The following is a 104,321-nucleotide window of genomic DNA, read 5'->3' on the forward strand; positions in this document are numbered from 1 at the left end:
CGACCAAAGCGATCTTGTCGCCCGCCGACGCCGTCAATTCCGCTCCGTCGAGCAGCGGCGTGCCACCGAAGGTCAGTTTTATCCCGTCGAGATTGAGAAGTGGCGGCGCCATGTCAGCTTTCGGTAAGGGGGAATGGGTGGGCGAGCAACAGCGCGCGGCCGCTGCCCAGCGCGATTTCGAGCCGGCCCTTGACCTCATTGGAAATGGTCAGCGACGAGCCGAACGCCATCTCGATATGGTTCAGCGGCCATTTGGCGCCGGTCACGGTCAGGCCGGAAAGGTCGGAAAAGCCGAGAATCGAAAACAGCGTGCCATCGGCGTAGTCGAAGCCGGCCTTTCCGCGAAGCAAGGGGATGCCTTCCTGTGCGCCGCTGCTCAAAAGCACCTCCGTCCCTGCCTCGGCCAGTCGGACGCTGAGCGCCAGGTGCAAGAAGGCGTGGTCGGTCCGCTTGCCACCGAACGCGCCGGCAAGCACGAGGCTGGTCGCGCCGCGTTCGAGCGCGGCGGCGATAGCCAGTTCGCCGTCGGTCTTGTCCTTTTCTGCCGGAAACACCTGGCGGGGTACGGCGGCCAGCTCGTCCGGCAAATCCGCCGGCACCGAATCGAAGTCGCCGACCCAGAGTTCCGGCGTCAGGCTCAGCGTCCGGGCATGGCTCATGCCGGCGTCGGCGGCGATGACACGCGTGCCAGCGACCTGGCGGTCGAGCAGCGGCGTGCGGATAAGGTCGCCGCCAAGCAGGATGGTGAATTTGCTCATATGCGTCGCCCTTACCAGCCCTGCTTGCGAAACGGAAGGCCGCGTTCCGGATGCCCGGCAAACTTCCGCTTGCGCCACACCTGGGCCGGGCCTATGTGTCGAAACGCTCTAACGGGGTGCTGGACGCGATCTTCGCGGACCAGCTGAGAGGCAACCATGCCAACCCGCTGAACCTGATCCGGTTTGTACCGGCGGAGGGATTAGACGTTTCGGACAGCCCGACGCCTCAATTCCTTACAACGTGAACGAAGGAGGCGCCGATGCGCACGTTTTTATACACTCTTGTTTCGGCAGTGCTGCTTGCGGCGGCCGTTCTCGCCGGCATCGGGCCGGCATCCGCGCAGGAAAAACTCACCGTCTATACCTATGAGAGCTTCACCGCCGACTGGGGTCCAGGCCCCGCGGTGAAGAAGGCCTTCGAGGCCGAATGCGGCTGTACTCTCGAATTCGTCGCGGTCGCCGACGGCGTCGCCCTGCTCAACCGCGTCAAGCTGGAAGGCGCCGCAACCAAGGCCGACATCGTGCTCGGCCTCGACACCAATCTGACGGCCGAAGCCAAGGCCACCGGCCTGTTTTCGCCGCATGGCGTCGTCATCGACGTCAATGTGCCGGGTGGCTGGAGCGACAATATTTTCGTGCCGTTCGACTATGGCTATTTCGCCATCGTCTACGACACCGAAAAGCTAAAGACCCCGCCGAAGAGCCTGAAGGAATTGGTCGAGGGCAATGCCGATGAGAAGATCGTCATCCAGGATCCGCGCACCTCGACGCCCGGTCTCGGCCTGCTGTTGTGGGTGAGGTCGGTCTATGGCGACAAGGCGCCGGAAGCCTGGGCCAAGCTTAAGGCAAAGGTGCTCACCGTGACGCCGGGCTGGAGCGAGGCCTATGGCCTGTTCACCAAGGGTGAGGCGCCGATGGTGCTGTCCTATACCACGTCGCCGGCCTATCACATGGTCGCCGAAAACACCGAACGCTATCAGGCGGCGTCCTTCGAGGAGGGCGAGTATCTGCAGATCGAGGTTGCCGGCATAACCACCACTGGTGCGAAGAACCCGTTGGCCAAACAGTTCCTGACTTTTATGACCGGGCCGAAATTCCAGGATGTGATCCCCGAGACCAACTGGATGTTTCCTGCCGGCAAAACTGACAAGCCGCTCAATCCGGCCTTCGACAAGCTCGTCAAGCCGACCAAGACTTTGCTGTTCAGCCCCGAAGAGGTCGCCGCCAACCGCAAGGCCTGGGTCGACGAATGGCTGTCGGTGATGAGCAAGTAGCTTGTGATTGAAAGATGATCACTCTACGGCGCCCCCCCTCTGTCCTGCCGGACGTCTCCCCCTCAAGCGGGAGATCGAATATCACTTCCGCTTTCGCCAATCGCAACAGTCGAAAAATTGAGGCGAGGGTAAAGCCGCCAATCTCCCCCCTTGAGGGGGAAATGTCCGGCAGGAGAGAGGAGCGTGGGCGGGAAATCGGCCTCAGCCATATTTTCTGCTTCGACGATCGTTGAACCAGGCAGGGCGGCATGCATACCGGATATCCTGCCGATCCCCGCGTCACCGCCGGCACCATCGCGCTTGCCGCTGTTGCGCTGCTGATCGGCGGAGCGTTCGCCGGGCTCATCCTTGAAGCCACACGCAACCCGACCGGCGCCGCGTCGACTTTCGATTCCTACCTCTTCCGTGTTGCCCGCTTCACGCTGTGGCAGGCTTTGCTGTCGACACTGCTTTCCGTCGTGCCAGCGCTGTTCGTTGCGCGGGCGCTATCGCGGCATCCGCGCTTCTTTGGTCGTGGCTTGATCCTGCAGCTCTTCGCCGTGCCGCTTGCGCTGCCGGCCATCGTCGCCGCACTCGGCATTCTGGCTCTCTATGGCCGTGCCGGCTATTTCGCCGGCGTGCTCACCGCGATTGGCGGTCAGGGCTGGCCGGGCATATACGGCCTGTCCGGCATCCTCGTAGCCCATGTCTTCTTCAATCTGCCGCTGGCGACGCGGCTGTTCCTCGAGGCGCTGGCGACAGTGCCGGCCGACCAGTGGCGGCTGGCGAGCCAGCTCGGCATGGGCCCCAGACCCGCATTCCGGTTGATCGAATGGCCGACGCTGCGTGCGGCACTGCCAGGCGTCGCCGGGCTTGTCTTCATGCTCTGCATCACTTCCTTTACCATCGTGCTCACGCTGGGCGGCGGGCCGCGCGCGACGACACTGGAGGTCGCCATCTATCAGGCGCTGCGTTTCGATTTCGATCCTGCCCGCGCGGTGACGCTGACACTGCTGCAGATCGCGCTGACCTTCATCGTGGTACTTGCATTGATGCGGCTTGGCGCCAACACTGTCGGCGACGCCAACCTGCCGGTGGCACCGCGCCGGTATCTTTCGGCTGGTACGGCCGAGACCGTGCTGAACGCAGCATTGATCGCTCTGGCATTGCTGTTCGTCGCCGCGCCGATGGCGGCCACGGTGACGTCAGGCCTTGGCGCCGATCTCGGCCGGCTGGCGGCCGAGCGCGCGGTGCGGCAGGCAACGCTGACCAGCGCCGTGCTCGCCTTGCTGGCGGCGCTGCTTTCAGTGGCGCTGTCGCTGTCGCTCGTCATGGCACGACGTGCGCTGGCCTTGAGGCGTCGCGTCGACGCCAAGACGTTGCTCGAATACGCCACCGATACCGGCGCCGGCTTCGTCCTCGTTGTGCCGCCCATCCTCATCGGCGCCGGCTGGTTCCTTCTCCTGCGTACTTTCAGCGATGTCTTTGCCATCGCCCCTGTCATGGTCGTCGCCGTCAACGCAGTGATGGCGATGCCGTTTGCCATTCGCGCCATTCGCCCCGGCTATGATGCGGCGAGCGAACGCCACGAACGGCTCTGTTTACTGCTTGGCATTTCGGGCTGGGATCGGTTCCGGCTGGTCGACTGGCCGTCGCTGCGGCGGCCGCTCGCCACCGGTTTCGCATTCGCGATGGCTTTGTCGCTCGGCGATCTCGGCGTCATTGCCCTGTTCGGCAGCGACTCCCTGCAGACGCTGCCCTATCTCTTGCTGTCGCGCATGGGCAGCTACCGCACTATGGACGCGGCAGGCCTGGCATTGCTGCTCGGCCTGGTCTGTCTCGCGCTTGTCCTGGCCGCGGACTGGCTGGGACGGGGAGAAAAATCATGACGCTCAACAGCGAAAGCGGTACGGCTGTGCGGCTGGAAAAGGTCTCGTTCAGCTATGGTGAAGCGCCGTTTTTATTCGATGTCGAGTTCGCCGCCTCGAAGATCACCGCCATCATGGGGCCGAGCGGTTCGGGAAAATCGACACTGCTCAATCTGGTGGCCGGCTTCGAGACGCCGCGATCGGGCCGCGTGCTGATCGGCGGCGCCGATTTCGGCGCCAAACCGCCTTCGGCGCGGCCGGTGTCAATGGTGTTCCAGGAAAACAATCTCTTTGCCCATCTTTCTGTCGAACGAAATGTCGGCCTTGGCCGCTCGCCGTCGCTCAGGCTGACCGAGGCCGACCACGCTGCAGTCGCCGCGGCGCTCAAGCGCGTCGGCCTTGCCGGCAAGCAACAGCGCCTGCCGCGCGAACTCTCCGGTGGCGAGCGGCAACGCGTCGCGCTCGCCCGCGTCCTGGTGCGCGACCGGCCGGTGCTCTTGCTCGACGAACCGTTCGCCTCGCTCGGACCGGCCTTGCGCGACGACATGCTCGATCTGGTAGCCGACGTTCATGCAGAGCGGCGCATGACGGTGCTGTTCGTCACGCATCAGCCGGAAGATGCCCACCGTATCGGCCAGGACATGGTGTTCCTGGACAATGGAACGGTTGCCGCAACCGGGACTGTCGCCGATTTTTTTACCAAGGCTGGACCGGAAGCCTTCCGGCACTATATCGGTGCAGGTCCGTTTGGCGCGGGATCACGAGATGTTGCCCGGAAGCGGACATAATTTACGGCCAAACCGGCTTCAGGCGATGTGGTGCTTGCTTGCCATGGTCAAAGTAGTGTGGCTAGGTCCTCCGATACTGGTCCGGCATAGGTTGTGATTTGCCACTTCGGTGTCATGCGTGCTCGTGAGCGCGAAGGACGCTGTGGCAGTTGATTGTGCGTATGATCCTTTCTGAAAATCGATGCCCGATTTTCGGGGCCATGTGCTGAGACCCGAAAGGAAGCTGTTCTGCCGACCGGCACCGACAGAGTGAGAAGGAAACCGCTGGCGCGCTTCCTCGCGCTGGCCGGCTTTGCCATGGCGCTGGCAAGCTGCCAGATGTTCACGCCTCCGGACGTTCAGGAATCCGGCTTCCAGCCTTCCAACAAACCGATCACGGTCGACAATGTCGCCGCCAACGGCAAGCTCGCCGAAATGGCGAAGGCGCAGCACCCGCGCATCCTCGCCACCTATGGCGGCGAGTATTCCGATCCCAAGCTCGAGCGCATGGTCGCCAAGGTCGTCGGCAGCCTGACCGTGGTGTCCGCCAACCCGACCCAGACCTACCGCATCACCATCCTCAATTCGCCCAACGTCAATGCTTTCGCGCTGCCGGGTGGTTATCTCTACATCACGCGCGGCCTGTTGGCGCTGGCCAACGATTCGGCCGAGCTCGCCGCGGTCATCGCGCATGAGATGGGCCACGTCACTGCAAACCACGGCTTGCAGCGCCAGCAGCTCGAGGCTGAGGAGGGGTTTGCAACCAAGGTCGTCTCGGATGTGCTCGGCGACAGCCCGACCGCCAAGGCGGCACTGATCCGCGGCAAGCTGCGGCTTGCCCAGTTCTCGCGCAATCAGGAGCTTGAGGCTGACGGCATCGGCATCAAGTCGATCGGCGAGGCGGGCTTCGATCCCTTTGCCGCCGGCCGCTTCCTGCAGTCCATGTCGGCCTACACCGATTTCCGCTCTATCAGCGGCGCCACCGACGCCAGCCTCGACTTCCTGGCGACGCATCCCAACACGCCGCAACGCATCGATCTGGCGCAGCGTCATGCCCGCCAGTTCGGTGCGCCCGGCGTCGGCACGCGCGACCGCGACGCCTTCCTCGCCGGCATAGACGGCCTGCTCTACGGCGACACACCGGAGGAGGGCTATGTGCGTGGCGAAACCTTCCTGCATCCCGGGCTCGGCGTGTCGTTCTCGGTGCCAAACGGCTTCATCATAGACAACTCGGCCGCGGCGGTGACGGCAACCGGGCCAGGCGACATAGCGATCCGCTTCGACGGCGTTTCGATCGACAAGAGCCGCTCGCTGACCGACTACATCCGCAGCGGCTGGGTGGCCGGTCTCGACGAAAGCAGCGTGGGCCAGGAAACGATCAATGGCAACGAGGCGGCGACGGCGCATGCCAGCGCCGAGGGCTGGCAGTTCGACATCGCGGTGATCCGCGCCGGCGGTCAGGTCTACCGGCTGTTGACCGCGGCACCTTCCGCCAGCACCTCGTTGGATGCCGTGGCGCGCTCGGTCAGCGGCTCCTTCCGTATCTTGAACGCAACCGAGAAAGCGGCGCTGAAGCCGCTGCATATCCGCGTCGTCACGGTGCGGCCCGGACAGACCATGGGCTCTCTCGCCGCGCAGATGGTCGGTGTCGATCGCAAGCTGGACCTGTTCAGGGTGCTCAACGCGATGTCGCCCGGTGCAGCAGTTTCCGCGGGCGATAAGGTCAAGATCATCACCGACAAATAAGATTCAGGCGGCTGTCGCCAGAAACTCGGGGTTTTGCTTCACCAGCGCTATCTTGAGTTTTTCCATGGCGCGTGCCTCGATCTGGCGGACGCGCTCCTTGGAGATGCCGAGCGCCTCGCCGAGGGCTTCGAGCGTCGCGCCCTCGTCGCTCAGCCGGCGCTCCTCGATGATCCTGAGCTCGCGGGCATTGAGCGCGCCGAGCGCCGTTTTCAGCCAGACAGAGCGGCGTTCGACATCGATAGTGTCGCCTACGACCTCGTCCGGCAAAGGATCGTCCGACACCAGGAAATCCATTCGTTCGGTGGCGCCCGCATCGTCGGCGAGCGGCTGGTTGAGCGAGCTATCCGGTGCCGAAAGGCGGGAGTCCATCATCGCCACGTCGGCCTCCGAGACGCCGAGCGCCACCGACACCTCGCGGTAGAGCGAGGTATTCGAGATCGGCTCGGCGCCGTTCGCCAAGCGGGCGCGCAGTCGCCGCAAATTGAAGAACAGCGCCTTTTGCGCCGAACTGGTGCCGCCACGCACGATCGACCAGTTGCGCAGGATATAGTCCTGCATCGAGGCGCGAATCCACCACGTCGCATAGGTCGAAAACCGCACCTCGCGCTCCGGTTCGAAACGGGCCGCTGCCTCCAGCAGGCCGACATGGCCTTCCTGGACCAGGTCGCCGAGCGGCAGACCGTAGTGGCGGAATTTCGAGGCCATGGAAATGACCAGCCGCATATGCGCCATGGCGATTTGGTGCAACGCCTGCTGGTCGTTGTCTTGCTTCCAGCGCAGCGCGAGAAGATGCTCCTCATCGCGCTCGAGATAGGGGGCTCTCATCGCCGCGCGGACCATGGTTCGCCCTGCCATATCTTCCATCATGCCACGCTCCCTGTTCCGGGCGTTGCGGTGCGATCGCTCGACCCTGAGCTGGCATCGTGGTTGAATTGGCGACGCCGCGCCCTACAACAGCCAAGAACGTGCCACGCGGGTGAATGGTTCCGCCGCTGATGTCGCGTGGATTGCACTGGCGAAAGCTCGTTGCGGCGGTCGCTACGCGGTCGGTTAGCGTGACTCGATGTTGTTTTGAGAATTGGATTTCAAAAGCGTCTTATTTTTGAAATCCGGTTCCTTATTTCGCCAGCCTCCATCTGTCAGTTTCCGGCGCTCAACATATGCGCCGGACGCCGGCCAAGGACGGGATCACAGAAAAATGAAATGGCTCAAATCGCTTATCGTCGCCGGAACACTGCAGGTTTTGGCCGTCACATCAGGCCATGCCGGCGCAAATCTCGATCAGATCAAGCAGGTCGGCGTCTTTAAGGTCGGCACCGAAGGCACCTATGCCCCCTTCACCTATCATGATGCCTCGGGTGCATTGGTCGGCTTCGACGTCGAGATAGCCCAGGCGATTGCCGAGCGCCTCGGCGTCAAGGCCGAATTCCTCGAAGGCAAATGGGACGGGCTGATCGCCGGCCTCGACGCCAAGCGTTATGACGCCGTCATCAATCAGGTCGGCATCACCGAGGCGCGCAAGGCCAAGTATGATTTTTCCGATCCCTACATCGCTTCCAAGGCGGTGCTGATCGTGCGCGGCGACAATACCGATATCAAAAGCTTTGCTGACCTCAAGGGCAAGAAGGCGGCGCAGTCGCTGACTTCGAATTTCGGCAAACTCGCCGAAACGAACGGCGCCGAGCTCGTCGGCACCGATGGTTTCGACCAATCGATCCAGCTGCTTCTTACCGGCCGCGCCGACGCCACCATCAACGACAGCCTGTCCTTCCTCGATTTCAAAAAGCAAAAGCCCGACGCCAATGTGAAGATCGCCGCGCAGGAAGAAAACGCCGACTATTCCGGCGTCATCGTACGCAAAGGCGATCCGGAACTGGTCGCCGCCATCAATCAGGCACTGGCCGATATCAAGGCCGACGGCACCTACCAGAAGATGGCCAACACGTATTTCGGCCAGGACGTTTCGAAGTAAGCGCATTGCACGGAGCGGGCCGTTGCCGGCCCGTATGGCAAGCATCGCGGCGAGCCGTCTTTGACGGCCGCCGCTTTTCGCGTGATATGACGATCGTATGGTCGCGCCTCGATGCTGCCGGGCCGGTTTTTGAGCGGCAATCTCGCAAGGAGGGTTTTCGTGCCGCACTGGCTGCAATTGATGCTGGACTCATTGCCGACGCTGCTATGGGCCGCGCTGATCTTCACCGTGCCGCTAACGCTCCTGTCGTTCGCATTCGGCCTCTTCGTGGGATTGGTTGCGGCGCTTGTCCGGCTGTTCGGCCCGAAGCCGCTGGTCGCCGTGGTCCGCTTCTACGTCTGGATTTTCCGTGGCACGCCACTTCTGGTGCAGCTCTTCCTGATCTTCTACGGCCTGCCCTCGGTCGGCATCCTGCTCGACGCTTTTTCAGCCGCGTTGATCGGCTTCACGCTCAACATCGGCGCCTATACGTCGGAAATCATCCGCGCCGTCATAGGCTCGGTGCCGAAGGGGCAGTGGGAGGCGGCCTACTCGATCGGCATGACCTGGAGCCAGGCGATGCGGCGCACCATACTGCCGCAGGCCGGCCGTGTCGCGGTGCCGCCACTGTCCAACACCTTCATTTCGCTGGTCAAGGATACATCGCTGGCCGCCGCCATCACCGTGCCGGAAATGTTCCAGGCGGCGCAGCGGATCGTCGCCACCACCTATGAGCCGCTGATCCTCTATATCGAGGCGGCGGCCCTGTATCTGGCGCTGAGCTCGGTGCTGTCGGCATTGCAGACGCGCTTGGAAAAGCGGCTCAGCCGCTATGGCGGCTTCCTGGAGGCGCGTTCATGATCGGCCTGACCGACATCGAGAAGCGCTTCGGCGACAACCTCGTGCTGAAGGGCGTGACCGTCACCATCGAGGAAGGCAGCGTCACAGCCCTTGTCGGTCCCTCGGGCGGCGGGAAAAGCACGCTTCTGCGCTGCATCAACCTGCTTGAGATCCCGACTTCGGGCACGGTGCGCATCGGCGACGACGCGCTCGAATTCCACCCTGGCGGCAAGGTTTCCGCAACGGCCATCCGGCGCCTGCGGCTGCAGACGGGCATGGTGTTCCAGAATTTCCAGCTGTTCCCACACCGCACCGCGATCGAGAATGTTATGGAGGGGCTGGTGACGGTGCTGAAATGGCCGGTCCAGCGAGCGCGCGAGCGGGCGCTCGCTCTGCTCGAAAAGGTAGGGATGGCGCACAAGGCCGATGCCTGGCCGGCGACCCTTTCAGGCGGCCAGCAGCAACGCGTGGCGATTGCCCGGGCGCTGGCGCCATCGCCGAAAGTGCTGCTGTGCGACGAGCCGACCTCGGCGCTCGATCCGGAACTGGCGCAGGAGGTGGTCGACGTGCTCAGCCAGCTCGCCCGCGAGGGGACCACCATGGTGATGGCGACGCACGACCTGCGCCTCGCATCGAAGATCGCGCAGGAGGTGGTGTTCCTCGACGCCGGCGCCATCGTCGAGAAAGGCCCCGCCGCTGTCCTGTTCAGCAATCCGGAGCGCCAGCGAACCAGGCGGTTCATCACGACGCTGAAGCAGGAGGCAGAGAAGGAAGGAGGCGGCGAAGGTTAATGCATGTCGCCCAAAAGTTCGTAGCGGTTTTGGGATAACGACATGCATACAAAGAAAAACCCGGCACGAGGCCGGGTTTTTCCAATTCGAAGGCGAGAAGCGCTCAGGCAGCTTCTTCCTGCTCGGCTTCTTCGTTGTCGGCCTTGGCACCGCGCTTCGGACCCTTGTTGAGGTTCACCTCGATGAGGCGCACCGCTTCGGTTTCCGACATGCGGTTGACGGCCGCGATCTCGCGCGCCATGCGGTCGAGTGCCGCCTCATAAAGCTGGCGCTCGGAATAGGACTGCTCCGGCTGGTTGTCGGCGCGGTAGAGGTCGCGCACCACTTCCGAGATCGAGATCAGGTCGCCGGAATTGATCTTCGCATCATATTCCTGAGCGCGGCGCGACCACATGGTGCGCTTGACGCGGGCGCGGCCCTGCACGACCTTCAGCGCGCGATCGACATAATCCTCTTCCGACAGCTTGCGCATGCCGATGGAGGTCGCCTTGGCAACCGGAACCTTCAGACGCATCTTGTCCTTCTGGAAGTCGATGACGAACAGTTCCAGCTTGTGGCCCGCAACTTCCTGCTCGTCGATCGAGACGATCTGGCCGACGCCATGCGCCGGATAGACGATGTACTCGCCGGTCTTAAAACCGTGACGCGCTGCGCTGGACTTCTTCTGCGGGGTGATCGTTGCCATTACGCCATGAACTCCTTGGTGTGGTACCGGCATTCTGCCGGCCGAACTCGCGCGATCGGGTAACCGATCGTTAGCCGCACAACTACGAAACCACCGGAAAAGCCGAGGTCGGCAAGCCGCATAATTGCGACTGCCTGCCCCAGATCACTCTGGTCCGGATTGAGAAATTCACCTTTCAGTGATTTGGGGCGTTCGCGCCATAAATCGACGTTGTGTCACCGGCATGTTTGGTTGATGTAGCACAAAAAGTCGGAAGAATCAAGGTTTTGCTGCACGCGCGAAGGCCATGCGCCATCGCCGCCTGTCAAGGCAGTTAATGTGCGGTGCCTGTTACGCCGCGTCATGCCGATCAAATCGGCGTTGCCGCTACAGCGCCACGCGCCCGTTTTGGACGCGCACGGGACGCTGTGACACTTTTGATCTTGCGCATGATACGTTCGAAAAATCGATTCCGATTTTCGGAGTCAGGCGCTAGTCGCCCTGGCCGGGCTCGGGGGAGAAATACTTCTCGAACTTGCCGGCCTCGCCATCGAAGGATTTGGCGTCGGCCGGAGGCTCCTTCTTGGCGGTGATGTTGGGCCATTTATCGGCATATTCGGTGTTGATCTGCAGCCATTTGTCGAGCCCCGGCTCGGTGTCGGGCTTGATGGCGTCGGCCGGGCATTCCGGTTCGCAGACGCCACAGTCGATGCACTCGTCGGGATGGATGACGAGCATGTTCTCGCCCTCATAGAAACAGTCGACCGGACAGACCTCGATGCAGTCCATGTATTTGCATTTTATGCAATTATCGGTCACGACATAGGTCATCAGTCGGCTCCGGGACGTCCCGTTTTATCAGAGCGAGGTGCGTCCAATCGGACGCACAAAGCACGCTCTAACACTTTGAATTCACGCATCGTGTTGCCAAATGCGGTTAGGCTTTTTGGTGAGGTAACGTCTTTGCCCGCCGCTTGCAAGAGCAGCCATTGCGCGCGATACCGGCGTTTCCGGAATGGAATTCCAGACGGGCGATGTCGACGAAGGCCGGTTATGCGTCAGTCGTCGCCGAGCAGCCGGTCGGTCTCCCGGCGTTCCTTCTTGGTGGGGCGGCCGCTGCCGGCGTCGCGCAGTGCGGGAATCGCATCGGGAACGGCCTCGCCTTTTGGCACCGGCGGTGGCGACATATCCTCGTAGAGCAAGCGCGCTTCCTCTGCGGGGCCGCGCCGGCTTCCCGTGCCGAGCACCTTCCAGACGAAGATGCGCCGCTCGAGAGTGATGGTCAGGACGTCGCCGGCGCGGACCAGATCGGAGGCCTGCGCTGCTTTGTCGCGATTGATGCGGACGCGTCCGGCCACCACCAGCTTCGCTGCCAGCGAGCGCGATTTCACCGCACGCGAAAAGAACAGCCATTTGTCGATGCGCTGGCGGGCATCAGCGACCATCGGAGCGAGCGAACCTACTTCTTCAGCTGGTCGCGCAACGCGGCGAGCTTGGCGAAGGGGGAATCCGGGTCGAAGCGCACGGGACGCTCCTCGCGAGGCTTCGGCTGGAAAGCGGGCTTTCCACCGGGCGCGCCACCCTTGCCCTCCGGCCTACCGCCCTTCCAGTCAGGCCGGCTCTCACGACGATCGGGACGCTCGCCCTGCGGCTTGCCGTCGCGCCGCTCTCCCGTCTCGCCCTGGGGCTTGGGCTTGAATTTGCTACGGTCGAAGCGCGGCTTGCCGGCGCCGTCGCGGCGTCCTTCATGGGCGGGCCGGCTGCCTAGAGCGCCGGCCGGTTGTCCGCCGGTGGCATCTGCCGGTGCGTCGCCACGGCCATCGCGCGCGGCTTGCCCGTTGCGCGGGCGATTGTCCCTATCACGGGGCCGGTTGTCATGGTGGCGGTGGCGCGGGCGCTGGTCGAAGCGGCCCTGCCGCCACAACAGGATGGGTTTTGGTTCTTCGGCCTCTTTCTCGGCCTCTGGAGCGGCCTCGCCGGTGGCGGCTTCCGCCGCCGCGGCAGGTTCGGCCGACACTGCTTCCGTTGCAGGCGAGGCTTCGGAAGCCGGCTCCGCCGATGCGACTTCAACCTCGGCGGCTTCGAGTTCTGCCTCTGGTTGAGCCGCTGATACCGGAGGCGCTTCGGCTGCGGCTTCGGCTGCAGGCAGTTCTTCGGTGACTTCAGCCGGAGTTTCCAACTGAGCTTTCGCGACAGATTCTGCTTCGGTGGCGGGTTTCGCGGAAACTTCGGCTGCGGCCTCTGCCACGGCAGCCGCATCCGACTCCGAACTCTCGGCCGGCGCCTCGGCGGCTGCGTCCGCTATCGCGGCTTCGGCTGCCTTGGCCTGCTCGGCTTGTTCTTCCGCCGCCTGCTTGGCCGCGGCGGCTTCGCGAGCGGCATTGTCCTGTGCCTCGAGCCGCGCCCTCACCTCGACCGCCGGCTTCGGCTCCGCCCGGTAGCCGAGGCCTTTCAAAATCTCTTCCATGTCGTCGGCCGTGGCGCCGAGGATCGACATCATCGGCGGCGTCACCATGAAGGACTGACCGTCATAGGCGCCGTCGGGGCGCTGGCCGAGGCCCGGCTTCCAATTGGTTGCGGGCCGGATCAGGTCGGCCAGCCGTTCAAGGATGTCGACGCGCACCGCGCGACGGCCGAGATTTCGGTAGCCGGCCAGCTTATAGAAGGTCTTGTCGAACGTGGGATCGATGACCACCGAGGTGCGGCCGGAGGCCAGCGCGTGAACCACGTCGCCAAAACCGGGCTTCTCCTTGCCGTCGTTCCCCAGTGCCCACAACAGCGTCACCAGTCCGGCCGGGGCCGGTTTGATCAGCGCGGGCACGAAGACGTGGTAGGCGCCGAAGCGCACGCCGAGCCGGCGAAGGGCGGCGCGGCCTTCCTGGTCGAGCGACTTCATCTCCTCGGCGATGTCACGGCGGTTGATGAGGCCGAAATGCTCGACGAGCTGGAAGGCGATGCCGCGGCCGATGCCGGTGATCTGCTCGGCGTTCTTGAGGTCGACCAGCGGCTTCAGCAGGGATTCGATCTGGAAATTGACGAAGCGCTCGGCGCGGGCCGCGACCTTATCGCGGGCGGGTCCGGTGAGCTGCTCGTCGGCCAGCAGCACAAGGCGCGGCTTCAACGGCTCGTCGCCTGCGACCAGCGTGCCGATCGGGGCGCCGATCCAGCGCAGCGTGCCGTCGGAGCCGAGCGCGATGTCGCCGGTGGCCGAGGCGCCGAAGCGTTCGGCCCGTGCCTCGAATTCGGCTGCAAGCGCCTTCTGGGCTGCTGCACGCACCGCCTTGGCGTCCTCGCCGCCGGCGCTCTGGTCGGCGGTGAAGCGGAACCCCTGCAACTCGCCGACGTGATGGCCTTCGACGAGGACGGTTCCGGTTGGGCTGATTTCGGCTTCAGGCATGGTATTTTCTCTAAGGCGCCGCATGAGGACGGAAGTCCTGCGGTCTACGAAGCGTTTCGTCAACCGCTCATGCAGCGCATCCGACAATCTGTCTTCGATTTCGCGCGTCTTTTCCTGCCAGTGTGCCTGATCAGCCAGCCAACCCGGCCGGTTGGAAACGAAAGTCCAGGTGCGGATCTGGGCGATCCGGTGCGACAGCGTGTCGATGTCGCCCTCGGTGGTGTCGGCACGGCGCACCTGCTCGGCCATGTAATTCTCGTCGACATGGCCATGCCTGGCAAGGTCCATGTAGATCGAGGCGATCAGGTCGGCATGCTGGGCTGGCGCGATCTTCCTGTAGTCGGGAAGGGCGCAGGCCTCCCACAACAGCGCCACGCGCCTGGCGTCGGTGGCAAGCGCCCGAATGTCCTCGTCGCGGGACAGGTGCTCGAGCGCCTGCGCATCCACCGCCGGCAGCGCGCGCGTCAGGCCTTCAACCGGGGCGTTGGTCTCGATCGAGCGCTTCAGCGCGTCGAGGCTGGCGAAATCGAAACGCGCGGTGCGCCATTGCAGCACCTTCACCGGGTCGAAATCATGCGCTTCGATCTTCTTGACCAGTTCCTCGTCCAGCGGATCGACCTGGCCGGTGACGCCAAAAGTTCCGTCGCGCAAGTGCCGGCCGGCGCGGCCGGCGATCTGGCCGAGCTCGGCCGCCGTCAGATTGCGGTACTGGTAGCCGTCGAACTTGCGGTTCTGGGCGAAGGCGACATGATCGAGATCGAGGTTGAGGCCCATGCCGATCGCATCGGTGGCGATCAGATAATCGACATCACCCGATTGGAACAGCGCTACCTGCGCGTTGCGGGTGCGGGGCGATAGCGCGCCGAGCACGACGGCCGCACCGCCTTGCTGGCGGCGGATCAGTTCGGCGATGGCGTAGACCTCGTCGGCGGAAAAGGCGACGATCGCCGTGCGTCGCGGCAGGCGTGTGAGCTTCTTCGAGCCGGCATAGGCGAGATGCGACAGCCGTGGCCGCGTCACCACCGACACGCCCTTCAGCAGACGCTGGAGGATGCCGTGCATCGTGGCCGCACCCAGCAGCAGTGTCTCCTGGCGGCCGCGCAGATGCAGGATGCGGTCGGTGAAGATGTGGCCGCGCTCGAGATCGCCGGCCAGCTGGACCTCGTCGATGGCAACGAACGCGGCGTCGGTCTCGCGCGGCATGGCTTCCACCGTACAGACCGAATATCTGGCGCCGTCGGGCTGGATCTTCTCCTCGCCGGTGATGAGCGCCACCTTGTGGGCGCCGACCTTCTCGCAGACGCGTGTGTAAACCTCGCGGGCGAGCAGCCTGAGCGGCAGGCCGATAATGCCGCTTTCATGCGCCACCATGCGCTCGATGGCGAGATGGGTCTTACCGGTGTTGGTCGGCCCGAGCACGGCGGTCACGTCGCGGCCCGACAGGATCAGCGGTTCAGTGTGTTTCGGCTGGATGTTCATCGACCTGGAAATAAGGCTCTCTGCCTCGCGTTGTCGGGAGCGCGCCACATGCTGGCGCGTGTGACAAGCGACACATAGGGATTTCGGGCGCGAAGCGAAAGCGGAATGTTCCCGACGGCAGCTCGAAGCCTCCCCCTCAGCGTCGATAATCTGTTCCGATTAGACGTTGGCCGTTCCGATTTAACAGTTGGAACGAGTCTGGAACGAATCGGCTACGAATCGCTGACTCGCGCGGATTCAGGGTTTGTTCACGGCTACATCTGGATTTTTCGCCGGCGAGTCTCACCACATGCTGAATCGCCGAACTGGCCCGTTTCATGCAGCGCTGACGTCGCCGTTAACCTTTGCCGGTGAACGATCGACGCAGGTCGGCGTGGCGTCATCCAACATTTTGAAATTATTAATCTTTCCTCACGCGCCTTAACCATTTGGGGGTGTTTTCAGCTTTTTGTCGTTAACCTTCCGCTCAAAGCCGGAACGAAACGGCGACGAATCAGCGCTGGCGGAAGTTTCCCGGTTTGTTCACCCCAATATGTAGTGTCATGAACAGGTTTTCCACCGAGTATCCACAGGCGGGGAACAGGGTTTTGCACAGGCTGCGCGGCCGCCGTTAACTTTTGCGTGCCGCTTCGGCACAAGGTCGGCGTCGCGTCCATCGGTCGGCGCAGTCGCTGCACGAGGACCAGTGTTCCATGCAGAACGGATTGGTTCAAGACCCGTCCTCTCCCACGGCATAGCGCTGCAAAGTAGGGCCGACTTTCTGGATAATTTCGTCGTGGGAAAGGGCGACGACTGGCGGAAGCCGCAGCAGGTACCGGCACATCGCCAGACCCAGCAGTTGGCTCGAAACGAGCCCGGCCCGTCGACCCGCATCGGCGGGGTCAGAGACCGCCGCAATCACCGGCCTCACCTGGTTGCCAAATACGTCGCGCAATTTTTCCGCGGCGAATCCGTTCGACGTCGCCGAACGCAGCAGAATTGCCATGCCAGGACCGCTGGCCGGGCCTTCCCAGATTTCGAGAAAACGCCTGATCAGCGTTTCGCCGATGGTGTTTCGGTCGATCACCCGCAGTGCGGGCAATTGCAGATCGACGACCGCCGCCCTGGCGAACAGCTCGTCCTTGCTGCGGAAATAGCGGATCACCATGGCCGGATCGATCGAGGCATGCGCCGCGACGTCGCGGATTGAGGCGCCATCATAGCCGTGCTCGGCGAACAGGAGCCTCGCGGCCTCGAGGATTTGGGCGCGCGTGCGGTCCGACTTGCTGGGTTTCTTCGGCTGATTCTCGGTCATGAAATTCATATGCCAACGGCCGTTGACAAATGCAATGGGCTCGGCTAAAAAGTCAACAATCGTTGACAAATGGAGAGAGAAATGTTGCCCGAAACTACGGAAGTCCTGATAATCGGCGCCGGGCCGACCGGCATGGCGCTGTCCATCGTGCTGCACCAGGCCGGTGTCGATCATGTTTTGATCGACAGGCTGGCGCAGCAGCTTCAGACGTCGCGGGCTGGCGTCATCCACGCGCAGACGCTGGAAACGCTGGAGCCGCTCGGCGTCACGCAGCGGCTGAGCGAACTTGCCCTGAAGCTGCAGAATTTCGCCATCCGCGACCGCAATCGGGCGCTGCTCAAGCTCGATTTCAGCAAGCTTCCTTCAAAGCATCCCTATCTGATGATGCTGCCGCAGAACCTGACCGAGCAGGTGTTCGCCGAGCGGATCGCAGCCCTGGGCGGCGTGATTCATCGCACGGTCGAGGCCAAGGCGGTCGTTCAGGACGCTGACGGCGCACGCGTGACGGTGATCGAGAACGGCCGCGAGAAACCGATATCGGCACGCTACGTCGTTGGTGCCGACGGCATGCACAGCCTGGTGCGCAGGTCGAGCGGCATCGAGTTCGACGGCGCGGCCTATGGCGCTTCGTTCGTGCTCGCCGATGTTCGTCTCGACTGGCCGGTTGGGCCGACCGAAGTGTCGCTGTTCTTTGCACCGGCCGGGCTGGTGGTGGTGGCGCCGCTCCCGGACGGATCGTACCGGGTCGTCGCAACAATGGATGACGCACCGGAAAAGCCTGAGATCGCCGACATCCAGGCGCTGCTCGACAGCCGTGGACCGACCAAAAAAAGAGCCCGGGTGCTCGATCTGTCGTGGAGCTCGCGTTTTCGCGTCCATCACCGCTTGGTCCGCTCGTACCGCAAGGACCGGTTGTTTCTCATGGGTGATGCCGCGCACGTGCACAGCCCGGCGGGAGGGCAGGGCATGAACACCGGCATCATCGACGCGGTCGTGCTTGGCCAGTTGCTTGGCGACGTGGTGAACGGCGTGCGCCCGGAAGCGGAGCTCGACCTTTACGAAACGCTGCGGCGTCCGGCGGCCGAAGAGGTGCTTGAACTAGCGGGCACGATGACCGACATGGCGCTTACCCGCAGTCCGGTGGAGCGGTTCGTCCGCAATCTCGTGCTTTCGGTGCTGAACCTCAATTCATTCCTGAGACGTCGCATCGCCTTGAAACTGTCAGGCCTCAGCCGGGCGCCGCTTGCCCGCCTGCCGGCACCGTCGCGCGAGCCGGGCCCGATCGCCCGGACCAAGCCTGCAGCCGAACCAGGGCTGAAGCTTGTCGCCTAACAGCCGCAGCTACCCCAGCCTCGATCTTGGCCCTGTGGGCGTCGGGCCGGTGCATCAGTTATCGGCGAGGGGCACGACGCCTCAGGTGATGTACTGGCCGCCATTGGCGGAGATGGTCGAGCCGGTGATGAAACCGGCATCGTCGGAAGCGAGGAAGACGACGCAGCGTGCGATCTCTTCCGGCTCGCCGAGGCGGCCAACGGGGATCTGCGGGATGACGCGCTCGTTGAGCACCTTCTCATCCATCGCCCTGACCATCTCGGTGGCGATATAGCCGGGGCAGATGACATTGACGGTGATGCCGGCCCGCGCTCCTTCCTGGGCGAGCGCCTTGGTGAAGCCGATGTCGCCGGCCTTCGACGCCGAATAATTGACCTGGCCGGTCTGACCCTTCTGGCCGTTGATCGAGGAGATGGTGATGACGCGGCCGAACTTGCGGTCGCGCATGCCGCCCCACAGCGGGTGCGTCATGTTGAAGACGCCGGAAAGATTGGTGTCGACGACCTCTTTCCATTGCTCGCGCGTCATCTTGTGGAACATGGCGTCGCGGGTGATGCCGGCATTGTTGACCAGAACGGAAACCGGGCCGAGATCGGCCTCGATCTGCTTGATGCCGGCGGCGCAGGCATCGTAGTCGGCGACCGACCATTTGTAGACCGGGATGCCGGTCTCTGCCTTGAATTTCTGCGCCGCTTCGTCATTGCCGGCGTAGTTCGCGGCAACCTTATAGCCGGCGGTTTTCAGGCCGATCGAAATCGCGGCGCCAATACCGCGCGACCCACCGGTGACGAGTGCTACCTTTGTCATGATGTCCTCCCTTTTATTCGTGAGCGGCGGGCGCTGAACGCTCTAACGGCGATTGAGCCCCGTTCGCCACCGACTATTTCATGGCTTGCCTGGCACATGAACCCCGAAAATCAAAATCGATTTTCGGAAAGCTACAGCGCGCTTTGCGCGTCCCAAGGGACGCCCGGCGCTGTAGGCTGCCTTCACAGTGTTTCCACGCACATGGCAACGCCCATGCCGCCGCCGATGCACAGCGTGGCAAGGCCTTTCCTGGCACTTCTGCGGCGCATCTCGTAGACCAGCGTGTTGAAGATGCGGGCACCGGAGGCGCCGATCGGATGGCCGATGGCGATGGCGCCACCATTGACATTGACGATGGACGGATCCCAGCCCATGTCCTTGTTGACGGCGCAGGCCTGGGCGGCGAAGGCTTCGTTGGCCTCGACCAGGTCGAGATCGCCGACCGACCAGCCGGCCTTGGCCAGCGCCTTGCGCGAGGCGGGAATAGGCCCGGTGCCCATGATCTGCGGATCGACACCAGCGGTCGCCCAGGACACGATGCGCGCCAGCGGCGTGATGCCGCGCTTTGCGGCTTCCGCTTCGGTCATCAGCAGCACGGCGGCGGCGCCGTCATTGATGCCGGAAGCATTGGCGGCGGTCACGGTGCCGTCCTTATCGAAGGCCGGTCTTAGCTTGGTCATGGCGTCGATCGTGGCGCCGTGGCGGATGTACTCGTCCTGGTCGACAATGGTGTCGCCCTTCTTGCCCTTGACGGTGAAAGCCACGATCTCGTCCTTGAACTTGCCTGCCTTCTGCGCGGCCTCTGCCTTGTTCTGGGAGGCCAATGCGAGCCGGTCCTGGTCCTCGCGGGTAATCTGGAACTGGCGTGCGACGTTTTCGGCCGTGTTGCCCATGTGGTAGCCATTGAAGGCATCCCACAGCCCGTCCTTGATCATGGTGTCGATCATCTTGTAGTCGCCCATCTTGACGCCGGCACGCAGGTGTTGAGCGTGCGGGGCCAGCGACATCGATTCCTGCCCGCCGGCGACGATCACCTTGGCATCGCCGGCGGCGATCTGCTGCATACCGAGAGCAATAGCGCGCAGACCTGAGCCGCAAACCTGATTGAGGCCCCAGGCGGTGGTTTCCTTTGGCAGGCCGGCATTGATAGATGCCTGGCGGGCGGGGTTCTGGCCCTGAGCCGCGGTCAGCACCTGGCCGAGGATGACCTCGTCGACCTCTGCCGGCTCGACACCGGCACGAGACAGCAGTTCCTTGATGACCACGGCACCAAGCTCATGCGCCGGGGTGGCAGCAAAGGCGCCGTTGAAGGAACCGACGGGCGTGCGCGCCGCACTGGCGACAACGATGGCAGCGGACATGTTCTTCTCCAGACTTCGAGGTATCGAGGTTTTTGGTATCGTCAGGGGCTTTTCTTGCCCTTTCAATGATCCAAGTCAAACCGGAAATGGGCATGCCGGCCATGCGCCGCAAGCAGGTTGCGCTTCGTGGTGGAAACAGCCCGGCCATTGCTGCGCAGCATTTTTAGCCCGCTATGCAGCATTAATTGATCCCGCAGTGCACAAACCACTTGGAATTGCGACACTTTTGCGCATATCCTTGAAAAGGCGCAATCGTTACCGGCAGCTTACTCAAGTGCGCCGGTGTCCTGGGAGGATGCTGATGGCCGCGAAAGACGAACCGATTATCATCAAGAAATATGCCAATCGCCGCCTCTACAACACCGGCACAAGCACTTATGTGACGCTCGAGGACCTTGCCGAAATGGTCAAGAAGGGCGAGGAGTTCACCGTCCAGGACGCCAAGACCGGCGACGACATCACGCATCCGGTGCTGACCCAGATCATCTTTGAACTGGAGAACAAGGAGGGGCAGAACATGCTGCCGATTCCGTTCCTGCGCCAGTTGATCGCCTTTTACGGCGACCAGATGCAGATGATCGTGCCGAGCTTCCTCGAGCAGTCGATGATCGCCTTCTCAAAGGAACAGGAACGCTTCCGCGAGCAGATGAAGGGTGCGTTGGGCAAGTCGCCGCTGGACATGATGAAGATCGCCACGCCGATCAAGGCGCTGGAAGAGCAGACGCGCCGCAACATGGAGATGTTCCAGAATGCCATGCGCCTGTTCACGCCCTTCCCACCTGCAGCCTCGAATGGCTCTTCCGCAGCGCCAGCGGAGCCGGCCAGGAAAGAAACGTCGGATAAACCCGACGACCTTCAAGAGTTGAAGGAACAGATCGCCGCCATGCAGCGCAAGCTCGACACGATGTCGTGATCGCCGGCCGACTGAACCCGGCCGAAATCTCCCAACAGCAGTCCGTGGCAGAACATCTCCGCCTCGAATGAGGCTGGGGGCTCCGGCCACGCTATTTCGTCGTCACCGTCACCAGCGCGGTAACGGGTTTGCCGTCCACAAGAATGGGCTTGTGATGATCATCGGCAAGTAGGACGCCGATCACGTGCTTGCCGGCGGCATCCGGACAATGGCCGAAACGAGCCTTGATAAGATCGCCGCCAAAGTCGCTGTTCATGCTGTTGTACGGCTTGCCGGGGATGTTGCAGGTATCTCCGGCGGGATCGATCTTCATATGCACGTGGCCGCATTGGCTGACGCCGTCGCATTCACCCGCTGGCAGCAGCGTGAAGTTGGTCCTGACGACGACGCCTATCGCCTTCTCGGGATCATTACCGAGTTCGATGACCGAACCGGCCACCGGCCAGACGATTTCCAGAGTTGGCCGATCTTCGGCCTGGGCAGACCCGAGCGACAATAGGGAGAAAGCGAGGGCAGTCGTTGCGATGATGCGAAGCATGGTAACCTCCGTTGATGTTGTAATCACTGATTACATATGAATCGCTGGCGCGCAAGAAAATAATCGGTGATTACATTTCGGCCCCGTGCTAATGGGAGCGCATGACCAACACCACGGATTCCAGCGAAGCCGCCAACCCCAAGCGCTATCATCACGGCAATGTGGTCGAGGCCTTGATCGCGGCAACCGTGGAGATCATCGAGGAACGCGGAGCAGAGCATGTGTCTGTGCGCGAGACCGCAAAGCGTGCCGGCGTTTCGCCTGGCGCGCCATTTCGCCATTTTCGGTCGAAAACAGCACTGCTGACCGCAGTCGCCGAACAGGCGATGAACCGGCTGACCGAGGCCGTTGCCAATGCACAGTCCAAAGTCGACAGCGCGGATCCCATTGTGGCCTTTGAAGCAATCGGACAGGGCTATCTGGAATGGGCGATCAGCAATCCCACGCACTTCCAGATCATCAGTTCTCGAACGCTGATCGATTTCGATGCGTCGGATAGTCTTCGTGATCAGAATGAAGCCATTCGCCGGAAGATGATCGATCTGCTGACCCAAGCGCAACAGCAAGGTCGGCTCGCTCCGGACACCGACTTCGATCATCTGATGCTTGCCGCGCGCGCATTTGTCTACGGATTGGCACGCATGGCAATCGATGGTCATTTCCCGGAGTGGCATCCGTCCGAGCCGCCATCCCTCGCCGCGCGGAGAGCTCTCCACCTTTTCATGAGCCGGATGACGATTTCATCCAAAGCGCAATCTCAGGAGCACCCCGAAGTAGCTACCCGGGATCGCTGACAACTGTTTACACACTGTCCGTCAGGCCACAACTTCGAGTGAGGGTGTCCTCATTCATGACAAAAATTTCATGTCAGCGCCAATCCGTGCCGCTGTTCTTGCGCCACACGAGACATATATGCTGCACTGCAATATGCTTGCGTTAGCACCCCACTGAAGGATCTCGCCTTGCCCAGCAGAAAAACCGCCATCGTCACCGGTTCCACCTCGGGCATCGGGCTGGCCATCGCCCATGCGCTCGCAGCGGAAGGGTGCAACATCGTCGTCAATTCCTTTTCCGACACGGCCGACGACCAGGCCATCACCGATGCGATCGCCAAACATCACGGCGTGAAGACCGCCTACATCAAAGCAGACATGTCGAAGCCGGCCGAATGCCGGGCGCTGGTCGCAAAGGCAGCCAAGACCTTCGGCTCGGTCGACATCCTGGTCAACAATGCCGGCATCCAGCATGTCGCGTCGGTGGAAGAATTTCCGATCGAGAAGTGGGACGCGATCATCGCCATCAATCTGTCGTCGGCCTTCCACACCATCGCCGCCGCGATCCCGCTGATGAAGCAAGCCGGTGGCGGCAGGATCGTCAACATCGCCTCGGCCCACGGGCTGGTCGCCTCGCCGTTCAAGTCGGCCTATGTCTCGGCCAAGCACGGCATCATGGGGCTGACCAAGACCGTCGCCTTGGAACTGGCGCGCGACAAGATCACATGCAACGCCATCTGCCCCGGCTATGTGCTGACGCCGCTGGTCGAGGCGCAGATCCCCGACCAGATGAAGGCGAACAAGATGGACCGCGACACTGTGATCCGCGAGGTCATGCTCGAAAAGCAGCCGACCAAGGAATTCGTCACGGTCGAGCAAGTTGCCGCTGCCGCGGTGTTCCTGTGTTCGGATGCAGCAGCGCAGATCAACGGCACGCATATTTCGGTCGACGGCGGCTGGACCGCCTAGTGAATTTGCTGCGCGAAACAAATCTGGCCGACAAATCAAGGGCAACGCCATGACGACAAACGGCAAGGTGGAGGAGCCCAAGAAGATCAACGTCGCGCTGCAGGGCGGCGGCTCGCACGGCGCCTTCTCCTGGGGGGTGCTCGACCAGCTGCTGGAGGACGGACGGCTCGACATCGCGGCGGTTTCGGGCACCAGCGCCGGCGCGATGAACGCGGTGGCGCTGGCCGACGGCTTCGTCCGAGGCGGCGTCGAGGGGGCGCGGCAGAAGCTCGACGATTTCTGGCGCGCGGTGGCGCTGAAGGGCCGGTTCAGCCCGGTACAGCGCATGCCGTGGGACGTGGCCTGGGGCAACTGGTCGATCGAGAATACGCCGGGCTATCTCTTTTTCGACACCATGTCGCGGGTGTTCTCGCCCTATGTTGCCAACCCGCTGGGTCTCAACCCGCTGCGCGACGTGATCGAACAGGAGATCGATTTCGGCAATGTGCGCGCCTGCAAGTCGATGGAGCTCTTCATCTCCGCGACCAACGTCGAGACCGGGCAGTTGCGCGTCTTTTCGGATGGCGAGATCGATCTCGACACGGTGATGGCGTCGGCCTGCCTGCCGCAGCTGTTCCGCGCTGTCGAGATCAAGGGAGTGCCCTACTGGGATGGCGGCTATGGCGGCAATCCGGCGCTATTCCCGTTCTTCAAGACGGCTGCCACTGAGGACGTGCTGTTGGTGCAGATCAATCCGGTGGTCCGCGAGGGAACGCCGAAGAGCGCCAACGAAATCCAGAATCGTATCGACGAGATCACTTTCAATGCCGGGCTGCTGCGCGAATTCCGTTCGATCGCCTTCGTCAAGGAGCTGATCGCCGCCGGCCGGTTGCCGCACGGCGAATACCGCGACATCCGCATGCACCGCATCGATGCCGACGAGGCGTTCAAGGATCTGTCGGCATCGTCCAAGGTCAATGCCGAATGGGCGTTCCTGACCTATCTGCGCGACCTTGGCCGCACTGCCGCCAGCGATTGGCTGGAGGAGAATTACGACGCCGTCGGCAAACGGCCGACGCTTGATCTCTCAGGCGAGCTCGACGACGGCTTCAAGCCGATGCGTGGTCCGGCACCGGGCCGGCGGGTCAAGGAGTTCCTCGCGGCCCGCAAGAAGCCCGAGGCAGCGCGTCGCCAAGCCTGAGGCGTTTTGGATTGTCAGCTTTTTTGCAAGGCCAGATCGATCACCTTGATCAGCGCAGCCGCCGCCTGCCGTTGCTCGTCCGGATCGCTGATACGCATCTTCATGCCATCCAGCCCGTCGAGCAGCATGTCGGCGAGCAGTTTTACCGACAAGCCCCTGGCGGTCAGGTCGACGCCATTGCGTCCGGCTTCGCTCTGGATCGCTGCGGCGATAAGCTCGGCAAACCGGCCGCGCCAGCAGCCGATCAGATCGGCGAGGCTCGACTTCATGTCAAGGAGTTCGGCGCCATGCGGCGAGGCATTGACGGCCCGCGTCATCGAGATCAGTGCCTCGTCGATGGCCCGCATCGTGCGCTCGGCAAATGGTTCTTCGCCGGCGAGCGCCGTTTTCGCCTGCTCGAGCGAGCGGGAAAGCAGCATCAGCGCGATGGCGCGATAAATGTCGGTCTTATTCTTGAACTGGAGATAAAGCGCCGGCCGCGACATGTCGGCGGCACGCGCAATGTCGTCCATGGTGGTGCGAGCGAAACCATAGGCCAGAAACACCTTCAGCGCGCCCTCCAGAATGCGGGCGCGCTTGGGGTCGGTGGCGATGTCCTCGGACTCAATCATGCTGCAACCTTATCCTGCAAAAGCTCTGTTGACAAAATGACGTAATTTGTCAAGATGTATAGGACGAAATGGCCGACCGGCCTTTCGCCTTGGGCTGCGGACGACAACAAAGGGTATTCCCCATGCGCCTCACCGTCGACGGGCAGGCATTCGACATCAATGCCGATCCCGAAATGCCGCTGCTGTGGGCGCTGCGCGATCTCATGGGCAAGACCGGGCCGAAGTTCGGATGCGGCATTGCCGCCTGCGGCGCCTGCACGGTGCATGTCGATGGCCAGCCGGTGCGCTCCTGTTCATTGCCGGTCGGTGAGGTCACCGGCACGGTCACCACGATCGAAGGCATCGGCACCGAAGGCAGACTGCATCCGGTACAGCAGGCATGGCTGGAAGTGCAGGTCGCCCAATGCGGCTACTGCCAGGCGGGCCAGATCATGAGCGCGGTGGCGCTGCTCGACGAGGTTGCCGAGCCGACCGATGCCGACATCGACAATGCCATGGGCGGCAATCTCTGCCGCTGCGGCACCTACCCGAAGATCCGCGCGGCGATCAAACGAGCGGCCGTCCTCAAGACGGCGGGGATCTGACCATGGCCAGTCTCGGAAAGATCGCCCGCCGCACGTTTCTCATCGGCGCGGCTGCCATCGCGGGCGGTGTCGCCGTCGGCTACTATTACTACCGCAAACCCTATCCGAATCCGCTGGAAGGCGATCTCGCCGCTGACGAAGCGACCTTCAACCCCTATGTGAAGATCGGCGCCGACAACACGATCACCATCATCGCGCCGCGTGCCGAGATGGGCCAAGGCATCTCGACGACGCTTGCCGCCCTGGTTGCCGAAGAGCTCGATGTCGGGCTCGATCAGGTCAAGGTCGAGCACGGCCCGGCCTCCTACGCCTATTACAACTCAGCGATCCTGGAAGAGGGCGGTCCGTTCGCCTTCTTCGACGAAAGCATGACGGCGGAAATAGTGCGCGCCGGCATGGGCGTGGTCGGAAAATTCCTCGCCCTCCAAGGCACCGGCGGCTCGGCCTCGACGCGCGACGGTTTCGACAAGATGCGGCAGGCCGGCGCCGCTGCGCGGCAGATGCTGATTGCAGCGGCCGCGCAAAAGCTCGGTATAGCTGCTGCCGATCTGGAAACGGCCAATGGCTCGATCCTGCACAAGGCGTCGGGCAAGTCGCTGACCTATGGCGCGGTCGCCGCGACCGCTGCGACGATGGCGCCGCCCGCGGAAATCAGGCTCAAAGACAAAGCCGACTGGAAACTGCTCGGTAAACCGCAAAAACGCATCGACATGCCGGCCAAGGTCACCGGGGCGCCGATCTTCGGCATCGACGTGACCTTGCCGGACATGCTGTACGGCACGGTCAAGATGAGCCCGCGCTTCTGGGCCAAGCCGGTCAAGGCCGGTTTCTCAAAGGCTGAGAAAATGCCTGGCGTGATCAAGATCGTGCCGATCGACACGAATTACGGCCACGGCTTCGGCATCATCGCCGAAAACACCTGGGCGGCGTTCAAGGCGGCGGAGGCGATCGACACCGAATGGGCCGATCCCGAATATCCGCTGGATAGCGCCGGCATTTCAGAGGTGCTGAAGCAGGCGCTCGGCACAAAAGGGTCGGTGATGCGCGACGATGGCGATGTCGATACCGCCTTCGCCGACGCGCCGCGCGAAAAGATCGTCGAGGCTGACTATGCGGTGCCTTTTCTGGCACATGCGACGATGGAGCCGATGAACGCCACGGCGCGGTTGAAGGACGGCGTCCTAGACATCTGGTGCGGCAATCAGGCGCCGACCTTGGTGCGGCAGCTTTGCGCCAATGCTGTCGGCATCGAGCAGGACAAGGTCAGCGTCCACACCACCTTCATGGGCGGCGGCTTCGGCCGACGTGTCGAGGTGGATTATGCGCTCTGTGCCGCGCTGATGGCGAAAGAAACGGCAGGCCGGCCGATCAAGGTGATTTGGACGCGCGAGGAGGACATGCGCCACGACGCCTACCGGCCGGCTTCCGTCGGCAAATTCCAGGCGCGGCTTGGCAACGACGGCATGCCGGTTGCCGTCGACATGACAATCGCTTCGCCATCCCTGATAGCCAGCACCTTGCGCCGGCTGTTTCCCTCGATGTCGCCGCTCGGGCCCGACAAGTCCATCGTCGACGGTGCCCATAACCAGCCCTATACGATCCCGAACTACCGGGTGACCGGCGTCGCCGCACCCGTCTCGATCCCCGTTGGCTCGTGGCGATCGGTCGGCAGTTCGATCAACGGTTTCTTCCATGAAGGATTTCTGGACGAGATCGCAGTCGCCGGGAAAACCGACCCGGTCGATCTGCGCAAGAAGCTGATGGCTGCCTATCCGGCAGCGGTGAAGGTGGTCGAGAAGGTCGCCGAAATGGCGAAATGGGGCGAGACGCTGCCCGCCGGCAAGGCCAAGGGCATCGCGTTCACGCTGTCTTTCGGCAGTTGGGTCGGCGAGATCGTCCAGGTCGCCGACACGCCGTCCGGAATTCGCATTGAGAAGGGATGGATCGCCGCCGATGTCGGCACCGCACTCGATCCTGATATCATCGAGGCGCAACTCATCTCCGCCGCCATCTATGGCCTGTCGGCGGCGATGGGTCAGGAGATTACTTTCGCCGGCGGCATGGTCGAACAGTCGAATTTCCACGATTACGATGCGATGCGCATCCTCCAGTGCCCGGCGTTCGAAGTCGCCATCCTGGAGAATTTTCACAAGATGGGCGGCGTCGGCGAAGTCGGCACGCCGCCGGCGGCACCGGCACTCGCCAACGCCATCTTCGCACTGACAGGCAAGCGCATCCGGACACTGCCCTTGTCGAAGGAGGTGACCTTTGCATGAAATGTTCCCATCATGCTGACAGCTGCTGCCATGCTGTTTCGATGGCGCTTTCGCGCCGCAAAGGAAAGCCTGGCAACGGCACCCATGACGGTTGATGCAGCCAAGGGTTTGGCCGAGGAACGCGGTCTTTTCGTATCCGCGCTGCGCCGACTGCTATGTCGCAGATGGGCGGCTGCGCTGGTCCGCCGCGCCTCATGGCGGCGGGCGCATCCTGCCCAGCGAAGTATTACCCATCAACTTTTCTGACTATATTGCGGTGCAACTTTGATGTAGAAGCTCATTCGCCGATCACGGCAAGTTGAACACGGCCTTGCGCGCACCCATATCGGCGACGCGCCCGAGTTAGAAGACGCGGCCTGGCCGAACCCCGCGCACTGGAAAAACGACGATGCCGAAATACAGGTTTCACAAGCTTGCAGCCATTGTTGTGCTTGTCGGGTTCGCTGCATGGATGGTGACGGGCGAGTTCTCGTCCGTCGGCAGCGCGGCCGCCGACAACGAACCCAAGGCGGGGGAGGTCGAGCAGCCAAAAGCGGCTGACGCCGGCAAGGCCAAGCCCAGTGAGGCAGAACAGCCCAAGGCGCCCCTGCGCACCGTCGCGACCATAACTCCGCCCAGGCGTACCTATGCGCGCGCCATCCGGATTTCCGGACTGACCGAAGCCGACAAGCGCGCGGTCCTGGCGACGCGCGTCGCCGGCGTCATCGACAAGCTGCCGGTCAAGCAGGGACAGCGCGTCAAGACCGGCGACCTCGTGCTGATGCTGGCAGCCGAGGAAAAGCTTTCGGCGGTCAGCAACGCCAAGCAGCTTCTGGTTCAGCGTCAGGCCGAACTCGATGCGGCGTTGCGGTTGGCGAAAACCGGCAATCTGCCCAAACTGCAGCTCGACACGGCCCGCTCCAACCTGACGCTGGCCCAGTCGCAACTTGAAGCCGCGCAAGCCGAGCTTGACCGCAACGAAGTGAAGGCGCCCTTCGACGGCGTCATCGACCGAGTGCCGGTGGAGCTTGGCAGTTCCGTGATGCAGGGCGGCGAAGTGGCGACCATTCTGAGCCTCGATCCGGTGATCGCCCGCGGCGAGGTCAGCGAACGCGATCTCGGCTATCTGAAGATCGGCGACAAGGCGAATGTACGGTTGGTCAGCGGCCAGAATGTCGAGGGCACCGTGCGCTATATCAGCCGCGACGCCTCGTCCGCCACCCGCACCTTCCGCGTCGAGATCGCAATCCCCAACCCCGAGGGCACTATTCCGGCCGGGATGACCGCCGAGATCGCGCTGAGCGCCCAGCCGACCGACGCCGTCATTCTGCCGCGCTCCGTGGTGACGCTCGGCGACAAGGGCGACCTCGGCATCCGCGCCGTCGACAAAGACAACAAGGTCGTGTTTTTCCCGATCGACCTGGTCGACGACACGCCAACCGGCCTGGTGCTCGGCGGCATTCCTGCCGAAGCGCGCATCATCGTCGCCGGCCAGGAACTGGTGAAGGAAGGCGAAGTGGTCAAGCCGGTCGAAGCCGACCAGGCGACCATCCAGAAGCTGTTGGGCGAAGCGACGGCCGGGACGCAGTAATCATGGATATCGTCAAACTCGCGATCAACAATGCCCGGCTGACCATTTCGGTTCTGGTGTTCCTCATCCTTGCGGGTGCGGTCGCCTATCAGTCGACACCGAAGGAAGCGGAACCAGACGTTCCGATTCCGATGATGTATGTCAGCCTGATCTATCAGGGCATCTCGCCCGAGGATTCGGAACGCCTTCTGCTGCGGCCGATGGAAGCCAAGCTGAAAAGCCTCAAAGGTCTCAAGGAGATGCGTTCGGCCGCCTTCCAGGGCGGCGGCTATGTGCTGGTCGAATTCCAGCCGCAGACGGATCTGGCGACGGCCTTGCAGGACACACGCAGCAAGGTCCAGGACGGCAAGGCCGACCTGCCGCAGGCGGCCGAGGAGCCTGTGGTCACCGAAGTCAACATCTCCGAGTTCCCCGTTCTTGTGGTGACGCTGTCAGGCGAGGTGCCCGAGCGCATGCTGACAGCTGCGGCGCGCGAATTGCGCGACCGCATCGAGGAGGTGCCCGGCGTGCTGGAAGGCGCGCTGCAAGGTGCGCGCGACGATCTCGTCGAAGTCGTCATCGATCCGATGAAACTGTCTTCCTATGGGCTGCAGCTCGAGCAGCTGATCGGTGCGGTCGGCGATTCCAACAGCCTTGTCGCCGCCGGCAACATCGAAGGATCCGAGGGCAAATACGCGGTCAAGGTGCCGTCGCTGATCGAGACGCCGGAGGACGTGGCGGCGCTTCCGATCGTCGCCGGCCCCAATGCCGTGGTGCAGGCCAAGGATATCGCCACCGTACGCTCCACCTTCAAGGACGCCGAGACGGTGACCCGTCTCGACGGCAAGCCGGCGATCGCCATCGAGGTGAAGAAGCGCATCGGCTCCAACCTGATCGACACGATCGCCCAGGTGAGGGCCGTGTCCGATGCCTTCATAAAAACCATGCCGGAAGGTATGCACGTCACCTACACGCAGGACAAATCGGTCTTCGTCAACCAGTTGCTCGGCGATCTGCAGAATCACGTCATGATCGCCGTGATCCTGGTGTTCATCGTCATTCTCTACGCGCTCTCGGGCCGTGCATCGCTGCTGATCGGACTGGCCATTCCATCGTCCTTTCTGATCGGCATTCTGCTGTTGGCCATGATGGGCTACACGATCAACATGATCGTGCTGTTCAGCCTCATCCTGGCGGTCGGCATGCTCGTCGACGACGCCATCATCGTCACCGAATTCGCCGAGCGGCGCATGAGCGAAGGCATGCCTAAGGCAGAGGCTTTCGCCCTTGCCGCCAAACGCATGGCCGGTCCGGTCATCGCCGCGACGATGACGCGCATCGCCGCCTTCTCGCCGTTGCTGTTCTGGCCGGGCATCATCGGCGACTTCATGAAATACATGCCGATCACGCTGATCGTCACGCTCTCGGCCTCGATGCTTTATGCGCTGGTCTTTGCGCCGGCGCTGGGCGCCTTGTTCGCCAAGGCGCCCCCGCATCACGAGAATGACAACCGCGACGGCTGGTACATGGCCGTGGTCAAGCAGGCGGTGCGCTTTCCCATCACCGTGCTTCTGCTCACCGTCGGCCTTTTGATCGGTGTCGGCTTTGCCTATTCGAAATACGGCGCCGGCGTCGAGTTCTTCCCGAACGTCGAGCCTGACTACGGCCTGCTGTATGTGCACGCCCGCGGCAACCTTTCGCTCGCCGAAATGGATGCCGCCACGAAGACCGCCGAGAACCGACTTCTTGGCTGGCCAGGCGTGAAATCGGTCTATACCCGTGTCGGCAAGACGCAAGGCGGCGGCCAGGACATTCCTGAAGACGTGGTCGGCGTGATCAATTACGAGTTCATCGACTGGCGCGAGCGCAAATCGGCGAACACGATCCTGGACGAATTGCGCGGCGTCATGGCCGGCATTCCCGGCGTCGATGTCGAGGTTCGCGTGCCCGAGGCCGGCCCACCCACCGGCAAGCCGATCCAGATCAGGCTTTCGGCCGTCGACCCGAAAGGTCTCGATGACAAGGCGCGCGCCGTCGCCGCCCGCATTGCCAAGGTACCAGGCGTCATCGATATTTCAGACGGCCTGCCGCCACCCGGCGTCGACTGGGCGCTCGACGTCGATCGCGCCAAGGCGGCGCAATACGGCATCAGCCCGACCTCGGTCGGAACGGTGGTGCAACTGGTGACGAACGGGCTGAAGCTCAGTGAATACCGGCCAGCCGGTGCTGACGACGCCGTCGACATCAGGCTGCGCCTGCCCGAGGACCGGCGCACGCTGTCAACGCTCGACGACCTCAGGGTGCAGACTTCGCAAGGGTCGGTGCCGATCTCGAATTTCGTCGCGCGCAAGCCCGAGCCGACGGTTGGCATCCTCAACCGCATCGACGGCGCGCGCACCGTGGTCGTCCAGGCCAATGTCGCCGCCGGTGCGCAGGTCGCGGCCGTCCAGCAAGAGGTCACCCAGGCTGTCGCCGACATGGATCTCGGCAGCGGCATACGCTGGAAGCTTGCCGGCTCGAACGAGGACAGCGCCGAAGCCAGCGCTTTCCTGAGCAAAGCCTTCGGTGCGGCGATCTTCCTGATCTTTCTGGTGCTTCTGATGCAGTTCAACAAGTTCACCAGCGTCTGGCTGGTGCTGTCCTGCGTGGTCATGGCGACGGTCGGGGTGTTCCTGGGATTGCTGTTGACAGGAGAGGCGTTCGGCATCGTCATGTCGGGCATCGGCGTCATTGCGCTGGCCGGTGTGGTGGTGAACAACAACATCGTGCTGATCGATACCTATGACCGTCTGCGCGAAGAGGGCTGGGACAAGATGGACGCGGTTCTGCAGACCTGCCGCGAACGTGCCCGCCCGGTCGTGCTGACAGCGGTGTCGGCGATCCTCGGCGTGCTGCCGATCGCTTTCGGCCTCGGTCTCGAAATCTTCCATCACGAGACAACGATCAATGCGCCGTCGACACAATGGTGGATTTCACTGTCGTCGGCTATCGTCTTCGGCCTGTCCTTCGCCACCTTGCTGACGCTGGTGGTGACACCGTCGATGCTGATGGTGTTCACGCGTAGTAAGAACAGCCGCTTCTATGCATTCTTCCGTCGGGTGTTCCGGCGCGGCAAGACAGTCGGTGCGACTGTAGAGACCTCCGCAAGACAGGGCTCGCTTGACGAGCCGGCAATCGCCTTCCCGAAGGCCGCCGAATAGGCCAACTTTGCTTGGAGCGCCGCGCGTATTCTGAACGCGCAAAGAAAAGGCCGCCGGGAACAACCCAGCGGCCTTTTGCATTGTCCCGTCATGCAACACCTCAAAGCGGGGAGTTTCTCATGACGCTCAGCACCATTCTCGTCATCATTCTGATCCTCATTCTGATCGGCGCGGTGCCGGCATGGCCTCATTCGCGTTCCTGGGGTTATGGTCCCTCCGGCATCGTCGGCGTCATCCTGATCGTGCTGCTGGTGTTGCTGCTGATGGGCAGGATTTGACCCGGAGTTTGGTGCGCTCAACAAAGTACAGCGCTGCGCGCCTTTTGAGGGCGCAGCGCTGTAGCATTTGATTTTCTTTTGGTCCTTTCCGAGCCTTCGGTTCGGATCATCCCTTGGGTAGTGACCACTTTCCGTTTTCAGGCAGCTTTCGAAACGCCATCAATCGTGGCCACACCGATAGCATCGAGAGCTTCTGCCACCGCCCTATCCAGCGGCGTATGCGGGATTGTGCCGATGATGCCTTCCAGCCTTGCCGAGACCAGCTGGTGTGGCTCGAAGCGGAGATAGGACATCGAGACGAGCTCGCGCCACATCGCAACGAACGGGCTGCCAGCGCGCAGCACCCACCACGGCATCGACGTCAGTTTCAGCGTGCGCCCGAGCGCTTTTTCCGCGGCCGCCTTGATCTCGAGATCGGTAACGGCGTGGCCGGGGAAGTTCAGCGCTTCGTAGTCGCCGAGCTTGTCGAGATTCTCGGCTAGCCCGACGAACGCCTTGGCCAAGTCCGGAAGGTAGGCCCATTCATGCACGAGATCGACCGGCCCGGGAGCGGTATAGACGCCCTTGTCCATCTTGGCGGCGACGATCAGATCGAACCACGCTCCGCTGCCGGTGCCGCCGAAGAAATCGCCGGCCCGCAGCAGAATGGTGCGCACTCGACCCGCTTCGGCCTCGCGGCGAAAGAGGCCTTCCATGGCGACGCGGATGCGGCCCTTTTCGGTCGTCGGGTGGATCAGCGTGTCTTCGGTGATGACCGCCGGCATCGGCGAGCCGTAATTGTAAACGTTGCCCGGAGCGAGGTGCAATGCGTCGTTCGCCCGGCACGCGGCCATGACGTTCTCGGCCATCGGCAGGCACTTGCCCCAGTCGGTGTAGATCGGGTTGAGGCCGTTGAAGATGATGTCGACGTCTTCGGTGGAGCGGATAAGCGCTTCGCGATCGAGGCCGTCGCCGGCGACGGCGGTGGCGCCTGCCAGTTCTGCCGGGATCTTGCCGTTGCGGGTGATGGCGCGGACGTCATAGCCAGCGTCGATGAAGGCCTTGGCCACCACGCGGCCGAGCCGGCCATTGGCACCCAGAATTGCGATCTTGGTCATTTTTCGTCTCCGTGTTTGCGTTACGGTCACAATATGATCCGTCCGCAAACGAATGGAAATTGACTGAATTTGGGGACGCGATATTCAGTTTTGAATGGAAGTCGATTGGAACCTGATCAAGAGTTTCGTCACAGTGGCGGAAACCGGCAGCCTGTCCGCTGCCGCGCGCAAGCTGGCTGCAAGCCAGCCGACGCTCGGCCGCCATATCGCCGAGCTGGAGCAGGCGCTCGGCGTCACCCTGTTCCTGCGCGGGCGGCGCGGCTATGCGCTGACGGAAGCCGGCAGCACGCTCTACGAACGCGGCCGGGCAGTGAGCGAGCAGGCAAGCGCCTTTTCGCTATTGGCGCTGGGATCGGTCGAGGCGATCGAAGGCACGGTGCGCATTGCTGCCAGCGAGGTGATAGCTGCCTATGTCCTGCCCGAGATGACGGCGCGGCTGGGCGCCGAGGAACCCGGCATCGAGGTCGAGATCGTCGCGTCGAACCAGGTCGAGAATCTCTTGCGCCGCGATGCAGACATTGCCATCCGCATGGTCAAGCCGGCGCAGAACGAACTGGTGGCGCGTAAAGTGGTAGACATTCCCCTCCGCGCCTGCGCGGCAAAATCCTATCTCGACCGGCGAGGCCGTCCGCGCGAACCCGGCGATCTTGCCGGCCACGATCTGATAGGCTTCGACCGCAGCGATGAGATCATTCGCGGCTTTGCCCAGTCTGGTGTCCCGCTCACCCGCAATGCCTTCCGCTTCAGGACCGACAACCAAATCGTGCTTTGGGAGGCGGTGCGGGCGGGAAACGGCATCGGCTTCGGCCAGGAGCCGCTGGCCGATCGCGATCCGCTGGTGGAGGCAGTGCTGCCGGGCCTCGCGCTGCCGACGCTGCCGGTATGGCTGGCCATGCACCGGGACGTGCGCACCAGCGTGCGCATCCGCCGTGTCGCGGATTTCCTCTATGAGGAGTTGAAGCGCTATTCGGCTGGTGCTGCGTCGGGCGCGAATTCGGCGCGGTGAGCGAGCCCGGCCATCAAAAATACGACGACCAGCAGTCCCGATAAAGCCACGAAGATTGGACCGAAGCTTGAATGCTCGGCGATGAAGCCGATTGCCGACGGCGCCACCAGAATGCCGGAATAGCCCATGGTGGTGACGACGCTCATGCCGGTGCCGGACGACATGCCTTCTTGGTTGCCGCCGGCCGAAAACAGGATCGGCACCATATTGGCGATGCCGAAGCCGCAAAAGGCAAAGGCTGAGATGGCGAGCCAGGGCGAGGGCGCCAGCCCGGCCACCAGCATGCCGGCGGCGGCGACAAGCGCCGAGACGCGAAGCGTCGTCACGGCGCCGAAACGGTTGCGGACTCCGTCGCCAGCGAAACGCATGACCGCCATGACGCCGGAAAAAGCGGCGTAGGCCAAACCCGCTATGGCAAGGTCGGTGCCGAGTTCCTGTTGCAGGTAAAGCGCCGCCCAGTCGAGCACCGCACCCTCGGAGATCATCGTCAGCAGTGCCATCAGTCCGACCAGATAGACCAGCGGATTTCCAGGCAGCGCGAATTTGTGATGGTCGGTCACCTGAGGCCTATCCTCGGCAATCAGGTAGCGGACTGCCACTGCAATCACGGCGAAAGCGAGAGCCGTCACGACCATCGCATGGGCGAGATGACCGTAGTTCTGGATGGCGAAGCCGCCGAGAGCGCCGCCGGCGAAACCGCCAAGGCTCCAGAAGCCGTGCGAGGACGACATGATGGCGCGGGACAACCGCCGTTCCACCACGACCGCATTGGCGTTCATAGCGACATCCATGCCGCCGATCGAACCGCCGAAGATGAACATGGCTATGGCCGCCAGCGGCACGTTGGGGGCAAGCGCCACAACCAGCAGGCCGAAGCTGCCGATGAGACCGAACCAGCGCAGCACGGTGCGCGAACCATGCCTGGAGATCAGGTGGCCGCACCAGGTCATGGCTGTGACCGCGCCGGCGCCGAACAGCAAGATCAGCAGGCCAAGCGTAAATTTGCTGATATCCAGCCGGGTTAGGACCACCGGGATCTGCGGCGCCCAGGCGCCGGTCAGAAAACCATTGGCGAGGAAGATGGCCGCCACGGCCCATCGTCCACGAATGGCGGTCTGCATGATTCTTAGCGAGTCCATCGTGATAGAATCCGGTGCCAAAATAGCTTCGCGCGGCAAATTAGATCGATTCAATCTTCAGTCAAGCGCTCGTTCTTGAAAGTGCTTGGGCCAAGCGACTCGCTTGAACTCGGTTGGTGAGAGCCGATCGGGTTAGTGATCCCTGGGGCCTCTTGCCTCGAACTCCGCCTTCTTGGCATCGGAGGCATCAGTCTGGTTGAGCGCCTGCCATTCGGCATAGGGCATGCCGTAGATGATCTCGCGCGACTGGTCCTTGCTGAGATCGACGCCCTCGGCCTCCGCGGCGTCGCGATACCAGTTGGAGAGACAGTTGCGGCAGAAGCCGGCGAGGTTCATCAGGTCGATGTTCTGCACGTCCGTGCGTTCGCGCAGATGCGCGACCAGCCGGCGGAAGGCGGCGGCTTCGAAATCGCGTTTTTGCTCGTCGCTGAGTTCCGTCATCGAAGCCTCCTTACTGCAGCCCGGTGCGCGAGCCGAATCGATTGACGTGATGTATATCGGGACGGCGGTTGATCGCGTCAACGATAGGCGCCAGCCGTTCGGCCCAGGCGACCGCATCCTTCCGACCGGCGATCAGGTCCTGACGGATTTCGATCAGCGCATGGGCAAAGCCGTTGACTATGGCATGCCTGAACATGGTGTCGCCACGCAATGCGCCGTCATAGGGCTCGTTGTCGCCAACGATAAGGCTTTTGTCCTCGGCAAGCATTTCGATCAGCGGTCGCGCCACCCGGTCGTCGCGATCCCACAAGACACCAACATGCCAAGGGCGCACGAGCCCCTGCATGAACGGGGTGAAGGAATGTACCGAAAAGATGAAGGGCGCACTTGCGGAAGCCTGTGCCACCGAGGCGACCATAGCGCCGACCGCATCGTGATAGGGCCGATAGAAGCGGTCGAGCCGCCTTTCACGTTCTCTCAACGCAAGTGGATAATTTCCCGAAATGACGGTGCCGTCATAGAGTTGGCGGATCAGCGTCGGATCGTCCTCGCCGCGATTGGGATCGATCAGAAGTCGCGAAAAATTGGCGAGTACCGCCGGCACGCCGAGCAAAGCTGCCAGTTCGCGCGTCACCGTCTCGACACCGATGTCGTAGGCGATATGGCGATCGAATTCCGCCGCCGGCAAGCCGAGGCTGCCATACTCTTCCGGCAAGTCGCGGCGGGCGTGATCGGCCAAAAGCACGATGCCTCGCTTGCGGTCGCCCTCGACGATGTCGAAAGGTGCGAAAACTGTGGATCGGGTCATCGGCGGAAAATGGTCTGTTCGCTGGCTTCCGGGGAGGATGGTATCGTCATTCCACGAAGGGGATCATTACGCAATGCCGTCGTTTGGCCACGGTTTCTGCGGAAATCTGGCGGAAGGCGACAGATCGTGCGCCGAAGCCTTTCTAAATCGATTGGAATTGAGCAAAAGGGCGCGTTGACATGCGCCCGGACTTTTCCGAAAAGGGGCGTTGAGAGATGCGAATGTGGTTCTTAAGGGATTTCAGGATGGGTTCCGCCGGCAGGCCGCGCGTGCGCTATGCCTTCGCCATGCCGCTCCTCACCCTTGCTGTGGGCCTCGCCGCGATGGTTGCGGCCTCGCCGGCGCGCGCCGATTTCCGTGTCTGCAACGCCACGCAGAACCTGGTCGGCGTCGGCATCGGCTATCGCGCCAAGGCTGGCTGGATCACCGAAGGCTGGTGGCACATCGAGGGATCGAGCTGCAAGACGCTAATCGAAGGGCCGCTGTCATCAAGATTTTACTATCTTTATGCAGAAGACGCCGAGCGCGGCGGGCGCTGGGATGGCCCGATCAACATGTGCGTGGCCGAAAAAGAGTTCAAGATCGCCGGCGTTACCGATTGCGTCGCCCGGGGCTTCCAGCGCGCCGGATTCCAGGAATATGACACGGGCGAGCAGGCAAGCTGGATGGTCCAGCTGACCGATGACCCCGCAACGGGGGGCGTTCCAGCCGCCCCGGGAACAAACAGTCAATGAGACGCAGCCGCAAGGTCAAGATACTCGCCACTATCGGTCCGGCCTCCTCCTCCGAGGACATGCTGAAGAGGCTCTTCGAAGCCGGCGCCGACGTGTTTCGCATCAATATGAGCCACACCGATCATGAATTGATGCGCACACTTGTCGGTCGCATCCGCACCGTCGAGAAAGCGGTCGGCAGGCCGATCGGCATTCTCGCCGATCTGCAGGGGCCCAAGCTGCGGGTCGGCAAGTTTGCCAACGGCAAAGAGACGCTGACACTCGGCCAGACCTTCACGCTCGACGACAATCCCGAGCCCGGCAATTCGACCAGGGTCTATCTGCCCCACCCGGAAATCCTGAGATCGGTCGAGGCCGGTCACCGCCTTTTGGTCGACGACGGCAAGCTCGAGCTGAAGGCGGTGAAGAGCGACGGCAAGGCGATCGTCTGCACTGTCGTCGCCGGCACCAGCATCTCCGACAAGAAGGGCGTCAGCCTGCCCGACACCGATCTGCCGGTCGGCGCGCTGACCGAAAAGGACCGCAGGGATCTCGACGCGGTGCTGGCCACCGGCGTCGACTGGGTGGCGCTGTCATTCGTCCAGCGTCCGGAGGATTTGGCCGAAGCGCGCAAGATCGCGCGCGGCCGGGCGCTCATCATGGCCAAGATCGAAAAGCCTCAGGCCGTCGCTCGGCTGGCCGAGATCATCGAACTTTCGGATGCCTTGATGGTTGCCCGCGGCGATCTCGGCGTCGAAATGCCTCTCGAAGCCGTGCCCGGCATCCAGAAGCAGATCACCCGCGCCGCGCGCCGCGCCGGCAAGCCCGTGGTGATCGCCACGCAGATGCTGGAATCCATGATTACCGCGCCGGTGCCGACCCGCGCCGAGGTGTCGGACGTCTCGATCGCCGTGTTCGAAGGCGCCGACGCTATCATGCTCTCGGCCGAGTCCGCGGCCGGCGCCTACCCGGTCGAGGCAGTGGCGATGATGAACCGCATCGCCAGCAAGGTCGAAATCGACCCGACCTATGCCGGCATCATCAATGCGCAGCGCTCGGAGCCGGAAGCGACCGGCGCCGACGCCATCTCGCTCGCCGCCCGCGAAATCGCCGAGACGCTGAAACTGTCGGCGATCATCAGCTATACGGCGTCGGGCACGACCGGCCTGCGCGCCGCGCGCGAGCGGCCGCAGGTGCCGATCGTCGCGCTGTCGCCGATCGTCAACACGGCGCGGCGGCTGTCGCTTCTGTGGGGTACGCATTGCGTCGTCTCGCCCGACGCCATCGACCTCGACGACATGGTCGACCGCGCCTGCCGCATCGCTTTGGACGAGGGGTTCGGCAAGCCGGGCGATCGGGTCATCATCACGGCCGGCGTGCCGCTGAGGACGCCGGGCTCCACCAACATGCTGCGCATCGCCTATGTCGGGTCGGATGTGCAGGCCAGAGGTTAATGCAAGTGGCCCAAAAATGCGCAGCGATCTTGGGATGACAACAAACATCCAAAGCGCGTCGCATGAATCTCTTCAAACGCGACGGGCTTTAAGCCGCTCACCGGCGAATTCACCAAGCTGACGCCTTGCCTCTATGGGACCATGAGCGCAGCGACTTTCTGGCCCGGACCGAATTAAGTCGGTGAGGCGACGGCGAGCACGATCGAGATTATCAGCAAGAGCGGCCCCATCCATTTGAAATGGCTGGGAAGGCGTGCCAACCAGGCCCGTTGTCCAGCCTGGGATTGGTTTGGCATCTGGAGAAACCCGTAGCCGATGCCTGACATCCATAGGCCGACGCAAAACATTATGAATTCGTCGATGTAAGCTGCAATCATGATTGCCTAACCCCCTGACCCCCAGACAGGAAACCACACTTGGCGCTCACGGGCAAGCAGTGCCGAGACAGGTAAAAGCAACGAGATTGCTGGATTCACTGACCGGATGGGCGGCGTGAATATGTCGGAGCTTGGGTAGCCCGAGCGGCACCATCTGCACATAGCCCCGACGTATTTGAGCTTGAAGTCAGTTGAGGTAGTCTTTTCGGGCAAAAGAGGAGGTGATCCAATGTGGACTCGCACCGATCTTCTGAAGCTCCTCGGCATCGAACACCCGATAATCCAAGCGCCGATGAGCAGCATCACCACGCCGGAACTCGCGGCGGCAGTCAGCAATGCCGGGGGGCTTGGCTCGCTTGGATGTGGCATTCTGCCAGGGGCGGCCATTCGGGAGCAGCTCACGGCGACACAGCGCGCTACCAATCGGCCGATCAATGTGAACTTCTTTGCGCATCCGGTGCCAGCCCATGGTGATGAGGCGGCCCAACACATGCGCAATCGCCTTCACGGCTACTACGACGAGGTCGGCCTCGGGCCCGTGCCCCAACCGTGCGAGCCCTTTCCCAGCTTCGACGAAGAGCGCCTAGACATTGTGCTTGAGCTACGCCCAAAGGTGGTCAGCTTCCATTTTGGCCTGCCCGACACCAAAATTGTGCAGCAGCTGAAAGAGGCCGGCTGTGTTCTCTTGTGCTCGGCCACCACTGTCTCGGAAGCGCGGCAAATTGAGGCAGCGGGGGTGAACGCTATCATCGCTCAGGGATACGAGGCGGGTGGCCATCGCGGCACATTCACCGGTGATCCCGCTATCGGCACAGTCGGCACGATGGCGCTGGTGCCGCAGATCGTTGATGCCGTGCGCGTGCCTGTCATTGCAGCCGGCGGTATCTTCGACGGTCGCGGCATTGCTGCCAGCTTTGCACTAGGTGCATCTGGTGTGCAGATCGGCACGGCCTTCCTGGCTTGCCCCGAGGCCAATGTGCAGCCAGTCTATCGCGCCGGGTTGCGCGCAGCCTCTGACGAGAGCACGTCGGTCACTCGTTGCTTCACTGGTCGCCCGGCGCGCGTGGTCCGTAACCGGTTTGTGTTGGAGATGGCTGGCGAGGAAGATGCCGCACTGGAGTTTCCGTTGCAGGCGAGCCTGGCATTGCCGCTTTCGATGGCAGTGGATGAAAGCAGGCGGGCTGATTTCCTGCCCATCTGGGCCGGGCAGGGCGTTGCGAAATTGCGGGAGATGACGGCAACTGCCCTTGTGGAGAAACTCGTCGCGGAAGCTGGTTCATGACACCACCGACGATGCCATCGGCCGAGAGACATCGGCAGGAGAAAACCGGGTATGCGCCCGTGAACTGGGACTGACGCGACAGTCTCACCAGAGTTTCAGCCTTGCGGCCCGGCCTCCCGGCATCAGATCCCTTCGCCGGCAAGTTCTTCCGAAAGCGTGCCGACCTGATCCTGCGCGCTGCGCATCATCGGGTAGATACTGAGCACGCGCTGCCACGCTTCCAGCGCCGACTGCTTGTGGCCGGTCACGGCCATGATCTGCGCCAGGCCGGACAGTGCCCCGAAATGGCGCGGCTCGAGCTGCAGCGTGCGGTCGATGTCTGCCATCGATTTTCCAAAGTTATTCATCATGAAATGTACGGTGGCGCGCCGGTTCCAGCCTTCCGCATAGGCCGGTTGCAAGGTCACCACCTGGTCGAGGAAGTCGAGCGCCACGTCGAACTTTTTTTCTTCGGCCGCCTTCTGCGACCATTGCATCATCAGGTCGATCGAGGCGCTGCCGGATTGCGACCACTCATGCGATATGCGCGCGGCGATGCGCTCGGCAGCCTTTTCATTGCGCTCGCGCTTCAGGTCGACAAACAACTGGTCGAGCCTTGCCTCCCTGGTCGTGGCAATCGGAGGGGCGACCGCATCGTCCGCTTGAGCCGGAAGCGAGGCGGAACCGAAAAGAAAAAGCGCCGCGAAGAATGCAAAGAGAATCCGCATGATCCGGAATCTAACCCCGGACAGCAGATCGTCAAACTGAATTTAGCGTGAAAGGGCCGCCAGGCCGGCAAATCATGCAAGCGCGGAGGCACGCGCCCCCACGCGAAAAGACTCAGCCCTGGCGCGCCTTGTAGCGCGGAGCGGTCTTGTTGATGATGTACACGCGGCCCTTGCGGCGAACCAGCTGGTTGTCGCGGTGACGCGCCTTGAGCGCCTTGAGCGAATTCTTGATCTTCATGGTCTTGCCCGTCGGTCTGGGCCCAGTCTTGGGCCGAATTATTAAGGCGCGCTCGGAAAGCGCGCCTCTGAACTTGTGCGTGGCTCATAAACGAGGAGCCTTGCCCGTGTCAACCGCAGCATGTGGCGAGTTTGAGTTTCCGCCCTATCGAAGGCATTAAAGCAGCGCCGTCCAATAGCCTCAAACGTGACGGCTCATTCGCGTAAAATGGCCCATCTTGCGGCCGGGACGCGCTTCGGCCTTGCCGTAGAGATGCAGCATCAGATCGGGCTCGGCGAGCAGGGCCGGGACGCGCAGGACATCGTCGCCGATCAGGTTCTCCATGACGCAGTCGAGATGGCGGCCGGGATTTCCCAGCGGCAGGCCGGCGACGGCGCGAATGTGCTGCTCGAACTGCGAGACAATGCAGGCGGCTTCCGTCCAGTGGCCGGAATTGTGAACGCGCGGCGCGATCTCATTGGCCAGCAGCGCGCCGTCGGCAAGGACAAAGAACTCGATACCGATGACGCCGACATAATCGAGCGCCGCAAGTATTTTTGCCGCCGCCGCCTGCGCTGCAGCGGCGGTTTCGGACACTATCCTGGCCGGCAGGGTCGAGCTGTGCAGGATGCCGTCACGGTGGACGTTTTCTGCCGGATCGTAGGCGGCGAGCGAACCGTCCATGCCGCGCGCCGCGATCACCGAAATCTCGCGTTCGAAGCCGACGAAGGATTCGAGGATCAACGGCACGTTGCCCATCGACTCGCAGGTGCCGGCAAAGCCGCCCGTTTCCATGTTGCGGAACACGCGCTGGCCCTTGCCGTCATAGCCCATGCGCCGCGTCTTCAAAACGCCGCTGCCGTCGAACTTTTTCAGCGCCGCCGTCAACTCGTCGTCATTGTCGACGGAACAGAAATCTGCCGTTGGAATGCCGATGCCGTTGAGGAATTTCTTCTCTGCCACCCGGTCCTGCGCCACTTCCAGTGCGCGTGCCGGCGGATAGACCGGGACCGTGACGGCAAGCGCGTTGGCGGCCATGACCGGCACGTTCTCGAACTCATAGGTGACGACGGCGCTGACTGTCGCCAGTTCGGCGAGCGCAGCCGTGTCGTCATAGGCGGCGGCAATCTGCCGGTTGGCGACCTGTGCCGCCGGGCAATCCGGCTGCGGCTCCAGCACGACGGTACGATAGCCGAGGCGGGCGGCGGCCATGGCCAGCATGCGGCCGAGCTGGCCACCACCGATGATGCCGATGGTCGATCCGGCGGGCAGGCTCATGGCGCATCCGTGGGCTCGGCGGCGACCCTGGCGGTCTGGGCGGCGCGCCAGGCCTCGAGCCGGGCAGCGAGCTTTTCGTCGGTCAGCGCCAGCACCGCCGCAGCCAGAAGGGCGGCATTGGTGGCGCCCGCCTTGCCGATGGCTAGCGTACCGACCGGAATGCCGGCCGGCATCTGTACGATGGAGAGCAGCGAGTCCTGTCCGGAAAGTGCCTTCGATTCCACCGGCACGCCAAAAACGGGGAGCGGCGTCATTGCCGCCGTCATTCCCGGCAGGTGCGCTGCACCGCCGGCGCCGGCGATGATCACCCGAAAACCGGCGGCCTTGGCGCCCTTGGCAAAGTCATAGAGCCGGTCGGGAGTGCGATGAGCCGAAACGATCAGCCGCTTGTGCGGGATGCCCAGTGCCTCCAGCGTTTCGGCGGCGTGGCGCATCGTCGCCCAGTCGGACTGGCTGCCCATGATGATGGCGACGTCGGCGCGGTGATCGTCCAAGCTTCTGCTCCCGGCGGCAAAGGCGCGCATTAGCGGAATTCGGGATCGACGGCAAGGATACCATGCCTCGGCGCAGCATTCAGGCGCATGGCGCCATGTTACCTAATCCGGCCAGCGCAAGGCGCCGGCGCTATCCTTGCGAGCCGACTTCATGGCATCGGCAGGACGGTCACTTGCGCTCAACACTGCCCGCAGGCGCTCGGCGACGATCTCCGCCTCGCCAGGATGAAGGTTGCAAGGGTCGAGGAAGAAGTGACCGCGCTCGACCTCGTGGTTGCGGACGATAATGGGAGGCGAACCTGCCGCCAGCGCCGAGGCAAGGCCGGCGGCGGTGAACCTGCTTTCGGGCGTAACAAACACCTGCAGGCGTTCGAGCGGATTGCCGGTCGGATCGGGAATGACATGCGCGGCGATACCGGGCAGCCCTTGCAATGCGTCTCTCCACAGATGCAAAGCCACTTCTTCCCGCTTGCGGATACCGGCATGGTCGCGCCGCTCCCAGGCCTCCAGGGCGGCCATGGTGCCGGCGATGCTTTCCTTGCCGATTTTCATCGCCCGAGCAACGCCACGATTCTGCAGATAGGCGGCCCGCACCAGATCCTTGCGCCCGGTGACGATGCCGCTTGTCGGTCCGCTGAGGAATTTGTGCCCGCTATAGACGACGATGTCGGCGCCGCGTGCGAGAAAGGCGCGCAAATCGTATTCGGAGGCGGCGTCAACGATCACCGGGACGCCCCTGGCATGGCAGATTTCACAGAATTCCTCGAGCGAAAGCATGCCGTATTGCACGGTGTGATGCGCAACGACATAGAGGCCTGCCGCGGTACGGTCGGAGATCGCCTCGCGCACATGATAGTCCTGCGTCACGCTGACCGTGCCGGCCGGTACGGTCCTGGCCCCGGCAAGCCGGATCGACTGGTCGATCGGCGCGCCGTAGTTGACGATGTGACCGAGCTGGACAATGACCTCGGACTTGAGGCCCTCCGTGTCGTCCGGCAGCCGCTCGATCGCGAGTAGGTTGGTGCCGGTCATCGTGCCGGCAATCGCCATGGTGATGCCGCTGGCGCAGCAAGCCGTGACGAAGCCGGCCTCGCCTCCTGTGAGGCGCGCGACGACCGTGCTTGCGGCGCGTTGCAGGTCGTCCATCTCCACCCACTGCGACGCGATCTCCGACATCGCGGCGATCGCTTCCGGGACGATGATCGAGGCGCCGAGCGCTGTCATCGTGCCGGAAACGTTGATGATCGGGCGGAGGCCGAGCCGTTCGCGAATTGTCGTGTTGGAGCCGTTTGCCGAATAGGTTTTCATTTTTGCGGATCCCATTTGGTAGACATCAGGCGGCGATCTCGACCACCGCCTCGATTTCGACAGTGATGTTGCCCGGCAATGAGCCGACACCGATCGCCGAGCGGGCGTGCCCGCCGATATTATCAAAGACAGCGGCGAAAAGATCGGAGCAGCCGTTGACCACTTTCGGATGGTCACTGAAGGTCGGGATCGCGTTGACGAAGCCAAGCAGCTTGACGACGCGCACGACGCGGCCGAGGTCGCCTGCCGCGGCGTGCATGACGGCGAGCAGGTTCAGCCCGGTGAGACGGGCATGCTTATAGGCCTCTTCAACAGTGACGTCCTCGCCCACCTTGCCGGTGCAAAGCGTGCCGTCGGCGCGCAACGGGCCCTGGCCGGAGAGGAAGATCAGCCGTCCGCTTTCGGCGTGGGTGACGAAGTTGGCGATCGGCGCCGGCGGCTCGGGCAGCGTCAGGCCCAATTCGGCGAGCCGGATGTAAGGCGTCATGAAAAAGGCTCCTTGCGACAGCTTTCGCCGTCCATGTCAGAAATGCGAGGCACGAAACCGCGCCAGGAAACTGCGGAGACGCTCATTATCGATCTCCGCGCCCAGAATCTCGGCAGGCGGGCCTGCGGCGCTGACGCCGCCATCCGCCATGAAGACGATGCGGCTCGAGGCGTCGCGCGCAAAGGCCATCTCGTGCGTGACCATCACCATCGTCATGCCGTCCTCAGCCAGGCTGCGCACGACCTCGAGCACCTCGCCGACTAGTTCCGGGTCGAGCGCGGATGTTATCTCGTCGAGAAGCAGGATTTTCGGCTCCATCGCCACCGCCCGGGCGATGCCGACACGCTGCTGCTGGCCGCCGGAAAGCTCGGCCGGCAGGCTGTCGGCCTTGTGGGCGAGGCCGACCCGGCCGAGCCAGTGCTCGGCAATGGCACGTGCTTCGGTACTGCTCTTGCCGCGCACCTTGCGCAGGCCAAGCATGATGTTGCCAGCCGCCGTCAGATGCGGAAACAGGTTGAAACTCTGGAACACCATTCCGGTTTCGGCGCGCATCTTCGCCAGGTCGCGCTCGCTGCGGCGCTGGCGTGTTCCTGTGTCGCGGAAGCCGACCTCCTTGCCGTCGATGCGGATGGAGCCCCTGTCGTAGCTCTCCAGGAAGTTGACGCAGCGCAGCAGCGTGGTCTTGCCGCTGCCGGAAGGTCCGATGACAGTCACCACCTCGCCGCGTGTCACCTGCAGGCTGACGGAGCGCAGGACCTCGACGGATCCAAAGGATTTGGAAACGTCGGAGATGTCGAGAAGCGCCGGATTGGCGGGCGGGGCGATGGACATCTTGCTATTCCCGAATAAAGGAGAAACGCCGCTCCAACCGTCGGCTGGCCAGGGAGAGGGCGTAATTGACGACGAAGTAGATGACCGCACCGAGGATGTAGAGCGGCATCGCCTCATAGGTGCGGCCGATGACCTGGTTGATGGCGTGCATCAGGTCGGTGATGCCGAGCAGCGAGACAAGCGCGCTGCCCTTCACCGCATCGGTGACGCCATTGATCCAAGGCGGCAGGAAGCGCCTGAACGCTTGCGGGAAGATGACGTAAGCCAGTCGCTGGCGAAAGGTCAGCCCGATCGCCATCGCCGCTTCGGACTGCCCCTTCGGTATGGAACCGACCGCACCGCGCAGATACTCGATGACCTGCGCCGTCTTGAACAGGGTGAGTGCCAGCACGGCTGCCCAGAAGGATTCCAGATGGATGCCGACGGCAGGCAGGCCGTAATAGACGAAGAAGATGAGCACCAGGATCGGAATGCCGCGTATGGTGTCGCTGAAAATCCGCACCGCCCAGCGCAGCGGAGCCGGGCCATAGACAAGGCCGACGCCCATCATCACGCCGGCGACGAGCGACAACACCACGACCAGCAGCGACACCCATAGTGTCACGGCAAAACCCTGGGCCAGGAAAGGCAAGGAATAGGCGATCTGGCCAAGCATCCTAGTGCATCGCCCTGAACCGGCGCTCGACAAGCCGAAGCGCATAAAGAAGCGCATAGCCGGTCAAGAGGTACATCGCCGTCACTACAAGATAGACCTCGACGATGCGGAAGGTGTTGAAGTTGATCCACTGGGCGCCGTAGGTGAGCTCGGGCACCGAAATGACCGAGGCAACGGACGTGTCCTTGAAGAGCGATAGGAACGTGTTGGAAAGCGCGGGCAGCGTTATCCGCAACATCGTCGGCAGGCGCACATGGACCAGCCTTTGCCAGGGCGTCAGGCCGATCGCCTTGCCGGCGTCGAGCTGTCCGCGCGGAACCGCTTCGAGCCCCGAGCGGAACACCTCGACCAGATAGGCGCCGCTATAGAGCGACAGCGTGGCAACGAATGAGGTCTCCGAGCTGTAGGCGATGTCGACCACCGTCGGCAGGCCGTAGAAGACGAGATAGACGAGCAGGATCAGCGGCACGTTGCGGATGAACTCGACATAGGCGGCGATGACGGTCCGCACCGCACGCCCGGCCGACACGTACCAGACCGCCAGAAGCAGCCCGATGACGATGCCGATCGCGATGGAGATCACGGCCAGCTCGAGGCTGAGCAGCAGCCCTCCCCAGAGCTTGTCGAAATGCCGCCAGATCAGGTTGAAGTTTAGGGTATAGCCCATGTGTCCCTGTGATACCGAAGGGCCGTTGACGAGAAGGAGGCGGAAGGGCGCGGCCCTTCCGCCAGCTTGCATCAGATGACCGGGAAGCCGGGATGGCGCGCCGGCGGCTCCTGTCCGAAATAGTCCTTGAATGCAGCGTCATAGAGCGCCGTCTCATGGCCGAACATGGCGGTGGTGAAGGTCGTGTTGACGAAGGTCAGCCAGTCGAGGTCGCCTTGCCGAAGTGCGGCGCCGTAAAGCATCGAGAACCAGCTCTTGCCGGCATCGAAGTATTTGTCCGGATTACGCGAGGCGAGCCAGCGGACCGTCGACAGATCGACGGCGGCGCCGTCGACGCGCTTCGATTCCAGTGCCTGCAGCACGTTGGCCTGCGTGTCTATCTGCATCACCTGCGCCTCCGGCAGGACGATTCGCACATTTGCCTCGGCATCGACGTTCTGCAGGATGGAAATCCGTGTCGCCGAACCGCCGGCAAGCAGCTGGTCGAAGGTCTTGTTTTCGGCGTTCGGAAGGGTCAGCAAGGCGATGCCTTCGACGTAATAGGGCCGGGAAAAGTGGATCAGCTGCGAGCGCTGGGCGGTCATGGTCATGAACTGAATCGAGATGTCGACTTTGTTGGTGGTCACGTTCGGAATGCGCTGCGCCGGATCCTGCATGACGAATTCGACCTTGGTCGTATCGTCGAAAAGCCCCTTGGCAAGAATGCGCCCCATGGTGATGTCCATGCCGACCAGCTCGCCGGCATCGTTTTCGAAGTGCCAGGGCGCGTTGGTGCTGCCGGTGCCGACGATCACCTTGCCGCGCTCAAGAACAGTGCGCAGCAGGCTGTCCGGTGCAGCTTGCGCTGCCGCCTTCTGAACATCGATCGTTGCTGCTGCGCCCACCACTCCGGCCGTTGCAAGCCCTGCCATTCCCAGTTTCAGAAATTCACGTCTTTTGGATGTGTCGTTCACGGCGACCTCCTTCGTGTTGTGTTCCCCTTGGCGATACATGCGCCAGTGATCTGCTGGATTGTCTCTTACAAAAGACACATGTATCCTGTACAAGACAGATATTAACATCAGGAATCAGTAATGCAAGATGGCAATGCCTTGGCAGCGCGGTCGGAAGCTGGTCCGGACGATGACAAGATTGCGAGCTCCCGCGAGAAGGGTCTCAACCGGGTGCTCCATATCCTGGAGTTTCTTCACGCGAACCAGCGAGCGATCGGGATTGGCGATCTCGCCAAAGGAGTGAATGCGCCGCGCTCGACGATCTACACGCTTGTGCGCTCGCTCGTGGATGCGGGCCTGCTGGAAATGGCCGGCGACGGCAATCGGGTCTATTTCGGAAAGAAGCTTTATCTCTACGGAATGGACTACGTGCGCGGCAACGACTTGCTCAGGAGAGGGCGTCAGGAAGTCGACAATCTGTCGCGCGAGACAGGCGAGACCTCTGAATTGTGCATGCTGCAAAGCGGCCGCTACACGATTGTCCATTCAAGCCCGGGCACCAGGCCATTCCGGATCAGCTCGGCCACAGGTTTGCAGATCCCGCTTCCCTGGACCGCTTCCGGGCGATTGCTTCTCGCCGGTTTCGAACGGGCCGTGATCGAAGACATGGTGTCTGAGGACGATCTCGTCCTGCCGGACGGCCGCAGATTGCTGCTGGACGACTTCATCGCCGATATCGCTACGGCTGGCGATGTCGGCTACTGTGTGACCTCCGGTCTTGTCGACGCCTATACAAAATGCCTTGCCGCGCCGGTCTTTTCAGCTGCCGGAAAGGTCGAGGCGACGATATGCCTGGTGGTTCCCATCGACACTTCCGAGGAGAAGACCGGCAATCTCATTGCCCTGCTGCGCGAACGCGCCGCGAGGCTTTCGATCACGGGATGAGCAGGATTTGCCGCGACGGTAAGTGGATTCGCTCACGCGATGATGTCGGGGATGATCCGGTCTTCCAGCGCCATCAGCCGGTCTTTCAGGAAAAGTTTTTTCTTCTTCATGCGCTGGATCTGCAGAGGGTCGCAGCCCATGGCGATCATCGCGTTGATCGCCGCGTCGAAATCGGCATGCTCTTGCTTCAGCCGAGAATATTCGAGGCGGATATCGGCCTGTTCCTGTTCGGACATTATCTACCGTCTGCACGTCTGCGGCGCCCAAAAATGGGCCTGATTGGGCGGGGCCGGAGGTATCTTGCACCGGCGCGCAGCCAATACCACATTTCGTATTGTCGTGAAATGCTACCACGCAGCATTCGACATCGATGCCCGATAGTGGCACACTGTCATTATGCCGTCACAGAAGCGAGCCTGCGGTGGACGCGCCTTGACGGCTGCAATCGAGGAAACCATGAAAGGGAGAACCAATCATGTCTCTTGCATCCCATCTTGATGAGCTGCAGCGGAAACACGGCGACATCGAACGCGAAATCGATGATGCGATGAACCATCCATCGGTCGATGACCTCGAAATCGTGAATCTCAAGCGGCGCAAGCTGGCACTCAAGGACGAGATTGAAAAACTGAAGGCGAAACCGAAACCGACCACGCACTGACGTTCTTCTACAGCGCCGCGCGTCCTTTGGACGCGCAAAGGGCGCTGTCGCATTTCTGATTGGCGCATGATCCTTTCCGAAAATCGTTTCGATTTTCGGGTTCACGTGCAGGGATAGCTGCACGCTTTGCGCGCGACCATCTTCTCCGGTGGCAACCAATGCCGCCGGAACGTTTCTTTATTTGTCCGGCGGTCGATTTGACAGGTCTGCCTGCCCGTCGCCATTGACAAGCCATCTTTGCTCCTCCACCTCATGCCCGGACCTTCTACAGCGCCGCGCGTCCTTTCGGACGCGCAAACGACGCTGTATTTAGTTTTTTGCGCATGATTGTTTCCGGAAACCGATTCCGGAATTCGGCGCTAACAAAGGGCAGCCGGCCATGACCGGATATTTTTCTTCACCATTCCCGCGCCGTTCATCGGTCGGTGTCGATGTCGGCGGCGTGATGGTCGGCGGGGGGGCGCCTGTCGTCGTTCAGTCGATGACCAACACCGACACCGCCGACGTCGACCAGACAGTCGCTCAAGTCGCGGCGCTGCATCGCGCCGGCTCCGAGATCGTGCGCATCACCGTCGATCGCGACGAAAGTGCCGCCGCCGTGCCCGCCATCCGCGAGCGGCTCGAACGGCTCGGCATCGATGTGCCGCTGGTCGGCGATTTCCACTATATCGGCCACAAGCTGCTCGCCGACCACCCGGCTTGCGCCGAGGCGCTGGCCAAATACCGCATCAATCCGGGCAATGTCGGCTTCAAGGACAAAAAGGACCGGCAGTTCGCGGCGATCGTCGAGATGGCGATCCGGTACGACAAGCCGGTGCGCATCGGCGTCAACTGGGGGTCGCTCGACCAGGAGCTTCTGACCCGGCTGATGGACGACAACCAGCGCCAAGGCTTTCCGCTGACCGCGCAGGAAGTGACGCGCGAGGCGATCGTGCAGTCGGCGATCCTTTCGGCCGAAATGGCCGAGGAGATCGGCCTTGGCCGCGAGAAGATCATCCTGTCGGCCAAGGTCAGCGGCGTGCAGGATCTGATCGCCGTCTACACCGAGCTCGCCACCCGCTCCAACCACGCGCTGCATCTCGGCCTCACCGAGGCCGGCATGGGTTCGAAAGGCATCGTAGCCTCGTCCGCGGCGATGGGCATCCTGCTCCAGCAAGGCATTGGCGATACGATCCGCATCTCGCTGACGCCGGAGCCGAATGGCGACCGCACGCGCGAGGTGCAGGTGTCGCAAGAACTCCTGCAGACCATGGGATTCCGGCAGTTCGTGCCGATCGTCGCCGCCTGCCCCGGCTGCGGTCGCACGACCTCTACCGTGTTCCAGGAACTCGCCCAGAATATCCAGGCGGATCTGCGCAAAAACATGCCGGTGTGGCGTGAAAAATATCCCGGCGTCGAAAACCTCAAGGTCGCGGTGATGGGCTGCATCGTCAACGGTCCGGGTGAATCCAAGCATGCCGACATCGGCATTTCGCTGCCCGGTACCGGCGAGACGCCGACGGCGCCGGTGTTCGTCGACGGCAGGAAGGCGGCGACGCTGCGCGGCCCTTCGATTGCCGCCGACTTCGAAAAAATGGTCGCCGATTATATCGAGCAGCGGTTTGGGCAACCTGGCAAGGCCGCGGCGGAGTAGGTCGATGCGGCGCTTCCTCTGGGCGACGCCGGTTTTGCTTGGTGGATTGGTTTTGCTCGGCGCGCTCGGCTGGGCGACAGCCGCCCACGCCGATCCGCCCCGCCCCGCCAAGCAGCGGCTGCTCGACCGTGTTTGCAACCTGATCGAGGCCCATGCCGATCAAAACGGCCTGTCCAAGGATTTCTTTGCCCGGCTGATCTGGAAGGAAAGCCGCTTCGATCCCAATGCGGTCAGTCCGGTCGGCGCCGAAGGCATAGCCCAGTTCATGCCAGGCACGGCCAAGATACGCGGCCTTGCCAATTCCTTCGATATCGAGCAGGCCATCCCGGCCTCGGCAAAATATCTCGCCGAGATGAAAACCGGCTTCGGCAATCTGGGCCTGGCGGCCGCCGCCTACAATGCCGGTGAAAACCGGGTGTCGCGCTGGCTGAGTTCCGGTGGCTTCCTGCCGATGGAGACCGAAGACTACGTTCTGGACATCATGGGCGAGCCGGCCGACAGGTTCACCGACGCCGCCTATGCCGGCACCATCCGGCCGCTCGACAAGAAAGCGAGCTTCGCGGTCGCCTGCCGCAGGCTGCCGGTCATCAAGTCCCAAACCGTGGCCATGGCGTCGATCAACATCAAGCCGTGGGGCGTGCAGGTGGCCGGCAATTTCCGCCGCGCCGCGGCTCTCAGTCAATGGAATGGTGTGAAGCGCCGGTTTCCGGCCTTGCTTAAGGGCCATAATCCGGTGGTCAGCCGGGTGCGCACGCCGATCGGCAGGCGCGGCATCTATGCAGTCCGGATCGGCGCCGACTCCAAAGCCAAGGCCAACAATATCTGCGAGAAACTGCAAAGCGTCGGCGGTGCATGCATTGTGGTGCGGAATCGGTAAGGGCGATATGTCGGCGCTTGTTCGGACCTGAAAGTGCTGGCATGCGGCACGCCATCGCCGCGATGGGGGCAAGGCAACAACCTCATTGTCGATAATGTGCTGTGCGACGGCGAGATGCCGGAGTATCTGAGGTGGCTGTCGGATTTCGATCTATGCCTGGTCGGCGTCTTTGCTCCGCTGGACGTTCTCGAAGGCTCGCGAAATCCAGCGGGTCGACCGCTTGCCCGGGCTGTCGCGCTGGCAAAAGACCGCGTGCACAAGAATATCGGCTACGATCTCGAAATCGACACCAGCACGCTCACGCCGCTGCAGTGCGCCAGGCGCATAAAAGCAAAATTCCAGCTATAGGCCCACCATGTCCGACCGTCTCTACAGCGATCCCGACCTCGTCCAGTTCTATGATATCGAGAACGAAGGCGGCGTGGACTTCGACTATTGCGTCGGCTTTGCCAAGGACGCGGGCTCGGTTCTCGATCTCGGCTGCGGTACCGGGCAATTGGCGGCGGCGCTCGCCGATCGGCGCAGCGTGACCGGCGTCGATCCGGCGCCGGCGATGCTCGACGTCGCGCGCCGCAGAGCCGGCGGGCAGAGGGTCGACTGGGTCGAGGCCGATGCGCGCAACGTCCGGCTCGGACGACGCTTCGACCTGGTGATTTTGACCGGGCACGCCTTCCAGGTGTTTCTGACGCCAGAAGATCGAGAGGCGGTGCTTGCCACGATCGCCGCTCATCTGGCTGCCGACGGGTGCTTCATCTTCGATACGAGAAATCCAGTCGCGCAGGAATGGCTCGAGTGGACGCCGGAACGGTCGCAACGGGAACTCAGTCATCCCGAATTGGGCACGGTAAGAGCGTGGAACGATTTTCGGCGCGATCCCGCTACCGGTGTCGTCACCTACTCGACCCATTATGAAATCCCCGACAGTGGGCGGGTGCTCAGCGCCGAATCGGAAATCGCCTTCCCGACAAAGGAAGGCCTTGCGCAGATGCTGGACGAGAGCGGACTGGTCGTCGAAGAATGGCTCGGGAGTTGGCAGGGCGAGCCATATCTCGATACCTCGCCGGAAATCATCCCGATTGGCCGGTTGCGCTAGCTCGGATGGTTTGCCTTGAGCGGTTTTCCATCTTTTGCCGTGACCGATTGAGCGCACGGACGAGCCGAAAGCACCACCGGCCAATTGCGGCGCTGCGCTGGCGACGTGCCCACCGATGCAACTCGTGAGCATCGCGCAGATTTGGCTGTTCTGAACGCATCGCACCTCCTCACCGGTATTTTGGATGCTGAAGAGGAATCATATTATGTATCGCGCGTGCCGATAATCGATGATAATTTCTGTTCATCTGTGACGTGTTGGAATAGATGACATGGACCGGCCAGAAACGATGGGTGTGTTCCTGTCGGTTGTCGAGGAAGGCGATTTCTCGGCGGCGGCACGCCGGCTGCGGTTGAGCCCATCGGCCGTCAGCAAGATCATCGGGCGGCTTGAGTCCCGCCTTGGCGTGCGATTGCTGCAACGCTCGACGCGGCGGATCAGCTTGACCGCGGAAGGCAGCACCTATGCCGATAGCGCTCGCCGTATCCTGAACGACATCAAAGAGGCTGAAATCGCGATTCAACCCGGCGCAGAACCGCGCGGCCGGCTGCGGGTCAGTCTTCCAAGCGCCTTCGGCCATCGTTTGATCGTGCCGATGTTACCGGCCTTCATCGATCGCTACCCTGCCATCGAGCTCGAGCTAATGTTCACAGATGCGATTGTCGACCTATTGGCTGAGGAAACGGACGTCGCCGTGCGCGTTGCCGCCCAGAGCGATTCCAGGCTGGTGATGCGGCGGCTGGCGCCCAATCACCGTGTCATTTGCGCGTCAGCTCGGTATCTCGAAAAACACGGTATCCCGATGACGCCAGGCGATCTTCAACATCATACATGTCTTGGCATCACATCACGTGGCGGCCTCAACATCTGGGAATTCGATGGCCCGGACGGTCCGCAAAGCATGCGTATCCGCAGCCCGATAGAGGCCAACAGCACGGAAGCGCTACGCCGGCTGGCGCTCGCCGGTGTCGGCATCGTGCGCATGTCGGAGATATTGGTTGGACCGGATATCAGGATAGGCAGACTGACCGCATTGCTCACCGGATACAATCATCATGATGGACCGCCAATCTGCGCCGTCTATCCGCCTGGTCGAATCCTGGCGCCGCGTGTGCGCGTGTTCGTGGATTTCCTGGCCGAACAATTCGCCAACCCTCCTTGGCTACACGGCGCGCCATAAAACGGCAGTACAGCCTGGAACAGCGTCAGCTGTTGCGGGCCGCCACGAATTCCGCTGCCTGCTTCAGAAGCGCGGCGTGTCCGCCATAGGGATGAAGCAAGGCATGAGCCTGGTCGACGAGGCCTTGAAGCTGGCCCCGCGCCCAATTGGCGCCGTGCAGCGCCACCAGCGTCGCCTTGCCGGCGGCTGCATCCTTGCCGGTTGCCTTGCCCATCTGGTGCGCGTCCGCCGTCAGATCGAGCAAATCGTCGGCAAGTTGAAAGGCAAGCCCGATCGCGGAGCCGAATTCCGCCAGTCTTTCACGGTCCGCCGCTGGCGCGCCGGCAAGGATTGCGCCCGCCTCGCAGGCGAAGCGGATCAGTGCGCCGGTCTTCATCGCCTGAAGCCGGATGATGTCGGCCTCGTCCGGCCTGATACGCTCGGCTTCGAGATCGAGCATCTGGCCGCCGACCATGCCGCCGGCTCCGGCAGCGCGGGCCAGCGCCAGCACCAGCGCCGCCCGTCGCTCGGCCGGCAGCATTGTCGCTTCGTCGGCAATGATGTCGAAGGCGAGCGCCAGCAAGGCGTCGCCGGCGAGGATAGCGGTCGCCTCGTCGAAGGCCTTGTGCACGGTCGGCTGGCCACGGCGCAGATCGTCGTCGTCCATGGCCGGCAGATCGTCATGGATCAGCGAATAGCAATGCACGCATTCGAGCGCCGCCGCCACGCGCAGCGCCGCCTCGCCGTCGGCGGAAAACAGCGCGGCGCTTTCCATGACCAGGAAAGGGCGCAGGCGCTTGCCGCCGTTCAGCACGCCGTGGCGCATCGCCTCCATCAGACGTTGCGGCCGCGCGATCTCGCCTGAAAGCGGACGGTCGTCGAGCAGTCGCCTGAGCAGCGCCTCGACCGGACCTGTGCGCGCGACAAGCGCTGCCTCGAACGGCATTTGATCGTCTTTCGTCATGCCGGGGACGGGTAGCTGACACTCAGACGTTGCGCAAGAAGCCAAGCGCCATTATGCCGGGGCAGGGAGCAGCATGGATTGAGCGGCTTGGCGGAACCGATCGTCGATCACGAAACCGAAGGGCTGGACATGGTGAGGCCGAAACGCGGCAACCGCATCGGTCTCAAACGTTGGCCCCGGCACTGGGTCCGGCGCGGCATCACGGTCGCCGTCGTGCTGGCGCTGATGCCGGTGGTATTGACCTTTCTGTATCTGCCGCCGTTCGTGCATCCGGTGTCGACACTGATGCTGAAGGATCTGTCGACGTTTTCCGGCTATGACCGGCGCTGGGTCTCGATCGACGATGTGGCGCCGGCGCTGGCGAATTCGGTCATCATGTCGGAAGACGGGCAGTTCTGTTTCCATCGCGGCATCGACCTTGGCGAGTTGAGGGGCGTCGTCGACGATGCGCTGGCCGGCGAGATGACGCGCGGCGCCTCGACCATCACCATGCAGACCGTGAAGAACCTTTATCTCTGGTCGCGGCCGCTGGGCTCGGTCCGGAAAGTCGTCGAGCTGCCGCTGGCCGTCTATGTCGACATGGTGATGTCGAAACGGCGCATTATGGAAATCTATCTCAATATCGCCGAATGGGGGCCGGGCATCTATGGCATCGAGGCCGCCGCCCAGCACCATTTCGGGGTTTCGGCAAAACGATTGTCGCGTCGCCAGGCGGCGCTGCTTGCCGTCACCTTGCCGAACCCAATCGCGCGCAACCCGGCGAAGCCCGGACCGGGGCTGAGACGGCTGGCCGCGCTGATCGAGCGGCGCGCGGGCCGGTCCGGCGCCTATGTCGGCTGTCTGCGTTAGCTTAAAAAAATTTGCGGCGACGCTGGCCAAAACGGCGCAGGGCGTGTATAGGCACCCGACTTTCTCAGATTCCGGCCCCTGACGCGGCCCTTTCACGAGGGCAGCCGGGGCATTTTGACCATGTAGTGGAGCATATCCATGGCCGTACCGAAACGAAAAACCTCTCCGTCGAAGCGCGGCATGCGCCGTTCGGCCGATGCCTTGAAGGCCCCGACCTATGTCGAGGACAAGAATTCCGGCGAGATGCGCCGCCCGCACCATATCGACCTGAAGACCGGCATGTATCGCGGTCGCCAGGTTCTGGAGCCGAAGGAAAGCTGAGAACGCTTTCGACGGTTTTGTGACTCCCGAAGACCGGCCATCGCGCCGGTCTTTTTGCATTTGGCGGAGATGATCGCCCACCGAACCAATTTCAGAGAGCTCAGCAGCCGTACCGGACGGCAGCCGCGCCGGCTGACATTGTTATTTCGCACGGTCTTTGTCCGTGTTCGCGGTCGCGTACGAAAATTCTTGACGGCGAACGCCGAGCGCATACTAGAGAAGGTTGTCCAACCGGAGCCTTCTGATGTTCGGTGCCATCCCGCTGCTGATCGTGCCCTTCGTCCTTTATAATCTCGGGCTTCTGGGAATATTCGGCGGCGGCGACGATCCCTGGGCAAGCCAAATGTTCTCGATCCGCATGATGTCGGGCGGGGTGTTCTCGATGACGCTCGGCGATCTGATCGTGCTGATCGGGCTGCTTCTCTTCTTCATCGAAATCGTAAAATCGACGCGCACGTCGAACGCCTCGATCATGGACCACCTGTTGTCGACCTTCGTCTTCGTGGCGTTCCTGGTTGAGTTCCTGCTGGTGAAGGGCGCGGCGCACTCGGTTTTCTTCACGCTGATGGTCATCGCACTGGTCGACGTCCTGGCCGGCTTCTCAGTATCGATGCGAGCGGCCACTCGTGACATAAACATGGGCTAGAGGTCCGCCGCAACCCTGGGTCGGCGGTGCGTCAACCGCCTCGATGTCAGCACCTGCCGACAACGGGCAGGACAGGTCCGCCCGACACGTCGGATACGCCGGAACCAGCCCTATTTTTTCTTGGCGCGCGCCGGCTTCTTCACCGGAGCAGCCGGCGCATTGGCGAGATCTTCCGCTTCCTTGGCAAGGCGGAGCGCCCTCAGTTTGTTGGTCTTTATCTGGCGGGCGTCGCTCTCGGCGACATATTCCGCCATCGCCTTCTGGCGAACCGTGGCTGCCTCTTCCTGCTTCTTGAAACGCAAATCGGCCCGCGCGCGGGCAGTATCCTTAGAGTTCTCAACCAAGGGCTTTTCCAATCCCGTAAATTATAGTTTTTCATTCCTTTAATAGCAGAGCCGACCTGCAATGGGGAAAATAAGTTGGTCAGGCGCGGGAATCGCACCTGGCGCCCGGCGCCTTTCGGGCGGCAACCGCCTCATATCCGGCCTGCAGGGTGGCACGCACGGTGGCATCCGGGGGCGTGTCGGAAGGCGTGCCCAGATGTTCGTGGCGCAGTTCGTCCATGAACTTTTCCCACATCGGCGGGCCGCCCTTCTCCAAAAGCTCGGCGCGGATCGAGAGATCCTCGCTGACAGGCAGCCAGACTCGACCCCAGGCGCCGAGATGCGCCAGGATCGGCACCAGCGTGATCGCCATTTCGGTCAGGCTGTAGATTGCCTTCTGCTTGTGGGTGGGATCGTCCGCCCTGGTCAGCATGCCGAGCTCCATCAGCCGCTTCAGCCGATCAGCGAGTATGTTGGAAGCGATTCCTTCCAGCGACCCGTTGAGCAGGTCGCGAAAGTGGCGTTTGCCGCCGAAAATCATGTCGCGAAGGATGATCAGGCTCCACCGGTCGCCAAACACTTCAAGCGACAGGTTGATCGGGCACCCAGACCGGCGATCAATGCTCATGCGATTCTCCGAAAGAAACCGGTTGCATTGTAAAATCAGTACTATTATCGTGCAACTGATTGCAAAAAGCAATCGGTTTTAGGAGGAGACTGCGAAGATGATAAAGGAAGTGGAACCGGAAATCGCGTCCCAGACATTTGGCGATCCCGTGCACCCACCGATGCTGCTGATCATGGGTGCCATGGCTTCGATGCTCTGGTGGCCGGAGGCGTTCTGCCGGAAATTGGCCGGCAAGGGTCTGTTCGTGATCCGCTATGACAATCGCGATACCGGCCGTTCGACCAAATATGCGCCGGGCGAACCGCCTTACACTTTCGACGACATGGCGGACGACGCCATCCGCGTCCTAGACAGTTATGGCATCGCGAAAGCGCATGTGGCCGGCATGTCGATGGGCGGCATGATCGCGCAGCTTGTGGCACTGAAACATCCGTCGCGGGTCATCTCGCTTACGGCGATCAGCACTTCGCCAATCGGGATCGATACGTCGCATCTGCCAGGGACGACCGACGCCTATATGAAGCATTCGGCCGAAGGCGCGAAAGTCGACTGGTCGAACCGTGACCAGGTGGTCGACTTCATCGTCAAGGACGCTCATGCAATCGCCGGCACCGCGCATCCATTCGACGAGAAGCTGACGAGGGCGTTCGTCGAACAGGATTACGACCGATCCGGCGGCCTATTGAGCGCGACCAATCACTTCCTGCTTAAGAGCGGTGAAGATCGGGGCGGGGAAGACTGGAGGAGTCGCCTGCACGAATTGAAGGTTCCGCTCCTCGTTATCCACGGCACCGCGGATCCGATTTTTCCGGTCGAGCATGGCGCCGCCCTTGCCGAAGCGGTTGCCGGCGCAAGCCTTGTCCGCATTGAAGGCGGCGGCCACGAACTCCATCCCGACGATTGGGCCACAATCGTCGATGCCATTGTCACCCATAGCCAAGCCAGATAAGCGCTGAGCCGGACCTTGACACACTATCTCCGTGGCAATAGTTAAGTGAATGCTTCAGTGTTTGGCTCTCTGTAAAACCACGCAGCGGCGAAGCACCAAAGGAACGAGCGAAACAATGTCCTATTTCAAGTTCTTCCCCTACAACAACGGTTAAGCCCGATGTTGCAAGATACCGCCCAGCTCGACCTGATGTTCCAGGCGCTCGCCGACCCGGCGCGGCGGCACATGGTGGAGCGGCTGTCGTGCGGCCCCGCCTCGGTCAGCCAGTTGGCCGAGCCGCTTGCGATGTCGCTGTCGGCGGTCGTCCAGCACCTGAACGTGCTGGAGGCGAGCGGCCTCGTCCGCACCGAAAAGCTCGGCCGGGTGCGCACCTGCCAGATCGAGCCGAAGGCGCTGAGGACCGCCGAACACTGGATCAACAAACGGCGCCTGAACTGGGAACAGCGGCTCGACCGGCTCGGCGCCTTTCTTGCGGAAACCAAGGACGAAACCGAAGGAAACTGAGGAGGCCAACATGAGCGAACGCTCCGTCGTCCATTCGACCATAGTGCTCGAACGCAGCTACGACGCTTCGCCGGCGCGGGTGTTCGCCGCCTGGTCCGATCCCGCCGCATTGCAGCGCTGGGGCTCGCCCGGAGAGGGGTGGGAAACCAGCATTGACTGCTTCGAGTTCCAGGTGGGCGGCATTGCGCTCAGCCGTTTCGGACCCAAGGGTGGCGAGAGTTATGTGAACGAGACGCGCTACCTCGACATCGTGCGCGACCAGCGCATCGTCTCGGCTGGCGGCATGACCAGCAGCGGCCAGCGATTGTTTGTCGGCCTGCTGACGGTTGAATTCAGTCCAGAAGGCACAGGCTGCCGGCTGGTGATGACCGAGCAAGGCGCCTTTCTTGATGGCCATGATCAGCCCGAAAACCATCAGGCTGGCTGGAGCCAGATGCTCGATAACCTGCGGGTAGAATGCGCGTGAGCGCCGCAGCCTGAGCCAAAAGACCAGCAGAGTCGGGAGGATAGTATGAAACTCTACTGCGGCATCGGTCCGAATTCCTACCGCGTTCGCATCTTCATGGCTGAGAAAGGCATCGACGTTCCGCGGGTTGTTGTCGACCTCACAAAAGGCGAGCACAAGGCGCCGCAATTCCTGGAGCTCAATTCACTAGGCCAGATTCCCGTGCTCGTGCTCGACGACGGCACGGTGATCACCGAAAGCATCGCCATCTGCCGCTATCTGGAGGCGCTTCATCCGACGCCGGCACTGTTCGGCTCGGACGCGGTCAGCCAAGGCAAGGTCGAAATGTGGAACCGCCGCGCCGAGGTCGAAATCTTCGGAACGATCGGTAGCATTGCCCAGCATTCCGATCCCATGTTTGCGGAGCGGCTCGTGCAGTTCCCGGCTTTCGCCGAAACGCAACGCGAAGCCGTTCCGGCAAAGTGGGCGTGGCTTGACCGCGAGATCGCCGATGGCCGCCCGTTCATCGCCGGCGACCAGTATTCCGTCGCCGATATCACCGCCGCCGTCGCAGCGTGGCTTGGCGCCTTCTTCGGAGCCGACATTCCGGACGCGCTCGTCAATGTCCATCATTGGCTCGACCGTGTTCAGAAACGTCCAAGCTGGAACGCTTAGGCCGATGCCCGACACTGTCTCAATGGGACGATGTGCGGCTCAACGCCAGCACCTGAATCCAAAGGAGCGTTCGCCATGCCTGTCAAAGCAGATCGGATCTGATCCGCAGTTACTTCGCCGCCTACCAGGCCAACGACCGCAGCGTCATCGAGGCCGTGCTGACAGACGATTTCACCTTCACCAGCCCCCTATGACGACGCCACCGACCGCGCGGTTTACCTCGCGCGGTGTTGGCCGAACAGCACGCTGTTCAAGTCGATCGCCGTCGAGAGGATTTGCGAGGACGGCAACGATGCTTTCGTTCTCTATCGCTGCGAAACGCTCGACGGCAAGGTCTTCCGCAACACCGAACTGCATTCGTTCCAGGACGTAGGCTGCGCAGCGTCGAGGCCTATTTCGGCGCCACCTACAAGGACGGCGTTTTCGTCCCGCAGCAACCATTGAGCTAGCTCATCGGCTTGCCAATGCGGTAGGACCCAGCGGGGGGTGCCTTCTCGACAGCCACGATGATCTCGGCACCGCAAGCATGGCACAGGCGAGCTGCTCGACGCACTTGGTGCGCCACTGGCCGAGGCGTGACGGCGCGCTTGCGCTGTCAACCAAGCTGCTCAGCATCCCAGAACTGGTCGAGCCAGATGTTGAGCTTCAGGAAGCCGGCATTGCTGACCGTATAGACGCGTCTTGTCCCTTCCGGCTTGGCGTTGACCAGTCCGGCATCGAGCAGCACCTTTAGATGCTGCGAAACAGCCGGGCGCGAGACCGGCAACCCGGCGGCCAGTTCGTTGACGGTCTTCGGGCCGCGCCGGAGCTCTTCCAAAAGATGGCGCCGGTTGGGATCGGCTATCGCCATGAAGGCGTCGGAAAACATCATGCCCTATTTGTGGGGCAAAGTTTTCTAAATCTCAACCGTTGGTTTCAGGCTTTCTGCGCGGATCGAGCCGCAAGGCTTCCGGCGTGATCGAGCGCTCGGCCGGTTGCGTCTTGAAGGCGTCGCGGTCTTCGATCGGCACCGGCGCGCGCCGACTGATGCGCAGCAGCGTATAGCCCGCCAGGCAAAGATGCGCGAAGGCCGTCGCAAGGAACAGGCCTTCCGGCCGCATCCAGCCCATCAGGCCGGCGGCCAGCAGCGGCCCGATCATCGTGCCGAAGCCATAGAGCAGCAGCAGGCCGCCCGACACTTTGACGAAATCCTCCGCCCGGGCGTGGTCGTTGGCATGGGCCACGGCGATCGAATATAGCGTATAGGCAAAAGCGCCGTAGGCGGCGGTGCAGACGATGACGAAGACGCCGGAGCGCGGCTCGAACAGGAAGACCGCGACGGCGAACAGCGCCGCGCCGAAGGCCAGGCCCGCCAGCACAAACCGGCGGTCGGTCTTGTCGGAGAGACGCCCGGCCGGAAGTTGCATGGCTGCGCCGGCGACGACCACCAAGCTCATCATCAGCGCGATCTCGGCCGTGGAAATGCCGATACGGGCGCCATAGACGGCACCAAGGGTGCCCCAGGCGCCGTTAGCGATGCCGATCAAAACGCAGGCGATCGCCGACACCGGCGAATTGACATAGAGCCCCTTGACGTCGAGCGAGACATCCTGCAGCGGCTTGGGGTGCGAAGCCGTCGACACCGCGGTCGGAATGAGCGACAGGCAGAACAGGATACCGGTGATCATGAACAGCGAGGCCGACTTCACGTCGCCGCCGGCAACGATCATCTGGCCGCCCATGATCGAAGCATAGGTGACCATCATGTAAAGGCCGAAGACGGTGCCGCGGTTCTCGTTGGTGGACTTCTCGTTCAGCCAGCTTTCGATGACCATGAAGGCGCCGGCCATGGTGAAGCCGGTGAAGGCGCGTAGCAGGATCCAGACATATTCGTCGATGATCAGGCCGGTGAGCAGGGCGACGATGGCACCCGATGCCGCAAAGGCGCCGAAAGCGCGTACGTGACCGGCGCGGCGCACCAGGCGCGGCGCAAAGAAGCAGCCGGTGACGAAGCCGCCGGCCCAGGCCGTGCCCATCAGGCCGAGCGATGCGGTCGAGAAACCTTCCAACTGGCCGCGCAGCGGCAACAGCAGCCCGTGCAGTCCGGTCGCCGCCAGCAGGAAAGCGGTGCCGCGAAGCAGCGAGAGGATCGGTCGGTAGCTTGCAAACATTTAGCTGATCCGGCTGGAATTTGGGAGGGTCTGAAGATTCGCGCTTCGGCGGGCGCTTCGGCTCTGGAAACTATCCGCGGCGGAACAGGGCCTCGGCCGCTGATTTGGTGGTGCTCTTGGTCTTGAGCTCGGCTTCGAGCCGGGCGATCTCGTCGCGCAAGATGCCGATCCGCTCGGACAGTTCATCGACGGAAAGCAGCGACAGATCCTGCCCGATCTCATGCGGGCGGGCTTTCTTTTCGGGTTCGTCGTCGAAGATCGCCATCGTCGCTCCTCGCTCATGCGCAAAAATTAAACTGCTACAGCGTCCTTTGCGCGTCCAATCGAACGCCAGGCGCTGCAGTGGCCATTTGCCTGATCTGGCAATCAGCATACATAGGGCAGGGGCATGGATGCAAACAGTCGGCAAGAAAACCGGCAGCTGGCAAGAAACTGGCGAAGCGAGACGGGAAAATTCATGGCGAGTGGACAGAACAAAATTCCGGCGAAGATGACGGCCATTGCGATCTCGGAACCCGGCGGACCGCGAGTGCTGAAACCGGAAACGCGCGACGTGCCCGTGCCCGGTCCCGGCGAAATCCTGATCCGGGTGCGTGCCGCCGGTATCAACCGGCCGGATGTGCAGCAACGCAAAGGCGTCTATCCGCCGCCGCCCGGAGCGTCGGACCTGCCGGGCCTCGAAGCGTCAGGCGAAGTTGCAGCTCTTGGCGACGAGATATCGCGCTGGCGCGTCGGCGACCGGGTCTGCGCGCTGACACCCGGCGGCGGCTATGCCGAATACGTCAAAGTCCATGCCGGCAGCGTGCTGCCGCTGCCCGCCGGCTTTACCCACACGGAAGCAGCGGCGGTACCGGAAAACTACTTCACCGTCTGGCATAATGCCTTCGAGCGCGGCGGCCTGAAGAGCGGCGAGACGCTGCTCGTCCATGGCGGCTCGTCCGGGATCGGCACCACGGCGATCCAGCTCGCCTCGGCCTTCGGCGCCTATGTCATCACCACCGCCGGCAGCCACGAGAAATGCGACGCCTGTCTGAAGCTTGGCGCCGACCGTGCGATCAACTACCGCGAGGAGGATTTCGTCGCGGCGGTCAAGGACGCGACCGGCGGCAAGGGTGCCAACGTTATCCTCGACATGGTCGGCGGCGACTATGTGGCGCGAAACTACGAGGCCGCGGCGGTGGAAGGCCGCATCGTCCAGATCGCCACGCAGAGCGGGGCGGTGGCAAGCGCCGATTTCTCGAAGATGATGGTCAAGCGGCTCACCCACACGGGCTCGACGCTGCGGCCGCGCACCGTCGAATTCAAGGCGGCGATCGCCGCGGCGCTGGAGGCGCAGGTGTGGCCGCTGCTCGGCACCCGCAAGGTAGCACCCGTCATGGACATGATCTTCCCGCTCAAGGAAGCGTGGCGGGCGCATGAGCGAATGGAGGACGGCGACCACATCGGCAAGATCGTGCTCGATGTCGGCTGACGGTCGGCAAACAAGCTGAACAAAGGCTTAATTGTGCAATGCAACAAACGCATTGCGGCCATGCAAAAGCGTCTGTTCAACTTTTCATCAACGATGCCTACTTGAGCGGCATCGAAACGATGGAGGACTACCATGAACCCGATCCGTGCTTTCCGTAACTGGCGCATGTACAATGAAACCGTGCGCGAACTGAACCGCCTGAACGCCCGTCAGCTCAACGACCTCGGCATCAACCGTGGTGACATCGAGAGGATCGCCCGCAAGGCGCTTTGATCTCAAGCGTGATCTTGCCTGAAAGCATCAAGCCGCTTTTTCGCAACGTGGTGCTTCGGTCCGAGATCATGCTTTAGAAGCCAGAGCCGCAGCAGACGGGTTTCCCGTCGCCGGTTCCGAGCCCGCTGGACCCTGTCCGGCGGGTTTTGTCGTTTCGAAGTCCGTGCAGCAGCAGCTGCGATGATCGATCGGTGCCACGAAGGCGCCGGCAAGATGCTGCAAAAAGTTCCACGCCCCCAGCGGCGCAACACTCCCACAAATTTCTGCATTCTCCGGTCCTGCAGCCATGTTGCCCGCTCATCCCAGCCTCCGTTCGCTGGTGATCAAGCCGGACAACTCACGCGCTACTAACCCGGACAACTCATGTGCTTACGACAGTACCTTCCAAAACCGTTGCGAAACGGCAACGGAGTGGTTATATACGCAGCGAATTTCCCATTTTGGTGGCTCTAGAACCACCGCCCGCGCGGGAACGCGGGCGAACGAGAAGGATATCTCAATAATGGCCAATACGCTGCTGATGCCCAAGGCGACCGCCGTCTGGCTGGTCGACAATACCGCGCTCTCCTTCGAGCAGATCGCGCAGTTCTGCGGGCTGCACCCGCTCGAGGTTAAGGCGATCGCCGATGGCGAATCGGCGCAGGGCATCAAGGGCATGGACCCGATCATGACCGGCCAGCTGACCCGCGACGAGATTGCGCGCGCCGAGAAGGACCCGAACCATCGGCTGAAGCTGTCCGACCCCAAGGTGCGGGTGCCGGAATCCAAGCGCAAGGGTCCGCGCTACACGCCGCTGTCGAAACGCCAGGACCGGCCCAACGCCATCCTCTGGCTGGTGCGTAACCATCCCGAGCTGAAGGACGCGCAGATCGCGCGCCTCGTCGGCACCACCAAGTCGACGATCGACCAGATCCGTGACAGGAAGCACTGGAACTCGGCCAATCTGCAGCCGATGGATCCGGTGACATTGGGTCTCGCCACGCAGATCGACCTCGACATGGAAGTCAACCGCGCCTCGCGTGGCCGCGAGCAGGCACAGCCGGCCGGCGACACGCTGCTGCCGGCGGCATTGACCGAGCGCCTCGTGCCGGCAGCGGAGAAGCCAAGGGATGAGGACGCGGAGCTCGACGCCAACGCGGTCTTCGCCAAGCTTTCGGCGCTGAAGTCGAAGGACGAGGACAAGGACGACGAGGAGTAGGATACCCGGCAAAGCATCAAGCCGGGCGGCCCATCTCGTTCAGCTTGGCGCGGCGGTTCCGTAACCATTGGGCCGCGGAGCCAATGGCGGCGCCGCCATCGTCGGCTTTTGTCGCGCGGTTTTGTCCAGGGGCGGGAGATGGCGGCTATCCGTCTGTCAAAGTACCCACGTCTTCGGCAATGACTGGCTCATTCACCGCTGTGTATCCTGGCGTTCATTGACCGCACTCCTGCGCCGTTCCCGCCATTTTTCGAACTCCATGCCCACCAGCAAGGTGGCGGCGAGGAGAAGCAACATCCCCCATTCGCGCAGCGAAACCGGCGTGATCTGCAGTGTGTCGCTCAGTCCTGGAATATACATCGCGCCGATGTGCAGCGCCTGCGCGCCGAGCACGCCGAGAACGAGGAGGGGATTGGCGAACAGTCTTTGACGGAAGACCGAGAGGTGTTCGGAGCGGCTGTTAAAAACCTGGAAATTCTCGAAGAGGACGAAGAGAAGGAGCAGAAGGTTGCGCGCCTGCTCCTCGGGATAGCCCTGCTGGAGCAGCCAGTAGAATAGAGCGAAGCCTCCGACGCCCATGACCAGAACGGAATGCCAGATGCGGCGGATCATCACGCGATCCAGGATCGGCTCGTTCGGACGGCGGGGCGGATAGCGAAGTTCGTCGCCTTCAGCCGCCTCGGCGGCAAGTGCCACGTCCTGTATGCCATTGGTGACCAGGTTGAGCCAAAGGAGCTGGACGGCCAGCAGAGGCATGGGCAGCCCCATCGGCAGTGCCAGCAGGAACAGCACCACTTCCGCCGCGCCGGTCGATACCAGCATGAAGACCACCTTGCGGATGTTGGCGTAGGCTACGCGCCCCTCCAGGATACCGTTGACGATAGAGGCGAAATTGTCGTCGGTGACGACGATATCGGCGCTTTCCTTGGCCACATCCGTACCGGCTCGTCCCATCGCCACGCCGACATGGGCATGCCTCAGCGCCGGCGCGTCGTTCACGCCGTCGCCGGTAACGGCGACAAAATGTCCGTTGCGTGAGAGGGACAAGACGATCGAGAGCTTCTGTGCCGGATCGACGCGGGCGAAAATACGGGCATGGCGCGTCAACTTGTCGAGTGCCGCTTCCCCATCCTGTTCGGCGCGGCGCACCGTCTCGCCCGTCACCACCTGGTCGGGTTTGAATACGAAACCGGCCTGCTCGGCGATCACGCTTGCCGTTCGCGGATCATCGCCCGTCACCAGCGCCACTTCGATGCCGGCACGATAGCAGTCGCGTATGGCGTTCGGCACTTCGGGACGCACCGGGTCCTGCATTCCCGCCATGCCAAGAAAGGTGAGGTCCACCAGGTGGTGATGCGCGTAGCCTTCATCCGGTGCCGTGTCGATCTCCGCCTGGGCGAATGCCAGGACGCGCAGGCCCATTCCGGCGAGCTCCTCCTTCTGGCGCAGCAGAAACTCGCCATCGATCGGCAATGGCCGGTCACCAGCATCCATCTTGCTGGCCATCTCTATCAGCATTTCGGGCGCGCCCTTGACGAAGATACGGACACGGCCCTTGCGGCGGTGAAAGGAGGCGGCGTATTTCAGGTCTGGCTCGTAGGGGATGCGCTTGATGAGCGGGTAGTGCGCGGCGATTTCCTCCTGCGCGATCCCACCCTTGCGGGCTGCCGTCAGCAAGGCGACATCGACGGGGTCGCCGTGTCGCCTCCAGCTTTCCCGCTCCTTGAACAGACGCCCTTCATTGGGCAAAGAAGCCGCTTTCAGAAGCGCGGATGCGCGCAGCGAGGCTTGCACGTTGTCGCCGAGTGTCGACACGATTGAACACGCGTCCAGATATTGGCCCGCCTCGCATTTCAGTCTCGTTCCGTCCGGCAGCAGGATGTCCGTGACGGTGAGCTCGTTCATCGTCAACGTGCCCGTCTTGTCTGTCGCGATCATGGTACAGGAGCCAAGCGATTCCATTGCCGGCATCTTGCGCACGATGACGTTTGCCCTGGCCATCCGCCGCATGCCGATGGCCAAAGCGACGGAGATCGCGACGGGCAGCCCTTCGGGAATTGCGCTGACCGCAAGACCGACCGCAAGCATGAACAGGTCGCGATAGGGGATGTCGCGCAGAAGCCCGACCGCGATCAGCAGAAAAATTGCCAGGCAGACAGCGATCGCGATCATCCGCGAAAAGCGCTCCAGGCGTATGAGGAGTGGCGGTTTGGATATCGAGCGCCTGCCGATTTCCTCCGCGATCTTGCCGATCTCCGTTGCGCCGCCGGTCGAAACGACGACACCTCGTCCGCGTCCCCGCGTGATCATGGAACCGGCATATGAAACGGTACGTTCCGTTTCCTCGCCCGACGATGAGGCGCTCTTCTTCACCGGTCTGGATTCGCCGGTCAACAGCGACTCGTCGCATTGGAGGTCTTCGCTGAGCAGAAGCTGAATATCGGCCGGAACCCTCGAACCCGCTTCCAGGAGGACCAGATCACCGGGAACGAGTTCGCGTGCGTCGATGCTGCACTGCGTTCCATCGCGGACCACCGACGCATGCGGTTCTTCCAGATTTCGGAGCGCTGCAGCCGCCCGCCCGGCCGAATATTCCTGTGCGGCTCCTATGATGCCGTTGATCACCAGGACAGCGCCGATAAACAGCGCATCCTTCGCATCCCCTAGCGCCAGCGAGACCACGGCCGCAAAGAGAAGGATATAGATCAGCGGGCTGAGGAACTGCCGCAAGAATACGGCGGCGAGAGATGGCGTATGCGGTTGAGGGAGGGTGTTTGGGCCGTACTGCTCGAACCTGGCGCGTGCCTCGGCATTGGTCAGCCCCAAGATAGGAAGAACATCCGGGGTTGGCGCAACGTTCGTTTGCGAGAGGACCAGGTCGTTCATGTCTTCCGTCGGCACGGTTTCCAGAATAATGGGCGGCTTGCCTGTTCCGTTGCCCCTTCGGGATCTCGTTGCCGCCGCCAATCTGTATGGCACACGGCCAAATTCAATTGTTTGTCTTGAATCAAGCCAGCGCGCGTTCCGCGTCCCATGATGGGTGCTGTGGCGACCGAGGGCTTGGATGGAGTCAGGGCCTGGCGGAGGACGCCATCATAGAGAGAAGAGGGGCAACCGTGTTGGCTATCGCGGGACTGCCGCCGGTTTTGACGCAAGTCAAGGAGAGAACGCCGTCCTCTGCTATCTTGCGGTGCTTTCCCGAGAAGGGGTGTTTACATGATCAAAAGTATTCTCGTTGCCCTGGATGGCTCAAGCTCGAGCATCGCCGGTGCCAGTTTCGCGCTTCGCCTAGCCAGTCGTCTGCAGGCAAATGTGGAAGGACTGGGTATTGTGAATTCCAACTGGATCCAGCGCCCACAGCCAGTCCCGATAGGCGGACTGGCCTACAAAAGGGCACTTGATCTCAAACTGATGAGCAGCTTTGACGAACGCATCGATGCCGTTCTGCATGCCTTCGGTTCCGATGCACGGCGGGCGGGCATAACATTTTCCGCCAAGCGGATCGATGCCGATGCGATTTCAAGCATCGGCATCGAATCCATAGAGCGCGATCTGGTGGTCGTGGGACGGAACAGCCTTTTCGACGTTGAGGCGGAACTTGACAGGATTCCGCTCTGTGTGGATCGTATCGTCCGTAACGGGCTGAGGCCTGTTGTGACGGTTCCGGATGCTGATGAGGGCCGTCGGGCGGAGAGCGACACCGCTCCCCTGTTGGTTGCCTTCGATGGGAGCGCTGCCGCTTCCCGCACACTTCATATGCTGGCTCTCCTTGGTATCGCGGCGGAGCGGGAAGTGCATATTCTGACCCAGGACAACAGGTCGGAACAGTACGCCGCCGCCGAAGCCGAGCGCGCCTGCGCTTTGCTCCGCCGGCACGGGGTCGCGCGGGTAAAAGGGGTGGGACTGGGCGACAGGCAGGCTGGCACGGCGGCGGAAGCAATCCTCGGGACGGCGAAGGTGCTGGGCGCCGGCATGATCGCCATGGGTGCCTACGGCCATAGCGGTATTCGCGAGATATTCGGCTCATGCACGCGCGCGGTTCTGACTGAGGCCCGGCAGCCGCTCTTCCTGTACCATTAGGCACTTGTGCTGTCGAAGCTGCAGAAGGAAACGCCCAGGCACCCCCGCGCTGTCGCAGGCCTTCAACGTTCTCACACAGCCCGCTTCACGCGGCTTTTTTGACGCGCTCTTGCGGCGTCAGGTTCGCGCGGCCCGGTCCGGTGCCATGCCGTAGTCTTCGCTGCGCTCAACCGCACGGTAGAAATCGGCGAGCTGCTTGCCGCGCTCCGGCTTGAAGACGCGGCCGGCTATGACCACCGAAGCGATGCGATCGATACGGAAAGCGCGGAAATCGTCGCGCATCTCGCACCAGGCGACCAGCGTCCACACCTTGCCCCAGAACCACAGGCCCAATGGCCTGATGTCGCGCGCGGTGCCGCGGCCTGCTTCGTCGGAGTAGTCGATAGTCAGCACCTGGCGTTTTTCCACTGCGCGCTCGATCAGGTCGATTGCCTCGCGGGCGGCGTCGCTCACCACCCACATCGGCGTGTGGATTTCGGTGCGGGCGATGCGGTCCTTTTCTGCATCGGGCAGCACGGCGCCGATCTTGACCAGCGCCTCGTCGGCGGCCCGCGCCATGGCAGCGCCGCCAAACGCGCGCACCATGCGGGCGCCGGCGACCAGCGCGACGATCTCGTCACGCGTGAACATCAGCGGCGGAAGGTCGAAACCCTCCCTCATCATGTAGCCGACGCCGGCCTCGCCGTCGATCGGCACGCCCGTCGACTGCAGGTCGGCGATGTCGCGGTAGATGGTTCGCTCGGAAACCTCGAGCCACGTGCCCAGCTTCTGGGCGGTGACCAGACGGCCACCGCGCAGATGCTGCACGATCTGGAAGAGCCTGTCGGCGCGACGCATCGTATGGTCCCTCGATTTCTATGGTTCGAGCCCTTCGCGCTTGCGCTGCGCGGCGACGAAAGCCGCGCCGAAGGACAACTTCCCTGTTGTCGGCGTCTTTGCATCCAGCACACGCCAGAACGGCGCGATGTCGCTCAGCGTCATGCCGCGTTCCAGATCCTCGTTGGCGGCCTCGGCAACAGTGCGCAGATGATAGCCGATAGTGACCGGACATGTCACTTCGACACCGTGCTCGATGGCGAGCGCGGTGCGCAATGCGCGGACGTCCATGTCCACGCCCTCTGGGATGGAGCGGATGAAATCATCGACCTGCCGTGCCGTCGGCACCAGCATCGGCTGGCCCTCGACGACGTCGCCAACAGTGCGCGGCGTCGGCTTGATACCGTTGGTGCCCGGCGTGTTCAGCCTGTCGTTCCAGCTCTTCACCATTCCGGTTGCCTCCACCTCTAAACGAAAAGGCCGAAACTGTTGCCGTCTGGGTCCAGGCAATAGGCGAATGTGCCGGCCGGGATGGAGATCGCCGGCGAGACGACCTGACCGCCGTTCTGCCTCACCCGTTCCATGGCGTCCTCGATCGGTGCGGCAACCGACAGATGGATGGTTGGGCCGGTTCCCGGTGCCGCGGGCTTCCCGGGGTAGATGTGCCCGGAGGCCGTTCGGTCCCCGGCGGTGAACATGGCAATCGGGTTCGGGCCGCTCTCCTCCAGAATGAGATCGTTCTGGAGCACCGACCCATAAAAGGCGCGCGCCCGATCCATGTCGGTGACAGGAATCTCGAACCATGCCGAAGCTTTTGCAGGGATGAAGGCCATGTCTGTCTCCTGATATTGCCGCACTATTGCACGCCGCTCCTGACACCATACTGTCAGCAGGCTTCAGCATATTCCCCTTCAGCGTACTCCTTGGCGAACAGCGTACGCATCTCAGCAACGTCGCTGCTTCTCTGGGGATAGAGCGTCTTCAAATAGGCAAGAGCGAACGTGCCGGGAGCCGAACCCGGCGCGGACACGATGCGACCGTCGGCGACCGCATAGGGCACGTCCTGATAGTTCTGGGCGCCCGGGTAACCCGGTTCCTTTTCGTTGATCCAGCCACGACCATTGCTGGTGTGTTTGGCCTTGTCGAACAAGCCGGCACGGGCCAGTGCCAAGGTGCCGGCGCAAATGCCGCCGACCACGCCGCCACGCGCTGCGACCGCTGTCAGCAGCCGGGAGACATCAGGCGGGGCATCAACCCACTGGTCGGAGCCGATGACCGCCACAGCGTCGAGATCGGTGTTTTCATCAACCTCGGTGGAACGGTCGGGCGTCAGCATAAATCCGCTGGCCGAAGTCACCGGCTTGCCGTTCGGCGTCAGCGACACCGCGCATGCGCCGAACCATTCGACCGCCGAAGCCGCCAGCAGCCCGTATTCCCAGTCGGCGAAGCGATCGATGAAAAGAACGCCGATGGTCTTCTGTTCGGACATTTCCTGCTCCGTCTTTCCGTCCGCCGGACCTATTTATCTGGGCGCCGTGGTGTCCGCATCCAACTGCTGCTGCGAAAAAATCGCCTCAATGGCCGCGGCCGTGGCGGCCTTCGTAATTATCCGGCCAACCGATGTCCTTGCGGATGCTTTGCGGCAACCCGTTCATGAAACGCCGGGTGCGGATCTCGTTGCGCATCGTCCTGATCTTGCCGACATAGTGCTGCACGCTGCGCAGAATGGTAAAACCGTTCATAGCTGGTCTCCTCTCTTTCGATGGAGACACTATCGCACACCCCTCCTGACAGCAGTCTGTCAGTAGAATGATGGCCTTCGGTGATGCTGCCGGTTTTGCCTTCCCGAGCTCGCCGGTGCGCGGCACGCCGGCTTGTTCATCGCAGGTCGCTATCAGCGTCGAGATCGTTCAGCTTGCAGCGACGGACTGTCGGAATTCGCATCCTTCTGCGATAAAGTCGGCGTTCTGATATTGAAGGAGAAAAATTTTCCGTAAATCAGGGAGACGACCATGGGCCTGCAACTGACGGGAATCCACCACCTGACCGCTATCACCGCGAATGCGCCCGGAAACCTTCGTTTCTACACGAGGACCTTGGGCCTGCGACTGGTCAAGAAGACGGTCAATCAGGACGACACGTCGGCCTATCACCTTTTCTATGCCGACGCCGAGGCGACGCCTGGCACCGATCTTACCTTCTTCGATTGGCCGGTCGGACGCGAACGGCGCGGCACCAACAGCATCGTCCGGACCAGCCTGAGGGTCGCCAGCCCCGAAAGCCTTGCCTGGTGGAAGCAGCACTTGTCCGGCGAGACCGTCGCGACGGGAGAGATCGGCGATGTCGGCGGCTATCCGTCGCTGGATTTCGAAGACCCAGAAGGCCAGCGCCTGCGTCTCGTCAGCGATGGCGGCAAGGGCGACAGTCATCCCTGGGCTCAAAGCCCGGTCCCAATCGAGCACCAGATACGCGGGCTCGGGCCTATCGTCATCGGCGTTCCCGACATCACCAACACCGAAGCGGTGCTGACCAGGGTGATGAACATGCGCAAGGCGCGCGATTATGCCTCGCCGGATGGTCAGGGCCAGGTTCATGTGTTCGAGATGGGAAAAGGCGGCCCGGCGGCGGAACTTCATGTCGCGGTGCAGCCGGGCCTTGCGCCGGCACGGCAAGGTGCCGGGGCGGTCCACCACGTCGCGTTCAGGACGCCGGACCGGGAGACCTTGCATCAATGGACGGCGCGGCTGGCCGAATTCCGCCTGCCGTCAAGCGGTGAAGTCGAACGATACTACTTCCGTTCGCTCTACTTCCGTGAGCCGAACGGCATATTGTTCGAAATCGCCACCGACGGCCCCGGGTTCACGGCAGACGAGCCGCTGGAAACGCTGGGCGAAAGGCTGGCCTTGCCGCCCTTCCTCGAACCAAAGCGGGCCTCGATCGAGGTCGGCCTCAAGCCGCTGGCATAGCGCCTCTCAGCGTTATGGCGATCTGGCATGAGCGGAGCGCTTTGACAGCCGGCCGTGATACTAGAGCGCCGCGCGTCCTTCTGGACGCGCAAAGGACGCTCCAGCACTTTTGAATCTAACGCATCGTGCTTTCCGAAAATCGATTTCGATTTTCGGGCCGATGCGCTAGTCAAAAGCGGCATGTCGAAACTCCTCGCGCTCGTTATCATCGTCATGATGGTCATCCAGCTGATCAAGCCGCTCGGCTGGCCGGGGCTGAAGCGGCGCAGCGATTTCTGGAAGCTGGCGGTGCTGGCGATGGCGGCGATTTCGATAACAGCGGCGTTGGGGCATTGGACGTAGAGCTGGCGGCCCCGCTACGCTATGCGTGGTTCGTTGGCCAGCACCAGGTCGACGAGATGTTCCGCCCAGGCCCGGTAGCCGGCTTCCGAGGCATGAAATCCGTCGGAGGCAAAACCGGCTTCGGCATCGGTGATCGGCAGGCGCGGCGCCGGCACCGCGCCGCGTTCGAGGCAGAGGCGCTCGCCCATCCGGTTCATCTCGGCGGCGCGCATCTCCAGGATCGTTCCAAGCAGCGGCGGCATTGCCGGCGCCCGGGTGAATTCCAGCACCGGCGACCACACCACGCGCGCCTCAGGCCATTTGGCTCGCAGCGCGTAGAGCAGGCCGCCAAAATCGCTTTTGAAGCGTGGCACCGAGTGAAAGTTCTTGGTGTCGTTGGTGCCGATGGCGAGCACGATATGCGTCCAGGGATCAGCCGACAGATTGGGCAGCACATGGTCGCGGATCTGGCCTGAGGTCGCCGAGTTGAAGCCGGCTGCCCGCCAGCGCACCGCACGGCCAGTGCGTTGCGAGATCAGCTCGGCCAGTTGCGCGGCCAACCCGTACTCGGAATTGCCGATGCCGACCGAAGCGGCGGAAGAATCGCCAAGCATCAGAAGCGAGATCGCTGGCGCCTGGCCTGATATCTCGTGCATGACCGGACCTTGCGCGGGCAGCATGCGGGTGGTGCGGCGGCGCACGCCGAGTCCCTGCCAGACATAGACTGGAAAGGCGAGCCAGGTGAGGAGGGCAAGAAAGCGCTGCATCGCAAACCGTTAATGGGGAAAGTCCGTTAAAGGCGTGGCGAGCAGCACTTAGCGCATATCGGGCTAAAGGCGAAAGATCTTGCGTCGGCTGCCCGTCGTCAATGTTAACAGGCGTCCTGCATCTCGTGCCTGTCTGCGTATTCATCGTGCAGCCGCACCCAGTCCATCAGGCTGTGGTAGGGACCTGTCTCGTTGCGGCCTTTCGGCGTCAGGTCGAGATAGTGATAAGCGCCGATCAGCGGATCGCCGCCCCTGGAGCGCGACATGAAGGTCAGGAAGATGTCGCCGTTCTCATCCCTGTAGAACACGCTGATGCCGGGAAGGTCCTTCGATTTCATGCGCTGCTCGAAATTGTAGGTCGTGTCGCCTGATTGGATCTGATTGTCGGTGAAGGAAACCTGCATATCGAAGTTGAAGTCCGACGCGTAGGACGACACCCAGTCGAATTTCCACCCCATGCGCTGTTTGTAGGGCAGAACTTCGGCCAACGGCGCCCGCGAGATCACGACCAGCGACACATCGTGGTGCTTGAGGTGCTGGTTGGCGCCGTCGATATGGTCGGCAAGGAAGGAACACCCTTCGCAACGATAATCGGCGCCCGGCCCGAACATAAAGTGGTAGACGATCAGCTGGCTTGCGCCTCCGAATAGGCCGGCCAGTTTCTTCGGGCCCTGTTCGGTCTCGAAGACGTAGTCCTTCCGGATCTTCAGCCAGGGCAATTCTCGCCGTTCGGCAGCGATGCGGTCGCGAAATCGCGTCAATTCCTTCTCGCGGGCCAGATGCGCCTTGTGCGCCTGGAACCAGTCTTCCCGTGAAACGATCTTGTTGTTTGGCATGAGTCTGCTCCTCTTTGAGCCCCAAGGACGTTTGGGCTCAACGCAAGCCGACACGGCTTTCGGTTTTTTGGAGCATATTTGAACCCGGGCACATGGCCCGGGTTCGGACGAAGGCAGAAAAAAACGGTCAGGCGGCCTGTTCCAGGTCCGGCTGCCATTTTCCAAGTGCGGCCAAGTGGTTCATGTGGGCGCGGTGGGCGAAGGCGGCCTGGGCAGCGGCAACGTTGGCCGCCTTGCCGCTCCAGGCCTTCTGTGGCGCCGCCTGCAAGGCGCGGCCATAGGAAAAGGTCAGCTTCCATGGATGCGGGCCGATGGCATTGATGGCATTGAGGTTGGCGGTCGCCTCCTCGTCCGATTGCCCGCCCGAGAGAAAGGCGATGCCGCCGATTGCGGCCGGCACCGTTTCGCGGAACAGTTTTATGGTCTTTTCGGCGACTTCCTCGGGGCTGCTGGTCTTGCCCGACTTCTTGCCGGCGAGAACCATGTTCGGCTTCAAGATGGTGCCTTCGAGGACGACGCGGGCCGCGTAGAGCTCGGTGTAGAGTTTTGTCAGCGTTGCCTTGCTGATCTCGTAGCAGGTGCCGATGTCATGGGCGCCATCCATCAGCACCTCCGGCTCGACGATCGGCACGATGCCGGCCTCCTGGCAAAGCGCCGCATAGCGGGCGAGCGAATGCGCATTCGAACCGATCGACGTGGCTGAAGGCACGCCCTTGGCGACGTCGATGTCGATCACCGCACGCCATTTGGCGAAACGGGCGCCGAGCTTGTAATAGTCGGCAAGGCGCTCGCGCAGGCCGTCGAGGCCTTCGGTGATCGTGTCCCCGGGGAACCCCGCGAGAGGCTTGGCGCCGGCATCGACCTTGATGCCTGGGGTGGCGCCGGTCGCCTTGATGATGTCGACCAGCGGCGTGCCGTCGGCGGCCTTCTGGCGGATGGTCTCGTCGTAGAGGATGACGCCGGAGATGTATCTGGTCATCGCCTCCTTGGCGCGGAACATCATCTCGCGATAGTCGCGGCGGCTGTCGGCGGTTGATTCGACGCCGATCACGTCGAAGCGCTTCTTGATGGTGCCGGAGCTTTCGTCGGCGGCCAAAAGACCCTTGCCGTCGGCCACCATCGCGGCGGCAATATCCTCGAGACGTTCGCTCATTGTGCATCCTCCTGAACCGTTTGTTCCAACCTAGCAGACCACTAGAGCAAGGCAGGTTCAAGTCGAACCATTCCAAGCGGAAAGCTCGAATCGATTGAAACGCGCAAACGCCCCTCGTTCGCCTGTCGCCCCAGGGCTCAGCGCTTCAGCACATCGACACCGGGCAGCGGCTTGCCTTCCATCCATTCCAGAAAGGCGCCGCCGGCGGTCGAGACATAGGTGAAGTCGTCGGCGACGCCGGCATGGTTGAGTGCTGCCACCGTGTCGCCGCCGCCAGCCACCGAGACCAGTTTGCCGGCCTTGGTGCGGGCCGCGGCGTGCTTGGCTGCCGCCACCGTCGCCCGGTCGAACGGTTCGATCTCGAAGGCGCCGAGGGGACCGTTCCAGACCAGCGTCGCAGCGCGGTCGATCCAGTCGGCAACGGTCTTCACGGTCTTTTCCCCGACATCGAGGATCATGCCATCGACCGGCACCTCTGATATGGCGGCGGTTTCGCTTGCGGCGCCCGCCTTGAATTCCCTGGCGACGACACCGTCGACCGGCAGGATGACGGCGCAGCCGGCTTCGGCCGCCTCGATCATGATCTGCTTGGCGGTCCCGGCGAGATCATGCTCGCACAGCGATTTTCCGACATCGGTGCCGCGCGCGGCGAGGAAGGTGTTGGCCATGCCGCCGCCGATGACCAGCGCGTCGACCTTCTTCACCAGATTCATCAGGAGGTCGATCTTGCTCGATACCTTGGCGCCGCCGACGATGGCGACGACAGGGCGGACGGGATTGCCGAGGCCCTTTTCCAGCGCGTCGAGCTCAGCCTGCATGGTACGCCCGGCGAAAGCCGGCAGCAGGTGTGCAAGCCCCTCCGTCGACGAATGGGCGCGGTGGGCGGCGGAAAAGGCGTCGTTGACGAAGATGTCGCCATTGGCGGCGAGCTTTTCGGTGAAGGCCGCGTCGTTCTTCTCCTCGCCCTTGTAGAAGCGGGTGTTTTCGAACAGCAGCACGTCGCCGTTGTTCATGGCGGCGACGGCGCTCGCCGCCGCGTCGCCGATGCAATCCGGCGCGAAGCCGACAGGGCGGCCAAGCACCTTCGCGCTCGCCTTGGTGATCGGCTCAAGCGAGAATTCGGGCGACGGTCCATCCTTGGGCCGGCCGAAATGGGCAAGCAGGATGACCTTGGCGCCCTTGCCGGAAAGCTCGGCGATGGTCGGCGCGATGCGCTCGATGCGGGTGGCGTCGGTGACCTTGCCGTCGGCGACGGGAACGTTGAGGTCGACGCGCACCAGCACACGCTTGCCCTCGATGTTGCCGATGTCGTCCAGTGTCTTGAAGCCGGCCATGCTGTTCCCTTTCGCGAAAAATCGCGGGGACCTTACCCCGCATCAACGACGATGCAAGACCTGCATGGGAATTCACGGAAAATATGATCCGCGACTCGGGTCGGGAGCAGTCAGCCCTTGTCGGTTGCCTTTTCCACCACCGGCTGTGGAGACCGTTCCGCGTCCACAGGCGCCTCGGCACTCTGCTTTTTGATCCGCTTGCGCCAATTGCGAACAAAGCCAACGACGCGGTCGGCTATCTCGCCAGCACTCAGGAACACCGGCACCCGTGCCACCGGCGCGGTCGGCTCGAGGGAAAGACCGAGGCCAGTGATCTTGCCTTTGTCGTCGACGTCGCGGACGATCAGCTCGATCGGACCAATCAACACGCGGTCGGCATATTCGGCATGACCGCCGAGCCGCTCCGTCACCAGGTCGCCGACGGTCAGCTTGCGTTCCTCCTCGGTCAGGCCCGGCGCGTAAGCGGCTTCAAGTTCCGCGGCGGAGCGCGCCGGATCGACGGCGAAGGCGCCGAAGAAGTCCGCGTCCTCGGGATCGACCACGGCGCGGCTGGCGAACAGCTTGTCGAGCAGGGCTGGATAGCGATCCGGCACGAAGATGTAGACATGGTCGCCGGCGGCGAGCCTGCCCATGTCCTGGAAGCGCATCGAGCGCCCGTCGCGCAGCACCAGCGACGGCCGCGCCCAGCGCGGAATGCGCTCGCCGCGCGCCACCGGGCTGCCAGGTGCTACGCGATAGGCGAGAAGCTCGTGATGGGCGGAGCCCGGCAATTCGAGTTCGACCTTGTCCAACGGGCCTAGGCGGGCCGGCACGATCAGGCCGAGGCGGCGCGCCAGCGGCCCGACGGTCCATCCCTGGATGACCAGTGACACCAGCACGACGATGAAGGCGGTGTTGAAGATGAGACGGCCATTCTCAAGCCCGCCAAGCAGCGGCGTGATGGCGAGCAGGATCGACACGGCGCCACGCAGACCCACCCATGAGACGAAGGCGACTTCCGGGCGCGGCAGACGGAACGGCATCAGGCAAAGCCAGACGGCGATCGGCCGCGCCACGAATATCAGGAACAGGCCCAGCAGCACCGCCGGCAGCAGGATCGCCGGAAATTGCGAGGGCGTCGCGAACAGGCCGAGGACCAGGAACATGATGATCTGTGCCAGCCACGACATGCCGTCCTGGAAGCGCTTGAGGATGGTGACGGCGCGAATGTCGGAATTGCCGGCAATAAGGCCGGCAATATAGACCGCCAGAAAACCGGAGCCGCCAATGGCGCCGGCGGCGGCGAACACCATCAGCGACAGCGTCAGCACGAAGATCGGCAGCAGCCCGTGGTCGAGATTGAGCCGGTCGACAAGACGCACGATGGCGAGGCCGCCGAAAATGCCGACGATGGCGCCAAGCCCCATATTGAGAAGGAAGCCGAGGGCGAGATCCGTAACCAGCACCCTGGCCTCGGGACTGGCGTTGGCGGCGATGATCTCGACCAGGCTGATGGTCAGGAAGATGGCGATTGGGTCATTGGTGCCGGATTCCACCTCGAGCGTGGAACGCACGCGTTCGCGCAAATTGATCTCGCCGGCGCGCAACAGGAAGAACACTGCCGCCGCGTCGGTCGAGGCGACAGCAGCCCCGAGCAGGAAGGATTCCAGCCAGCTGAGATCGAGCAGATAACAGGCGACGACGCCGAACAGGCCAGTGGTCAAAAGGACGCCGATGGTCGCCAGCGACAGTGCCGGTCCGGCCGCCTGGCGCAAGGCGTTGAGCGGCGTGCCGAAACCGGAATCGAACAAGATGACCGCCAGCGCCAGTGAGCCGGCAAAATAAGCCAGCCGCGCATTGTCGAACTGGATGCCGAGGCCGTCGGTTCCCGTGGCCAGGCCAATGCAGAGAAACAGCAGCAAGAGAGGGGCGCCGAAGCGGAAGGCGATCAGGCTCGAAAACGCGGCGGCGACGACCAGTGCGGCGCCGACCAGCGTCACGAGATAGATCGCATGCTCCATCCGCCAATTGCCCCTCGAATTCGTGTTCCTCTCGCTTTACGGGAGAGTGAGGCGAAGACATGACCGGTGCAAGGCGTGAGGGTGGTTTTTTGCCCTATGCCGCTGATTATTGAGTGTTTTGGCGCTCAAGGCGCGGTCTTGCCAAACAAACCGTTAGAGCGTCGTTTGCGCATCCAAAAAGGGCGCTGGGCGCTCCCATGAAAACGCCCGGACAGAGCCGGGCGTTTTACAAGTCGCGAGAAGATGGTTCTGCGATCAGGCGATGGTCTTGCCGAAGGCGACTGCGGTGTCGGCCATGCGGTTGGAAAAACCCCATTCATTATCGTACCAGGACAGCACCGAAACGAAGTTGCCGTCCATGACCTTGGTCTGGTCGAGCGCCATGATCGAGGAATGCGGATCGTGGTTGAAGTCGATCGACACGTTCGGGTGATGGGTAACGGCGAGAATGCCCTTCAGCTTGCCGTTGGAGGCGGCGATCACCGCCTCGTTGATCTCCTGCACGGTCGTCGGCCGCTTGGCGATGAACTTGAAATCGACAACCGAGACGTTCGGGGTCGGCACGCGAATGGAGATGCCGTCGAGCTTGCCCTTGAGATCGGGCAGCACCAGGCCGATCGCCTTGGCCGCACCGGTCGAAGTCGGGATCTGCGACAGGGCCGCGGCGCGGGCGCGGTAGAGATCCTTATGCATGGTGTCCAGCGTCGGCTGGTCGCCGGTGTAGGAGTGGATCGTCGTCATCATGCCCTTCTCGATGCCGACGGCCTCATGCAGCACGGCTGCCAGCGGTGCCAGGCAGTTGGTGGTGCAGGAGGCGTTGGAGATGACGATGTGGTCCTTGGTCAACCTGTCATGGTTGATGCCATAGACGACGGTGAGGTCGGCGCCCTCCGCCGGCGCCGAGACGAGAACGCGCTTGGCGCCGGCGGTCAGATGCGCGGCGGCCTTGTCGCGGGCGGTGAAGATGCCGGTGCATTCGAGCGCGATGTCGATGCCGAGCTCCTTCCACGGCAACTGCGTCGGGTCCTTAATCGCCGTGACCTTGAATTTTTCGGTGCCGACGGTGATCTGGTCACCGTCAACCGTCACTTCATGCGGGAAGCGGCCATGCACGCTGTCGAAGCGCAGCAGATGCGCGTTGGTTTCGACCGGGCCGAGGTCGTTGACGGCGACGACGTCGATGTCCTTGCGGCCGGATTCGTGGATGGCGCGCAGGATGTTGCGGCCGATGCGGCCGAATCCGTTGATGGCAACTCTGACGGTCATTTTTCTCTCCCTGGGAGTTGGAGGCCGAAGATCAAGTCCGCAGCTTCATAACGGCGGGCTCTCAAAGAATCTAGCCGTCGATGGGTTGGATTTAAGTCCACCAGAAGGAGGCTGCCCGCAAAACCACGATGCGCGGTTTCGCGGGCGCCTGGCTTTACTCGCCGTGCAGGCGGGCTTCCGCTGCCTTCACCGTCGCTTCGGCGGTGATGCCGAAATGCGGATAGAGCTGTTCGATCGTGCCAGAGGCGCCGAAGTCGGTCATGCCGATGAAGATGCCGTCGGTGCCGATAAAATGATCCCAGCCCTGGCGGATGCCGGCCTCGATGGCGATCTTGATCGGCGCGTTGCCGATCGTCTTCTTGCGATAGTCGGCACTCTGCTTGTCGAATAATTCGAAGCAGGGGACAGAGACGACACGGGTCGGATGGCCGTGCTTCTCCAGTGCCTCGCGCGCCGCCAGCGCGATCTCGACCTCGGAGCCCGAAGCGAAGATCGTCACCGCCGCATCGCCATCGGCGGCGGCCAGCTCGTAGGCGCCCTGGCGGCTGAGGTTCTCCGCAATGAACTCGTTGCGCACCGACGGCAGGTTTTGCCGGGTCAGCGCCAGCGTCGAAGGCGTCCTTTCCTGCTCGATGGCCAGCTGCCAGCATTCGGCGGTCTCGACCGCGTCGGCCGGGCGGAAGACATTGTGGTTCGGAATGGCGCGCAGTGCGGCCAGATGCTCCACCGGTTGATGGGTCGGGCCGTCTTCGCCGAGACCGATGGAATCATGGGTCATGACGAAGATCGAGCGGATGCCCATCAGCGAGGCAAGCCGCATCGACGGACGGGCGTAATCGGAAAAGCACATGAACGTGCCGCCATAGGCGATGATGCCGCCATGCAGCGTCAATCCGTTGAGCGCTGCCGCCATGCCATGCTCGCGGATGCCGTAGTGAACGTAGCGCTGGCCGTAATCGTCTGATGTGATGTTCTTGGTCTGGCTGGTCTTGGTGTTGTTGGAGCCGGTCAGGTCGGCCGAGCCGCCGACGGTTTCCGGCACCGCGCCGTTGATGATCTCGAGCGCCATTTCCGACGATTTGCGGGTCGCGACCTTCGGCTTGTCGGCGGCGAGCTTCTTCTTGTAGTCGGTGATGACGGCGTCGAAATTCGCCGGCAGCGTGCCACTGATGCGGCGCTCGAATTCACTGCGCAATTGGGCGTCGGCCTTGGCAAGGCGGCCTTCCCAGTCGGTGCGTGCCTTGACACCCGTCTTGCCGGCGTCGCGCCAGGCATCGAGGATATCGGCAGGAACTTCGAAGGGCGGATAGTCCCAGCCGAAGAACTTCCTGGCGCCGGCGATTTCCTCTGCGCCGAGCGGCGAGCCGTGCGCCTTGTTGGTGCCGGCCTTGGTTGGCGCGCCGAAGCCGATCGTCGTCTTGCAGGCGATCATCGTCGGTTTGTCGGAATGGCGCGCCGCCTCGATAGCATAGGCGATCGCTTCGGGGTCCTGGCCGTCGATGTGGCTGGCGTTCCAGCCGGACGCCTGGAAGCGAGCGACCTGATCGGTGTTGTCGGCCAGCGACACCGGGCCGTCGATCGAGATGTTATTGTTGTCCCAGAAGACGATCAGCTTGTTCAGCTTGAGATGCCCGGCAAGTGCGATGGCTTCCTGGGAGACGCCTTCCATCAGGCAACCGTCGCCGGCCAGCACATAGGTGTGATGGTCGACGAGGTCGTTGCCGAAAGCGGCATTCATGATGCGCTCGCCGAGTGCGAAGCCGACAGAATTGGCAAGCCCCTGGCCGAGCGGGCCGGTCGTCGTCTCGATGCCGGCGGCATGGCCATATTCGGGATGACCCGCCGTCCTCGATCCCAACTGGCGGAAATGCTTGATCTGGTCGAGGGTGATGTCTTCATAGCCGGTCAGATAGAGCAGCGAATAAAGCAGCATCGAGCCATGGCCGGCCGACAGGATGAAACGGTCTCGATCGGGCCAGTGCGGGTTCTTCGGATCGTATTTCAGGAAACGCGTGAACAGCACCGTGGCAATATCGGCGCAGCCCATGGGCAGGCCGGGGTGGCCGGACTGGGCCTTCTCGACGGCATCCATGGAAAGAAAACGGATCGCATTGGCCATCCGGTCATGTCGTTCACGCGAGGTCATGCTTCCTCCAATGTGGGGGTGTTGGGCTTTGGGAGAGCCCTGGAAAAGGGTGCGCGACACATAGCAGGCGCGGCTTTTTAGTCAACAAACCGGCGCGCTTTTGCCGATCTTGTTAGTCAATAAACCGGCGCTTTTGCCGGTCTTGTGATGGCGCCAGAAGGGCCTTGGGGGCTCTACATTAGCGTTAGCAGGGGACAGCCGCGAGAGCTTTATTGACGTTGGCTTCACACGGCGGGTAATGTTTCAGACATAACGCGTTCTGAACGTGGATGATTCGGTGATGGGCAGGGCGCAGGACGAAAGCCATGACCGGGGAAACGACACTCAAAGAAGTCATCGCGAGGCTGGGTAAGGCCATCGAGGGGCTGGAAAATGCCGTCGCGGCCAAGCTCGAGCACGAGCGCGACTATACGGAAGCCGAGGCGGAGGTGCAGCGCATGAACGCCGATCGCTCGCGGCTGGCGCAGGAACTCGACAATTCCGAAGCGCGCGCCGAACGGCTGGAAGACGCCAACAAGGAAGTGTCGCGTCGGCTGGTGACCGCCATGGAAACCATCCGCGCCGTGTTGGACAGATAGGGACTGGACAGGTAGGCCAATGGCACAAGTCACGGTTTCCATCGACGGCAAGCAGTATCGCATGGCTTGCGACGAGGGCCAGGAAGAGCATCTGATCGATCTTGCCGAGCGCTTCGACCGTTATGTCTCGCATCTGAAAGACTCATTCGGCGAGATCGGCGACCAGCGGCTGACCGTGATGGCCGGCATCATGGTCATGGACGAACTTTCGGAATTGCAAAAACGCGTCAAGGGCATGGAAAGCGAAGTGCTGACGCTGCGCAAGACGCGTGACGACGCGCTGACCAAGGCCGACAAGAACGATTCGGTGCTGACCCAAGCGCTTGGCGCGCTCGCCCAGCGCATGGAAGATCTTGCGACGACGCTGGCGGTGAACAAGGCCTGAGCCAGCGCAGCGAAAATTCCTGCTGCATTTGCTGAGAAGCAATGAAAATTTTTCGCCGCCGGCCTCGATGCCGGTGCAACAGGCGTTTGAAGGATGACGCGGGAGTGGTAGAAAGGCAAAAGCAACGCCGGTCAATGCCGGCTGCAATCACAGGGTAGGGACACGTCATGAACCTTCGTATCAACGATATCGCGCCGGATTTCACGGCCGAAACCACGCAAGGGACGATCAGCTTCCACGACTGGATCGGTGACGGCTGGGCGGTGCTTTTCAGCCATCCTAAGAATTTCACGCCGGTCTGCACGACCGAGCTCGGCACAATGGCCGGGCTGGAAGGCGAGTTCAAGAAACGCAACGTCAAGATCATCGGCATTTCCGTCGATCCGGTCGAAAGCCACGCCAGATGGCAAGACGACATCAAGACTGCGACCGGCTATTCGCTGAACTATCCGTTGATCGGCGACAAGGACCTCAAGGTCGCCAAGCTTTACGAAATGCTGCCGGCCGGTGCCGGCGAAACCTCGGAAGGCCGTACGCCTGCCGACAATGCCACTGTGCGTTCGGTCTACGTCATCGGGCCCGACAAGAAGATCAAGCTGGTTCTCACCTATCCGATGACGACCGGCCGCAACTTCGATGAGATCCTGCGTGCAATCGATTCCATCCAGCTGACCGCCAAGCACCAGGTGGCGACGCCGGCGAATTGGAAGCAGGGCGAGGATGTCATCATAACAGCTGCGGTTTCCAACGAGGATGCGGTCAAGCGTTTCGGTGCCTTCGAGACGATCCTGCCGTATCTCAGGAAGACCAAGCAGCCCTCCGCCTGAGCGGCAGGGGCAGTACGGGAGAATTTTCGGTTTTCTTGCTTGCGCGAGCATGCGGTGCTTGACGGGGTGGCGCTGACGGATGACCATGCTCTTCTTTTGCCCCGGCAGAGAAAACCATTCCTGCCAGGTGGGAGTTGAGGGAGCCGGGATTGGACGCAACATCGGCCAAGCTGCAAGTGGCAGGCTTTTACGACAAGCCGAGCGGGTCCATCCAGTATGTCGTCGCCGACCCGCAGACGCGACGATGCGCAATCATCGATCCCGTTCTTGATTTCGATGAGAAATCCGGCGCCACGGCGACGAAGAATGCCGACGCGATGCTCGAGTTCATTAGAGATCAACGGCTGGTCGTCGAATGGATTCTCGACACGCATCCCCACGCCGACCATTTCTCGGCGGCGCACTATCTCAACGAGAAGACAGGAGCGCCTACGGCGATCGGCGACAAGATTATCGACGTCCAGAAATTGTGGAAAGCGATCTACAACTGGCCGGATTTTCCTGCCGACGGATCGCAGTGGAACAGGCTGTTTGCCGATGGCGAGACCTTTTCGGTCGGCGGCATTCCGGCAAAGGTGCTTTTTTCGCCGGGCCACACACTGGCCTCGATTACCTATGTGATCGGCGACGCCGCTTTCATCCATGATACGCTGTTCATGCCGGACAGCGGCACGGCAAGAGCGGATTTTCCTGGCGGCAGTGCGGCGCGACTCTGGCGCTCGATCCAGGATATCCTCGCGCTACCGGACGAGACACGTCTGTTCGTCGGTCATGACTACCAGGCGGAGGGGCGCGAACCTTTGTGGGAGAGCACTGTTGCGGAACAGAAATCCAAGAACACCCATGTTGCCGCCTGCAGGACAGAGGCCGATTTCGTGGCGTTGCGCGAGGCACGCGACAGGACGCTGCCGATGCCGAGGCTGATTCTGCACGCGCTACAGGTCAACATGAATGGCGGGCGCTTGCCGGAACCGGAATCCAACGGCCGCCGGTATTTGAAATTTCCGCTCGATTGCTTGTGATGAGATGGGTCGCTGGCACTACAACGCCAGCTACTCTAGCTTCAGGGTTTTGTTCGGCGGGCTAAATGTTCATACGTGATTTGCCAAGGATCGCTCTCGAAAGATCTTTCCTCGCCGATCCAATGGAAGCTGTTGGCAGTGATCTCAGTGAAACGCCATCGAGTTTTCAGACCGCGCGAGTCATTGCCGAGCTGGACAATGTCCTTTCCCTCGGCCCGCCCGATCTGGCGTGAGTGATCTCGGTTGAGCGGGTCGTTCCATATGATGTGCCATCCCTCGATCCCAGGATCGAAGATGCGCAAAGTCGTGCCATACATCGTGGACGGCGCAGGGCGCTTGGGCCTGATCCAAACGTCCTGAATCGCGCGGCCTTCGAGCACCCAGCCAAAATGGCATTCTCCATTGCATTTCTGGATTGTGCCGTCGTGGAGGTAGTGGACCGAGTCCATTTCCCAGCTTCCAATTAGCCAGCCATACAGGTCCATGTCTTTCGCTCGGTCGGCTGAGGGACCTTCGGATCCGAGGGCGGTGAGAAACGGAGAAATCCTCATCGTCATACTGCCTTTGGTTTCCAAATAGACGAGCTCAACTGCCCAGCGCAGCCCCGGCGGCCCATTGTCGTGCCGGCCTGCCGAAAGCGCCGCCTTGTGGAATTTCGCCACGGAAGCCCGTGTCGGCGCCGGAGCATTGCCGCCACAATTTGCAGCGTTGCGGTTTCCAGGTCTTGGGGAAAATTGCTATAATGCCGCTATGAGCCGGCCAGGCTGATCGCACCGATGATTGAGGATCGTGCGTTCGCGAAGGTGCGGCGGAACCGGCAACCCTAGCTAGAACACGACACTAACGGACAATTCTCCCGGCAGTCGGAGGACCCCATAAAAAAGGCGGCGCCAGTTACCTGACGCCGCCGTTATTTTCCGTCGGAGCGTTACGCCGCCGGCTGCGCCTCGATGGTGCGCAGCGCCTGCATCTGGCGCTTGGCCGCGGCCTTGACCGCGTCCTGCACCTTCTCGAAGGCGCGCACCTCGATCTGGCGCACGCGCTCGCGGCTGATGTCGAACTCGGCCGACAGTTCTTCCAGCGTCAGCGGCTCCTCGGCCAGGCGGCGCGCCTCGAAGATGCGCCGCTCGCGCTCGTTGAGCACGGCAAGAGCGCCCGACAGCATGCCGCGCCGGTTTTCCAGCTCGTCCTGCTCGATCAGCGCCTCTTCCTGGCTTTCGTGGTCGTCGACCAGCCAGTCCTGCCATTCACCGGACTCGCCTTCGCTCGCCCGGATCGGTGCGTTGAGCGAGGCGTCGCCCGACAGGCGGCGGTTCATCGACACCACCTCGGCCTCGGACACGTTGAGGCGGGTGGCGATCTCGGTGATCTGGTCGGGCTTCAAATCGCCGTCGTCGAGCGCCTGGATCTTGCCCTTCACCTTGCGCAGGTTGAAGAATAGGCGCTTCTGGTTGGCGGTCGTGCCCATCTTGACCAGGCTCCACGAGCGCAGGATGTATTCCTGGATCGAGGCCTTGATCCACCACATGGCATAGGTGGCGAGCCGGAAGCCGCGCTCCGGTTCGAATTTCTTGACGGCCTGCATCAGGCCGACATTGCCTTCCGAGATCACCTCGCCGATCGGCAGGCCGTAGCCGCGATAGCCCATGGCGATCTTGGCGACGAGCCTAAGATGGCTGGTGACCAGCTTGTGTGCAGCCGTGGTGTCCTCATGCTCGGCGTAACGCTTGGCGAGCATGTACTCTTCCTGCGGCTGAAGCATCGGAAAGCGACGAATTTCTTCCAGGTAGCGGCTGAGGCCGCCTTCGCCGGAAACGATACTGGGTAATGACTGGGCCATGATAGCGCCCCTCTCTCTTGGAGTGGTGCCCCCGAAACGTGGCGGGCATATATCGCGAACGCCAAAGGCTCGTTCGCGACAACCGGTGTATATAGGAACAAAACCAGAAAGGACAGCATTGGTTCAACACGAAACAGTGTGTCACGCCAAAGTGAACAACGCCGGTCAGGTTTTTGGCAATCAGGTTTGGAATGGATAGGAGGCGGTTCAGAGTTTGCGAAAGCCGTCGACGAGTTCCTCCATATCACTCGGTACAGGCGCCTCGAACCTCGTCGTTAAATGGGTCGTCGGATGCCGAAATTCAAGGAGGCGGGCATGCAACGCCTGTCGCGGAAATGCCTTCACCCGGCCCTTCAGCGGCTCGGGCAGCCGGTTCGCCTTGGTGCGAAAGGCCTGGCCGTAATCGGGGTCGCCGACGACCGGATGGCCGATATGGGCCATATGGACACGGATCTGATGGGTGCGGCCGGTCTCGAGCCGGCATTCGACCAGACTTGCCGTGGCAAATTGCTTTTGCTGCTCGCCAAAGCGCTCGATCACGGTGAAATGGGTGACGGCGTGGCGGGCATCGTCGCGGCCCTCCGGCACCACGGCGCGGCGCACGCGGTCGACGGCGCGGCCGAGCGGCTCGTCGACCGTGCCTGTCGGTCTCATCGGTATGCCCCAGACCAGCGCCAGGTAGGCGCGTTTGAGATCGCCGGTCAGGCCATGATCGGCAAAGGCCTCCGACAATGACTTATGGGCGCGATCGGTCTTGGCGACGACCATGACGCCACTGGTCTCCTTGTCCAGGCGATGGACGATGCCCGGCCGCCGCACACCGCCGATGCCGGAAAGACTGTCGCCGCAATGGTGGATCAGCGCGTTGACCAGCGTGCCGGTCCAGTTGCCGGCGCCGGGATGGACGACAAGCCCAGGCGGCTTGTTGATGACGATCAATTCATGGTCTTCATAGAGAACGTCGAGCGCGATGTTCTCGCCTTGCGGCTCCGCCGGCTCCGGCTCCGGCATATCGAGTGATACGCGGTCACCGGCCGCCATCTTACGCTTCGTCTCGTTGACCGGCTGGCCGCCGACCTTGACGGCGCCCTGTCTAATCAGCATCTGCACCCGGCTGCGCGACATGTCCGGGCCGAGCTTGCCCGCCAGCCATTGGTCGAGGCGCTGGCCGGCCGCATCGGGACCCGCCTCCAGCACGATCGATCCCCCGTTTGGCGATCTACCGTCTGGCGATCCGCCCTCCATCAATCCATTCCCTATCAATCCATCCTCTATCAATATGAGGGCCTCTTCGTTATGAGCGCTCATTGAAAATCGCTCCGGAATGTTTTGCCATGGCTGCTGCCGACGAAGACGAGGAAAAGCCGCTCGACCCCGAGGTTGAAAAGGTGCGCAAGAAGCTCGTCCGCTTCGTCGCCATCAATCTCGGCCTGCTGTTTCTCGCCCTTATGGTGGTGATCGCGGCCCTTGTCTACAAAACGCGCACCGCGCCACCTGCAGCCCCATCACTTGCCGGCGACATCCAGGTGCCGGCCGGCGAGCCGCTGGCCGGCGACGTCGTGCTGCCGGTCGGAGCCAAGGTCATCAGCCAGTCGCTCTCCGGCAACCGCGTTTCCATCGATACGGAACTTGCCGACGGCAGCCGCGCCATCTTTGTCTACGACATCACTGAGCGCCGCATTGTCGGTCGCTTTTCGATCCGTAACAAATGACTGGATTCGTCGGACATCGCCGTGTGGCCACGGTCGCGCTCGTGGTCAGAAAGTATGAGGAGGCGATCTCCTGGTACGTCGGCAAGCTGGGCTTTTTGCTCATCGAAGACGTCGATCTTGGCGGCGGCAAGCGCTGGGTCACGGTGGCGCCGGCGAACGGACAAGGCGCGCGGCTGCTTCTGGCCGAAGCGGCCGATGATGTGCAAACAAGCCGCATCGGCAACCAGACCGGCGGCCGCGTCTTTTTGTTTCTCGAAACCGACGATTTTGTCCGCGACCACACGGCAATGCTCGAAAAGGGCGTCGAATTCCGTGAGGCACCTCGCCACGAGGCCTACGGCACGGTGGCGGTTTTCGCCGATCTCCATGGAAATCTCTGGGACCTGATCGAGCCAAAACGATAGGATTGTAACGGATATTTTTCCAGCATCATCGACTGTCCGAAGCCCAGTTGCTTTTTCCCAGCCGTCAGCCTATATCGCCGGTTCTTGAACGCGCCCATCGTCTAGCGGTCAGGACACCGCCCTCTCACGGCGGGAACAGGGGTTCGATTCCCCTTGGGCGTACCAAGGATCTCAAAACATTTGCGTACCCCATCGCCATCGGTCACGGCCGGCGTGCCACTTCTGGCGCAGTGCCCTCAATTGAATTAGCATCGCGTCATGTAAATAGGGGCCAAAGGTGCAGAACGCCGCCGGAGATGAATCTGTCGCGCAGCGAAAGATCGAAGCTCGTCGGGAAGAGAAGAGTGCAGGGAGAGAGGGCCAAATGCAGAAATTGCAGTCGCAGGGCGTCCATCACATCACGCTGGTCGGCGCCGGGCGTCAGACCTCCATCGACTTCTGGGAAGGCGTGCTTGGCATGCCTTTCATCTTCGAGCAGCCCAATCTCGACAAGGCCAGCGAAAGCCACCTCTATTTCGATCCGGGTGACGGCCGGCTGATCACAATCTTCACCGATGAGAGCCGCACGCCGGTCAAGCGGCGCACGCCGACCGAGACGGGCTGCGTCCATCACATCGCGTTTGCGGTGTCGCGCGTCACCTTCCTGCAGGCGGTTGCCCGGCTCGACGAGCGCGCCATCAAGCATAGCGGCGTCAAGGATCGCGGTTTTATGGATTCGATCTATTTCGAGGATCCGCTCGGCCTGCTGATCGAACTCGCCTCCTACCGTTTCGAGCCGCCGGCGGGCTTCACCCATGCCGACGTGCTGATGCAGGCGCACAAGATTCGCGTCGCGCGCGGCGACTACGCAATCGCCGAAGTGCATCTCGCCGACGCGATCCAGGCGCTTGTCGAGCGCTCCCGCGCGACCTTGTCGGACGACCGCGCGCCGAAAAATCCATACTGACGACAGCAACCCCGAGGGAGGACCATAATGGCAAAGACGACAACGAAGAGTGCGAAGAAGCCGGCTGCCAAGGCCGCCACAAAACCAGCTGCCAAGGCGACAAAGCCTGCGGCCAAGGCGCCGAAAGCTTCCGCCAAGTCGGCAACGAAAGCCGCCGCAAAACCTGCACGCAAGGCATCCGCGAAGCCCGCGGCCAAGGCCAAAGCGAAATCAGCGAAAAAAGCCGGGCTGACGCTCAGCATGCTGAAGCCGAGCGTCAACAATATGAGCGTTCGGGTGTTTGCGCGCGCGGCCGGGCTCGACCATTCCGAGACCGACGTATGGGGCCACACACGCTCGCCTGAATACATGGCGCGAAACCCGGCGCATCTGACGCCGATGATCGAGGACAAGGGCTTGCCGAGGGGCGTCCTGTGGGAAAGCTGCGCCATCATGCAGTATCTCGCCAACAAGCATGGGCTGGAGAAATTATATCCCAAAGCGCCGGCCAAGCGCGCAATGATCGACAGCGCCATGTTCTACCTGATCGGCACGCTCTACCCCTATGTGGCCCGCGCCACCTATCCTGCGCTGAACTTCCCGCAATATGCCGGCGAGGTCGGTCATAGCGACGCTCATCCCGACAGGAAATCGGAAGCTCAGAAGGCCGCGGCGGCTGCAATTGCCGAGCCGCTGGAGGTCTTTCACAGCTTCTTCAGGAACGGCAAGCCATTCATCGGCGGCAAGAACCCGTCGATCGCCGACATTCGCCTGGCCGCGACGCTCGAATTCCTGGCCGTCATCGACTACGCGCTGCCCCAATGGGCGAAGGATTACATGGCGGCGATCGAGAAGAAGCTCGGCAAAGCCTATGCCGAGCCGGCCGCCGACGTGCGCGGCTATATCTCCTATCTGAAGTCGCAGGCGGGTGCGCCTGATTGATGTTGCACCTTCGCTCAAGGACCGAATATCACGAGCTCGGTGAACGTCAGATCTCCGAGCGAGGGTGGTCTGGGACCCTTGAAATATTTCAGCCCTCTGTTGGGGCGGTACCACCCGAACAGGCCTGCAATCGGCTCCTTGGCGTCGACGACGCACAGCAGGATGCCGCTTCGCAAAAGAAAGCGCCCCACAGCACCGGCGCACCGGCTCAAATCCGCGAGGGAGCGGCAATAGATGACCTGATAGGACGGGATAAGACCGCGCAATATCCGGCGCGGCATCAATACGAAGGGAAACGCCGCTCCGTCGCAAATGCAAATCAATGACAGGCAACCCAGCGCGGCGTGTTCCGAGAGTATGTATCTCTCACTGTCGGACAGCATCCCCATTTCCGCAAGATCGGGACGAGCTTCGAGTACGCGACATGACCGCTGCACCGAACTAAAAACCGGCAAGAAGGCAAATTGTCCGCTGGAAAAGAGGCGAAAGCCGAGGGCCAAATTGTGCTTTAATGTCGCAGGCGCCGGCGAAACATTCGTGTAGGTTACGTCTCTTTGCTTGAGAATCGTCGTAATCAGCTTGATGGCATAGGGGCGGAATTCTTCGTCGACGGACCAGCTTGAAAGGTTGCAGCGGATTTCGTCGCCTTCCTGCCTGCGATAACGGGTATAAAGGGTCAGCACGACGCCGACGATCCTATCAGCCTTCTCCAAAGCCAGGCCGTATTTTGGGAAGTCGGCGACGGCAGGCCGCTGCGACAAACGGATCAGCGCCTGTGTCCAGTAACTCCGGTCACGCTCCGGAAAGCCCCGGCACAGGCAGTCGACCACTCCTTCCCAATCAGCTTCGCGAATTGGTCGACAGTGGACGTCGGCAGGGAGGGCGCCAAGTACGGCCATAAATTGACTTCCAGAATACGATAGTTACTTAGGCATGCTTCACACGCTAACACATTGGTGTACAACGATTAATAATATGTGCCGCATTTAAAGACGACTTTCCGCACTCATCACGAACACGCAGATCAGATTGGCCATGACGCGTCGATGAGCAACTCCCGTCGGTTAAGGATTCGTTAACCAATCCCTATCTACTGATCGGCAATTCACCTCCAACTCGCGACCACGGATGTACTGGCGCGGTCGAGGTGGAAAGAAAGGTCGGCCATGTGCCGGCCTTTTGGTTTCAAGGGCGATTGTTCCAGCGAAACCGCGGATTGACTTGGCGAGTGTGGTCGGGCCTCAAGCCTTCAGCTTCAAGCGCAACGGCACGCCGATCGCACCGCCCGGGCCGACCGCCATCAATGTGACCGGCGACGCGAAGGCGCGGCAATCCTTTGTCGATCGCCGCGATCGCCGCCCTGGAACGCTGCTTGCCGCTGAGCTTTTCGCCGGCGCTCGCCCAAGGAATTGCAGGCAGCGTCTTCACCCTGCAATTCGGCTCGCCCAAACAGTAACCGGGCATTGCCCCGGCAAAGCCGCTCGTTTCCGGGCGGGCCATTCACCCAAGCGTTGCTAGGTGGCGTCACCTCGAGCGATCAGACCGGTTCCCGGTCAACGAGATATCAGTGTTGCCCGCGTCTCGCATTGACATGGCGCGCCAATTCCGGCGTCTCGAAGACATAGTCGCTCCAGGCCGATTCCGGAATCTGGCCGGCCAGATAGCATTCCAGCAAAAGACTTTGCTCAGGGCTGAGAGGTCTCGGCACGCGCTCATGGTCCAGTCTCAGCGAGTGAAACAGATTTCTGGGCGAGTGAAACAGATTTCTGGTCAGGTCCGAGACAGTGAAGTGAATCGACATGTGGTCTCCTTTGACCTTCCAGCATCACCCAAGGATCGGGATCGATCTCTGCTCCGCTGCCGCTCGGTTCGAAAAGGACCATGCGCCAATCAAAATGGCGCAGCGTGCTTTCTGTGCCCAAAGGGACGCGCGGCGCTGCAATTTAACGTCGAGGGCGGGATAAGGTTTCAACGTGGCGGCGGTAACGCCAATCGCGCAGCCCGAAACCCACCGGTCAGCACATGCCTTCGGCGATCGCGTGCGCGTGTGACCGAACCGCTGCGTCAGGTGCGCAACACGTGATTAGGGCGCATTTTTTAACTGCCACCGTTTGAATGCCGGCTGGCTATTCGCAGACCATGCGGACCCGTTTTCCGGGTTGGCTGACATTCCTGCAGGTGAGCGGTCTTGCCGGCTCGGATGCCAGCGTCGGCGGATTGTTGGAAGTCCTCGCGAGGCGCCTTCTCGGCGCCACGGGAGTCTTGATTCTGGGGGCCGCCGCTGTTTCCGGCGTTTCGGGCGCCACAGGAAAGACATCGGTCTGCAGCAACTGCGGCTGTTCGGCTTCCGCCTGCTGCGGCGGCCTGTCCCAAAACCGCCGGACATCGAGCGGCCTTGGAATGACGACGGTGCCGTCGTAGCTGCGCGAGCAGCCGCTCCCCAACAGCAGCATCGGGCATAGGAAAAAAGGCAGGATCCGTCCCAACATCGGCAACACCCTTGCGGGATTTATAACGCGGCTTCGGTTCTGCCGACAACCGTCGGAATACACCGCGGGCAAGGCTAGCGCATGACCCGGAGAATCGGTATCGATTTCCCTGGGGATCATGCGCAAAATCAAAATGCCGCAGCGTCCCTGGCGCGAATGGAAGCGGGCATGGGCTATTATCTGCCCAAGCCCATCAGCTCCAGGGCCTTGCTCGAAAGCGTCGAGCGCTGGCTCGGCGCGGACGGAGAAATCCAGCGCAACGCGGGATCAGGCATCCGCCTCAGGCTATAAGCCGTGATTCGGCGAGGCATTGCGGACAAGACTATGGTGCGATCGCACCATATCAAAACTTGCGTCCGGTTGGGACAATAAGCGCATTCGAGTTCCGCTCCTCCAGTTACGGGCGGGAGCAGCGACCGCCGGCAAGAAACAGGGTCAGATTTACCCCAACGGACCTGTTTCGGCGATGGCGCGGCCATGACCTCCTTGGCCGCATGCAACGCGCTCCCGCCCGGATTTTCTTTTTCGGCGCCAATTATTTCGCCTGTCGAGGCCAAATGCCGGCCGCAAATGGTGCAAGCTGCTGATTCCAGCGGCAAACCACGGCTGTGCCGGCGGGATCCGCGTCCCTTCCTTTTCGACATGGCTGTGCGGCGGTTACCGGGCTGACATCAAACTGTCATGTGACTGTAATAATCGGGGACTATTGGCCTCAGCGGGCGCCGAACGAATGGCGCCGAGAGACCATTTTCCGAACAGGAGCAGGCCACATGAAAAAATTCCTCCTTACGGCGTCGGCCGCGGCGCTTGCGCTCGCCGCGTCGGCTGGTTATGCCGCCGCGCGCGACCAGATTCAAATCGTCGGTTCGTCCACAGTGTTCCCGTTCACGACGGCTGTCGCTGAAAAGCTCGGCCAGAGCGGAAAGATCAAGACCCCGGTGGTCGAGTCGACTGGCACCGGCGGCGGCATGAAGCTGTTTTGCCAGGGCGTCGGCGAAAATACCGCCGACTTCACCAATGCCTCGCGCGCCATCAAGGACAGCGAGCTTAAAACCTGCAAGGCAAACGGCGTGACGCCGGTCGAGATCAAGGTCGGCTTCGACGGCATCGTACTGGCCAATTCGAAGGCAGGGACTGTCGTTGATCTGACCAAGGAACAGATTTTCAAGGCACTCGCCAAGAACGTCGCTGTTGACGGCAAGGTCGCCGCCAACCCCTACAAGAACTGGTCGGATGTCGATGCGTCGCTTCCCGCGACAAAGATCGAAGTGCTTGGCCCGCCGCCGACATCCGGCACGCGCGATGCGTTCGTCGAACTCGTCATGGATGCGGCCTGCCAGGAAGAAGTGAAGGCGGCTAATGAAAAGGGCTGCGGCGAGATCCGCGAAGACGGCGCTTTTGTCGAGGCCGGCGAAAACGACAATCTGATCGTCCAGAAGCTGGAAGCCAACCCCGATGCCTTCGGCATCTTCGGCTTCTCGTTCCTTGACCAGAACGCCGACAAGCTGCAGGGCCACAAGGTCGACGGCGTCGAGCCGACCTTCGAGAATATCGCATCCGGCGATTACGGCGTTTCCCGCTCGCTCTATGTCTATGCCAAGAAGGAGCATGTTGGCGTCATCCCCGGCATGCAGGAGTTCATCGCCGAGTACACCTCGGAGGGTGCATGGGGTCCTGATGGTTATCTGGCCGACAAGGGCCTGATCCCGCTGCCGGACGCCGAGCGCGCCAAGTGGGCCGAAAACGCCAAGGCTCTGAAGGGCATGGGTTCCTGATGTTTCGGGGTCCGGGCGTATATCCGCTCTGACCCTCATACTCTAAAGCACAAAGCGCGGGACCAAGGTCCCGTGCTTTGAGCCGGTGAATGACCGGCGGTCGAGGGGACGTCCTGAATCATGGTCGGTTATCTCGTTGTTCTTCTGTTGGTTCTGGCCTCTGCGGCCTATTGGATCGGCCGGACACGCGCCATTGCCAGTGTCAATGGCGAGGTCGCTCGACTGCATTCGCTGCCTGGCCAACATGGCATGTTTCTGGCGCTTTTTGCTGCCGGTCCCGCACTGCTTGCGATCGTGTTGTGGTCGCTGGTGACGCCGGGAATTGAATCATCGATCATTGCCGACCGCTTCTCCTCCGAGTTGTCGGGAATGGGCATTCCGCAGGTCGAAGCTTTCATCCGCGACACTCGCGCGATGGCCTTTGGCGGGCTTGTCGGCTTCGCCGATCCCACGAAAGAGGCGGCTGCCGCCGCCTACAAATCGATCCATACGACCAGCACCTGGATCATCTGGGCCGTTGCGCTCGTGCTTTCCGCGTCCGGATTTTACTGGGCCTATTCGCGTATCGCACAGGCCTACCGGGCGCGCCACGTGGTCGAGCGCGTTCTTCGCGCATTCTTGATCGCCTGTTCGGTGGTCGCAATCCTGACGACGGTCGGCATCGTCCTGTCGCTCATCTTCGAATCCCTGCGGTTCTTCCAACAGGTGCCGTTCTACAAGTTCCTGTTCGGCACGCATTGGTCGCCGCAGAGCGCCTTCACCGGCGCCGGAGCGGAAGCCGGGGCGGTCAACCAGGACATTTTTGGCATGGTGCCGCTCTTTGCCGGCACGTTGCTCATTACCTTCATCGCCATGCTGGTGGCTGCGCCTATCGGGCTGATGGCTGCGATCTACCTTTCGGACTACGCCTCCAAAAGCGTCCGCGCGGTCGCAAAACCGGTACTGGAAATCCTCGCCGGCATTCCGACCGTCGTCTACGGCTTCTTCGCCGCGCTGACGGTCGCGCCCTACTTCCGCGGCATGGGCGAAAGCCTGGGCCTCAATGTCGCGTCCGAATCCGCGCTCGCCGCAGGCGTGGTCATGGGAATCATGATCATTCCCTTCGTTTCCTCGCTTTCCGATGATGTGATCAATGCCGTTCCGCAATCCCTGAGAGACGGTTCCGCCGGCCTCGGCGCGACCAAGTCGGAAACCATCCGCAAGGTGGTCCTTCCTGCTGCCCTTCCGGGCATCGTTTCGGCGATGCTGCTTGCCGTCAGCCGCGCAATCGGCGAAACGATGATCGTGGTCATGGCGGCGGGGCTGGCGGCAAACCTCACGGCCAACCCGCTCGAAGCGGTCACCACCGTGACAGTGCAGATCGTGACGCTGCTGGTGGGGGATCAGGAGTTCGACAGCGCCAAGACGCTGGCAGCCTTCGCACTCGGCCTGGTGCTGTTCTGCATCACGCTTACCCTCAACATCGTCGCTTTGCGCGTCGTCCAGAAATACCGAGAGCAATATGACTGATGCGATCTCGTCATTCGGTGCCGTCGGACGGCCGGTCAGCATTCATACCGACGATGCCGCCAAGGCGCGGCTGAAGGGTCGTTACCGCACGGAGACGTGGTTCAAATGGCTTGGCGCCGGAGCCGTCGCGTTGGCCGGCCTATTCCTTGTGCTGCTCCTGTCGACGATCGTCACGCAGGCGATCCCGGCGCTGCGGCAGAACTATCTGACGCTGCCGATCGACCTTTCGGCGGCCAAGGTCGACCCTGCAAAACTCGATGAAGTGAACTACGACGCCATCGCTCAGGAAGCGCTTACAGCGAGATTTCCAGATATTGCGAGCCGTCAGGACAGGCGTCTGCTGCGCGGGCTGATTTCCACCGGCACAGGCGTCTTCCTGCGCAAGGATATTGCGGCTGATCCGGGGATGCTCGGAGGAACGGTGGACTATGCGGTTCCAGTTGACGATTTTGCCGACCTCTATCTTAAGGGTTTGCTTGCCGACGTCGGTTCGGACGAAGCGATTTCGACAAGCGTCACGCCTTCGAAAACCAGCGGCGACATCGATCTGACCTTTGGCGACGATGCCATGCTGGCGCTGGCGCGCGGCCGTGGTGCGACCGAAGGCGAAAACGGCATGCTCACGCTGACGAGCGGTGCATCATCGCTGCTGGTCGTGTTCAACGGCGGCACGGTCAAGCTCACCGCGCTGTCGCCGGGACCTAGTGGGACGGCGGTCGCAAAGGGCACGGTGATCGAGGCGCTGGACAGCACGGCGCCCGCCGCGAGCGGCCAGGCATTCCTGCGCGTCATCGATACGCCGGAAGCATCGCGAAAGATTTCCGACAAGGAGATCGTCTGGCTCGACACGCTGAAGAGCGCCGGCCTAATCGAAAGCCGATTCAACTCGATCTTCTTCTTCACCGGCGCAAGCCGCGAGCCGGAACTGGCCGGTGTCTGGGGCGCGGTCGTCGGATCGTTCCTGACCATGATCGTTACGCTCGCCATCGCCTTCCCGATCGGCGTTTCGGCGGCGATCTATCTTGAGGAATTTGCCCCCAAGAACCGACTGACGACGATCATCGAAGTGAATATCAACAATCTGGCGGCGGTGCCTTCGATCGTCTTCGGTCTGCTTGGACTTGCCGTATTCCTGAATTTCTTCGGCATGCCGCGCTCAGCCCCGGTGGTCGGCGGCATGGTGCTGGCGCTGATGACCCTGCCGATCATCATTATCGCCTCGCGCGCTTCGCTGCGCGCCGTGCCGCCGTCGATCCGAGAGGCGGCGCTCGGCATCGGAGCGTCCAAGGTCCAGACCGTATTCCATCACGTCCTGCCGCTGGCGATGCCGGGTATCATGACCGGCACCATTCTCGGGATGGCGCATGCGCTGGGCGAAACCGCGCCGTTGCTGATGATCGGCATGGTCGCCTTCATCGTCGACATTCCCGGCGGCTTCACCGATCCCGCGACGATCCTGCCGGTGCAGATATTCATGTGGGCGGATTTCCCGGAAGCTGGATTCCAGCAGAAGACTTCGGCGGCGATTTTGATTTTGCTGCTGTTTTTGGTCATCATGAACGCCATTGCGGTGATACTGCGCAGGCGCTTCGAGCGGCGCTGGTAAGGGGTAGAGGATATGAACATCATGACGGAAGCCGGCGTCGAACAGAAACTGAGCAGCGCAACCAATGCCCCTTCGATCAAGATGAAGGGCGACAAGGTCTCTGTTCATTACGGCGAGAAGCGAGCTCTGTTCGACGTGGATCTCGATGTCCGCGAGAACCAGGTGACGGCGTTGATCGGCCCATCGGGCTGTGGCAAGTCGACCTTCCTGCGTTGCCTGAACCGAATGAACGACACGATCGATATCGCGCGGGTGAGCGGCAAGATAACGCTCGACGGCGAGGATGTTTACGACCCGAAAATCGATGTCGTCGAGCTACGAGCTCGCGTCGGCATGGTTTTCCAGAAACCGAACCCGTTTCCGAAGTCAATCTATGAAAACGTCGCCTACGGTCCGCGCATTCACGGCCTGGCCAGGAGCAAGTCCGAGTTGGACGGCATCGTCGAATCGAGCCTGAAGAAGGCCGGTCTGTTCAACGAGGTCAAGGATCGCCTGCTCGAGTCGGGCACCGGTCTCTCCGGCGGACAGCAGCAGCGCCTGTGCATCGCGCGCGCCATCGCCGTGTCGCCGGAAGTGATTCTGATGGACGAGCCCTGTTCGGCTCTCGATCCGATCGCCACGGCCCGCGTCGAGGAACTGATCGACGAACTGCGCCAGAACTACACTATCGTCATCGTCACCCACTCGATGCAGCAGGCAGCGCGCGTGTCGCAACGCACGGCGATGTTCCATCTCGGCTACCTGGTCGAGGAGGGCGCAACCGACAAGATGTTCACCAATCCCGACGACAAGCGCACCCAGGACTACATCACCGGCCGGTTCGGCTGAGCGGTCCGGCGAATTTCGAACACGAGGACAGGATCATGGGTGAACACACCGTCGCATCTTTCGACGAGGAACTGGAGCACATCGACAGGCTGATCCGCGACATGGACGAGCTCGCCGCCGCGATGGTCGCAGCCTCGATCCGCGCGTTGCTTGCGTCAGACAATGCGATGGCGCAGCGTGTTGTCTCGGACGACGCCATCATGGATGCGCGGCAGCGCGAACTCGACGATAGCGCGATCACCCTGATCGCCAAGCGGCAGCCGATGGCACAAGATCTGCGCGCCGTGGTTGGCGCAATCCGCATGGCCGGCGATCTCGAGCGCATCGGCGACCTGGCCAAGAACATAGCCAAGCGGGTCAGCGCAGTCGGGCAGAGCGCCACGCCGCGTAATCTGTCGCACGGCATCGACGCGATGGCGGATCTCGTTCTCGAGCAGCTCCGCGGCGTGGTCGAGCACTATGTGTCGCGCAATGCCGGCGCGTTGAAAGAACTGCGCGCCGACGACCAGAAGATCGACGTGAAATACACGGCGGTTTTTCGCGAACTCCTGACCTACATGATGGAGGATCCGCGCAACATCACCGCCTGCACGCATCTGCTGTTCTGCGCCAAGAATCTCGAGCGTATCGGCGATCATGTCACCAACATCGCCGAAAACGCCTACTTTGTCGTGACCGGGCAGCAATTGCCGGCGGATCGCCCGAAGCTCGACGAAACGACGATGTCGGCGCCGGCGACATGACAGGAGTGACCGGCCGATGATCGCGCCGCGCATCATGGTGGTGGAGGATGAAGAGCCGCTGGGCGTCCTCCTCCGCTACAATCTGGAATCCGAAGGCTATCAGGTCGAGGTTGTGACGCGCGGCGACGAGGCCGAAATCCGGCTGCAGGAAAACGTGCCCGATCTGCTGGTGCTCGACTGGATGGTGCCGGCGGTTTCGGGCATCGAGCTTTGCCGGCGCCTTCGGGTGCGTCCCGAAACCGAGCGGCTGCCGATCATCATGCTGACCGCGCGCGGCGAGGAGAGCGACCGGGTGCGCGGCCTTTCCACCGGAGCCGACGACTATCTGGTCAAGCCGTTCTCGACACCGGAATTCATGGCCAGGGTCAAGGCGCTGCTGCGCCGCGCCAAGCCGGAAGTACTGTCCAGCGTGCTGAAGGTCGGCGACATCATGCTCGATCGCGAATCGCACAGGGTCTATCGCAAGAAGAGCGAGATCCGGCTCGGGCCGACCGAATTCCGGCTGCTCGAATTCATGATGCGGCACCCGGGTCGAGTCTTCTCGCGCAGCCAGTTGCTCGACAATGTCTGGGGCGAGACGATCTACATCGACGAGCGCACGGTGGACGTCCATGTCGGCCGGTTGCGCAAGGCGGTCAACAATGGTCGCATGCCCGATGTCATCCGCACCATCCGCGGCGCGGGCTATGCGATCAGGGAAGACTAGGGATGTGCTGATATTCAGGTGATGCCGACCTGCGAACGGCGGCTTCCTGCGCTTTCCGGTGCTCGCGTACCCAAAAGTGCGCTCCGCTCCGGTTCTCGGAACCCACCATTCTCGACTCGGCCTGACCTGAATCTCAACACACCCCAAGTCGCGATCCGGGGATCCCTGCCTTCGAATTCAAGCCACGTTCTTTCCGACCGAGCCGGCTCGTGCCTGGATGCTCGGCGCGAAGATCTCCTGGTCGACGAAGCTCAGCGCCCGCATGGCGCAGCCTTCTCGGATCAGCGGCAGTTCGTTCGGCTCGGTGTCGAAGGAAATCGAACCCGAATGCTGGCCGCCGGCGGTCTGGGCGATGGCCTCGCGCAGGGCCGGCTCGATCAGGTCGAAGGCGGCAGCGCTGGCACCGACCATTGCGACCGGGGCCGGATCGATCAGCGCGAACAGGCTGCCGAGCCCGAAGCCGAGCGCTTCGCCGGCCTTGCGGTAGGCTTCGCGCTCCGGTCCGTCCGTCTCGCGCGCCCGGGCCGCCAGTGCCCGCATCTCGGCGTCGCTGACATCGGCGACCGGCTCGGCGTTCTCGCTCAATTGCCTTGCGTTGCGCCAGATAGCGTAGTTGCCGGCATAAGCCTCGACGCAACCGCGCCGCCCGCAGCGGCAAAGCGCGCCGCCCGGCCGATGAATCATGTGGCCGAATTCGCCGCCTGAGGAATGGGTGCCGGTGAACAGCTCGCCCTTCAGCACCAGCCCCATACCGATGCCATGCGAGAGCAGGATGGCGATGAAATCGTCGCGGTAGCGATCCGGGTCGCGCCAGCGCAGCGCCACGGCCATCATGTTGCAGTCGTTCTCCATGATGGCCGGGATGCCGAACTCGCGTTCCAGAATGTCGGCAAAGGCGATGTTCGTCTGCGGCGTGATCGGCGACCACAACATGGCGCGCGCATGGGAATCGGTAATACCCTGGATCGCCAGCGCGATGCGGGCGACGCTTTGGACGTCGAGGTCGGGGTCTTCGAGCCGGCGCCGGACGATGGCGACACATTCGTCGATCAGCTCGTCGCGCGACATGGTCAGCGTGTCCAGCCGGCGCTGTTCCTCGGCGACCACTTGTCCGGCATAGTCGATGACAGCGACCGACAGGAAATTCAGCGACAACACGACGGCCAATACCGTAGCGGCTTCCGGATTGAGGCTGAGGCCAACCTGCGGCCGGCCACGTTTCAGCGAAACGGTCTCACTCGCCTTGGTCTCGGCCAGGATGCCTTCCTGGATCAGGTCGGAAGAGATCGCCGATATGGTCGAATGGCTGAGGCCGGTGGTTGCGGCGATCTCGGTCCGCGACGGCTGGCCTGCGCGGCGTACGGCCGAAATGACCATCGCCCGGTTGCGCCGGCGCAAATCGTCATGGCGGATCCCAACCGACATTGTTTTGCCTCCTCCCATTGCCGCGGCCGCTCATGAATCGGAAGCCGTCAGGCCGACAAATACTGGCAGAAACAGAACGACCTG

The 104,321-nt window shown here is 62.3% G+C and carries 110 protein-coding genes, 1 tRNA gene and 1 riboswitch; of the genes, 57 read left to right on the forward strand and 54 right to left on the reverse strand.

Annotated elements, in window-relative coordinates; translation table 11 throughout:
* Positions 1-113 precede the first annotated feature (113 nt).
* A complete protein-coding gene (locus tag EOA78_RS05270; RefSeq protein ID WP_127314199.1) occupies positions 114-758 on the reverse strand; it encodes a thiamine diphosphokinase in 645 nt (214 codons plus the stop codon).
* A 102-nt stretch (positions 759-860) separates the two neighbouring features.
* Positions 861-975: riboswitch (TPP riboswitch) on the forward strand.
* A 43-nt stretch (positions 976-1,018) separates the two neighbouring features.
* On the opposite strand from EOA78_RS05270, the gene thiB reads away from it, so the two are divergent.
* On the forward strand, positions 1,019-2,032 hold the full coding sequence (gene thiB / locus EOA78_RS05275; protein ID WP_127314200.1) for a thiamine ABC transporter substrate binding subunit: 1,014 nt from the start codon (positions 1,019-1,021) through the stop codon (positions 2,030-2,032).
* Between the two features lie 62 nt (positions 2,033-2,094).
* Here the strand turns inward: thiB and EOA78_RS35865 are convergent, their stop codons facing one another.
* The gene (locus EOA78_RS35865; RefSeq protein ID WP_164783646.1) at positions 2,095-2,286 is read right to left on the reverse strand and encodes a hypothetical protein; all 192 of its coding nucleotides are present in this window, start codon (positions 2,284-2,286) and stop codon (positions 2,095-2,097) included.
* Here EOA78_RS35865 and thiP point away from each other — a divergent pair.
* The 3 genes from thiP to EOA78_RS05295 all read left to right on the forward strand — a co-directional run bounded on the left by thiP (position 2,281) and on the right by EOA78_RS05295 (position 6,392).
* Positions 2,281-3,900 (forward strand): thiamine/thiamine pyrophosphate ABC transporter permease, encoded by a 1,620-nt coding sequence (gene thiP, locus EOA78_RS05285; RefSeq protein ID WP_127314202.1) that lies wholly within the window; start codon positions 2,281-2,283, stop codon positions 3,898-3,900. The two genes, EOA78_RS35865 and thiP, sit on opposite strands and share 6 nt — an antisense overlap.
* Complete coding sequence (gene thiQ / locus EOA78_RS05290) at positions 3,897-4,667, forward strand: thiamine ABC transporter ATP-binding protein (protein ID WP_127314203.1); 771 nt, start codon at positions 3,897-3,899, stop codon at positions 4,665-4,667. The genes thiP and thiQ overlap by 4 nt, the downstream gene beginning before the upstream one ends.
* A gap of 297 nt (positions 4,668-4,964) precedes the next feature.
* On the forward strand, positions 4,965-6,392 hold the full coding sequence (locus EOA78_RS05295) for a M48 family metalloprotease (protein WP_164783650.1): 1,428 nt from the start codon (positions 4,965-4,967) through the stop codon (positions 6,390-6,392).
* Between the two features lie 3 nt (positions 6,393-6,395).
* On the opposite strand, the gene EOA78_RS05300 is transcribed toward EOA78_RS05295, so the two are convergent.
* Positions 6,396-7,259 carry an RNA polymerase factor sigma-32 gene (locus tag EOA78_RS05300; RefSeq protein ID WP_127314205.1) on the reverse strand — a complete coding sequence of 288 codons (864 nt, stop codon included), beginning with the start codon at positions 7,257-7,259 and terminating at the stop codon, positions 6,396-6,398.
* 331 nt (positions 7,260-7,590) lie between these two features.
* Between EOA78_RS05300 and EOA78_RS05305 the strand changes: the two genes are divergently transcribed.
* From EOA78_RS05305 to EOA78_RS05315, 3 genes are all read left to right on the forward strand, one after another.
* Positions 7,591-8,364, forward strand: a complete 774-nt coding sequence (locus EOA78_RS05305; RefSeq protein WP_127314206.1) for an amino acid ABC transporter substrate-binding protein — start codon at positions 7,591-7,593, stop codon at positions 8,362-8,364.
* A gap of 159 nt (positions 8,365-8,523) precedes the next feature.
* A complete protein-coding gene (locus EOA78_RS05310) occupies positions 8,524-9,204 on the forward strand; it encodes an amino acid ABC transporter permease (RefSeq protein ID WP_127314207.1) in 681 nt (226 codons plus the stop codon).
* Complete coding sequence (locus EOA78_RS05315; protein ID WP_127314208.1) at positions 9,201-9,974, forward strand: amino acid ABC transporter ATP-binding protein; 774 nt, start codon at positions 9,201-9,203, stop codon at positions 9,972-9,974. The genes EOA78_RS05310 and EOA78_RS05315 overlap by 4 nt, the downstream gene beginning before the upstream one ends.
* A 103-nt stretch (positions 9,975-10,077) precedes the next feature.
* On the opposite strand, the gene EOA78_RS05320 is transcribed toward EOA78_RS05315, so the two are convergent.
* From EOA78_RS05320 to EOA78_RS05340, 5 genes are all read right to left on the reverse strand, one after another.
* A complete protein-coding gene (locus EOA78_RS05320) occupies positions 10,078-10,659 on the reverse strand; it encodes a CarD family transcriptional regulator (RefSeq protein WP_027152934.1) in 582 nt (193 codons plus the stop codon).
* Between the two features lie 471 nt (positions 10,660-11,130).
* The gene (fdxA, locus tag EOA78_RS05325) at positions 11,131-11,469 is read right to left on the reverse strand and encodes a ferredoxin FdxA (protein WP_023803892.1); all 339 of its coding nucleotides are present in this window, start codon (positions 11,467-11,469) and stop codon (positions 11,131-11,133) included.
* Between the two features lie 227 nt (positions 11,470-11,696).
* Positions 11,697-12,083: an RNA-binding S4 domain-containing protein gene (locus EOA78_RS05330; protein WP_029348806.1), complete on the reverse strand. Its 387-nt coding sequence runs from the start codon at positions 12,081-12,083 to the stop codon at positions 11,697-11,699.
* A gap of 14 nt (positions 12,084-12,097) precedes the next feature.
* A complete protein-coding gene (locus EOA78_RS05335; RefSeq protein WP_127314209.1) occupies positions 12,098-15,514 on the reverse strand; it encodes a helicase-related protein in 3,417 nt (1,138 codons plus the stop codon).
* A gap of 709 nt (positions 15,515-16,223) precedes the next feature.
* Complete coding sequence (locus EOA78_RS05340) at positions 16,224-16,982, reverse strand: TetR family transcriptional regulator (protein ID WP_245477406.1); 759 nt, start codon at positions 16,980-16,982, stop codon at positions 16,224-16,226.
* Between EOA78_RS05340 and EOA78_RS05345 the strand changes: the two genes are divergently transcribed.
* The gene (locus tag EOA78_RS05345; protein WP_245477407.1) at positions 16,941-18,140 is read left to right on the forward strand and encodes an NAD(P)/FAD-dependent oxidoreductase; all 1,200 of its coding nucleotides are present in this window, start codon (positions 16,941-16,943) and stop codon (positions 18,138-18,140) included. The genes EOA78_RS05340 and EOA78_RS05345 overlap by 42 nt on opposite strands.
* An 81-nt stretch (positions 18,141-18,221) precedes the next feature.
* Here EOA78_RS05345 and phbB read toward each other — a convergent pair whose 3' ends face one another.
* Positions 18,222-18,947, reverse strand: coding sequence for an acetoacetyl-CoA reductase (gene phbB / locus EOA78_RS05350; RefSeq protein ID WP_065011280.1), 726 nt, complete (start codon positions 18,945-18,947; stop codon positions 18,222-18,224).
* A gap of 182 nt (positions 18,948-19,129) precedes the next feature.
* The gene (locus tag EOA78_RS05355) at positions 19,130-20,308 is read right to left on the reverse strand and encodes an acetyl-CoA C-acetyltransferase (protein ID WP_127314211.1); all 1,179 of its coding nucleotides are present in this window, start codon (positions 20,306-20,308) and stop codon (positions 19,130-19,132) included.
* A gap of 301 nt (positions 20,309-20,609) precedes the next feature.
* Here EOA78_RS05355 and phaR point away from each other — a divergent pair, with 301 nt between their 5' ends.
* Positions 20,610-21,221 (forward strand): polyhydroxyalkanoate synthesis repressor PhaR, encoded by a 612-nt coding sequence (phaR, locus tag EOA78_RS05360; protein WP_127211363.1) that lies wholly within the window; start codon positions 20,610-20,612, stop codon positions 21,219-21,221.
* Positions 21,222-21,312: 91 nt separating this feature from the next.
* Here phaR and EOA78_RS05365 read toward each other — a convergent pair whose 3' ends face one another.
* Positions 21,313-21,759 (reverse strand): hypothetical protein, encoded by a 447-nt coding sequence (locus EOA78_RS05365; protein ID WP_127314212.1) that lies wholly within the window; start codon positions 21,757-21,759, stop codon positions 21,313-21,315.
* Between the two features lie 101 nt (positions 21,760-21,860).
* Here EOA78_RS05365 and EOA78_RS05370 point away from each other — a divergent pair, with 101 nt between their 5' ends.
* The 3 genes from EOA78_RS05370 to EOA78_RS05380 all read left to right on the forward strand — a co-directional run bounded on the left by EOA78_RS05370 (position 21,861) and on the right by EOA78_RS05380 (position 24,681).
* The gene (locus EOA78_RS05370) at positions 21,861-22,553 is read left to right on the forward strand and encodes a TetR/AcrR family transcriptional regulator (RefSeq protein ID WP_127314213.1); all 693 of its coding nucleotides are present in this window, start codon (positions 21,861-21,863) and stop codon (positions 22,551-22,553) included.
* 153 nt (positions 22,554-22,706) lie between these two features.
* Positions 22,707-23,501, forward strand: a complete 795-nt coding sequence (locus tag EOA78_RS05375; RefSeq protein WP_164783651.1) for a 3-hydroxybutyrate dehydrogenase — start codon at positions 22,707-22,709, stop codon at positions 23,499-23,501.
* A 49-nt stretch (positions 23,502-23,550) separates the two neighbouring features.
* Positions 23,551-24,681: a patatin-like phospholipase family protein gene (locus EOA78_RS05380; RefSeq protein ID WP_127314215.1), complete on the forward strand. Its 1,131-nt coding sequence runs from the start codon at positions 23,551-23,553 to the stop codon at positions 24,679-24,681.
* A 14-nt stretch (positions 24,682-24,695) separates the two neighbouring features.
* Here EOA78_RS05380 and EOA78_RS05385 read toward each other — a convergent pair whose 3' ends face one another.
* Entirely contained in the window at positions 24,696-25,292 is a 597-nt protein-coding gene (locus tag EOA78_RS05385) for a TetR/AcrR family transcriptional regulator (protein WP_127314216.1), read from the reverse strand.
* A gap of 122 nt (positions 25,293-25,414) precedes the next feature.
* Between EOA78_RS05385 and EOA78_RS05390 the strand changes: the two genes are divergently transcribed.
* From EOA78_RS05390 to EOA78_RS05410, 5 genes are all read left to right on the forward strand, one after another.
* Positions 25,415-25,876 (forward strand): (2Fe-2S)-binding protein, encoded by a 462-nt coding sequence (locus EOA78_RS05390; RefSeq protein ID WP_127314217.1) that lies wholly within the window; start codon positions 25,415-25,417, stop codon positions 25,874-25,876.
* A 2-nt stretch (positions 25,877-25,878) separates the two neighbouring features.
* On the forward strand, positions 25,879-28,152 hold the full coding sequence (locus EOA78_RS05395; RefSeq protein WP_127314218.1) for a xanthine dehydrogenase family protein molybdopterin-binding subunit: 2,274 nt from the start codon (positions 25,879-25,881) through the stop codon (positions 28,150-28,152).
* Positions 28,153-28,540: 388 nt separating this feature from the next.
* Entirely contained in the window at positions 28,541-29,722 is a 1,182-nt protein-coding gene (locus tag EOA78_RS05400; RefSeq protein WP_127314219.1) for an efflux RND transporter periplasmic adaptor subunit, read from the forward strand.
* A 2-nt stretch (positions 29,723-29,724) separates the two neighbouring features.
* Entirely contained in the window at positions 29,725-32,901 is a 3,177-nt protein-coding gene (locus tag EOA78_RS05405; RefSeq protein WP_127314220.1) for an efflux RND transporter permease subunit, read from the forward strand.
* A 119-nt stretch (positions 32,902-33,020) separates the two neighbouring features.
* On the forward strand, positions 33,021-33,179 hold the full coding sequence (locus EOA78_RS05410) for a DUF3309 family protein (RefSeq protein ID WP_036267059.1): 159 nt from the start codon (positions 33,021-33,023) through the stop codon (positions 33,177-33,179).
* Between the two features lie 137 nt (positions 33,180-33,316).
* On the opposite strand, the gene EOA78_RS05415 is transcribed toward EOA78_RS05410, so the two are convergent.
* Positions 33,317-34,276, reverse strand: a complete 960-nt coding sequence (locus EOA78_RS05415; RefSeq protein WP_127314221.1) for an SDR family oxidoreductase — start codon at positions 34,274-34,276, stop codon at positions 33,317-33,319.
* A gap of 94 nt (positions 34,277-34,370) precedes the next feature.
* On the opposite strand from EOA78_RS05415, the gene EOA78_RS05420 reads away from it, so the two are divergent.
* Positions 34,371-35,282, forward strand: coding sequence for a LysR family transcriptional regulator (locus EOA78_RS05420; RefSeq protein WP_127314222.1), 912 nt, complete (start codon positions 34,371-34,373; stop codon positions 35,280-35,282).
* Here the strand turns inward: EOA78_RS05420 and EOA78_RS05425 are convergent.
* The 3 genes from EOA78_RS05425 to EOA78_RS05435 form a co-directional block, all read right to left on the reverse strand.
* A complete protein-coding gene (locus EOA78_RS05425) occupies positions 35,240-36,421 on the reverse strand; it encodes an MFS transporter (RefSeq protein ID WP_127314223.1) in 1,182 nt (393 codons plus the stop codon). The two genes, EOA78_RS05420 and EOA78_RS05425, sit on opposite strands and share 43 nt — an antisense overlap.
* Positions 36,422-36,553: 132 nt before the next feature.
* The gene (locus EOA78_RS05430) at positions 36,554-36,862 is read right to left on the reverse strand and encodes a DUF1244 domain-containing protein (protein ID WP_127314224.1); all 309 of its coding nucleotides are present in this window, start codon (positions 36,860-36,862) and stop codon (positions 36,554-36,556) included.
* A 10-nt stretch (positions 36,863-36,872) separates the two neighbouring features.
* The gene (locus EOA78_RS05435) at positions 36,873-37,670 is read right to left on the reverse strand and encodes an N-formylglutamate amidohydrolase (RefSeq protein WP_127314225.1); all 798 of its coding nucleotides are present in this window, start codon (positions 37,668-37,670) and stop codon (positions 36,873-36,875) included.
* A 287-nt stretch (positions 37,671-37,957) separates the two neighbouring features.
* Here EOA78_RS05435 and EOA78_RS05440 point away from each other — a divergent pair, with 287 nt between their 5' ends.
* Together EOA78_RS05440 and pyk are read left to right on the forward strand one after the other, a co-directional pair.
* Entirely contained in the window at positions 37,958-38,404 is a 447-nt protein-coding gene (locus EOA78_RS05440; protein ID WP_245316137.1) for a DUF1036 domain-containing protein, read from the forward strand.
* Positions 38,401-39,837, forward strand: coding sequence for a pyruvate kinase (gene pyk / locus EOA78_RS05445; protein ID WP_127314226.1), 1,437 nt, complete (start codon positions 38,401-38,403; stop codon positions 39,835-39,837). The genes EOA78_RS05440 and pyk overlap by 4 nt, the downstream gene beginning before the upstream one ends.
* Positions 39,838-40,010: 173 nt before the next feature.
* Here the strand turns inward: pyk and EOA78_RS36905 are convergent, their stop codons facing one another.
* A complete protein-coding gene (locus tag EOA78_RS36905) occupies positions 40,011-40,214 on the reverse strand; it encodes a hypothetical protein (RefSeq protein ID WP_127314227.1) in 204 nt (67 codons plus the stop codon).
* A gap of 229 nt (positions 40,215-40,443) precedes the next feature.
* On the opposite strand from EOA78_RS36905, the gene EOA78_RS05455 reads away from it, so the two are divergent.
* A complete protein-coding gene (locus tag EOA78_RS05455; RefSeq protein WP_127314228.1) occupies positions 40,444-41,496 on the forward strand; it encodes a nitronate monooxygenase in 1,053 nt (350 codons plus the stop codon).
* A 122-nt stretch (positions 41,497-41,618) separates the two neighbouring features.
* On the opposite strand, the gene EOA78_RS05460 is transcribed toward EOA78_RS05455, so the two are convergent.
* The 10 genes from EOA78_RS05460 to EOA78_RS05505 all read right to left on the reverse strand — a co-directional run bounded on the left by EOA78_RS05460 (position 41,619) and on the right by EOA78_RS05505 (position 49,093).
* Positions 41,619-42,203 carry a hypothetical protein gene (locus EOA78_RS05460; RefSeq protein ID WP_127208728.1) on the reverse strand — a complete coding sequence of 195 codons (585 nt, stop codon included), beginning with the start codon at positions 42,201-42,203 and terminating at the stop codon, positions 41,619-41,621.
* A gap of 112 nt (positions 42,204-42,315) precedes the next feature.
* Positions 42,316-42,441, reverse strand: coding sequence for a type B 50S ribosomal protein L36 (gene ykgO / locus EOA78_RS05465; protein WP_006327841.1), 126 nt, complete (start codon positions 42,439-42,441; stop codon positions 42,316-42,318).
* 180 nt (positions 42,442-42,621) lie between these two features.
* Positions 42,622-43,698 carry a 5-(carboxyamino)imidazole ribonucleotide synthase gene (locus tag EOA78_RS05470; RefSeq protein ID WP_127314229.1) on the reverse strand — a complete coding sequence of 359 codons (1,077 nt, stop codon included), beginning with the start codon at positions 43,696-43,698 and terminating at the stop codon, positions 42,622-42,624.
* Positions 43,695-44,192, reverse strand: coding sequence for a 5-(carboxyamino)imidazole ribonucleotide mutase (gene purE / locus EOA78_RS05475; protein WP_127314230.1), 498 nt, complete (start codon positions 44,190-44,192; stop codon positions 43,695-43,697). The genes EOA78_RS05470 and purE overlap by 4 nt, the downstream gene beginning before the upstream one ends.
* A gap of 102 nt (positions 44,193-44,294) precedes the next feature.
* Positions 44,295-45,500, reverse strand: coding sequence for an aminotransferase class V-fold PLP-dependent enzyme (locus tag EOA78_RS05480; protein WP_127314231.1), 1,206 nt, complete (start codon positions 45,498-45,500; stop codon positions 44,295-44,297).
* A gap of 25 nt (positions 45,501-45,525) precedes the next feature.
* Positions 45,526-45,987, reverse strand: coding sequence for a RidA family protein (locus EOA78_RS05485; protein WP_127208725.1), 462 nt, complete (start codon positions 45,985-45,987; stop codon positions 45,526-45,528).
* Between the two features lie 36 nt (positions 45,988-46,023).
* On the reverse strand, positions 46,024-46,818 hold the full coding sequence (locus tag EOA78_RS05490; protein ID WP_127314232.1) for an amino acid ABC transporter ATP-binding protein: 795 nt from the start codon (positions 46,816-46,818) through the stop codon (positions 46,024-46,026).
* Between the two features lie 4 nt (positions 46,819-46,822).
* Complete coding sequence (locus tag EOA78_RS05495) at positions 46,823-47,473, reverse strand: amino acid ABC transporter permease (protein ID WP_127314233.1); 651 nt, start codon at positions 47,471-47,473, stop codon at positions 46,823-46,825.
* A 1-nt stretch (position 47,474) separates the two neighbouring features.
* Positions 47,475-48,140, reverse strand: a complete 666-nt coding sequence (locus EOA78_RS05500; RefSeq protein ID WP_127314234.1) for an amino acid ABC transporter permease — start codon at positions 48,138-48,140, stop codon at positions 47,475-47,477.
* A 71-nt stretch (positions 48,141-48,211) separates the two neighbouring features.
* Complete coding sequence (locus EOA78_RS05505; RefSeq protein ID WP_127314235.1) at positions 48,212-49,093, reverse strand: transporter substrate-binding domain-containing protein; 882 nt, start codon at positions 49,091-49,093, stop codon at positions 48,212-48,214.
* A 120-nt stretch (positions 49,094-49,213) separates the two neighbouring features.
* On the opposite strand from EOA78_RS05505, the gene EOA78_RS05510 reads away from it, so the two are divergent.
* Positions 49,214-50,017, forward strand: coding sequence for an IclR family transcriptional regulator (locus tag EOA78_RS05510; RefSeq protein ID WP_127314236.1), 804 nt, complete (start codon positions 49,214-49,216; stop codon positions 50,015-50,017).
* 32 nt (positions 50,018-50,049) lie between these two features.
* Here EOA78_RS05510 and EOA78_RS05515 read toward each other — a convergent pair whose 3' ends face one another.
* Positions 50,050-50,253, reverse strand: coding sequence for a YdcH family protein (locus EOA78_RS05515; protein ID WP_023797035.1), 204 nt, complete (start codon positions 50,251-50,253; stop codon positions 50,050-50,052).
* Positions 50,254-50,492: 239 nt separating this feature from the next.
* Between EOA78_RS05515 and EOA78_RS05520 the strand changes: the two genes are divergently transcribed.
* From EOA78_RS05520 to EOA78_RS05545, 6 genes are all read left to right on the forward strand, one after another.
* Positions 50,493-50,678, forward strand: coding sequence for a YdcH family protein (locus EOA78_RS05520; RefSeq protein ID WP_023797036.1), 186 nt, complete (start codon positions 50,493-50,495; stop codon positions 50,676-50,678).
* Between the two features lie 379 nt (positions 50,679-51,057).
* On the forward strand, positions 51,058-52,311 hold the full coding sequence (ispG, locus tag EOA78_RS05525; protein WP_127314237.1) for a flavodoxin-dependent (E)-4-hydroxy-3-methylbut-2-enyl-diphosphate synthase: 1,254 nt from the start codon (positions 51,058-51,060) through the stop codon (positions 52,309-52,311).
* Positions 52,312-52,315: 4 nt separating this feature from the next.
* Positions 52,316-53,188, forward strand: a complete 873-nt coding sequence (locus tag EOA78_RS05530; protein WP_127314238.1) for a lytic transglycosylase domain-containing protein — start codon at positions 52,316-52,318, stop codon at positions 53,186-53,188.
* Between the two features lie 33 nt (positions 53,189-53,221).
* Positions 53,222-53,536 carry a hypothetical protein gene (locus EOA78_RS05535; RefSeq protein ID WP_164783647.1) on the forward strand — a complete coding sequence of 105 codons (315 nt, stop codon included), beginning with the start codon at positions 53,222-53,224 and terminating at the stop codon, positions 53,534-53,536.
* 7 nt (positions 53,537-53,543) lie between these two features.
* Positions 53,544-54,281 carry a class I SAM-dependent methyltransferase gene (locus EOA78_RS05540; protein WP_127314240.1) on the forward strand — a complete coding sequence of 246 codons (738 nt, stop codon included), beginning with the start codon at positions 53,544-53,546 and terminating at the stop codon, positions 54,279-54,281.
* A gap of 271 nt (positions 54,282-54,552) precedes the next feature.
* Entirely contained in the window at positions 54,553-55,461 is a 909-nt protein-coding gene (locus EOA78_RS05545) for a LysR family transcriptional regulator (protein WP_127314241.1), read from the forward strand.
* Positions 55,462-55,486: 25 nt separating this feature from the next.
* Here EOA78_RS05545 and EOA78_RS05550 read toward each other — a convergent pair whose 3' ends face one another.
* Positions 55,487-56,404: a polyprenyl synthetase family protein gene (locus EOA78_RS05550; protein ID WP_127314242.1), complete on the reverse strand. Its 918-nt coding sequence runs from the start codon at positions 56,402-56,404 to the stop codon at positions 55,487-55,489.
* A gap of 78 nt (positions 56,405-56,482) precedes the next feature.
* Between EOA78_RS05550 and EOA78_RS05555 the strand changes: the two genes are divergently transcribed.
* The 3 genes from EOA78_RS05555 to EOA78_RS05565 all read left to right on the forward strand — a co-directional run bounded on the left by EOA78_RS05555 (position 56,483) and on the right by EOA78_RS05565 (position 58,220).
* Positions 56,483-57,253: a transglycosylase domain-containing protein gene (locus EOA78_RS05555; RefSeq protein WP_127314243.1), complete on the forward strand. Its 771-nt coding sequence runs from the start codon at positions 56,483-56,485 to the stop codon at positions 57,251-57,253.
* A 138-nt stretch (positions 57,254-57,391) separates the two neighbouring features.
* Positions 57,392-57,574 carry a 50S ribosomal protein L32 gene (gene rpmF / locus EOA78_RS05560; RefSeq protein ID WP_006203806.1) on the forward strand — a complete coding sequence of 61 codons (183 nt, stop codon included), beginning with the start codon at positions 57,392-57,394 and terminating at the stop codon, positions 57,572-57,574.
* Between the two features lie 244 nt (positions 57,575-57,818).
* A complete protein-coding gene (locus EOA78_RS05565; protein WP_127314244.1) occupies positions 57,819-58,220 on the forward strand; it encodes a hypothetical protein in 402 nt (133 codons plus the stop codon).
* Between the two features lie 110 nt (positions 58,221-58,330).
* Here EOA78_RS05565 and EOA78_RS05570 read toward each other — a convergent pair whose 3' ends face one another.
* Complete coding sequence (locus EOA78_RS05570) at positions 58,331-58,564, reverse strand: hypothetical protein (RefSeq protein WP_029348749.1); 234 nt, start codon at positions 58,562-58,564, stop codon at positions 58,331-58,333.
* 79 nt (positions 58,565-58,643) lie between these two features.
* On the reverse strand, positions 58,644-59,171 hold the full coding sequence (locus EOA78_RS05575; protein ID WP_127314245.1) for a helix-turn-helix domain-containing protein: 528 nt from the start codon (positions 59,169-59,171) through the stop codon (positions 58,644-58,646).
* A 97-nt stretch (positions 59,172-59,268) separates the two neighbouring features.
* Between EOA78_RS05575 and EOA78_RS05580 the strand changes: the two genes are divergently transcribed.
* From EOA78_RS05580 to EOA78_RS05595, 4 genes are all read left to right on the forward strand, one after another.
* A complete protein-coding gene (locus EOA78_RS05580) occupies positions 59,269-60,120 on the forward strand; it encodes an alpha/beta hydrolase (protein ID WP_127314246.1) in 852 nt (283 codons plus the stop codon).
* A 159-nt stretch (positions 60,121-60,279) separates the two neighbouring features.
* Positions 60,280-60,624, forward strand: a complete 345-nt coding sequence (locus tag EOA78_RS05585) for a metalloregulator ArsR/SmtB family transcription factor (RefSeq protein ID WP_127314247.1) — start codon at positions 60,280-60,282, stop codon at positions 60,622-60,624.
* 10 nt (positions 60,625-60,634) lie between these two features.
* The gene (locus tag EOA78_RS05590; protein ID WP_127314248.1) at positions 60,635-61,090 is read left to right on the forward strand and encodes an SRPBCC family protein; all 456 of its coding nucleotides are present in this window, start codon (positions 60,635-60,637) and stop codon (positions 61,088-61,090) included.
* 45 nt (positions 61,091-61,135) lie between these two features.
* Positions 61,136-61,744, forward strand: a complete 609-nt coding sequence (locus EOA78_RS05595; protein WP_127314249.1) for a glutathione S-transferase family protein — start codon at positions 61,136-61,138, stop codon at positions 61,742-61,744.
* A gap of 595 nt (positions 61,745-62,339) precedes the next feature.
* Here EOA78_RS05595 and EOA78_RS05605 read toward each other — a convergent pair.
* From EOA78_RS05605 to EOA78_RS05615, 3 genes are all read right to left on the reverse strand, one after another.
* Positions 62,340-62,615 (reverse strand): metalloregulator ArsR/SmtB family transcription factor, encoded by a 276-nt coding sequence (locus EOA78_RS05605; RefSeq protein ID WP_127314250.1) that lies wholly within the window; start codon positions 62,613-62,615, stop codon positions 62,340-62,342.
* A gap of 31 nt (positions 62,616-62,646) precedes the next feature.
* Complete coding sequence (locus EOA78_RS05610; RefSeq protein WP_095495307.1) at positions 62,647-63,894, reverse strand: MFS transporter; 1,248 nt, start codon at positions 63,892-63,894, stop codon at positions 62,647-62,649.
* Between the two features lie 70 nt (positions 63,895-63,964).
* Positions 63,965-64,159 carry a DUF1192 domain-containing protein gene (locus EOA78_RS05615; protein WP_127314251.1) on the reverse strand — a complete coding sequence of 65 codons (195 nt, stop codon included), beginning with the start codon at positions 64,157-64,159 and terminating at the stop codon, positions 63,965-63,967.
* A 192-nt stretch (positions 64,160-64,351) separates the two neighbouring features.
* Between EOA78_RS05615 and EOA78_RS05620 the strand changes: the two genes are divergently transcribed.
* The 3 genes from EOA78_RS05620 (at position 64,352) to EOA78_RS05630 (ending at position 66,836) form a co-directional block, all read left to right on the forward strand.
* On the forward strand, positions 64,352-65,365 hold the full coding sequence (locus tag EOA78_RS05620) for an NAD(P)H-quinone oxidoreductase (protein ID WP_127314252.1): 1,014 nt from the start codon (positions 64,352-64,354) through the stop codon (positions 65,363-65,365).
* 132 nt (positions 65,366-65,497) lie between these two features.
* Positions 65,498-65,638 (forward strand): DUF1127 domain-containing protein, encoded by a 141-nt coding sequence (locus EOA78_RS05625; RefSeq protein WP_065011316.1) that lies wholly within the window; start codon positions 65,498-65,500, stop codon positions 65,636-65,638.
* A 502-nt stretch (positions 65,639-66,140) separates the two neighbouring features.
* Entirely contained in the window at positions 66,141-66,836 is a 696-nt protein-coding gene (locus EOA78_RS05630) for a DUF1013 domain-containing protein (protein WP_127314253.1), read from the forward strand.
* A 192-nt stretch (positions 66,837-67,028) separates the two neighbouring features.
* On the opposite strand, the gene EOA78_RS05635 is transcribed toward EOA78_RS05630, so the two are convergent.
* Complete coding sequence (locus EOA78_RS05635; RefSeq protein WP_127314254.1) at positions 67,029-69,722, reverse strand: HAD-IC family P-type ATPase; 2,694 nt, start codon at positions 69,720-69,722, stop codon at positions 67,029-67,031.
* A gap of 330 nt (positions 69,723-70,052) precedes the next feature.
* Between EOA78_RS05635 and EOA78_RS05640 the strand changes: the two genes are divergently transcribed.
* The gene (locus EOA78_RS05640; RefSeq protein WP_127314255.1) at positions 70,053-70,916 is read left to right on the forward strand and encodes a universal stress protein; all 864 of its coding nucleotides are present in this window, start codon (positions 70,053-70,055) and stop codon (positions 70,914-70,916) included.
* 117 nt (positions 70,917-71,033) lie between these two features.
* Here the strand turns inward: EOA78_RS05640 and EOA78_RS05645 are convergent, their stop codons facing one another.
* The 5 genes from EOA78_RS05645 to EOA78_RS05665 all read right to left on the reverse strand — a co-directional run bounded on the left by EOA78_RS05645 (position 71,034) and on the right by EOA78_RS05665 (position 73,474).
* Entirely contained in the window at positions 71,034-71,753 is a 720-nt protein-coding gene (locus tag EOA78_RS05645; protein WP_008873880.1) for a YafY family protein, read from the reverse strand.
* Positions 71,754-71,771: 18 nt separating this feature from the next.
* A complete protein-coding gene (locus tag EOA78_RS05650; protein ID WP_164783648.1) occupies positions 71,772-72,182 on the reverse strand; it encodes a hypothetical protein in 411 nt (136 codons plus the stop codon).
* A 17-nt stretch (positions 72,183-72,199) separates the two neighbouring features.
* Complete coding sequence (locus EOA78_RS05655) at positions 72,200-72,565, reverse strand: VOC family protein (RefSeq protein WP_127314256.1); 366 nt, start codon at positions 72,563-72,565, stop codon at positions 72,200-72,202.
* Positions 72,566-72,618: 53 nt separating this feature from the next.
* Complete coding sequence (locus EOA78_RS05660; RefSeq protein ID WP_127314257.1) at positions 72,619-73,221, reverse strand: DJ-1/PfpI family protein; 603 nt, start codon at positions 73,219-73,221, stop codon at positions 72,619-72,621.
* An 85-nt stretch (positions 73,222-73,306) separates the two neighbouring features.
* Positions 73,307-73,474: a hypothetical protein gene (locus EOA78_RS05665; protein ID WP_082982284.1), complete on the reverse strand. Its 168-nt coding sequence runs from the start codon at positions 73,472-73,474 to the stop codon at positions 73,307-73,309.
* 270 nt (positions 73,475-73,744) lie between these two features.
* Here EOA78_RS05665 and EOA78_RS05670 point away from each other — a divergent pair, with 270 nt between their 5' ends.
* Complete coding sequence (locus EOA78_RS05670; protein WP_127314258.1) at positions 73,745-74,698, forward strand: ring-cleaving dioxygenase; 954 nt, start codon at positions 73,745-73,747, stop codon at positions 74,696-74,698.
* 180 nt (positions 74,699-74,878) lie between these two features.
* Positions 74,879-75,040 carry a hypothetical protein gene (locus EOA78_RS05680; protein WP_127314259.1) on the forward strand — a complete coding sequence of 54 codons (162 nt, stop codon included), beginning with the start codon at positions 74,879-74,881 and terminating at the stop codon, positions 75,038-75,040.
* A gap of 14 nt (positions 75,041-75,054) precedes the next feature.
* Here the strand turns inward: EOA78_RS05680 and EOA78_RS05685 are convergent, their stop codons facing one another.
* The 7 genes from EOA78_RS05685 to tkt form a co-directional block, all read right to left on the reverse strand.
* Positions 75,055-75,786 (reverse strand): SGNH/GDSL hydrolase family protein, encoded by a 732-nt coding sequence (locus tag EOA78_RS05685; protein WP_127314260.1) that lies wholly within the window; start codon positions 75,784-75,786, stop codon positions 75,055-75,057.
* Positions 75,787-75,890: 104 nt separating this feature from the next.
* A complete protein-coding gene (locus EOA78_RS05690) occupies positions 75,891-76,622 on the reverse strand; it encodes a thioredoxin family protein (RefSeq protein WP_127314261.1) in 732 nt (243 codons plus the stop codon).
* A 127-nt stretch (positions 76,623-76,749) separates the two neighbouring features.
* A complete protein-coding gene (locus tag EOA78_RS05695) occupies positions 76,750-77,775 on the reverse strand; it encodes a class I fructose-bisphosphate aldolase (protein WP_127314262.1) in 1,026 nt (341 codons plus the stop codon).
* Between the two features lie 137 nt (positions 77,776-77,912).
* Positions 77,913-79,109: a phosphoglycerate kinase gene (locus EOA78_RS05700; RefSeq protein ID WP_127314263.1), complete on the reverse strand. Its 1,197-nt coding sequence runs from the start codon at positions 79,107-79,109 to the stop codon at positions 77,913-77,915.
* Positions 79,110-79,219: 110 nt separating this feature from the next.
* Positions 79,220-81,109 (reverse strand): potassium/proton antiporter, encoded by a 1,890-nt coding sequence (locus tag EOA78_RS05705; protein WP_127314264.1) that lies wholly within the window; start codon positions 81,107-81,109, stop codon positions 79,220-79,222.
* A gap of 255 nt (positions 81,110-81,364) precedes the next feature.
* Positions 81,365-82,375 (reverse strand): type I glyceraldehyde-3-phosphate dehydrogenase, encoded by a 1,011-nt coding sequence (gene gap / locus EOA78_RS05710; RefSeq protein ID WP_127314265.1) that lies wholly within the window; start codon positions 82,373-82,375, stop codon positions 81,365-81,367.
* A 154-nt stretch (positions 82,376-82,529) separates the two neighbouring features.
* A complete protein-coding gene (gene tkt, locus EOA78_RS05715; protein ID WP_127314266.1) occupies positions 82,530-84,521 on the reverse strand; it encodes a transketolase in 1,992 nt (663 codons plus the stop codon).
* Between the two features lie 305 nt (positions 84,522-84,826).
* On the opposite strand from tkt, the gene EOA78_RS05720 reads away from it, so the two are divergent.
* The 4 genes from EOA78_RS05720 (at position 84,827) to EOA78_RS05735 (ending at position 87,333) form a co-directional block, all read left to right on the forward strand.
* On the forward strand, positions 84,827-85,099 hold the full coding sequence (locus EOA78_RS05720) for a DUF4164 domain-containing protein (protein ID WP_023797069.1): 273 nt from the start codon (positions 84,827-84,829) through the stop codon (positions 85,097-85,099).
* A gap of 19 nt (positions 85,100-85,118) precedes the next feature.
* A complete protein-coding gene (locus EOA78_RS05725) occupies positions 85,119-85,484 on the forward strand; it encodes a cell division protein ZapA (protein WP_023797070.1) in 366 nt (121 codons plus the stop codon).
* 167 nt (positions 85,485-85,651) lie between these two features.
* Positions 85,652-86,311, forward strand: coding sequence for a peroxiredoxin (locus EOA78_RS05730; protein WP_127314267.1), 660 nt, complete (start codon positions 85,652-85,654; stop codon positions 86,309-86,311).
* Positions 86,312-86,460: 149 nt separating this feature from the next.
* Positions 86,461-87,333, forward strand: coding sequence for an MBL fold metallo-hydrolase (locus EOA78_RS05735; RefSeq protein WP_095517920.1), 873 nt, complete (start codon positions 86,461-86,463; stop codon positions 87,331-87,333).
* Between the two features lie 41 nt (positions 87,334-87,374).
* Here the strand turns inward: EOA78_RS05735 and EOA78_RS05740 are convergent, their stop codons facing one another.
* The 3 genes from EOA78_RS05740 to EOA78_RS05755 form a co-directional block, all read right to left on the reverse strand.
* Complete coding sequence (locus EOA78_RS05740; protein ID WP_245477408.1) at positions 87,375-87,995, reverse strand: hypothetical protein; 621 nt, start codon at positions 87,993-87,995, stop codon at positions 87,375-87,377.
* Between the two features lie 266 nt (positions 87,996-88,261).
* Entirely contained in the window at positions 88,262-89,173 is a 912-nt protein-coding gene (gene rpoH / locus EOA78_RS05750) for an RNA polymerase sigma factor RpoH (RefSeq protein ID WP_029348727.1), read from the reverse strand.
* Positions 89,174-89,380: 207 nt separating this feature from the next.
* A complete protein-coding gene (locus EOA78_RS05755) occupies positions 89,381-90,481 on the reverse strand; it encodes an RluA family pseudouridine synthase (RefSeq protein ID WP_127314268.1) in 1,101 nt (366 codons plus the stop codon).
* A 26-nt stretch (positions 90,482-90,507) separates the two neighbouring features.
* On the opposite strand from EOA78_RS05755, the gene EOA78_RS05760 reads away from it, so the two are divergent.
* The 5 genes from EOA78_RS05760 (at position 90,508) to EOA78_RS05780 (ending at position 93,156) form a co-directional block, all read left to right on the forward strand.
* The gene (locus EOA78_RS05760; RefSeq protein WP_127314269.1) at positions 90,508-90,885 is read left to right on the forward strand and encodes a fimbrial protein; all 378 of its coding nucleotides are present in this window, start codon (positions 90,508-90,510) and stop codon (positions 90,883-90,885) included.
* Entirely contained in the window at positions 90,882-91,289 is a 408-nt protein-coding gene (locus tag EOA78_RS05765) for a VOC family protein (RefSeq protein ID WP_127314270.1), read from the forward strand. The genes EOA78_RS05760 and EOA78_RS05765 overlap by 4 nt, the downstream gene beginning before the upstream one ends.
* Before the next feature lie 90 nt (positions 91,290-91,379).
* A tRNA-Glu gene (locus EOA78_RS05770) sits at positions 91,380-91,454 on the forward strand.
* A 199-nt stretch (positions 91,455-91,653) separates the two neighbouring features.
* Positions 91,654-92,235, forward strand: coding sequence for a VOC family protein (locus EOA78_RS05775; RefSeq protein WP_127314271.1), 582 nt, complete (start codon positions 91,654-91,656; stop codon positions 92,233-92,235).
* Between the two features lie 27 nt (positions 92,236-92,262).
* Positions 92,263-93,156 (forward strand): glutathione S-transferase family protein, encoded by an 894-nt coding sequence (locus EOA78_RS05780; protein WP_127314272.1) that lies wholly within the window; start codon positions 92,263-92,265, stop codon positions 93,154-93,156.
* Between the two features lie 14 nt (positions 93,157-93,170).
* Here the strand turns inward: EOA78_RS05780 and EOA78_RS05785 are convergent, their stop codons facing one another.
* The 3 genes from EOA78_RS05785 to EOA78_RS05800 form a co-directional block, all read right to left on the reverse strand.
* A complete protein-coding gene (locus tag EOA78_RS05785) occupies positions 93,171-94,055 on the reverse strand; it encodes a hypothetical protein (RefSeq protein WP_245477409.1) in 885 nt (294 codons plus the stop codon).
* A 665-nt stretch (positions 94,056-94,720) separates the two neighbouring features.
* A complete protein-coding gene (locus EOA78_RS05795; protein WP_127314273.1) occupies positions 94,721-94,957 on the reverse strand; it encodes a hypothetical protein in 237 nt (78 codons plus the stop codon).
* A 325-nt stretch (positions 94,958-95,282) separates the two neighbouring features.
* Positions 95,283-95,645 (reverse strand): hypothetical protein, encoded by a 363-nt coding sequence (locus tag EOA78_RS05800; protein WP_127314274.1) that lies wholly within the window; start codon positions 95,643-95,645, stop codon positions 95,283-95,285.
* 168 nt (positions 95,646-95,813) lie between these two features.
* Between EOA78_RS05800 and EOA78_RS37700 the strand changes: the two genes are divergently transcribed.
* The 7 genes from EOA78_RS37700 (at position 95,814) to phoB (ending at position 102,812) form a co-directional block, all read left to right on the forward strand.
* The gene (locus tag EOA78_RS37700) at positions 95,814-95,936 is read left to right on the forward strand and encodes a hypothetical protein (RefSeq protein ID WP_281034033.1); all 123 of its coding nucleotides are present in this window, start codon (positions 95,814-95,816) and stop codon (positions 95,934-95,936) included.
* A gap of 479 nt (positions 95,937-96,415) precedes the next feature.
* Entirely contained in the window at positions 96,416-97,420 is a 1,005-nt protein-coding gene (locus tag EOA78_RS05805; protein ID WP_127314275.1) for a PstS family phosphate ABC transporter substrate-binding protein, read from the forward strand.
* A gap of 120 nt (positions 97,421-97,540) precedes the next feature.
* Positions 97,541-98,929 (forward strand): phosphate ABC transporter permease subunit PstC, encoded by a 1,389-nt coding sequence (gene pstC / locus EOA78_RS05810; RefSeq protein ID WP_127314276.1) that lies wholly within the window; start codon positions 97,541-97,543, stop codon positions 98,927-98,929.
* Positions 98,922-100,535, forward strand: a complete 1,614-nt coding sequence (gene pstA / locus EOA78_RS05815; protein WP_127314277.1) for a phosphate ABC transporter permease PstA — start codon at positions 98,922-98,924, stop codon at positions 100,533-100,535. Before pstC ends, pstA begins: the two co-directional genes overlap by 8 nt.
* A 12-nt stretch (positions 100,536-100,547) precedes the next feature.
* A complete protein-coding gene (gene pstB, locus EOA78_RS05820; RefSeq protein ID WP_127314278.1) occupies positions 100,548-101,363 on the forward strand; it encodes a phosphate ABC transporter ATP-binding protein PstB in 816 nt (271 codons plus the stop codon).
* A gap of 35 nt (positions 101,364-101,398) precedes the next feature.
* Complete coding sequence (gene phoU, locus EOA78_RS05825) at positions 101,399-102,106, forward strand: phosphate signaling complex protein PhoU (protein WP_127314279.1); 708 nt, start codon at positions 101,399-101,401, stop codon at positions 102,104-102,106.
* Between the two features lie 16 nt (positions 102,107-102,122).
* Entirely contained in the window at positions 102,123-102,812 is a 690-nt protein-coding gene (phoB, locus tag EOA78_RS05830; RefSeq protein ID WP_031254097.1) for a phosphate regulon transcriptional regulator PhoB, read from the forward strand.
* Positions 102,813-102,989: 177 nt separating this feature from the next.
* Here the strand turns inward: phoB and EOA78_RS05835 are convergent, their stop codons facing one another.
* Entirely contained in the window at positions 102,990-104,237 is a 1,248-nt protein-coding gene (locus EOA78_RS05835) for an ROK family protein (protein WP_127314280.1), read from the reverse strand.
* Positions 104,238-104,321: the final 84 nt, after the last annotated feature.

The organism is Mesorhizobium sp. M5C.F.Cr.IN.023.01.1.1, assembly GCF_003997585.1.
Lineage (GTDB): Bacteria > Pseudomonadota > Alphaproteobacteria > Rhizobiales > Rhizobiaceae > Mesorhizobium > Mesorhizobium wenxiniae.

What these genes read in the sequence shown, in the direction of transcription:
- EOA78_RS05270 (WP_127314199.1), bottom strand. Translation starts at nt 758, where the DNA reads ATGAGCAAATTCACCATCCTGCTTGGCGGCGACCTTATCCGCACGCCG.
- thiB (WP_127314200.1), top strand. Translation starts at nt 1,019, where the DNA reads ATGCGCACGTTTTTATACACTCTTGTTTCGGCAGTGCTGCTTGCGGCG.
- thiP (WP_127314202.1), top strand. Translation starts at nt 2,281, where the DNA reads ATGCATACCGGATATCCTGCCGATCCCCGCGTCACCGCCGGCACCATC.
- EOA78_RS35865 (WP_164783646.1), bottom strand. Translation starts at nt 2,286, where the DNA reads ATGCATGCCGCCCTGCCTGGTTCAACGATCGTCGAAGCAGAAAATATG.
- thiQ (WP_127314203.1), top strand. Translation starts at nt 3,897, where the DNA reads ATGACGCTCAACAGCGAAAGCGGTACGGCTGTGCGGCTGGAAAAGGTC.
- EOA78_RS05295 (WP_164783650.1), top strand. Translation starts at nt 4,965, where the DNA reads ATGGCGCTGGCAAGCTGCCAGATGTTCACGCCTCCGGACGTTCAGGAA.
- EOA78_RS05300 (WP_127314205.1), bottom strand. Translation starts at nt 7,259, where the DNA reads ATGATGGAAGATATGGCAGGGCGAACCATGGTCCGCGCGGCGATGAGA.
- EOA78_RS05305 (WP_127314206.1), top strand. Translation starts at nt 7,591, where the DNA reads ATGAAATGGCTCAAATCGCTTATCGTCGCCGGAACACTGCAGGTTTTG.
- EOA78_RS05315 (WP_127314208.1), top strand. Translation starts at nt 9,201, where the DNA reads ATGATCGGCCTGACCGACATCGAGAAGCGCTTCGGCGACAACCTCGTG.
- EOA78_RS05320 (WP_027152934.1), bottom strand. Translation starts at nt 10,659, where the DNA reads ATGGCAACGATCACCCCGCAGAAGAAGTCCAGCGCAGCGCGTCACGGT.
- fdxA (WP_023803892.1), bottom strand. Translation starts at nt 11,469, where the DNA reads ATGACCTATGTCGTGACCGATAATTGCATAAAATGCAAATACATGGAC.
- EOA78_RS05330 (WP_029348806.1), bottom strand. Translation starts at nt 12,083, where the DNA reads ATGGTCGCTGATGCCCGCCAGCGCATCGACAAATGGCTGTTCTTTTCG.
- EOA78_RS05335 (WP_127314209.1), bottom strand. Translation starts at nt 15,514, where the DNA reads ATGAACATCCAGCCGAAACACACTGAACCGCTGATCCTGTCGGGCCGC.
- EOA78_RS05345 (WP_245477407.1), top strand. Translation starts at nt 16,941, where the DNA reads ATGGCGCTGTCCATCGTGCTGCACCAGGCCGGTGTCGATCATGTTTTG.
- EOA78_RS05340 (WP_245477406.1), bottom strand. Translation starts at nt 16,982, where the DNA reads ATGATCGACACCGGCCTGGTGCAGCACGATGGACAGCGCCATGCCGGT.
- phbB (WP_065011280.1), bottom strand. Translation starts at nt 18,947, where the DNA reads ATGACAAAGGTAGCACTCGTCACCGGTGGGTCGCGCGGTATTGGCGCC.
- EOA78_RS05355 (WP_127314211.1), bottom strand. Translation starts at nt 20,308, where the DNA reads ATGTCCGCTGCCATCGTTGTCGCCAGTGCGGCGCGCACGCCCGTCGGT.
- phaR (WP_127211363.1), top strand. Translation starts at nt 20,610, where the DNA reads ATGGCCGCGAAAGACGAACCGATTATCATCAAGAAATATGCCAATCGC.
- EOA78_RS05365 (WP_127314212.1), bottom strand. Translation starts at nt 21,759, where the DNA reads ATGCTTCGCATCATCGCAACGACTGCCCTCGCTTTCTCCCTATTGTCG.
- EOA78_RS05370 (WP_127314213.1), top strand. Translation starts at nt 21,861, where the DNA reads ATGACCAACACCACGGATTCCAGCGAAGCCGCCAACCCCAAGCGCTAT.
- EOA78_RS05380 (WP_127314215.1), top strand. Translation starts at nt 23,551, where the DNA reads ATGACGACAAACGGCAAGGTGGAGGAGCCCAAGAAGATCAACGTCGCG.
- EOA78_RS05385 (WP_127314216.1), bottom strand. Translation starts at nt 25,292, where the DNA reads ATGATTGAGTCCGAGGACATCGCCACCGACCCCAAGCGCGCCCGCATT.
- EOA78_RS05390 (WP_127314217.1), top strand. Translation starts at nt 25,415, where the DNA reads ATGCGCCTCACCGTCGACGGGCAGGCATTCGACATCAATGCCGATCCC.
- EOA78_RS05395 (WP_127314218.1), top strand. Translation starts at nt 25,879, where the DNA reads ATGGCCAGTCTCGGAAAGATCGCCCGCCGCACGTTTCTCATCGGCGCG.
- EOA78_RS05400 (WP_127314219.1), top strand. Translation starts at nt 28,541, where the DNA reads ATGCCGAAATACAGGTTTCACAAGCTTGCAGCCATTGTTGTGCTTGTC.
- EOA78_RS05405 (WP_127314220.1), top strand. Translation starts at nt 29,725, where the DNA reads ATGGATATCGTCAAACTCGCGATCAACAATGCCCGGCTGACCATTTCG.
- EOA78_RS05410 (WP_036267059.1), top strand. Translation starts at nt 33,021, where the DNA reads ATGACGCTCAGCACCATTCTCGTCATCATTCTGATCCTCATTCTGATC.
- EOA78_RS05415 (WP_127314221.1), bottom strand. Translation starts at nt 34,276, where the DNA reads ATGACCAAGATCGCAATTCTGGGTGCCAATGGCCGGCTCGGCCGCGTG.
- EOA78_RS05420 (WP_127314222.1), top strand. Translation starts at nt 34,371, where the DNA reads ATGGAAGTCGATTGGAACCTGATCAAGAGTTTCGTCACAGTGGCGGAA.
- EOA78_RS05425 (WP_127314223.1), bottom strand. Translation starts at nt 36,421, where the DNA reads ATGGACTCGCTAAGAATCATGCAGACCGCCATTCGTGGACGATGGGCC.
- EOA78_RS05430 (WP_127314224.1), bottom strand. Translation starts at nt 36,862, where the DNA reads ATGACGGAACTCAGCGACGAGCAAAAACGCGATTTCGAAGCCGCCGCC.
- EOA78_RS05435 (WP_127314225.1), bottom strand. Translation starts at nt 37,670, where the DNA reads ATGACCCGATCCACAGTTTTCGCACCTTTCGACATCGTCGAGGGCGAC.
- EOA78_RS05440 (WP_245316137.1), top strand. Translation starts at nt 37,958, where the DNA reads ATGCCGCTCCTCACCCTTGCTGTGGGCCTCGCCGCGATGGTTGCGGCC.
- pyk (WP_127314226.1), top strand. Translation starts at nt 38,401, where the DNA reads ATGAGACGCAGCCGCAAGGTCAAGATACTCGCCACTATCGGTCCGGCC.
- EOA78_RS36905 (WP_127314227.1), bottom strand. Translation starts at nt 40,214, where the DNA reads ATGATTGCAGCTTACATCGACGAATTCATAATGTTTTGCGTCGGCCTA.
- EOA78_RS05455 (WP_127314228.1), top strand. Translation starts at nt 40,444, where the DNA reads ATGTGGACTCGCACCGATCTTCTGAAGCTCCTCGGCATCGAACACCCG.
- EOA78_RS05460 (WP_127208728.1), bottom strand. Translation starts at nt 42,203, where the DNA reads ATGCGGATTCTCTTTGCATTCTTCGCGGCGCTTTTTCTTTTCGGTTCC.
- ykgO (WP_006327841.1), bottom strand. Translation starts at nt 42,441, where the DNA reads ATGAAGATCAAGAATTCGCTCAAGGCGCTCAAGGCGCGTCACCGCGAC.
- EOA78_RS05470 (WP_127314229.1), bottom strand. Translation starts at nt 43,698, where the DNA reads ATGAGCCTGCCCGCCGGATCGACCATCGGCATCATCGGTGGTGGCCAG.
- EOA78_RS05480 (WP_127314231.1), bottom strand. Translation starts at nt 45,500, where the DNA reads ATGAAAACCTATTCGGCAAACGGCTCCAACACGACAATTCGCGAACGG.
- EOA78_RS05485 (WP_127208725.1), bottom strand. Translation starts at nt 45,987, where the DNA reads ATGACGCCTTACATCCGGCTCGCCGAATTGGGCCTGACGCTGCCCGAG.
- EOA78_RS05490 (WP_127314232.1), bottom strand. Translation starts at nt 46,818, where the DNA reads ATGTCCATCGCCCCGCCCGCCAATCCGGCGCTTCTCGACATCTCCGAC.
- EOA78_RS05495 (WP_127314233.1), bottom strand. Translation starts at nt 47,473, where the DNA reads ATGCTTGGCCAGATCGCCTATTCCTTGCCTTTCCTGGCCCAGGGTTTT.
- EOA78_RS05500 (WP_127314234.1), bottom strand. Translation starts at nt 48,140, where the DNA reads ATGGGCTATACCCTAAACTTCAACCTGATCTGGCGGCATTTCGACAAG.
- EOA78_RS05510 (WP_127314236.1), top strand. Translation starts at nt 49,214, where the DNA reads ATGCAAGATGGCAATGCCTTGGCAGCGCGGTCGGAAGCTGGTCCGGAC.
- EOA78_RS05515 (WP_023797035.1), bottom strand. Translation starts at nt 50,253, where the DNA reads ATGTCCGAACAGGAACAGGCCGATATCCGCCTCGAATATTCTCGGCTG.
- EOA78_RS05520 (WP_023797036.1), top strand. Translation starts at nt 50,493, where the DNA reads ATGTCTCTTGCATCCCATCTTGATGAGCTGCAGCGGAAACACGGCGAC.
- ispG (WP_127314237.1), top strand. Translation starts at nt 51,058, where the DNA reads ATGACCGGATATTTTTCTTCACCATTCCCGCGCCGTTCATCGGTCGGT.
- EOA78_RS05530 (WP_127314238.1), top strand. Translation starts at nt 52,316, where the DNA reads ATGCGGCGCTTCCTCTGGGCGACGCCGGTTTTGCTTGGTGGATTGGTT.
- EOA78_RS05540 (WP_127314240.1), top strand. Translation starts at nt 53,544, where the DNA reads ATGTCCGACCGTCTCTACAGCGATCCCGACCTCGTCCAGTTCTATGAT.
- EOA78_RS05545 (WP_127314241.1), top strand. Translation starts at nt 54,553, where the DNA reads ATGGACCGGCCAGAAACGATGGGTGTGTTCCTGTCGGTTGTCGAGGAA.
- EOA78_RS05550 (WP_127314242.1), bottom strand. Translation starts at nt 56,404, where the DNA reads ATGACGAAAGACGATCAAATGCCGTTCGAGGCAGCGCTTGTCGCGCGC.
- rpmF (WP_006203806.1), top strand. Translation starts at nt 57,392, where the DNA reads ATGGCCGTACCGAAACGAAAAACCTCTCCGTCGAAGCGCGGCATGCGC.
- EOA78_RS05565 (WP_127314244.1), top strand. Translation starts at nt 57,819, where the DNA reads ATGTTCGGTGCCATCCCGCTGCTGATCGTGCCCTTCGTCCTTTATAAT.
- EOA78_RS05575 (WP_127314245.1), bottom strand. Translation starts at nt 59,171, where the DNA reads ATGAGCATTGATCGCCGGTCTGGGTGCCCGATCAACCTGTCGCTTGAA.
- EOA78_RS05580 (WP_127314246.1), top strand. Translation starts at nt 59,269, where the DNA reads ATGATAAAGGAAGTGGAACCGGAAATCGCGTCCCAGACATTTGGCGAT.
- EOA78_RS05585 (WP_127314247.1), top strand. Translation starts at nt 60,280, where the DNA reads ATGTTGCAAGATACCGCCCAGCTCGACCTGATGTTCCAGGCGCTCGCC.
- EOA78_RS05590 (WP_127314248.1), top strand. Translation starts at nt 60,635, where the DNA reads ATGAGCGAACGCTCCGTCGTCCATTCGACCATAGTGCTCGAACGCAGC.
- EOA78_RS05595 (WP_127314249.1), top strand. Translation starts at nt 61,136, where the DNA reads ATGAAACTCTACTGCGGCATCGGTCCGAATTCCTACCGCGTTCGCATC.
- EOA78_RS05605 (WP_127314250.1), bottom strand. Translation starts at nt 62,615, where the DNA reads ATGATGTTTTCCGACGCCTTCATGGCGATAGCCGATCCCAACCGGCGC.
- EOA78_RS05610 (WP_095495307.1), bottom strand. Translation starts at nt 63,894, where the DNA reads ATGTTTGCAAGCTACCGACCGATCCTCTCGCTGCTTCGCGGCACCGCT.
- EOA78_RS05615 (WP_127314251.1), bottom strand. Translation starts at nt 64,159, where the DNA reads ATGGCGATCTTCGACGACGAACCCGAAAAGAAAGCCCGCCCGCATGAG.
- EOA78_RS05620 (WP_127314252.1), top strand. Translation starts at nt 64,352, where the DNA reads ATGGCGAGTGGACAGAACAAAATTCCGGCGAAGATGACGGCCATTGCG.
- EOA78_RS05625 (WP_065011316.1), top strand. Translation starts at nt 65,498, where the DNA reads ATGAACCCGATCCGTGCTTTCCGTAACTGGCGCATGTACAATGAAACC.
- EOA78_RS05630 (WP_127314253.1), top strand. Translation starts at nt 66,141, where the DNA reads ATGGCCAATACGCTGCTGATGCCCAAGGCGACCGCCGTCTGGCTGGTC.
- EOA78_RS05635 (WP_127314254.1), bottom strand. Translation starts at nt 69,722, where the DNA reads ATGAACGACCTGGTCCTCTCGCAAACGAACGTTGCGCCAACCCCGGAT.
- EOA78_RS05640 (WP_127314255.1), top strand. Translation starts at nt 70,053, where the DNA reads ATGATCAAAAGTATTCTCGTTGCCCTGGATGGCTCAAGCTCGAGCATC.
- EOA78_RS05645 (WP_008873880.1), bottom strand. Translation starts at nt 71,753, where the DNA reads ATGCGTCGCGCCGACAGGCTCTTCCAGATCGTGCAGCATCTGCGCGGT.
- EOA78_RS05650 (WP_164783648.1), bottom strand. Translation starts at nt 72,182, where the DNA reads ATGGTGAAGAGCTGGAACGACAGGCTGAACACGCCGGGCACCAACGGT.
- EOA78_RS05655 (WP_127314256.1), bottom strand. Translation starts at nt 72,565, where the DNA reads ATGGCCTTCATCCCTGCAAAAGCTTCGGCATGGTTCGAGATTCCTGTC.
- EOA78_RS05660 (WP_127314257.1), bottom strand. Translation starts at nt 73,221, where the DNA reads ATGTCCGAACAGAAGACCATCGGCGTTCTTTTCATCGATCGCTTCGCC.
- EOA78_RS05665 (WP_082982284.1), bottom strand. Translation starts at nt 73,474, where the DNA reads ATGAACGGTTTTACCATTCTGCGCAGCGTGCAGCACTATGTCGGCAAG.
- EOA78_RS05670 (WP_127314258.1), top strand. Translation starts at nt 73,745, where the DNA reads ATGGGCCTGCAACTGACGGGAATCCACCACCTGACCGCTATCACCGCG.
- EOA78_RS05680 (WP_127314259.1), top strand. Translation starts at nt 74,879, where the DNA reads ATGTCGAAACTCCTCGCGCTCGTTATCATCGTCATGATGGTCATCCAG.
- EOA78_RS05685 (WP_127314260.1), bottom strand. Translation starts at nt 75,786, where the DNA reads ATGCAGCGCTTTCTTGCCCTCCTCACCTGGCTCGCCTTTCCAGTCTAT.
- EOA78_RS05690 (WP_127314261.1), bottom strand. Translation starts at nt 76,622, where the DNA reads ATGCCAAACAACAAGATCGTTTCACGGGAAGACTGGTTCCAGGCGCAC.
- EOA78_RS05695 (WP_127314262.1), bottom strand. Translation starts at nt 77,775, where the DNA reads ATGAGCGAACGTCTCGAGGATATTGCCGCCGCGATGGTGGCCGACGGC.
- EOA78_RS05700 (WP_127314263.1), bottom strand. Translation starts at nt 79,109, where the DNA reads ATGGCCGGCTTCAAGACACTGGACGACATCGGCAACATCGAGGGCAAG.
- EOA78_RS05705 (WP_127314264.1), bottom strand. Translation starts at nt 81,109, where the DNA reads ATGGAGCATGCGATCTATCTCGTGACGCTGGTCGGCGCCGCACTGGTC.
- gap (WP_127314265.1), bottom strand. Translation starts at nt 82,375, where the DNA reads ATGACCGTCAGAGTTGCCATCAACGGATTCGGCCGCATCGGCCGCAAC.
- tkt (WP_127314266.1), bottom strand. Translation starts at nt 84,521, where the DNA reads ATGACCTCGCGTGAACGACATGACCGGATGGCCAATGCGATCCGTTTT.
- EOA78_RS05720 (WP_023797069.1), top strand. Translation starts at nt 84,827, where the DNA reads ATGACCGGGGAAACGACACTCAAAGAAGTCATCGCGAGGCTGGGTAAG.
- EOA78_RS05725 (WP_023797070.1), top strand. Translation starts at nt 85,119, where the DNA reads ATGGCACAAGTCACGGTTTCCATCGACGGCAAGCAGTATCGCATGGCT.
- EOA78_RS05730 (WP_127314267.1), top strand. Translation starts at nt 85,652, where the DNA reads ATGAACCTTCGTATCAACGATATCGCGCCGGATTTCACGGCCGAAACC.
- rpoH (WP_029348727.1), bottom strand. Translation starts at nt 89,173, where the DNA reads ATGGCCCAGTCATTACCCAGTATCGTTTCCGGCGAAGGCGGCCTCAGC.
- EOA78_RS05755 (WP_127314268.1), bottom strand. Translation starts at nt 90,481, where the DNA reads ATGAGCGCTCATAACGAAGAGGCCCTCATATTGATAGAGGATGGATTG.
- EOA78_RS05760 (WP_127314269.1), top strand. Translation starts at nt 90,508, where the DNA reads ATGGCTGCTGCCGACGAAGACGAGGAAAAGCCGCTCGACCCCGAGGTT.
- EOA78_RS05765 (WP_127314270.1), top strand. Translation starts at nt 90,882, where the DNA reads ATGACTGGATTCGTCGGACATCGCCGTGTGGCCACGGTCGCGCTCGTG.
- EOA78_RS05775 (WP_127314271.1), top strand. Translation starts at nt 91,654, where the DNA reads ATGCAGAAATTGCAGTCGCAGGGCGTCCATCACATCACGCTGGTCGGC.
- EOA78_RS05780 (WP_127314272.1), top strand. Translation starts at nt 92,263, where the DNA reads ATGGCAAAGACGACAACGAAGAGTGCGAAGAAGCCGGCTGCCAAGGCC.
- EOA78_RS05785 (WP_245477409.1), bottom strand. Translation starts at nt 94,055, where the DNA reads ATGGCCGTACTTGGCGCCCTCCCTGCCGACGTCCACTGTCGACCAATT.
- EOA78_RS05795 (WP_127314273.1), bottom strand. Translation starts at nt 94,957, where the DNA reads ATGTCGATTCACTTCACTGTCTCGGACCTGACCAGAAATCTGTTTCAC.
- EOA78_RS05800 (WP_127314274.1), bottom strand. Translation starts at nt 95,645, where the DNA reads ATGTTGGGACGGATCCTGCCTTTTTTCCTATGCCCGATGCTGCTGTTG.
- EOA78_RS37700 (WP_281034033.1), top strand. Translation starts at nt 95,814, where the DNA reads ATGGGCTATTATCTGCCCAAGCCCATCAGCTCCAGGGCCTTGCTCGAA.
- EOA78_RS05805 (WP_127314275.1), top strand. Translation starts at nt 96,416, where the DNA reads ATGAAAAAATTCCTCCTTACGGCGTCGGCCGCGGCGCTTGCGCTCGCC.
- pstC (WP_127314276.1), top strand. Translation starts at nt 97,541, where the DNA reads ATGGTCGGTTATCTCGTTGTTCTTCTGTTGGTTCTGGCCTCTGCGGCC.
- pstA (WP_127314277.1), top strand. Translation starts at nt 98,922, where the DNA reads ATGACTGATGCGATCTCGTCATTCGGTGCCGTCGGACGGCCGGTCAGC.
- pstB (WP_127314278.1), top strand. Translation starts at nt 100,548, where the DNA reads ATGAACATCATGACGGAAGCCGGCGTCGAACAGAAACTGAGCAGCGCA.
- phoU (WP_127314279.1), top strand. Translation starts at nt 101,399, where the DNA reads ATGGGTGAACACACCGTCGCATCTTTCGACGAGGAACTGGAGCACATC.
- phoB (WP_031254097.1), top strand. Translation starts at nt 102,123, where the DNA reads ATGATCGCGCCGCGCATCATGGTGGTGGAGGATGAAGAGCCGCTGGGC.
- EOA78_RS05835 (WP_127314280.1), bottom strand. Translation starts at nt 104,237, where the DNA reads ATGTCGGTTGGGATCCGCCATGACGATTTGCGCCGGCGCAACCGGGCG.